Genomic DNA, 112,255 nt, shown 5'->3' on the forward strand with positions numbered 1-112,255 from the left:
CCCACCGATGCGGACATGGTCTATGTCGCGACCAAGACGTTCTGGGAGGAGATCGACAGCATTCGCGGCGCCCACAAGATCCTCGAGGCGAGCCTCACCCGCGATTATTTCCTCCAGAAGGAGTTCGACATTCCCTATCACGAGGGTGCGGTGCGCTTCTTCAAGGAGATCGGCGTCTGGACCGACGATATGGAAGCGCGCCAGGCCGAACTGCTCAAGATCAACGGGTAGCAGAATGCGGGAGGCGGCAGCCGGAGTGACATGGCTGCCGTCTTCGATCCGAAAGACCTATCAACCGAAGAAGTCACAACGCCGGGCAAATCGGATTCATGGCCATAGAACATATCGAAACGATCGTCCTCGAAGTGCCGGTGGACGCCAGCCGGCTTCGCCACAGTGTTCTGACGTCGAAGGGTGGTGAACGCGGGCCGACGCGCGATGCTGTGCTCGTCAGGCTGGCGGCGGACGGCGTGCGCGGCGAAGCCTATTTCACGCAGCTCGGTTTTCCCGCTGCCGACGTGGCGCGCGCCATCGACCGGACGCTCGTCCCGTTACTGCTATCGCAGCCGGTGGAAGACATGGATGCGCTCTGGGCGAAGATGTTCGCGGTGACGCGTCCGGCCTACTGGAGCAGACCTATCCTGACGCGCGCTATCTCCGTCATCGACGCCGCGCTCTGGGACATCGCCGGCAAGAAGGCCGGAAAGGCGCTTGCCGATTGCTGGGGCCGCAGGCGCGACACACTCGAGATCATCACCATGGCCAGTCCCTGGCCGGAAGACTGGGAGGAAGCGGATTGCGTCCGCGGAGCCGAGGAGGTCGCCGCGGAGGGATTTGCGGGGATCAAGCTCAAGGTCGGGATGTTCAGCCCGTTCGATCCGGCCGGCGATGCGCGCAGGATACGGGCGATCCGGAACGCGATGGGACCGCATTTCGCCATCATCGCCGACGCCAATCAGGGGTGGAGCCACGAGGAGGCTCTGGCATTCGCGCGATTGACCGAGGATCTGGACCTCGCCTGGATGGAAGAGCCCTGCTTCTGGGAGGACGACGTGGCCGAACTGGCCCGGTTGCGCAAACGCGTCAACACGCCCCTGGCCGCGGGACAGATGGAGATCACGCCGATGGCCTGCGAGACGATGATCGCGGCGGGCTCGGTCGACATATGCAATTTCGATGCGTCGATCGGGGGCGGCCCCACCGCCTGGCGGCGGGTCGCCGCTTTCGCCGAAACGCATGGCGTCGCCATGGCGCAGCACATGGAGCCGCAGGTGGCGCTGCATCTCATGGCGTCGGCCGGCGAGGCGACGCACGTGGAAACCTATTCGCGCGCCGCCGATCCGTTTTATCGGGGGCTGGTCGCAAACCACGAAACGCCGAAAGACGGGTTCATCGGCGTCCCGGACGGCCCGGGTTGGGGCATGGTCTTTGACGAGGATTTTATTCGCCGTTACCGCAGCAGTTGAAATTACGCACTATTTTTTAAGGCTGTAATTTCGTATATTCTCATCGGTGTCATGGATAACAGGCGCATAGATCTTAATCTGCTGATCGTGTTCGACGCAGTGTTCCGGGAGCGGAACGTCGGTCGGGCCGCGGATGCGCTGCATTTGTCGCAGCCGGCTGTCAGCGGTGCGTTGGCGCGTCTTCGTGATGCGCTACAGGATCCGTTGTTCATCCGCACCCGGCACGGAATGGTCCCAACACGCCGGGCTGTCGACCTCGCTCCAGTCGTCTCAAATGCGCTTTCGTCTCTTCGCGAGGCCGTGAATGCGGATGCCGAGTTCGACCCGGCCACGGAGGAACGCACATTCACGGTGCTCATGTCGGAGATCGGGCAGATCCTTTTCCTGCCAAGGGTTTCGGAGCATATCCGCAATGTGGCTCCGAACATCCGCCTCGTGGTCACGCAGACGCATCCGACCAGTCATCTGGATTCCATGGAAAACGGCGAAATCGATCTCGCCGTCGGCGTCTGGCCGCATTTGAGGCAGGGTGTCGAGCAGCAATCGTTATTCCGGGACGGGTGGATGTGTGTCGCGCGCGCAGACCACCCTAAGATCGGCAGGAAGCTCTCGTTGGAAGACTATTTGTCCCTCGAACATGTTACCGTCGCATCGGCGAGCGGCGGGGACGGGATCATCGCGAAACTGCTGTTGCAACAGGGCAAGCGCTCGCGTCGCATTGCGCTTCAGGTCACGGACTTCCTGGCTCCGCCCCTCATCGTCGCCAAGACAGATCTGATCGCCACCGCGCCTACGACATTGGCGCGATTTTATTCGGAAGCAGCCAACCTGAAAATGGTCGAAGTCCCCCTGGAGTTGCCGACGATCGACCTGAGGGTTTACTGGCACAAGCGATCCGAGAGCGATCTCGGCAGTGTCTGGTTGCGGGACTTTGTTGTCAATTTGCTCAGTGACTACAAACTTACACTCACAGAACTCGTTAACTTGGCCTGACAACGCCGAAGGTCATGTTTAGGTTGTTCCGCAGTCTCCGCTGAAATGCCTCCCGGAGTCTGTCGACCGGGAGGTCTGAAAGTCCCAGGAGGACGTCGCCCTGTTCATGAACAAGCTGGCTGAGGCGGGCGGGGATTGCCGTGCGAAATTTGCAGCGGTCAGGAAGATCATCGGCCGCTGAGGCTCTAGACTGAATCACGGTCGGATGGAAAATCGAAAAGGGGTTTCTGTATCGAGAATCTGGTCCGGATCCTGTTCATGAGATCCGTTTGCGCTCGAGTAAATTTGGCTTCCTGGGGGTGAATCATGAAAAGCGGCATCGCGATCTTCATCTGAGGCGTTCGCACGCGCCTGAGCCCGTTTGCTTCCAAGTGTGACGGCAAAGCACTTTGAAAGATGAAACCCGCGCCCTGATCCGCGCGGACCGCGCGTAGTATCGGCTCCGGATGGCCAAACTCAAGAACGCTTCGCGTCCGGACAACACCGAGGGTGCGTAAGGCTTCATCGATCAATTCCCGGACGATTTGACCTTTTACGGGCGTGATATACGGCAGGTTTTCAAGTTCCGTACGCGTCGCGACATCTCCCACCAAGGTGCTGTTGCTGGCTACCAGTAGATGAAGCGGTTCTTGCCAGAGAAGTTCGATTTCCAGCTTCGATGTATTCTGGTTCGGGTCGAGGATCGTCACGCCGAAATCGCATTCTCCCGACAGCACTGCTTGGGTCGCCAGCATTGGCGAAAGGATCGACGTGCTCACGATGACGTCGGGAAAATCCCGGTGAAAGTCAATGACGATATCGGGAAGCGCGTAGCTGCCTGCGACCATCGAGGCCGCCAGTTTCGTGTGGCCGATAACGCCCCGCCGGATATCGGCAAGGTCGTGCAGCATCTCCGAGCTTCGGGTCATGAGCTCGGATGCCCAAAAATATACGCGCTCGCCCGCAGGGGTGAGCGCGATGTTCCGACCGACCTTCTTGACGAGCTGGACGCCGAGGCTTTGCTCCAGCCCGCGCAGATGAGCGGTCACCGCGGGCTGGGCGATATTCAGATTTTCGGCCGCACGTGTGACACTGGAATATCGTGCAACCGCACAAAAGATGTCGAGCTTGTGCAGCGTCAGATTTCTCGAGTGGACCTGTCCCCTGGGCGTCCCGCTCGACGAGATCTGCGCCTCGGAGTTGTCTTTTTTATTTATGATTTCCGCTCCTTTGCGCGAGCATGCCGACTATTGAACCTGCCGTGAGGCAGGCCGGCAGCAGCCAGTATAACCCCAGAAATGCCCCGTTAAAACCCGGGAAACATGAGGAGTGTGCCGCGTATCGATGTCGGCGCGGCAGTGGCCGTTCGCCCATTCCATAAGGGGAAGGTTATGTTTTTGTCGTTTCTTAATATTGGACAAAGATCGGCCGCTTGGCCAGCGTGAGGCTGGCTGAAGGGCGCTGAGCGCGCTTCGAGGCTTCAGACCTGTGTCAGATACCCTCGGCGATGCCGAGTACCAGGCTTGGGCGTGCGAGGGAGGAGAATACGTTGAAGTTCAGCCGGGATGCCGTACTGTCCCTGAACCAAGAGCAGATGGTCATGGCCATCTCGGCAGTGCTCTTCGTGCTGTTCTCGATTTTTCTCGACGGGTTTTTCCACCTGTCCAACCTGCTTTCTCTTTTGCAGAGCGTCTCGATACTTGGGATCCTCGCGATCGGAATGGCGGTCGTCGTGATCGGCCGTGGCATCGACCTGACGATGGTCGCGGTGATGGTATTCTCGACAGGCTGGAGCTTTACGCTTTTTGCCGGAGGAATGCAGGTCGAAACGGCTCTGTTTCTGGGGTTGCTGCTGGCATTGGTCCTTGGCGCGATTAACGGGTTCCTGATCGCCTATGTCGAGATCCCGGCGATCTTCGCCACCCTGGCGATGGCGACTGTGATTTCCGGGCTTGGGCGATATGCCCTCGTCTCCAGTGAGAACATTTTCATTGGCGGCGACGCGGGCTGGTTCGCTTTATTGGGAACCGGCACCCTCGCTGCGATACCAATGCCGGTCCTGCTGTTCCTCATTATTTCCTGCATCGCATTCGTGGCGTTGCGGCTGACGCGCTACGGCGCCTTCGTTTATGCGATCGGGGACAACCCGCTGGCTTCGCGCAACAGCGGAATGCCTATTCGTCCGATGCTGGTTCTGATGTACGCGGCCTCGGCAGGCATCGCCTTCTGCGCCGGCCTGATCACGGCGATGACGGTCTCGTCCGTGAACACCAAGCTGGCCAGTTCGACGATGGTCTACGACATCATCCTGGTCGTGGTGATCGGAGGGATCGGCCTTGCCGGCGGCAAGGGCAGTATCCGGAACGTCATTTCCGGAACGGTCCTCATCGGATTGCTGCTGAACGGCCTGACGATCATGAACGTGGACTATTCGGTCCAGAACATCGTCAAGAGCCTGATCCTGCTGCTGGCCATCATCGTGGACTCGCTGCTCAACCCGCGCGACGAACAGACCTCGCAGCAAGGCGACATCTAGAATTCTGGGCGGTCCAGAAGAGACAGAAACACATCTCTAGGGAGGAGAAACATGAAACTTTCCATGCTCAAGAAGACAGCCGGCGTCGCAGCCGTGATGCTGGGGATCGCGGGTCACGTCGTGCCGGCTTCCGCGGAACGCCCCGATGACGGGATGATCCTGAAGTACCAGAAGGCGTTCGAGGGCAAGACAGTCGCCTTCGTTCCGGTCACGATGGGATGGGATCTCACGCAGGGCTGGATGGCGGCCGTGGAACGGGACGCCGAAAGGTTGGGCTACACGCTGACGATCCGCGACTCCAACTACAGCGTCGATGCCGGCGCGCAGGCGATCTCGCAGCTCATCAACGAGAAGCCGGACATTCTCATCGTTCAGAACGCCGACATGCAGGCCTATGTGAAGCTGATCCAGCGCGCGATGGATGCCGGGATCAACGTCATACAGATGAACATGAAGACGCCGGTCAACTCGGACGCTTTCGTCGGCGGCGACTGGTATGGCGTCGGCGTCGAAACCGCGAAGGAAGCGGCGCGTCTTTGCGGCGCCGGGACCTCCGGGAAGATCGCCGTGATCCAGGGCCCGGTCACGGCACCGCCAAACCAGCTCGGCGTCGCCGGTGTCGAAGATGCCCTAGTCGACTATCCGGACGTGAAACTGGTGGCTACCCAGGCGGCCGACTGGGATGCGTCGAAGGCGCATTCCATCGCCTCGACGATCATCAAGCAGCACGACGATCTGTGCGGCTTCATCGGACTCTGGGACAACATGGACGTCGGCATCGCCGCAGCCATCCGCGAAGCCGGCAAGAAGGACCAGATCAAGCTGATCTCGACGGGCGGCGGAAACAAGGAACTCGGCTGCACGAATGTCGAAAGCGGGGCGTTCTCGTCCTACGTGAAGGTCGACACGCGCGATCAGGCCAAGGTGCTCGCCTCGACGATCCAGGTGCTGCTGCAGACGAAGCCAACCCCCGGCTCGCAGCCTTTCGCCGTCTACACCGAGAACCAGATCCTGACCCCGGATACGGTCGCTCCGACCTCCTGCTGGACCGTCGACCAGATCAAGGCCGGCAACTGATCCAGGCCTGCGGCCGCCGCACGGGCGGTGGCCGTCCTTTGAAACCGGAGAATTACGCATGAGTGCGCGCGAAGCCTATTTGCGCTGGCGGTACCGCTTGTTCCCTGACCACGTCGTGGGCGAGATTCTGTCGAAGAACTGGATCGACAACGCGATCCCGTTCATGTTCCTCGCCATCGCCGTCGTCGTCTTCTCCCTTATCATTCCGAACTTCCTGACGATCGGAAGCCTTGGCACGATGGGCGAGCTGCTGGCGGAGTACCTGTTCGTCGCCATCGGCATGACGCTGGTCCTGAAGGCGGGCGGCATCGACCTGAGCGTCGGCTCTGTCTTCGCGCTCTGCAATTTCTGCGCGCTCTACCTGGTCAATGCCGCCGGCATGCCGCTGATCGTCGTGATACCGACTGTTCTGGCGCTCGGCGGTCTCGTCGGCGCCGTCAACGGTTTCCTCGTCGGCTTCCTCAGGTTGCGCGCGTTTCTGACCACCCTGGTCACGCTGATCCTAGTGCGCGCCATCGTGGAGCTCTTGTCGCTGAATTTCGGCGTCAGCGCCTCCTATTCCGAAACGCCGGTGCCGCAGTGGGATTACCTGAGCGAGGCCCACATTCTGGGAATGCCGCTCTCGCTGTTCGTCGCGGCCATCGTCGCCATCCTGACCCATATCCTGATGACCCGCATGCGGTTCGGCTGGCATCTGAGCGCCGTTGGCGGGTCGCGCCGCTCGGCCTACAATATCGGCCTTCCGGTCAAGTGGATCGTCGCCCAGACCTATGTCATGTCGGGTGTCTTCACGGCGGCGGGCGCCCTGTTCTACGCCTCGCGTCTCGGCAGCATCGGCGGTTCCGTCGGCGTCGGACTCGAGATCGTCATCCTCACGGCGGCGGTTCTCGGCGGCAACAGCCTGGGCGGTGGGCGCGGCTCGGTCGCCAAGGCGATCATTGGTACCGTCATCGTGGTCATGGTGACCAATGCCTTGGTGCGGATGGGTCTGCGCACCGGCGCAAGCGATCTCGTGTTGGGCCTCATCCTGCTGACCGCCGTGGCGATCGACGTTAAATGGATGAAGAACAGGCTCAAGATCCTGAACCGGGCCTATGTCTCGCCGACCTATTTCGCCCTGCCGGCATCTCCGCCCACCGCCGAAGGTTCCGGCTCGCCCTACGAGGTCAACGACAAGCTCGCCTCGGCCGAGCCGATCGGCAAGGGGGAGCTCGACGGGCCGGAAGACATCATTCTCGACGAGGACGACAATCTCTATTGCGGCAGCCGGCACGGCGACATCATCCGGTTCTTCGCGCCCGACTACACGCGGCACGAGGTCTACGTGCATATTGGCGGCCATCCGCTGGGCATGGCGTTCAACCGCGAGCGCGAGCTTGTCGTCTGCGTTGGCGGCATGGGGCTTTACAAGGTCACGAAGGACCGCAAGCCCGTGAAGCTCTCCGACGAGACGAACCGGTCCCTGTTCTCGATCATCGACGACTCGCGCATGCGACTCGCCGACGACCTCGACATCGCGCCGGACGGGCGGATCTTCTTCTCTGAAGCCACCATCCGCTACGAGATCCACGACTGGGTGCTCGACGCGCTCGAATCGCGGGGCAACGGCCGCATCATCTGCTACGACCCGCGCGACGGATCATCGCGGACCATCCTGCCCAGGCTCCAGTTCCCGAACGGGATCACCATGGCCGGCGACGGCGAATCCTTCCTCTTCGCGGAGACGTGGGGCTGCCGGATCAGCCGGTACTGGTTCGACGGCCCGCGCAAGGGGCAGACCGAAGTCGTGATCCCGAATCTGCCGGGCTATCCCGACAATATCAACAAGGCCTCCGACGGCAATTTCTGGTGCGCGATCCTCGGCATGAGATCGCCGACCTTCGACCTCGCGCAGCGGATGCCGCAGTTCCGTCGCCGGATGGTCTACCGCGTCGCAAGCGACGAGTGGATGTATCCGAACATGAACTCCGGCTGCGTCTTCAAGTTCGATCTGGACGGCCGGATCCTCGACGTTCTCTGGGACCGCGCCGGCATCAGGCATCCCTCGATCACCTCGATCAGGGAACACAAGGGACGGCTCTTCCTCGGCGGGCTCTTCAATGACCGGATCGGCGTCTACGACATACCCGGCGCGGACAAGGACTGGACGGGCATCAGGCACTACTGGGGAGATACGGCCGGTGAGTAATCCCTTTACCCGCTTGTTCGACCGCTTCCGCGGCAGCGGAAGCGCGGCGATCACCTTGCCGCCGATGGACGGCGCGCTGCGTCCCAACACCCGCATCGACGAGGCCGAGGCGATGGCGGCGGTCGCCGCTCCGGATAACATCGTCGAGACCGCCAGCGGCATCCTGCTGTCGTCCGGCCCCCGGCTGTTGAGCCTCGGCCCGTCGAAGGAGACGGAGATCGTCTGGACGGCGTCGAGCGCCATCACCTGCCTGGCAGCCCACCCCTCGGGCGCGCTGGCGGCGGGGCTCGAAGAAGGCCGCCTGGTCATCCGGGGCGGAGCGCATGACGGACGGAAATTCACGACACTGGGCGATATACCGGTCGTGTCTGCCTCGGCGGCTGCCTTCGCCGGCGAGGATACGCTGTTTGTCTGCCTGGCCAGCCAGGCTCACCGGATGACAGGCTGGAAGGCCGATCTGATGACCCACGGCGCCAGCGGCTCGGTCTGGAAAATCGATCTTGCCGGCGGCGCCGCGACCTGCATGGCGCGGAAGCTGGCGTTTCCCTACGGCGTCGCCGTGGACGAAGGCGGCGATATCATCGTCTCGGAAAGCTGGCGTCATCGCCTGCTGCGGATCTCGCCGGACGGGCGGACCGAGGTCGTCATCGACGATCTGCCGGGCTACCCGGCGCGGCTGGCGCGCGACAGCAAGAGCGAGGATCTCTGGCTCTCCATCTTCGCGCCGCGCACCCAGCTCGTCGAATTCGTCCTGCGCGAGGACGAGTACCGCCGCCGCATGGTGGAGACCATCGATCCCGAATACTGGATCGCTCCGTCGCTGCATCATCCGCATTCCTACCTCGAACCCATGCAGGGCGGCAGCCTCAAGCAGCTCGGCGAACTGAAGCCCTGGGCGCCTTCGCGGTCGATGGGGATCATGATGCGCCTGGACGGCCACGGCCATCCCGTCGAGAGCCTGCATTCCCGCGCGAACGGGATACGTCACGGCGTTACCAGCTGCCTGCCCGTCGGCGACGGCCTGCTGATGACCTGCAAGGGCGGCGATATCGTGGTGCGGGCGAAGATCTAGGAAATGGCCATGGCAGAGACATCCAAGCTCATCGAAATGCGGTCCGCGACCAAGGAGTATCGCGGAATCGCCGCGATCCGGAACGTCGATTTCACGCTCATGGCCGGAGAGGTCCACGCGCTTCTCGGCGAGAACGGTGCCGGCAAGTCCACCCTGACGAAGATCATGGCGGGGGTCACCCAATTGACCGAGGGGGAAATGCTGTTCGACGGCAAGCCGGTCACCTTCGTGACGCCCGGCGAAGCCTTGTCGCACGGCGTGGCCATGGTGTTTCAGGAAACCAGCCTCGTTCCCAGCATGTCGGTCGCCCAGAATCTGTTCCTGGGCGAGGAGAAGCTCTTCAACCGGCTTCGCGGCATTTACATCAGCGCCCAGCAGTTCATGCAGTCGCTGAACTTCCAGGTGAATCCGTGGGCCGACGTCGCAACGCTCGGCGCGGCGCAGAAGCAGATGGTCGAAATCGCGAGGGCCGTGCGGCAGAAGGCGCGGGTCATCATTTTCGACGAACCCACCGCCACGCTGACGCCCGAGGAAAAGCGGCATTTTTTCGCGCTGGTCAACGATCTCAGGCAGCGCGGCGTTTCGGTGATCTTCATCAGCCACGCGCTCGAGGAGGCCCTGAACATCGCCGACAGGATCACCATCTTGCGGGACGGCGAACTGGTGATGAGCGACGTTGTCGACCATTTCGACCGGGAAACGATAGTTCGGGCAATGGTAGGCCGCACCTTCTCCGACTATCTTTATCACAGGCACGGGGAAGACACGGTTCGACGGCAGGGTCGGAAAATCCTGTCGGTGCAGAACCTCTCGATGTCGCGGGTCGTCAAGAACACCTCGTTTTCGGTCTATAGCGGCCAAGTCACCGGAATATTCGGCCTGATCGGCTCCGGGCGAACAGAAGCCGCCAAAGTGATCTCGGGCATCTATAAGCGCGACTTCTTTCACGGTGGCGAAGTCAAGCTTGAGAACAAGCCCGTTCGCTATCGGACCCCGCGACCAGCCGTGCGGGACGGAGTCGTCTACGTGACCGAGGACCGCAAGGTCGAGGGGTTTTACGAAAGCATGTCGATTGCCGATAACATCCATCGTGCCGCCCAGGCCGCCCATGTCAGTTCAAGCGTTTTCGTGAGCTATTCCGAGATCAGGGAGATGGCGGAGGAGTGGACGAAGAAGCTCAACATCAAGGCTATCAATTCCAATGCTCGCGTCATCGAGCTGTCCGGGGGCAATCAGCAGAAAGTCGTGATTGCCCGGTCACTGGTCCAGAAGCCGAAGGTGATCTTCTTCGATGAGCCGACCCGCGGCGTTGACGTAGGGGCGATTTCGGAAATTCATCATCTGATCAATACACTCGCAGAAGAAGGCATCGCCGTTGTGGTAATCTCGTCTTACCTTCCCGAAATCATGAACATATCCGACCGCATCCTGGTGTGCCGGGCAGGGCGCATCGTTGAGGAATTTACCCCCGAGGACGCAACCGAGGAGCGCATCATGTATGCGGCGGTGCACTGATGGCCGGCGGGTTCGGTTCACCCCCGCCGGGCGGGCGCATCTGCGTCGTCGGAGCGGGCTTCATGGGCTGCGTGATCGCGACGCTTTACGCGCGGCACGGTTATAAGGTCGTGATCTGCGACACCCAGTTCGCGATGCTGGACAGCTATGCCGAGCGCGCACGGCCGATCGCCGCGAGCTTCAGTGACGACGGCGCCGAGGTCGAGGTCATGCTAAGCCGCGTTTCCACGGAGCCGTCGCTTGCGAATGCGGTCGCCGGCGCCTTCATGGTGCACGAAGCCGTTCAAGAGGTGCTGGAGACAAAGCAGGCCGTCTTCGAGGAACTGGACCGGCTATGTCCGCCGGACGTCGTCCTCGCCACCAACACCTCATCGTTCCTGATTTCCCGGATCGCCGAACGCGTCTCCGCTCGCGAGCGGGTTGTGGGGATCCACTACATCACGCCGGGGCACATCATCCCGGTGATCGAAATCATCCATGGCAATTTCACGCCACCCGACCTCATCGAGTGGGTGCGCGCGTTCATCCGTTCCATCGATCACGTGGGCGTGGCCTGTCCCGAACGCCCCGGCTTTCTGATCAACAAGATCCAGTTCGCGATGCTGACCGAGATCTACCGGCTGATCGATGAAGGACTGGCGTCGCGCGATGATATCGACGCAGCGGTACGCCTGAGCCTCGGACCCCGGCTCGCGCTTTGGGGGCCGTTGCTGACGGAGGATCTGATCGTCTCCAAGAAGACCGCCTTGGCGGTGACGGATTCCCTTTACGAGCAGACGGGCGACGAAAACTACAGGGGGCGCAAAGCGCTTCGCGACCTGGTGGAGCAAGGCAACCTTGGCGTCATGACCGGGCAGGGCTGGTATAAGTTCGAGGGAGACCAGAACCAGACCATCCGGGAGCGCGATCGGCAGCTCACGGCGCTGCTCGAATGGCTGAGTGCGGCCGATGCCGCCGGCCGTCTCAACGTCAGGTAGGAAACGAACGCAGACACCTTTGCCGGCCTGGAGCAAATTTTCGGGCCGGTGGAACAATCGCATTAAAGGAGATTGCCATGAAGGTCCTGAAACCGTCCGACTCCGGTCCGTGGGAGCCGACGCTTCCGTCCAACCGAGGGATCTATTACGGAGGGTCCTGGCATGAGCCGGTATCCGGCAGCTATGCTCCCACATTCGAACCCGGACGGGGAAGAACGCTCTGCGACGTCGCCGAGAGTTCCGCCGAAGACGTGAACCGCGCCGTCGTGGCGGCGCGCGCCGGGTTCCCTGTTTGGCGCGATACGCAGCCCCTGGAGCGCGCGCGCATACTGAAGGAAATCGCCCGTATCCTTCGCGACAACGCCAGGGAACTGGCGACCATCGACGCGGCCAATTGCGGCAATCCCGTCGCCGAGATGATGGGCGACGCCAATATCGCCGCGGCGCAAACCGAGTTCTTCGCCGGATTGGTGACCGAGATGAAGGGCGCTACCATTCCGATGGGACCGAACGCCCTCAACTACTCGATCCGCCAGCCGCTCGGCGTGGTGGCGCGGATCATAGCTTTCAATCATCCCTTCATGTTCTGCGCCGGCAAGATGGCGGCTCCGCTTGCCGCCGGCAACGCGGTCATCATGAAGCCGCCTGCACAGGCACCGCTTTCCTCGCTGCGGCTCGCCGAACTGGTCGGTCACCTGCTTCCGCCGGGCGTGCTGAACATCCTCCCGGGCGGCGCTGAACCTGGCGCCGCGCTGGCCAACAACCCCGGGGTGGACAAGGTGACGCTTATCGGGAGCATCAACGCCGGCCGCGCCGTGATGCGCTCCGCAAGCGACACCGTCAAACCGGTGCTTCTCGAACTCGGCGGCAAGAACGCGCTGATCGCCTTCCCGGATTCGGATCCCGACACTGTCGCCAGGGCCGTCGTCGGAGGCATGAACTTTACCTGGTGCGGGCAATCCTGCGGATCGACCAGCAGGGCGTTTCTGCATGCCGACATTCACGACGCCGTTGTCGAACGTGTCCGCGACGCCGCGTCCCGGTTCAAGCCGGGCATTCCGACGGACCCGCAGACGACCATGGGTGCGATCGTCAACAAGGCGCAGCACGATCGCGTTCTGTCATACATCAGGTCGGCGAACGAAGAAGGCGCCAAGCTGGTTTATGGCGGCAAAGTTCCGGACGATCCGGCGCTCGAGGGGGGCTTTTACGTGGAGCCGACCATTTTTGCCGACGTCACGCCGACTATGAAAATTGCGAGCGAGGAAATCTTCGGGCCCGTTCTTTCGGTGCTCAAATGGAGCGACGAAAGCGCGATGATCGAGGACGTCAATCGTCTCGAGTACGGTCTTACCTGCTCCATCTGGACGCGTGATCTGGAAAAAGCGCACCGGACCGTCCAGGCAGTTGAGGCGGGCTTCGTTTGGGTCAACGAAGTCTCCAAGCATTTCATTGGCGCGCCCTTCGGGGGCGTGAAGCAGTCGGGCATCGGTCGCGAGGAATCCGTCGAGGAGCTTTTCAGCTTCACGCATGAAAAGAACGTTCACGTGAACCTGGCGGGCCAGCCGCGTGCAGTCTGAGCGGGATCGATTGGTCGGGCCTCTGCGGAGTGCCCGACCCTCCTGCAGATCCCGGCTCTTCGCGCGCTGTTCTGCCGCCCGCGGAGATTATGCGCGCGTCAGCCACGGGCCCAGACGCCGGGTCAGAAACGGTGAAATGAACGCCGTCGTCAAGCCCGTCAGTATTGTGCCCACGACGAGTAGACCAAGTACTTCGGGCAATGGCGCGGTGACGGGTTTGAGAAGAGGCACGAGGATGATCAGCGGCGGATAGACCGCTATCATGCTGGTAATCCATCGCTTCCATAACAAGGGCGGTTTGGGCGGACTCGGCAACGATACGATCGGTTCGAACCAGATGTTCGCGCCGGCCACGTACTGACGCGAGACGTCGATGATCGCCATCTCCTCTATCTCCGCCAGAACGCTCATCCGTTCGGGAGAACCGCGCCACTTTTCCAGGGTCCAGATACTGTCGAAGCGGGCGATCACGAAGAAATCCGTTCCCAGCCCGCCGTCCCTGCGGATCACGTCCAGGCTGATGAAGCCCTCGGTCTGGGCCATCCGGCGGTTCATCAGCATCAGCTTCTGCGCGCATTTTTCAGCGTCTGCCTGGCGTACTCGCAGCGCGACCAGGAGACGGCCCGGATTGCCTTCGAGAATCTCTGCTTTCACTATGGTCCCATCCTGTTTTTTCTCACGGCTACATAGGATGAGGAGCGTCTGCGGCACGAATTCCAACCGACGAAAAAAAGGCGCGATAAAACAATCGTCCGCTGACAGGATACTTTCCACGGGCATTCGCTTTGGATCGATAACGCCTGCGCGCTCATCAAGTGAAGACGCTTCGGTTCATCCCTTCTCAGGAAATATCCATGTCCAAACCGATATCGAAGGACGGTGCGCCCATCGTGATCTTCGAGGTTGAAATGAAGTCCACTCCCGTCTCCGCGATCGACCGGACAGTATCTATGTCGACGCCGCCTGAGGCTTCGAGTTTGATGCGCCCGTTATTGTGGCGCCTGTTTATTTCGACGGCCTTGGCAAGCATCTCAGCCGTCATATTGTCCAGAAGGATCGAGTCCGGATTACCCGCTAGCGCCTTTTCCAGCTGGTCAAGCGTGTCGACTTCGATTTCCACTTTAACCAGGGGGCCAACATACGCGCGAGCCGCTTCGATAGCCTCCGAAATGCCGCCGCTCACTGCGATATGATTGTCCTTGATTAGTATCGCGTCATCGAGACCGAAGCGGTGGTTCGTTCCGCCCCCGCAGCGAACCGCATATTTCGCAACCACCCGGTCACCGGGTACGGTCTTGCGCGTACAACAGATTCTCGCGTGTGTATGGCTGACTTCCGACACGAAGACCGCGGTGAAGGTGGCGATACCCGACAAGTGCATCAGGTAATTGAGCGCCACACGTTCAGCAGACAGGACAGCACGCGCGGTACCTTGGATCGTGGCAATCACGTCGCCTTTTTGGACCTCTGCGCCGTCCTGAAGGGCAGCCTGGAAATGAAGTGTCGAATCCATTTGCAGGAACGCGGTTTCGGCGAGTTGGAGACCGCAAACGACACCCGCTTCGCGTGAGACGAGATTCCCCTTCGCCACGGCTTGGGGCGGAACCGTGGAATCGGTCGTGATGTCTCCCGCGCGACCGAGATCTTCGCGCAGGGCCGCACGAACGGCGTCGTCCACGATCAATTGGGGCAGGGCGAATGGAGCGCTTAGCAGGGTCATTCTGCGATACCTTTCATTCGTAACAGGGCTAGAGGGAATACCCGCTGTTGCAAAAGAAACCACCCTAATGGCGATCCATCAGGGTGGCTACGACACAGGAGGTGCGCGATGGAACAGTTTCTCTCTTTACTGATGAGATGAGGGCTATTCGGCCGCCATGATCCCGCCATTTCCACTGATCGTCCGCCAGTCGACGGTTTTCGGGAACACGCCTTCGCGCGAGTTAATGCTGGACTGGCGCACCCGCGGCTCCTGGGTGCCGATCGCCTTGCCGCCTTCTGCGACCTTGCGCGCCGCGTCGACCATCAGCCGGCGGAATTCCACGATCGCCAGATCGGATGCGCCAAGCGTATCGATGGAACGGTCGGCGATCGGCCCCTGGGTGACCCACATGGCGATATCCTGGTTCGGGATGCCCTGGATACCGGTGAAATTCCCCAGTTTCATCGCTTTCCGGTCTTGCTGGAAGCGGTTCTCCCAGGTGCGAACGGGCTCCCACCGCTCGGTTACGTCGATACCCTTCTGGGCGTGCGCGAACTTCCGCCATTCCTCGGTCGAGGGGACGTCCGTACCGCGCGGCCCCCACGCGATGAAGTGGAAGGCGGTAGTCACGTCGTCGATCGGAACGATGACACTGGCCACATTGTACATGTTGTTCGGCGGGATCAGCGAATAATAGGGCGCCACATATTCGGTAATGCGCAGATAGTTGTGCGTGCCCGCGTTCTTGATCGGACGCCGGATCGCCGCGTAATGAAAACCGTAACTGGTTGTCTGCGTTTGCATGCGCGGCGACTTGTCCGTCGACGGCCTGTACCACGATTTGTCGTCGGCCGCGGCGCCCTCAACGCGGGCCGGCACCATGTCGGATGAGTGCAGGCTCGAAGAGTGGGCGCTGTCGATCTGGCCTTCATGAATCTGGGCCCAGTTGCAGGGAATTCGGATTTTCAGGATCGAGACCTGTGTGTCCTCCTCCGGAGCGAAAGCCGGCGGATCGAATTCCGGAACCTCGTTCTTCTCACCAAACCAGGCCCAGACAAAACCGCCCCATTCCTTCACGGGATAGGAACGGTGTTTTACCTTGTCCATGAGAGGGCTGCCTTCCGGCTCCGAGGACATGGCGACGATATTGCCGTCCACGTCTATCTTCCAGCCATGATAAAGGCAGCGCAGGCCGCATTCCTCGTTACGCCCAAGCACAAGCGATGCGCGGCGGTGGGGACAAAGCTCATCGAGAAGCCCCAGCTTGCCGTCGGAATCGCGGAACGCGACATAGCGCTCACCGAGCACCTCGACCAGCAGCGGATCGCCGTCCGGTTCCGCGACTTCCTCCATCAGGCAGATCGGAGTCCAGTGCTGCCGCATCAGCTGGCCCATCGGTTTGTCCGGGCCGACCTGTGTCAGAATGTCGTTCTCTTCGGGCGTGAGCATGTTTCCTCTCCATGGAATTCTATTAGCTTTCTAAGCAAATTACATCAGGGGATGCACCTCGTCCAGCCATTGACACGAAATAATTAGGTTTCTAAGTACATGGCCAACAGGTTGAGAGGCGACAGGCGAAATGAGCGACAACAGCGGAGCAATCAGAATGACGGTGGCGCGCCGGCGCTCGCTGACGCCGTCTATCGCCGAATTCACACTCGTCCCGGCAGACGGTATGACATTGCCCGAATACGGCCCCGGCGCCCATGTGACGGTCAAGACGCCGTCCGGCGCGATGCGGCGATACTCGCTCGTCGGGCCGGGCGCGCATCCGGAAAACTTTGTCATCGCCGTCAAGAAAGAGCCCGACTCACGCGGCGGCTCACAATCGATGCATGACGAGGCGGTCGAGGGGACGGAGCTTCTCGTCGAGCCGCCCGAAAACGAATTCCCGCTGAAAGACGCACCGAAATACCTGCTGATCGCCGGCGGGATTGGCGTAACGCCCATCGTTGCGATGGCCCGCTACGTGGCCGAGAAGGGCAAGCCGCTCAAGATCATCTATTGCACGCGCAGCGCCGAGGAGGCTGCCTATCTCGACGAGTTGAAAGAAGCCTACGGCAGCGCGGTCATCGTCCATCACGACGGCGGCGATCCGTCCAAGGTCTACGACTTCTGGGACCATTTCGCCGAACCGCGGAACATCCATGTCTATTGCTGCGGCCCCAAGCCGCTGATGGAGGAGATCAAGTCGATCTCAGGCCACTGGCCGGAAGGCCGTGTGAATTTCGAGGACTTCAAACCGGTCGAGATCATCCGCCCCGACGATATCGAGTTCGACGTCGAACTTGCGAAATCCGGCAAGACTGTCACCGTTCCTTCCGACCGTTCGATCCTGGAGGCCGTGCGCGACAGCGGTATCCCGACCGTCAGCTCGTGTGAAAGCGGCACTTGCGGCACATGCAAGACACGGCTGATCTCGGGCGATGTCGACCATCGCGACATGGTGCTTATGGACGACGAGAAGGACGATCACATCATGATCTGCATCTCGCGGGCGCGCTCGGGGAACCTCGTCATTGACCTCTAATGCCTCTCCCGTGGGCATCGGAGTCATCGGACTCGGCCGCGGTTTCGTCCTGATGCTGCCCGCCTTTCGGGCGGACCGGCGCGTTCGCCTCGTTGCGGCATGTGCGCCGCGCGAGGAATCGCGTGCGGCCTTCCGCGCCGAATTCGGCGGCAACGCCTATCCGGATGTCGAAAGCCTCTGCGCCGATCCGGAGGTCGAGATCATCTATGTCGCCACGCCGCACGAATTGCATTGCGAGCATGTGATCGCGGCCGCAACAGCCGGCAAGCACATCTTCGTCGACAAGCCGATCGCGATCATCCTCGAGGACGCGACGCGCATGGTCGAGGCATGCCGCGAGGCCGGCGTGCAGCTGATCGTCGGTCCGAGCCACAGTTTCGATGCGCCGGTCGCTCTCGCGCGGCGTCTGATCGATAGCGGTGACTATGGACGCGTGCGCATGATCAATGCGTTCAACTACACGGATTTTCTCTACCGGCCGCGACGCCCGGAGGAGCTGAATACAGACATGGGCGGCGGCGTGCTGTTCTCGCAGGGCGTCCACCAGATCGACATCGTGCGGCTGCTGGCCGGCGGCATGGCGGAGAAGGTGTTCGCCATGACCGGGAAATGGGATGCCGCCCGGCCGACCGAAGGCGCCTACTCCGCCCTTGTCTCCTTTGCTGGCGGGGTCTTCGCCTCACTGACCTATTCCGGTTACGCGCATTTCGACAGCGATGAATGGATGGGGTGGACGGGCGAACTCGGCAACGAGAAGGATCCGAAAGCCTATGGCGATGCCCGCCGGAAACTGAAATCGGTTTCCTCTCCCGAAGAGGAGATCAAACTGAAGTCGGCGCGCACCTACGGGTCCGACGACATGCCGAAACCGGCAAGCCGGTACGAGCATTTCGGGCCGATTATCGTTTCCTGCGACGGAGCCGACCTGCGCCTCACGCCCGAAGGCGTGCATGTGTATGGCGACACCGAACGGGAATTCAAAGCCGCGCCGGACCTTCTCTACCCCCGCAAGGAGGTCATCGATGCGGTGGTCGCCACCGTGCGCGACGGAGAGCCGCCGGCCCAGACCGGCGCCTGGGGACTGGCCAGCCTGGAAATCTGCCGGGCGATCCTTTCGGCGGCAGAAAGCGGGATGCCGGTGACGCTGGAACATCAAACGGGATTGGAGACCAAGACATCATGAGCGATCTGAAGCTGTCCATCGCAATGGGCGATTACGACCGGACACGTGCCATCTACGACGGCCGGGTGAAGATCGATGGCGTCGATCCGACCTGCATGCTTCTTTCGCCGGAGGAGATGTTCTTCCGGGCGTTTCGCCACAGTGCTTTCGATATCAGCGAGCTCTCGGTCTCGTCCTACTCGATCTCCGTCGCGCGCGGCGATCCGCATTACATCGCGATCCCGGTTTTTTTATCGCGCGCGTTCCGGCATACCTCGATCTATGTGCGCAATGACCGCGGCATCGATAGCCCAGCGGATCTGCGGGGACGGCGTATCGGCATCGCCGAATACCAGCTTTCCGCCAATGTCTGGTTCAGGGGGATTCTCGAAGAGGAATATGGCGTCAAACCCTCCGAAATCGAATGGGTGCGCGGAGGAATGGATACGCCAGGACGACCGGAAAAGATCAAGGTCGATCTGCCGGACGATATTCGGATGACGAACGCGCCGGAGGGCGCGACCTTGAACCAGATGCTCATCGACGGCGAAATCGACGGCTTCGTCGGCCCGAGGTCGCCACGGTGTTTCGACGAACGCCACCCGCTTGTCGGCCGCCTTTTCGCCGATACGATCACGGAAGCCGAGGATTATTATCGCAAGACCGGGATTTTCCCGATCATGCATGTGCTCGGCGTGCGACGGTCCCTCGCGGATTCCCATCCATGGTTGCCGGGCGCGTTGCTCAAGGCGTTCACACAGGCCAAGCAAGCCGCCGAAAAAGCGCTATCCGACACGTCGGCGACAAAGGTCACCATGCCTTTCGTGGAAGACAATCTCGCCCGCGCGCATTCGCTGATGGGCGCCGATATCTGGCCCTATGGCCTCGACGCCAACCGCAAGACGCTGGAGAAGTTTCTGACCTATCACAACGCCCAGGGCCTCTCGCCGAGAAAGGTCGAGGTCGAGGAACTTTTCCATCCCGCGACGGTCGAGGCGTATAGCCTTTGAACGAGCGGGTGAAGGAAAGGAGCTGATCATGAAACTCAATCCCGGCGATATCGTCGAGATCGAAACCGAGGGTGGAAACGCCTATGTCCAGGTCACCCACAATCACGCCACCTATCCCGAGGTGGTGCGGGTGCTGCCGGGACGGCATGCGAGCCGTCCCGACGATTTCGGACTCCTCGCGCGCTCGAAAAGCGATTTTGTCGCGATGCTGCCGCTGGGCGGCGCCATCGAGAACAAGCGGATGAAAGCCTCTAAGGTCGGGACGGCGGCGATTCCGGCGGAACTCAAGGATTTTCCCACCTTCCGAATGCCGATTCGCGACAAGCAGGGCGGTATCGCCTATTGGTGGCTGTGGGACGGCGAAGGTCTCAACTATGTTACCGAACTCGACGCGAACTCTGCCGATCTTCCGATGCGCGAGGTCATGTCAGTGGATACATTCCTGAAGAAGCTTGCCTGACCGGACGGCCCCTCTCCACGATTTCCCGGCGCTATTTCGGCGCCGCCATGTCCGCTTCCATACGATCCGATACATTGTCCTGGACCGCCTTGAGATAACCCAGAAGCGTCTGTTTTTCCTGCTCGGAGAAATCGGCGACCGCGTTGCCAACCACCTCCTTTGCCAAGGGCATGAGTTCGGCCCGCAATGCCTGCCCGCGCCTGGTCAGGAAGATGTTGATTTTCCGCCGGTCTTCCGCGTTCTTGATACGCCGCACAAGTCCGTTGCGCTCCATCGCCTTGATGGCAGTCAGCGTGGTGGGCTCCATCGTTCCGACAACGATCGAAAGTTCGCGCTGGGTCAACCCGTCCTGATCCCAGAGCGCCCGAAGGAAATACCACATTCCCGGCGTTACCCCGTAAGGTTCGATCTTGCGCTGGAGATAGCGTTGAAGGAGGCGATGGGTCTGTCGGACCTGATAGCCGACGCTTTCTTCGAAAGGCAGCGCCGCATTGTCCGCGGCGGCCGTTTGCTTGTTGGCGTCGTTGTCATCCATCGTTGCGATCCCTTCGTCTATGCCCTTTATTGCGCATGGAGGGATACCGCAATCCCGATCGGCTATTCGCCGGCTCGCGTTTCGGTTGTGATGCTCTCTTCCTTGCCCGTCAATTTTGCGATCACAACGCCTGCGGCCAATGCCGCGACCGCGATCGCGGCTGTCGTGTAACCTGCGGCAAGGAACAGGAGCCCGGAAGCCAGGAACGCAATGCGCGAAAGAGCGGGAAGATGCCGGTTCCAATATCCTTCGACCGCTATCGCGATCATGACCAGTCCGCTTGCCGCGCACACGGTCGTGAACACGATTTCCACGACGCTGCCCTGAAGCAGTAGCGCCGGGTTGAAGACGAAACAGAACGGGATCAGGAACGCGCCGATGGCGATCTTCACCGATTGTGCGGCGATCTTCAGCGGGTTCTCGTCGGCAATCGCGCTCGCCGCATAGGCCGCCACCGCCACGGGCGGGGTCAGTGCGGACATGACGGCGAAATAAAGCAGGAAAAGATGGCCGGGCAGGTCTTCGATGCCGAGAGACCGCATCACAGGCGAAATCAGCACCGCCGCAAGGATATAGGCGCTGGGGGTCGGCATGCCCATGCCGAGCAACGTGGTCAGCAAGGCGGCAATCGTCAGCGAGGAAAACAGGTCCGAGCCGGACAGCAGAAACACCAACGCGCTGAATTTCGACGCCAGCCCGGTCATGGTGATTCCGCCGATCACCAGTCCCGCCGCGGCGCATGCGCCTGCCACGGGCACGGTGCGCAGGCTGGTTTCCGCCAGGATGTCGTAGATCTTTCCGGGAGAAAGCCGTGTGTTGCTGCGGACCATCGAGACGACGAGAACCGCCGCGACGCCGTAAACCGCCGCATAGGTCGGCGTGTAACCCTCGACGAGCGCCCAGGTGATCGCGATCAGCGGGATGATGAACAGCCCGCCGTCGCGCATCGTCACCTTCAGCGACGGAATCTCCGACCGGTCGACGCCGGCGAGATTGTTTCGCTTGGCGCGCAGATGCACCTGAAGATAGATCGGGATGTAATAGAGAAGCGCCGGGATCAGGGCTGCGAAGGCGATGTCGACATAGTCGATGCCGGTATATTCCGACATGATGAAGGCCGCGGCGCCCATCACAGGCGGCAACAGGCTGCCCCCCGTGGACGCCGCCACCTCTACCGCGCCGGCAAAGGTCGCGCGATAGCCCATCTTCTTCATCATCGGAATGGTGATGGCGCCGGTCGTCACGACATCGGATGTCGGACTGCCCGAGATCGTTCCGTAAAGTCCGGACGAAATGACCGCGATCTTGGCCGGACCGCCCGGCGAGCGGCCGGTCAGATAGGCGGCGATATTGAAGAAGAACACCGATCCGCCGGCATAGGACAGCGTCGTTCCGAACAGCACGAACAGGAAAGCGTAGGTCGCGGCGACGCGAAGCGGTACCCCGAACAGACCGTCCGTCGTGAAAATGGTGATGTCGAGAAAATGCTCGTAGGTGATGAGGCCATGACCGAGCACGCCGCCAAGCCGGTCGCCGAAGAGATTGTACACCAGGAATATGAGGACGATGAGCGTCAGCCCGACCCCCACCGTGCGCCGCATGGCCTCGATCGTCAGGGCCAGGATCAGCGACGCGAACAGGACGTCATAGGTGGACAAGGGATCGAGTAACGTGATGCGTTGCGCGATGATGTCGGCCTGCGACACGAAATAAACCCCGGTCGCAGCCGCAAGAAGGGCCAGCCCCCAGTCGAAGAACGGGATCCGCTCGCGGTCGGAGTGCGCCGTCGGACCGATCAGCACAAATGTCAGGACCAGCATCAGCGACAGGAACGTCATGATGAGCGTGAGGGCGTCGGCGCGCGAAAACGCCGCCGCATAGACGGTCCACACGGCCGTCGCGGCCGCGAATGCCTTTACGGCATGGCCCGTCAGGCCACCCGGAGATCGGCGTGTCCCGGTGTCGAAGAAAATGCTGAGCATTGGCTTGGTGCCATTTTTTGATTGGTGGGCGTCACTGCGCCGGGGCGTGAAAACGCCCCGGCGCAAACTTCAGCGGATCAGTAACCCGCTTCCTCGAAGACCTTCTTCGCGGCAGGGTGATAGGGCACCGTCCGGGCGCCGGCCATCAGTTCGACGTCAAGCGGCGCCATCGCCTTGTGAACGCCATTCAGCTGGTCGACATTGTCCACCAGCGCCTTGGAGATGTTGTGGACCATTTGCTCGTCGGCGTCGGCCCGCACGAACAGCTGTGCCGATACCGTCACGGTGAGTTTATCGGAGTTCGTCCAGTCATAGGAGTCATTCTTGATCGTGAACGGCTTGATGTCCCACTCGTCGACGACCTTCTGGGCCGTTTCCTCGGTGATCGGCAACAGATCGACATCGATGGAGGACGCGAGCTCGCGGATCGAGCTGTGATTCACGAACAGCGAATTGAGGATCATGTCGACACGGCGGTCGCGCATCAGGTCGCCCTGTTCGCCGGACGCAGCAAATTGCACGTCGCCGCCCCAGGATTTGATCTCGTCGATGTTCGCGCCAATGGCATTCAGCATGGATTCACCGACCGAACTGACGATGTTGCCGCGCTTGTTGAGGGCGATGCGGATCGGCAGTTTCTGCTCAGCGATGTCTTCCAGTTTCGCGAGGTTGTGCTCCTTGGCGAAGTCGGCGCTCACGATCGCCTGCATCGGCGCCCAGGTGTAGAGCTGCGCGACGGTCGCCATGCTCTCGATGGGAGCCTTGAACGGCTCCTTGCCGCTCAAGGCCAGCTTCGCCTCGGCGTCGTGGATGATCGCCACATCGCAGGTTCCCTGATCGAGCAAGGCCACATTGGCGAGCCCGCCGCCGGATGTCTGATACGTTACCGTGGATCCCGGAAAGGACTTCTTGACGGCCGCATCGATGCCGGCACCGAGAAGGCTCCACAAACCGCCGGGGCTCGCTCCGCACAGGGTCAGATTATAGGTTTGCGCCTGCGCGCCGGTGGATGCGACGAGCAACAGCGCTGCTGCGCCGGTTACGGCGCTCGCAAACAGTCTTTTCATGGTTTCCTCCCAAATCGGCAATCATTAGATTGCTAACTTATAAAGCTTATGGCGCGGAAATCCGGCTTGTCAAGCGAGCATATGGGCTTCCCGCACAACTCGACACATTCTCTGAAACGCGATATACGAATTTAATTAGCTCTCTAAGTGATATGGTCGCAAGGTCGCCGGGTAACCGTTCCAGACGATGCGAACAACAATCGTGACGACGAAACATTGACCGGCGAATTCCTTGCCCTCGGGGCCGCATTTGCGAATGCGATGTCAAGCGTAGCCATCGCGAAGGGCGCCAGCTCCAGCAGCGGCGAAAGCGGAGTTTTGCTTTCCGCCATTGTCACGGGGCTGTTGTCAAGCCTCGCGTGGATGCTGTTCGGCGGGAGCGCGGTGGCCGCAAGCGAAACACCATCGGGCTCGGGCGCCATCTGGACTGCCACCGGCTGGTTCGTCGCTTCCGGACTGCTGGCAACAGTCGGCGGCAGAATCACGATGTTCAAATCGATCGAGTTCGCCGGTGTCATCCGCGCCTCGACGACGCGCCGCCTGATGCCTTTCATATCGCTGCTATTGTCCGCGGTGGTCATCGGAGAGACGATTTCGCCCCTGGCCGGCGGCGGCATGGTGCTGATCGCGGTCAGTTTCCTGCTGCTTTACTGGGACAATCGCGCAAGCGTCCGTATTTCGACGGACGATCCGGAGCGGTGGGCCGTTATCTCTCGCGGATTGGCGTTCGGGGTCGGGTCCGCAACACTCTACGCATGCAGTTTTGTTGCGCGTAAATTCGGTCTCGTGGAGATCCCGAATGCTTTCTTCGGCGCGCTGATCGGCGCCATGACGGCGCTCTGTTTCTACGCGGGCATGTCGATGGTCAGCCCCCGATATCGCTCAATCGTCGCCAGTGCTTTGAAGAGGCCGAACCCGTGGCAGCTCTTTGCGGCATTTCTGATGTCTGCGGGACAAATCATGCAGTTCGGGGCGCTGGCGCTCACGAGTGTCGGTCGCGTCGCCTTCATCAATTCGATCGAGGTCTTTATCGCGGCGCTGCTTGCGGTCGCCATATTCCGGACCGAACGCATGCCGAGCAAGACCGTCATTGTCGCCACGATCATCGCGACCGCCGGCGTCCTGCTGATGGCGGTCAAGCCATGACCCCGAAGTTTTTCAGAAGAGGAGGACACAATGAGTGAGGCCCAACTGCGCGACAATGCGATCCGGGATCTTGTCATCGCCAACCGGATACTCGCGCGTGAGAATGTCATTGACGGGTTCGGCCATGTGAGCGTCCGTCATCCGACGAATCCCGACCGTTTTCTGCTTTCCAGATCGCGCAGCCCGGAAGTCGTCTCGCGCGGCGATATAATGGAGTTCGAGCTTGACGGCACACTCGTGTCCAACGATCCGCGCCGCCCTTATGCGGAACGATATATCCATGGCGCGATCTATATGGCGCGACCCGAGATCAACTCGGTATCGCATCATCACGCCCACTCGGTGATCCCGTTCTCTCTGGCCGATATCCCGCTGAAGCCCGCCTTCCACATGGGTGCTGTCGCCGGGGCCGAAACGCCGGTATGGGACAGCAAGCCAGATTTCGGCGACACCAACATGCTCGTAGATACGCTGGAGATGGGACACTCCCTAGCCCGCGCGCTCGGCGGAAACGCCACGGCGCTTTTGCGCGGGCACGGCGCAGTGTGCGCTGCCCCGAATCTGGCGGCGATCTGCATGATCTCGATCTATATGCGAGACAATGCGGAACTGATCCTGAACACGCTTCCGCTTGGACAGCCGAAATATCTATCGCCAGGAGAAATCGAGAAGACCGCTGCAATGCTGTTGAGTGACATGCCCCTCGCCCGTGCTTGGGACTACTGGACGGCGAGGGCCGGGTTCCAGGGATTGTGAGCCAAGTGTGATCCGATGCTGATAATGTGGGGGGCGAGATCCATCCAACGACCGACCAGGCGCCCGTGTCGCGATGTCGTCCGAGAAGAATATCTGCTGTCCTTTTTGGGCATCGATTAATCCGGAGCGGATCTTTCATGTTTTTCCGCGTCAAGCTCCGGAGACGACTGTCGATCTGCGATTTGAAGTATAAGTACGCGGAAAGCGACCAATTATCATGGGCAGACGACTCGCGGCTTCGTAGATGGCGCCCGCGGCCGCAAAATGCGTCATCCGACGCTCCTGAAAGAACACGAGCTGCTGTCTGCGGCGAAGCCGATGGTGCACGACAATCTGCCGTTATCCTCGACCCCATGGAGCTGGAGGATGTTCTTTGCGAGCTCGATATCGACTGTGGCATATTCGGGGATGGTCGGCCCCATTGAACGGGTTAATGACTTCGCGCCATGATGCAAAGCGACGTAGTGAGCAGAATCTATCAAATTAATCTTTTGTATAATTAAGGGTGTTGCATGATTTCGAGCAGGTGGGTGATGAAGGCAGTCGGATACAACAATAGCTGGAAACGCTGATGGCTACCACAGATAGGCCCCGGGCGAAGCGCAAGCCCGGTCGACCCAAGGGCTATGAAAAACTCCGATCAACGATCCTCAATGAAGCTGAACTTGCTTTTGCCGAGCATGGATTTGCGGGCGCGCGAGTGCGTGATATCGCGGCGGCCGCGGATGTTAATCCCGCGCTTATCCGGTACTATTTCGGTTCGAAACAAGAGCTTTTCGACGAGGTATTCCGTCGACGCGGAGGTGAAATCTCCGGGGCGCGTCATGTGCTTCTAGACCGTCTTCTGGATGGTAATGTAAAGCCGAGCGTCGAGGACATTATCCGTGCGTATCTGCAGCCGCAATGGGATATCAAGCAAAGCGGATCAGGGGGCGCGGCATTTGTGCGCCTCCAAGCGCGCCTCCACGCGGAACCTGAAGAGCATGCTCTGCGGCTTCGTAGCGAAGTCTACGATGCTTCAGTCAAACGTTATATCCAGGCCTTATCTGAAGAATTGCCCGATATCCCCAAGAACATACTCAGTATCCGGATGGCGTTTCTTGTGGGGACTTATTTATTCATGCTCAACGATCTGGGCCGTTTGAATGATCTGACCGACGGCCAAATCGGCACGCTTCAAGACCATGACATGCTTGATCAACTCGTCCGGTTCCTAGCGGCTGGCATCACTGCACCTGCCTAAGCATTAGCCCAGCCTAGCAGGAGAAGGCGTGCGGATCTGCTTCGTCACGTTCCCGGCGTAACCGGATTGCGACGCTATGCACGCTGACGTCCGGCCATCGCCTAGTCCCCCTTCTCATTGGTTGGTCTGCCAGTCTGTTTTTCGCTTGTAATTATACAAAAAGATAATTTATGATGAAGCCGCTTTGAGAAGAGGTTCCAGGACATGAAGCAGTTTCGCATCGGGCAGATCGTGCCTTCCTCCAACGTCACAATGGAAACGGAGATTCCCGCGCTCCTGCGGGCGCGAGAAACGATCGGGGAAGAGCGCTTCACTTTTCACTCTTCGCGCATGCGCATGAAGCATGTGACCAAGGAGGAACTGGCGGCGATGGATGCAGATAGCGATCGCTGCGCGCTGGAGCTCTCAGACGCCAAGGTCGATGTCATGGGTTATGCCTGCCTCGTCGCGATCATGTCGATGGGGTACGGTTATCACTGCGTTTCCGGACCCCGCCTCCAGAAGGTGGCGGAGGAAAACGGCGCGCCGGCACCGGTCGTAACGTCGGCAGGCGCGCTGATCGACGCATTGCACGCAATCGGCGCAAAAAAGGTTGCGGTGGTCGCGCCTTACATGAAGCCGCTGACAGAGATGGTTGTCGATTACATACGCAACGAAGGGATCGAGGTCGCGGACTATCGTGCGCTGGAGATTCAGGACAACTTAGCGGTCGCGGCGCATGACCCGATGAATCTGCCTGCCATTGTGGCGGAAATGAAAACCGATGACGTCGATGCAGTGGTCTTGTCGGCTTGCGTGCAAATGCCTTCGCTCCCGGCGGTACCGATGGTCGAGGCGCAGACCGGAAAACCCGTCGTAACGGCAGCGATCGCCACCACTTGGCAGATGCTCAGGGCGCTAGACATCGGTACGCGGGTTTCCGGGGGTGGCGCTTTGCTCTCCGGCGCTTATTGAGGAGTCCCTCGTGACGCAAGGATACAACATTTCCGCCAACGGCATTCGCCAGCACCTGATCCGGCATCCGGGCCCGGGCCCGCAGATGCTGCTGGTTCCGGGCATCACTTCGCCTGCCATAACCTGGTCTTTCGTCGCCGAGCGTTTGGCCGAGCGATTCGACGTGCATGTGCTCGACGTGCGGGGCAGGGGGCTCAGCCAGTCTGGTGACTTGGACTATTCGCTCAACGCGATGGCCGCTGACGTGCTGGGCGTGATTGCGGAAACGGGAATGCGAAAGCCTGTGATTTTGGGCCATTCGATGGGCGCCCGCGTCGCCATTCGTGCCGCGCGGATCGATCCGCAAATTGTCGGGCAACTGGTTCTGGTCGACCCGCCGGTCTCTGGTCCGGGGCGGCGGGCGTATCCGTCGCCGTGGCCCTGGTACGAGGATTCCATACTGATGGCGTTGAAGGGCTGCTCCGGCGAGGACATGCGCAGTTTCTGCCCGACCTGGACCGACGAGCAGAACGCACTTCGCGCGGAATGGTTGCACACCTGTCAGCTCGACGCGATCCGTACGGCCTATGACGGATTCCACACCGACGACATCCACGCCGATCTGGCCGAAATCGGGCTGCCCCTGCGCCTTGTTGTCGCCGGCGGCGCGTCGGTGATCGAGGACGGCGATGTCGCCGAAATCCGCGAGCTGGCGCCGCAGACCGAGGTCCGTACCGTCGAGGGTGCAGGTCACATGATCCCGTGGGACGACCTGGAAGGGTTCCTCGCCGCGGTGATGGATTTGTAGACGAACTGAAACAACAATAGGAAACGATGCGATGGATCACGCTAGTTTTACAGAAATCTGCCTGCATCAGCTCAAGATGTCGGGTGTCCACGAGGGCGAGAAACTGGTTGTGCTGACACAAGGCAATGACCGACTGGATTATGCGGATGCCTTCTTGGCGGCAGGTCAGAGGCTCGGAGCGAAAATGTACCACATGCGGTTGCCCGCGCCGCTTCCGACCGGGGGTTGGAATGTCGGCGTAACCGGCCTAGCGGCCATGCCGGATGCGGTTGAGGCGCTGAAAAGCTGCGACATGCTGGTCGATTGCATCTTCCTACTGTTTTCGCCCGAGCAGATGGCGATTCAGGCCGCCGGCACCCGCATCCTGACTGCGGTCGAGCCGCCAGAACTGCTGGCGCGGATGCTCCCGACGAAGGAATTGCGGGAGAAAGTCGAGATCGCCGGCGAGATACTCGCGAAGGCCAAGGTGATGCGGATTACTTCGCCGCACGGTACCGACGTGACCTACAAGCTGAACACCTATCCCACGCTGATGGAATATGCCTGCACCGATGAGCCTGGGCGCTGGGATCACTGGCCATCGGGTTTCGTATTCACGGGTGGCGATGATGATGGTGTCGATGGCCAGATCGTCGTGGCGCCGGGCGATGTTCTGTTACCTCAGAACATCTATGTGCGCGAACCGATCACCTATACGATCGAGAAGGGATGGATCACCGACATGCGAGGTAGCCTCGATGCGGAATTGCTGAAATCCTACATGGATAGCTTCGATGATAAACGCGGTTTGGGCATGAGCCATGTTGGTTGGGGGATGAATCCGAACGCGAAGTGGCACCGCATGGTTCCCGGTGAGTTCCCGGGCGGCATGGGCATGGAGCCGCGCAGCTTTTATGGCAATGTCATGTTCTCCACCGGCCCGAACAATGAATTGGGCGGTCCGAACGACACTGCCTGCCATGTCGATATCCCAATGCGCGGCTGCTCGCTGTTCCTCGATGACGAACCGATTGTCATCGACGGTGACATTGTCGTGAAAGATATCCAGATGGCTCGCGCTTAACCGCGGTCCGATTTCCTCCCGAGCGGATCCCGCGGCGACCGGATATTATTTCGGAACGACGGCGGGATCCTGCCTATTCGAGAACTACGATGTCTCAGGAACAGACTTACAAGAATGCGGGCTTTGGCGCTTCCGTCCCACGCGGTACCCGCCCGGCGATCGTCGTGGTGGATTTCACCTACGGCTTTACCGATGTCCGGTATCCAACCGCAGCAGACATGAGTGCACAGATCGCGGCAACGAGGCGACTAACTGATCTCGCTCGGGCAAAGGGATTTCCTGTTATTTTTACAACCATTGCCTATCATCCCGGGGAAGTGGGCAGATTACCTTGGCTCAGAAAAGCGACCGGCATGGCGGCGCTACTCGAAGGTTCGCGTTTGGTCGAAATTGACGAAGCCACTGGTATACAGCCGGGAGATCCCGTCATCGTCAAAAAAGGAGCTTCCGGATTCTTCGGATCACCGCTGTCGGCGTTGCTGACAGGTGCGAAAGTTGACACGGTGATCGTAACCGGAGCGACGACCTCCGGCTGTGTAAGAGCAACGGTAGTCGATGCTGTCCAATCTGGCTTTAACGTCCTTGTGCCCCGTGACTGTTGCGGTGACCGGGCTAGTGCGCCGCATGAAGCCAGCCTCTACGATATGCATCAGAAGTATGCCGACGTAACGGATGCGGCTGACATCCTTAAATGGTTGTCCAGTATCATAGAAAAATAGAAATGAGCAAATAATACTGCGTTTAGTATATTAATCATTATTAAAAATATGAGGCTTCTTCAAGCATTTATTTCAAGTAAATTTTAGAGGATTTATACACTTGAAGCAAGTGTGACTTGGAGTGCCGTTGGAGCTCTCTCGGTTTGATGAACACTTTTTCGATTGTGAAGTAGAGTGTTGTTCATGCCGCAAACCAGGAACCCGTACCCTACGTAATTCAGGGATCAAATCATTGCATTTGGCACGAGCCGGGGCAGTGTTGAAAGCCTTGCACGTGAGTTCGAGCCATGCGTCGCCACGATCCATGGCTGGGTCAAACAGGCGGAGATCAACGGCGGAATATGCGACGAGGCCATGAATGGCGCCGAGAGGGAAGAGCTCCGGCGGCTGCGCAAGGAGAATCGTCAGCTTCGAACGGAGCGCGACATCCTCTCAAAGGGCGCGACCTGGTTTGCAGCGAACGACATGACTGGTCATGCGCAAACAATCAAACTGAACCACTCAGGTGGGGCTGATCACCACACAATAGCCGTGCCGATCAAGTATCCATGGCTGCTGCGGGTTTTACCAGGCCACGCTTAAGGCGATCCAAGTCGACGATGGCACGGGTATGGCGGCCCTGCATCAGCACGATATCCCCGTGGAGCGCGGACACTTCAAAGGTAATTTGGTTCTTTGCGACCTCCGTTATGCAAGCGGATACGGTTACGCTGAGGCCGATCACGGCCCCCCTGACATGGGTGCAATCGACGTGAACGCCAACGCTCGCCTCGCCCGGTTCAAGAACCTGCAGGATAAGGCGGTGGCAGGCGAGTTCGATCATCCCGATCAGCGCCGGTGTTGCGATGACATCTACGCCTTCGTTTCCGTAACGGACGGCGGAGTGGCTCTTGTCGGTTTCAAATTTCCATTGTCCGCTGTGTCCGGTTTCCGGTATTTTCATATTGCAGCTACCACCATGCGATTTTCAGAAGCGGGAAGGGGATACGCGCAAACGCCAAGTCAAGAGCGCCCAAGTCGCGGTTCCCGAAAACAGTGACGGATTAATCGACATGAGAGAGGCGGCTATAAAAGTTGTCATACTGATCAATCAATAACAGTATTATCCAGGCGTGCGTTTAACATAGACGATCTATTCAACGGAAAGCTGTCGCCGGCTTCGATCTCCCGTTACTTCCGTTTGGCCAAGGTTGGCGGCCGTACGAAGCACGGTCGCGAATCTGCTGATGGAGTACCGTCTTCCAACGGCATAGCCAGAAATAATTTCCTTTGAAGGAGGCGGGCGCTTTTCGCGAATTACGATCACGCGGGCCCAATCATCCGCTTCCAGCGCCTCGAACGCTGGACGTAACTGATCGCGCTGGGTCATCGAAATTGCGTTCATCGGTGGACGGGCGAGAACAATGTCTTATCGTTCATACCTGGGATCTACTTGGATGTGAAAACCGTCATGCTCGGCAAGAGACAGGCGTCGGCGAATTCATCCTGCATTGGTCTATCCTCATTTTGGCTTTTTAATCTGACAGATCATTCAATCGTGCGGAAACGTACCGTCATGGATCATTCGGCGCAAAAGCTTGCCGACTGGGAATTTCGGGAGTTCGGAGACGCGCACGTATTTGCGAGGACGCTTGAAGTTCGCGGGGCCGGAGTTGTGGCGATGCGCGCATCAAGCTTTTGTTCGCTGGCTTCCTCTCGCGAATTTATATGAGCGGCGCTTATTTTGCCCCTGCGTTCGTCAGGCAGGCCAAACATCGCCGCTAGCTCCACACCGGGATGGAGCGAAAGGCGGCTTTCCACTTCCACAGGCAAGAGGTTCTCGTCGCCCGCAATGAACATGTTGTCGACGCGTTCGATGACGAACAGGTCGTCTTTGTCGAGCCGGCCCGTCTCCGCGGTGAAATATCAATCCTCGACCAGTGCCTTCTCGTCGGAATCCGATCGCTCCCAGTAATCTTGAAAGGCTTCGGCGCCTGCTCGCAAAGCAATGATCTCACCGTCTTCGACGTTGCGGGACCATCAATAAATTCGTCGCGCCCCGCCAGCAGAGTGGCTTCTTCTATCCGGTGTCTCCCTTGCGGACCGGATATTTTACGCTCTAGATGCACTTATCGGTTCCTCCGCGCACACCGATAGCCGGGCAAAAAAAGGTGATCATCGTTAAATTGAACGAGACCGCGATAAGCTTTGCATTCTGGGAGTTTTCCATTCAGCGCTACAGCCGCGTGGGAGTGGCACCGATTTGTCTTACGCTGCAGGACGAGGTTGGACTCGACGTGAATATCGTGCTGTTTCTTCTGTGGGTCGGCCACCAAGGCCGGAAGATTAGCGGTGACACCGCCATTGAGAAAATCCATTCTGCAGTCGGTCGATGGCATCGGGAGCATGTCGTGCCGTTGCGAACCGTCCGGCATGCAATGAAGGGGTGTTCCCACCCGGATCCGCAGCAGGTTGAAGCCGTGCGACAAAAGCTGAAATCCGTGGAAATCGAAGTAGAGAGACTGGAGCAGGCGATACTGTCCAATCTTTTTTCTTGCGGGTTTGAAAAATTCTTGCTGCCCGAAGCCTTTGACGCCCGAAGCGCGATGACGCACAATGTGTCGATATATCTTGGCGCGACTGAGGAACAGCGGCGCGCAGAAATCGAAAAACTGGTCGATCTTTGTCACTGAGCGGTTTCCTTCCAGCGCGACACCGTACCCGCATCGATGTCAAAAAGATCTAGGGCCCGGCCGATCGTGTGATCGATCATTTCCTCTATCGTTGTCGGATTTGCATAAAACGCCGGGACCGGCGGGGCGATTACCGCGCCCATTTCCGCCACGGCGGTCATTGTCCGTAAATGTCCCAAATGCAGGGGCGTCTCGCGAACCATTAACACGAGCCGGCGCCGCTCCTTGAGCGTGACGTCGGCCGCGCGCGCCAACAAACCCGACGTAAGGCTGGTGGCGATTTCCGACATGGATTTGATCGAGCAAGGTGCGACAATCATGCCGATCGTGCGGTAGGACCCGCTGGAAATAGGCGCGGCGATGTCCTCCGCCTTGTACCACACATCCGCTAAAGAGCGGATCGCATCGATCTTCATGCGCGTTTCGTGCGCGGCCGTAATTTCAGCCGAACGCGTCAGCACCAGATGCGTTTCGATCGGTGTGTCGCGCAGAATTTCCAGAAGCCGGATACCGTAACGGACGCCGGACGCACCAGAGATTCCGACTATCAGACGAGTGGGCGGCAGACTATCGGTATTGACCACTTACTGGTCCTCCCTCTTGGGTAGAGGGAATCACAATGGGACGTAGCAAACAATTAATTTGATACCATCGCCACGATAATGAAACGTTATATCTTTGCAGGGCCTATCAGTTGAAGTTTTTCAAGGATTTCCGAGGTCGTCTGCTGCAGCATTTTGATAAACAGGCGAGCGGGCGTGTTTATGGGGCGCGAATGGCTCGTCGCCGCAACAATGCGTCGCGCTATGTGCGGTTTGATGTCGATACATACCAGGGAACCGTTGAGGAGCCCCTTGTTGACGGCGGTTGGGGGCAATATCGTGGTGTATTCCGAACGCGAGATAACGTCTTCGATTACACTCAATTCATCGATCTCGATACGCGATCGTAATTCAACGCCGTGCGCCGAAAATAGAGATTCCATCACTCCTCGCAATCCGTGACGAATCGAAGGGAGCACCAGCGGTTCGATCGGCGCTTTAACAAGATTGACCGGACCGTCGAATTTCCTTGCCTGATCTGCGGCGCAGATCAGGGCAAAATCCTCTTCTAGGATGGTTTGCTGGTCAAACGGACCACCTTTGGGTGGCGAATTGACGATCGCAATATCAAGTTGCGCGCTTTTCAAAAGGTCGAGGAGGTCCGAAGTGTACCCGCCGGTCGCGCGTATGGTTACCTCTGGGTGTGCGGCGTTGAAACGCAGCAGGGTCTCAGAAAGGGTATTGTTTGTGATGGAGGAAACGACTCCGATGGAAAGATGTCCCTTGACCGCGCCTTTCGGTGCGCTCAGCTCCTGACGGGCATTTTCAAGCCCCTGCAGGACGGGACGTAGCATGCGGTAGGCATCGCATCCGGCTTGGGTTGGCACCATGCCTTTCGGCGTACGATGAAACAGCGCTTGGCCAAGTTCATCCTCGAGTTTTGACAACTGCTGACTGATTGCCGGTTGTACAATATTCAACCTGCGGGCAGCCCGGGTGACCGAGCCTTCCTCGAAGAGCGCGATTAAATATTGTATTTGGCGCAATTCCATTTTCTATCGCGCTTTGTGATGGCATAGATAGTTAGTTATTATTTGATGCTATTTAGGCAGATGGCTATCGTCAATCCCGAATGCGGTGAGGGAGGTTTTTTGACAATGGCGCAGAGTTCTGACCGGGCGTCTTCTGTGTTACCGGCGCCGAGCTCCGGTTTCGAGTTACGCGACTGGCTTATCAATCTCGAGCATTCCGGTCGTCTCGCGGTAGCCCGCGACAATCTCGATCTAAACTTTGAGGTGGCGGGCATCGCCAATAGGCTGGACGGAAAACGTGCTTCGATCTTTCCGCATCCGTCTGGGCATCGCGGAACAGTTATTTCGGGGCTGTTGTCCAATCGTGCCTGGATGGCCGAGGCGTTGGGTACAACTCAGGACAAACTGATCAAGACATTTCAAAACTCCGTGCGAGAGCCGATCGCCCCAGTCGTTGTTTCCGAGGCGCCTTGTCGGGAAATCGTTCATGAGGGCAATTTCGATCTGCGCGATATCCTCCCCATACCGACCCATAACGAACATGACAGCGGCGCTTATATCACGGCTGGAATAACGATCTGCCGCAATCCCGAGACCGGTATCCAGAACATGGCCATCCACCGGCTGCAGATATCCGGACCACGTTTGCTGGGTGCACTTTTGCTGCCGCGTGACACCCTGTCTTATTTCAAGCGCGCCGAAGCGGTGGGTAATGATCTGGACGTCGCGATCGTGATTGGGGTGAGTCCGGCCTGCCTACTGGCCTCCCAGGCGATCGTGCCAGAAAACTTCGACGAAATGGGTGTCGCGGGCGCCTTGATGGGCGCACCGCTTCCAGTTATCCGCTGCATCGGCAGCGAACTCCTCGTCCCCGCATTTGCGGAAATCGTTATCGAAGGGCGTCTGCTATCCCAAGCACGGGCGCCGGAGGGGCCTTTCGGCGAGTTCCCGCAATATTACGGCGAACGTGCGGATCGTCACGTAATCGAGATCGACCGCGTGACACATCGCGAAAATCCTTTGTTTCATACCATCGTCGGCGGTGGACTCGAACATCTGCTGCTCGGCGGTATACCGCGCGAAGCAACGCTTCTTTCCGTATTGCAGCGGTCGTTTTCCAACGTCACAGACGTGCATTTGTCGAAAGGGGGCGTGTGCCGTTACCATCTCTACATCCAAATCGACAAACCTGCCCCGGGCCAGGTCAAGAACGTCATTCTCGGCGCGCTGGCGGCGCACTATGACGTCAAGCACGTAACCGTGGTCGATCGGGACGTCGATGTTCATGATCCGCAAATGGTCGAGTGGGCTTTTGCCACGCGGTTTCAGGCGGACCGGGATCTTGTGATCGTTACCGACGCACAGGGATCAAAGCTCGATCCCTCCACCGAAAAAGGTGTCGGAGCCAAAATGGGATTCGATGCGACGGTACCCCCAAATTCTGATCCGTTTCGGTTCAAGCGCATTCGCGTGCCCGGCGAGCTTGAAATCGACCTTGCTTCCGTAATCGAAGAGGGGCGCGCTGCAGCAGATCTACTGGGCGCATGATCCGCAAGTTAGGGAGATCGACCGTGACCGCAGATACTTTGGCCGGTTCCACCTTGGAGACTCGTTTGTTTATTGGCGGTCAATGGGCCGAGGGCGGGCAAGGCGAGCAGGCCTCTTCGATAAATCCAGCTTCCGGCGAACAATTGGGCGGTTTTTCGCTTGCGCGGCGATCGGAAGCGGAAGCGGCAGTCTCCGCGGCGCGCATGGCTTTCGACAGAACGCTCTGGCCGCGTCAGCCGAGACTTCGCCAAATGGTGCTTCTGCGGTGGGCGGATGCCTTGGAGTCGAAGGCTGAACGCCTCGCCCAATTGCTGACCGTGACCAATGGCAAACCTCTGGCGCAGTCGCGCGGCGAGATTGCGGGCTCGGTCTCCGAGATCCGGTATTATGCCGGTTTGACTCGCCACAATCCGGGGCACGCGATGGAAGTAGCACCGGGCGAGTATTCCATCATGATGCGGGAACCTGCAGGTGTGGCAGGGCTGATCATTCCGTGGAATGCCCCGGCGGTGCTGTTAGTTCGTTCTCTTGCGCCGGCGCTGGCGGTGGGCTGCACCGTCGTCATCAAGCCGGCGCCGCAGACGGCGTTGTTTTCGTTGGCCTGCCTGGCCTTGCTCGTGGCTGACACCGACTTGCCGGATGGTGCCGTCAACATCCTTCCCGAAATCGGCAATGAGGTGTCGGAGTTCCTTGTCAGGTCATCGGATGTTGATGTCATCAGCTTCACCGGCTCGAATGCGGTCGGGTCGAGGATCATGGCGGATGCGGCGCCCACAATGAAGAAATTGTCGCTCGAACTGGGCGGTAAGTCGTGCTGCCTTGTGATGGATGATGCCGGCATCGCGTCCGTTGCTCCGAAGATCGCGGCGGCCGCGACGATCATCTCGGGTCAACAATGCACCGCTGCGCGCCGCGTTTTGGTTCATGCTTCACGTCTGGCGGAAATGCGCGATTCTTTGCGGGATGCCCTGCAAAACATCGTGATCGGGGACGGATTGTCCGAAGGGGTGATGATGGGGCCTCTGATCGACCGGACTGCGCGGGATCGTGTTGCGGCACGCATTGCCGCGGCCGAAGCAGCGGCCGATGAAGTTGCGCTGAGCGCGGAAGTCCCAGCCGGGACAAATTCGCAAAGCGCGTTCCTGTCTCCGTCCCTGGTCGTCCACGCTGACGACAACGCTTTTTTTTGCCAGGAAGAGATATTCGGTCCGCTGATTGTCCTGGAGCCGTTCTCGGACGAAGCGGAGGCGATTGCCAAGGCGAACAATACCGAGTACGGCCTTTCGGCGTCGGTCTGGACCACTCGCAACGATACCGCGTGGCGGGTTGCGCGCGAACTCCGCAACGGAACAGTCTGGATCAACGACCACAACAAGCTGTTCGCCGAGGCGGAAACCGGCGGCTATCGCAGAAGCGGTATCGGGCGGTTGCACGGATATGATGCGTTGCTCGATTTCTGCGAGCTAAAGCACGTCTATCAGAATGTTGGCGTTGCCCGGTAAAGGCTGACGTCGGCATGCGCATTCGCTACGCAGGTGTTCAGCTTGCTGGTTTCTGAAGAGATTTGCGGAACATCGCCGGTGGAACTCCCGTGTGAAACTGAAAGAACCGATTGAAATTCGCGGGCGAACTGAACCCCAAGTCTGTCGCCACGTCCTGGGCTCGCGATCGCGACGCCAATGCCGAAACGGCAGCCTCCAGCCTGATCGCGTTTCCGTAGATTGCGGGCCCAACGCCCACAATCTCCTTGAACAGGACATTGAAACGTGACCGCGAAAGGCCGGAGTAGCGCGCAAGCGCGTTGAAGTCGTACGGCGCTTCATAGGACTCATGCATCCGGTCAAGAGCACGCCGGATGCGATAGTCGGAAACGGGCAGGGCGCCGGGGTTCGCGCGACGTTCGGTGCATGCGAATTTCTTCATGATATCCACGATCAAATCCGAGGCGGTCTCGGACTGAGGCATGGAATCGTTCAAAACGTGCCGCAATTCATTGGCGACACGACGAATTGACGGCGAGACCGGCGCCGAGGAATTCGTGAAATAGCCTGGCTGGTTGCACCCCTCGAAAATCTCGTCGCGTTGCCGGAGCCAGTTCGGATTTAGATAGAGGGCGAGATAGGTGCTCGGTGCATCTGTATTGATCGGCGTGTAGTGGTGTTCCTGCCACATATTCACGAGCACGGCCCGGTTGTTGGAAAGCGGTAATGTACGACCGTCCACCACGAATTCCTGATCGGGTCCGCTCAATTTCATAATGAGGTGGCAATGTGCATGCGCATGCGCTGTCAATCGCGCCTTGAGCGAGAGGAGCGCGGCGCGTCCAAACGGACCGGCGAGGATTTTCGAACCACTTTTTTCCACAGTCGGAATATAGTCCAAGGATTTAGCAATAGCCAGTTGGGCGGGGTTCCCGACCGGAAACGCCGTCTCGAAGGCGTAAAAATAAGTTCCAAATGAGAATTTTCGACTTGTCGTGAGAACGACCTCTCGGCCCGCAGGATGTCAGAGTTCCTCCTCAATCGTATTTCTATGGCGGAGGAGTCTTATGCCACAATTCAAACAGCCACCGGAACGCGATGCGCGCGAACAAGAGCGCCAGAAAAAATTTCGTAAGCAATTCGTTGCTGATACGCCGGCTTGGTACCACGGCATGTACCATCTCGGATTTACGCTGACATTAACCGTCGGCACTCTCATCTACTGCATCGGCCGGCTCGACCAGCCGAGTTTGTGGGAGTGGGCTCTCGTTCCCGTGTTCGCATTGGTCGGAAATCTTGCGGAGTATTCGGCTCACCGCTGGGTTATGCATCGACCTGTGCCGGGGCTAAAGATGGTCTACAAGCGGCATTGTACGAGCCACCATCAGTTCTTCACGCATCATGATCTTGCATACAAGGGCCATAAAGAGTGGCGGGCCCTGCTGTTTCCGCCGTTTGCGCCGATTGCGTTTGTCCTGCTCGCCATTCCTCCGGCGCTGGTTGCGAACTGGCTCGTATCGTCCAATGCGGCCTACCTGATCGTCATTTCGATGACCGGCTACTATCTGTTCTATGAGTTCGTGCACACGCTCTCTCATCTCGACGACGAAAAGCACCCCTATTTGAAGCTGATTCCGCTGATCAACACAGTCAGGCGCATGCATTATATCCATCATGTTTTGGGTTTGATGCAGACCAAGAATTTCAACCTGACCTTTCCGATAGGAGACTGGTTGTTTGGCACGACTGACTTGGATCGCGGCTTCTGGGGGACCATGTTCAACGGGGATGACGACACCTACCAGCAAAAGGGCCTGCAGTTCGAGGATCTTGAAGTGCTGTTGCCCGGGGTGGATATCCCCGGCACGAACCGGTTGCCGGACGAACCGCTTACTCATGCCAAGGCTCATGTGACGACACCCGCCGAGTAATGGCAGTTCCGGTCTTGCGATGCCTGACGTCCTTGGGTCTCAGGCATCGTAATTCATGATGTTAGATATAAGCCATTATTAATTTATGTGAACGGAAGCTGGGTATAGCCTGCTGCGTAACAGGCTTCGTGGGAGTTTCGGAAGCACTATGAAAAGACTTGAAGGAAAAGTCGCCATCGTGACCGGGGGCGCGCAAGGCATTGGTGCGGCGTATGCTGGCGCAATGGCCGAGGAAGGGTGCAAGGTTGTCATCGCCGATGTACTGGATGGAACGGCGACGGCGAACAGGCTCTGTGAGAAAGGTCATCAGGTGCGGTTCGAGAGGGCCGATGTGACCGATTTTGAGAGTATATCGGCCGCGGTCGAAGCGGCGGTTTCGGAGTGGGGGCGGCTGGACATTCTGGTCAACAATGCCGCGATTTGGGCGTCGCTGCGCAGCAAACCGTTTTCCGAGATCGATCCGGATGAATGGGACCGGGTGTTGGCGGTCAATGTCAAAGGACCGTTCCTTTGTGCACGGGCGGTCGTTCCGGTCATGAAGCGCCAAGGATATGGCCGTATCGTAAATATCGCGTCCGGTACCGCGTTCAAGGGAACTCCTGGCTTTCTTCACTATGTGACGTCTAAGGGCGCAGTCTTGTCTTTTACGCGGTCTCTGGCGCGCGAAGTCGCCGCGGACGGAATTACGGTCAACACGCTTGCCCCCGGGCTCGTTCTGTCGGACCAGGTCGTGGCGAGTCCGGACCTTATCGAGAGCCTCAATAAGCCAGTGATGGCAAGCCGTGCCATCAAGCGCGATCAGCTGCCGGAAGACTTGATCGGTCCGCTCTTGTTCCTGGTGTCGGACGACAGTGCGTTCATGACAGGGGAGGTTACGGTCGTCGACGGTGGTTCGGTCATGCACTGAATACAATGAGCTTCATGCCAACTCGATTTATTTAGGAGGAGAAAAGCGAATGGCATCCATTTCAAGAATCGTGGCAGCGGCGGCCGCTGCCGCCCTCGCGGCGACATTTGTATTTAACACCGCAATGGCCAAGGACTACAGGCTTGGTACGATCGTGCCGCCGAGCCATCAATGGTCGAAAGCCGCTGAAGCGATGGGCAAGATGCTTAGCGAGGCGTCAGGCGGCGCTGATACGGTGACGGTGTTTCCGGCTGGGCAGCTCGGCAATGAGAGCCAGATGGTCCAACAGCTTCAGACGGGTGCGCTGGACATGGCGTTTCTCACTATCGCCGATGTTTCGAACCGGATCCCGGAATTCGGCGCATTGTATGCGCCGTTCCTCGTAACCAACTCCGAAGATGCGGCTACCCTGTTACGCGGACCGACCGCCCAAGAAATGCTGACGAAGCTGCCCGGGGAGATGGGTGTCGTCGGTGTCGGCTACGGCCTCGCCTCGATGCGGCAGATGATGTCCACGAAACCGGTTGAGAAGTGGAGTGACCTTCAAGGCGCAAAGATGCGTATCACGCCCTTCAAGCCGTTCAAGGACTTCTACTCAATTCTCGGTGTTGCACCTACGCCAATGCCGCTGCCTGACGTATATGACGCGCTTGCCAACGGTCAAGTCGACGCAATCGACATCGACGTCGAACTCATCACCAATTTCAAGTTCTACGATCGTGCCGACCATCTTTTGCTGACCAATCATTCGATGTTCCCGATGGTGGGACTCGTCTCGGGTAAGGTTTGGGCAGGGCTTTCGGACGACGAAAAGGCGATTGTCTCGGAGTCGATGAAAAAAGCGCTCGATCAGACAATGAAATTCTACGCCGAAGCGGAGCCTCAAATGATCAAAAAGATCGAAGCGACAGGGATTGAGGTCAAGCAGGTCGATCGGACATTCTTCCCGAGCGTGGTGGAAAAGTGGGAAGATATGTGGAGCGATCAGAAGTCCTCGATCGATGCGCTTCGTAGCGAAGCGGCGGCGCTTTAGATTAAATAGACCAGTTGACCGGGGCCTTTAGCCCCGGTCGGTTATCGGGATGGATAGGACATAATGAGACTATTGCGCGGTCTTAGTATCGGGCTCGCTCGATTTGAGATGGTAGTCGGTGCGATTCTCGCCGGGTCGATCACGGTCCTGATACTGCTGAATGTCGTTACCCGAAGCATGGGGCATGCGCTTTATTGGGTCGATGAGGCGGCGATTTCCGCGATGGTGTGGATGGGATTTCTCGGAGCCTCGGTCACATTACACTACCGGCAATCGGTCTCCGTGACACTGATCCCCGATGCGCTAACCCCGAAATTTGCCAGGCCCTTGGGGGTATTCGTTGATGTTTGCGTTCTCGCTTTTGCACTGGTTCTTCTGGTGTTGACTTGGTTTTGGTTTGACCCTTTGACGCTTGCTGAAACCGGCTTTGATACGAAGAAATTCTCCGGTCAGACCTTCAACTTCATCTACTCCGAAGTCACGACCACGCTTGGAATTCCCAAATTCTGGCTTTGGCTCATTATTCCCTATTTCAGCTTTTCGATCACCGTTCATGCGCTGCGTAATCTCTTAGGTGGCGCTCAAAGCGCCGGAGGAAGCGGAATCCAACTAGATCTGCCCGAATTGGGAGAGGTTTCCTGACGATGGTCGCCGTCGCATTCTCAGTCTTTCTTTTTGCAGGTGTCCCGATCGCACTTGTCTTGGCGATGTCGGCGCTCGTTTACATCTGGCTAAGCGGGAATGACGTCCTTTTCCTGTCATATCCCCAGCAACTATATGGCGGGCTGGAGCAATACGGTCTGCTCGCGATTCCGCTCTTCATGCTTGTGGGCGAACTGATGAACGAAGGCGGCATTACGCGCCGTCTGGTGAACTTCGCCTCGGTCTTCGTGGGCTCTCTTAGAGGTGGCTTGGCTTACATCAATTTGATCGCCAACATGTTCATGGCCGCGATCATCGGCTCAGCAAACGCTCAGATCGCCGTAATGGGGCACGTCATGGTGCCGGAGATGAGCAAGCGCGGCTACGACCGAAATGTGGCTACGGCCATCACGGCTGCTGGCGGATTGATGTCGCCCATTATTCCGCCCTCCATGTTGTTCGTGATCTTCGGCGTTCTCGCCCAGATCAGCATCGGCGACATGTTCATTTCCGGCATAATTCCCGGTCTGTTGATGGGAGCCGCCTTTCTAATCGTCGTGGCGATCATGGGCTACTTCTACGAGTTTCCCCGCGAGCGTCGTCAAAATCTGCGCGAGGCGCTCAGAAACATCATTGCCGCGCTGCCGTCATTTTCCATCCCGGTTGTCATCATCGGCGGAATTGCGGGTGGAGTGGCAACGCCCACTGAATCTGCAGCGCTGGCCGCGGTCGCGGCAATCATTGTCGGCAGTGTTTTCCATCGGGAGTTTGATCCAAAACATGTCCCGGACATGCTGGTTAGACTGCTGATGAACAGTTCGATGGTGCTGTTCCTCGTCGCCGCTGCGAATGTGTTCGGCTGGATTATTATTTACGAAAAAATTCCGCAGAATCTCGCGGTTTTCATACAGTCTCTGACGCAAGATCCATTTGTTTTCATGCTCTTGCTGAATGTGCTTTTGCTAGGAGTGGGCATGCTCATCGACGCGATTGCAGCGTTGATCCTAATTGTGCCTATACTGTTGCCCATTGCGGTTTCAAACTACGGTATTGACCCGTTCCATTTTGGAGTCGTCGTGTGCTTGAACCTTGTCATCGGTCTGCTAACGCCACCAGTCGGAACCGCGCTTTACGTTGCATCCAAAGTCTCTGGATGTACTCCCGGCGGCATATTAAAACCGTTGTCTCCGTTTATCGTCGCTGCGATCGGCATCCTGGTGCTCTTATCCTGGAAGCCTGAACTGGTCACGGTGCTGTTGGCGAGATGATACTGATCCTCCCCCAATGCCTGTCGCGACAAGGGGACCAACGCCCGGAATGGTCGTCAGGAGACGGCAGCCGGCGAATTGCTTGGCGAAGTCAAAGGGCAGGGGAGGGTTGCGGAAGATCGTCGCGGGGCAGTTCCCACGGAGAGCAGTAGGGAGGCCGCAAAAAGCCGGATAGTTCAACACGGTTCTGACGATTTCAGCAATCATCCGGTTGGCCAGGCTCCGCGTGGCGAGCGACTGCGGGCCGGCATTCATCATGATCATTGGAAAACCACGACTTTCGTGAGCACACTGACGCTGCGAGGCGTGATCTCGTCCCTCGTGCTGAACGGGCCGATCAACCGAATCGCATTCGAGGCTTATGTCGAACAGGTGCTAATACCGGAACTACGGCCGGGCGACATCGTGATCATGACAACCTCTCCAGTCACAAGGGACCGCAGACCCTTCAGATGATCGAAACAGCTGGAGCCTCGCTGCTTTTCCCTCCGCCCCACAGCCCGGACTTCAACCCGATAGAGTATGCCTTCTCCAAGCTGAAGGCCATGCTCACAAAGGCTGCCGAGCGCACTATCGACGGCCTGTGGGACAGAATCGGAAGCCTCATCCCGACCTTCACGACGCAGGAATGCGCCGATTACTTCGCCGCTGCCTGATACGATGCTCCATGAATGGATACGGGTCCAGAATGCAAGCGATAATATATATAGCGAAAAATAAATAATTTAGATCCCGTAAATCGTGAAATACACGCTTGTTTTGATAATGAAACAAGATAACGTATTGTATGAGCTGATCGTGCGCTTGCTCGCTTAAATAAGAATAATATTTAATCACCAATCTTCGTGATATACTTATTTCAGGTCGTGATCGACGACCGATTTCCTAGAATCTAATTTGAGAGGTGAGCCATGCCGTTCATCGACTTCGCCATTCTGAAACAGCGCGTGGCGATAGAATCCATGCTGCCCGCACTTCAGCTGGAGATGCGGGAAGCTCATGGTCAGTACCGCGGGCCGTGTCCGGCCTGCCAGTCCGGCGGCAAGCGCACGCTTGTCGTCACGCCGGCCAAGGCGGCCTTCTACTGCTTCGCCGGCCATACCGGCGGCGACGTCATCGCGCTCGTCGCGCATGTGCGCGATTGCTCGATGAAGGAGGCCGCTAAATTCCTTGCCGAAGAGACAGGGCAGGGGAGGGAGGCGGATGATCGTCGCAGAACAGTTCCCGAGGAGAGGAGCAAGGAGGTTGCAAGAAGCCTCCAGCCTCTCGCCTACCTGCAGGCGGACCATGATTCCGTCGCAGGCCTGGGGCTGGCGCCGGAGACCTGTCAGGCCTTCGGCGCCGGCTATGCCCCGAAGGGGATCATGCGCGGGCGGCTGGCCATTCCCATCCGCGATGGGCAGGGAAAACTGGTCGCCTATTGCGGCCAGGCGGTCAACGGCGACAGCCCGGAGCTGATCTTTCCGAACGGCTTCGATCCGCGCGAACATCTCTTCCATACCGAGGATATCGGGGAAGGGGAGGTGGTGCTGATGCACGATCCGCTCGAGGTCATGCTGGCCTGGCAGAATGGCATCGCCAATGGCGTGTCGTTCCTGACCGAAACTGTTCTTCCGCACCAGCTCGAGATCCTTGCAGCCTTCATGGACAAGGCACGATGCGAACAGCTCGAACTGGCGTAAACGAATACCCCTTCGCAATTAAGCGAAGGGGCTTTCTTGTTCCCTCAATCCTGCGGGTTCCAGATGATGGCGAAGTCGCCGTCGTCATCCGATCCAGCGGCGCGACCGAGATTGGCATAGAGCGTCTTGTTACCGAACTCAGGCGCGGCGAGGCTGATCGAGACATATTCATTGCCGCTGGAAATCGCGTTGCGGATCCAGGCGGCGCCGATCTCGATATCGTTGGCCATGACAAGAAAGTCGGGCTGGTTGTCCGCGGTCTTGCGATTGCGCATGAAGTGGATCGCCTGCTGCATCGACAGGGTCTTCAGCTGACCACGATAGCTGCCGTCCGGTTGCAGGCGCACGCGTCCGATGGTGGGCATGATGATGCTCCTTTCAGGTTCGTGATGTGGGGAAGTCGGATGTTCAATCCGCATCCAGTCTAGCATGGAGAAGGCCCGCATCTGCGCTGCGCAACGGATCGGAGATCGTGTCAAGGCGATGTGGCGTTGACGCTGTCTGATCGACTTCACCGTGTTAACCCAGTGCCTTTGACAAGAAATATTCCCAGAATACTGAATTCCGATAGTCGCGTCGTTATATTATTGCGGCGTAATGATTGCATCATATATTTAATAATAAACGAAAAAAAATAAATATTGAATATCGAAAGTAAATATATCTGATTTATATGCTATAATCTATATGTAAAAGTTCCTTACAACAGGAGGCAGCTATGACGCTGATGCTTCACGCAGGCGCTGAGCCTTGCGACTATGATGCTTTGCGGGCACTGGTGACGCCGGAGGCAACCGATACCCATGTTCCCATTCCGCATCATCGCGTGGTGGACCTGGTCAAATACTCGCTCGGCTATTTCGGCCACGAGGTCACCGAGGAGAACTATGGTGTGACCGAGGACGGTGCCCGCTTCTTCGGCCTCCTCTCCCTGCGCAGTCTTGACGGTGCCTACGAGGACACGGTCGGCTTGCGCAACAGCCACGACAAGAAATTCCCGATCGGGATTTCCTTTGGCTCGCGTGTCTTCGTTTGCGACAATCTGGCGTTCATTGCCGAACATGTCATCAAGCGCAAGCACACGGCAAACGCCAAACGCGATCTGCCCGGCCTGGTTGGCGAGCTGGTCGAACCGCTTGGTGACCAGAGGGAAGCCCAGCACCGCACCATCGAGCGCTACCGCGCAACCGAGCTGACACCGCCCCTGGCCGACCATGCCATCATGGAAATGTATCGCCAGGGCATCATCAATGTCACTCGGATTGCCGAAGTGCAGAAGGAGTGGGAAGAGCCTTCATTCGAAGCGTTTCAGGCCGACCATTCTGCCTGGCGTCTCTTCAATGCCGTGACCTACGCCTTGACCGGCAGGGTCACCGAAAACGCGCAAGCTACGCCGCGACTGCACAAGGTCATCGATGCCGTCTGCGAGCGCGTCCACTAGCGCCTACAAGAACCCGTTCCGGCGGGTTCTTTTCTTTTCCAGCTGCCCATCGCAGGTGGCGGATCGGTCAATCCGGCTTCAATTCGGAACGGATATGACGGGTTTTGGCGCTGCGCAACGGATTGCGGGTCTTGTCAAATCGTTAAAGCGATTGTGCGGAGCGACGGGACTGAATGCAGTTTCCGTCTTCGGTGACCAGAAGACATTCGAGCGAAGAGATCGCAGCGTGCGGTCGAAGGGCAATGCGCAGAATATGGCTGTGTTGAGCCGTATCTTCCGGGTCGCACAATATCTGTTTCGCGACGCATCGGCGGGATTCCGCTGCCATGCTAGACTGATCCCAGACCAGATCCTTCACGTCGAAACCGCTCTTCCTTCCAGGCATGCGCCCGGGATTGTCCCGGGCCCATGCCAAAGGAGGAAGAGCAACATGAGTGACGACAACCGGAATGGAAGCATTTCCGTCATCGCCGGCGGCAAGGATATCCCGAAACCGGCCAATGACCAATCGATGCCGACCTGTAGCACCTGTGGATCGCCGAATGTCCTGCGCGACGCCTGGGCAGTCTGGGATACATCGCGCGGTCGATGGGCCTTGGGCGAAGTCTTCGACCATGCCCATTGTGCCGATTGCGAGGGTGACACCCACATCGAGTGGCGGTCTGAATTGCCGGATCGCGCGACTCGCATCCGCATGCTGAATGATCGATTCCGGCGCAGCGGCGTCGGCAACGGCCGAGTCATGATCACCGCCGGCGTTGTCGGCGAGGGTAACGATTTCGTCACGTTGGCCCGCAAGTCCGTCGCCGAGTTTGATGACTTCAGCGCGGACAACGATCCGCATGGCGAGCATGACTTCGGTACCTTCGAACTCGATGGCCAGAAGCTGTTCTGGAAGATCGACTATTTTGCGCCGGACCTGTTGCACGGCTCAGAGAATCCGGCAATCGGCGCGAAGACCGTCCGGGTTCTGACCATCATGCTGGCGTCGGACTATTGACTGACGCGGAACCCGTCCTGACCGAACAGGACCGGATTGCAATCTTCAGACAGGCGACGCGCGGATTTGCCGATCGCCATGAGAACGAGATTGCCGCAGGTATGACGGATGCCGATCTTGCCTCGGCACTGGAAGATTGCCTTGGCATCTTCGGTGGAAGCGGTGGCCCGGACAGCTATTCGGTCAGCTTTACTGGATCGGGTTTGCGCATCTGGGGTGGATGGTCGCCGGTCAACCACGTCATCGCGAAGCCGCTCTTTGCCGGCAAGTCGACGATCGCCATGGCACGCGAGGTCTATGGCATCGACGATCCGACCCGCGAACAGCTGGATCTGTTCTGATCCCTTCCCTGCCCCTTCGGGTGGGGATTTTTTAATATGCTCCGATCACGCATGACGATAACACCAGATGACATTTGCGATGGAGCCACCATTCCTGGATCGCGAAGAAAAGCGTCAGTCTCGCTCACTGCTATTTCTTCTTCTTTCTAGCTTTCTGCGCGGGCTTGCGGCCGAGCCCCATCGATAGTGCAAGCTTGGATCTCTGTTCCGCATAGTCCGGTGCAACCATCGGATAATCGGCAGCAAGATTCCATCTCGCGCGGTAGTCCTCAGGCGTCAAATCGTGCACAGAACCAATGTGGCGCTTCAGCGACTTGAACTTCTTTCCGCACTCCAGGCAAACGATGTGGTCCGGCTTCACCGAGCGTTTCGGATTGACTGCCGGTTCGAGTGACGGCTCTTCCTGCTGAACGCCGCCCAGGCCGTGCAGAGACATGTAAACGCTTTCGATAAGTCCCGGCAGATCAGTTGCCGGAACAGCATTGTTGCTGACATAGGCGGACACGACTTGGGCCGTGCGCTCGGCTGTCGTGTTGTTTTCTTCAACTGTCGGGTCTTCGGCCAATTCAATCTCCTGAATGTCTGTCGTCGCGACGTCACACATGCATCGCGCTCGACTGCTTTCAAGCGAATTAATGAACACGCAGCATTCGCACACAGATTGAAGCGCTGTTAGCTTGGTCGGAAGGTCGATTACGCTGATGTCATTATTCGGATACGGTTTGGCGCTGCCGAACTTGGTTCCTGGACCGCTTCTCCATCATTACCCGATCTTTCTAGATGAGTTGTTGTAGCGTCACGATAACGGCGGCCTGTCCCACCAACATTGTCGCGACCCATTGCAGCGTGGACGCGCGGCTCTCCTTGATCTCGGCGATGATCGCCTGGCGGACGGCATCAAGCTTGTCACGACTGACAAGGTCCTCTGCTTCGCTTCTCGTGATGACGGCATGGGCTGCCGCCTTTGCCTTGTCCTTGTCGACGCCGGCATGGACAAGCGCTTCGTATAATTCCATCGATGTTGTAGTCATATATGTTTGGATTAGTGTCTCAATCCTAGCACAATCCGACCGATCGCGCATCTCGGAGCCTGGTTCGGCCGCTTGCGGAGAGTTCTTTTCCAGCCGGCTTATGCAGATCAAACAACCACTGAATGTGCCAGATCGTCTGACACGTTAACCGCTTCTTTTCTTCCATTTGAGACGGTCAGCGAGCCGCGGTTTTGTCCCGCGTCCGCGGCCCTTCCCTATTCTTGTCGCAGCTATTCTCCCCATAGAAGCCATTGGCTGTCCCCTACCCATGTGTGGAGCGCGGCGCGCACAAATCTACTGAATGCGCTATACTGATCGCATATGAATGAGATGCGATCAGGCCCGCCTTCTTATGGGGAGGATCCAGGGCCGGACAGGCCCGGACCAGGCTGGAAGGCACCGGGCGGAGACGCGTACGACCGCGGCAATGACGGGCGAACAGGCCAACGCGATGAACCGGTGCTGGCGGAGTCGATACGGCGCTTCAGCGAGGGTGACTGGTTGAGTGTCACCGAGGCCGTCGCCTATTGCGCGTCAAAAGGGCTCATCCGCAACATCAAAACCGTGCGTCGTTGGGCACATCGCTCATTCGCCCATCCGGAGAGTGCCGAGGTGCTTGTTCGCAAGCAGGATACAGAAACAGACTTTCGCTACGTGATCGAGCGATCGTCTCTCGATGTAAAGATTACCCAGGAGCTGGCTTTCGAGGCGCAGAAGAAACCGGCGGACATAGCCGCGCCAGAGCACCCCGGCCCGGACAAGGCCGGGGAGGCCGTCACCCGAGAAAGCGGCGAATTGCCTGAGCACGCGGAGCCGGACATGTCCGGCCAGGACCGGTCCGAGGCGGAGCGGGCCGGCGATGGGCGTGCGGAGGAGAAGACCAGTCGATCGTCATCGACCTCGCGGCAATCGAACGATGAAACATCCGATGCGTTCCTGCGCCAGCAGATCGAGGAGAAGGATCGCCAAATCGGCAGGCTTCACACGCAGCTTGAGCGCCGCGACGAGCAGATCATGTCGATGCTGGAACGCGACCGAGAGACCAACATCCTGATCAAGGGATTGCAGGAAGCTTTATTGCCGGCATCGCGGAAAGATGAAGAGGAGCCACGATCCCGACGGCTCTCCGTCCGCTCCTTCGACCATGGGGATAGTGAAGACGAGCGCGATCATGGCGAAGGTGTATAATGGACGCATATGAGCGAAGGAGGGTTTGACCGCATCGGCTCCGTCTTCGAAGGTGCTGGTGTCAAATACAAGAAGCGGCCGCGTTACACGGTCGTGCTGCACGATGTGCGCGAGCGCATGGACATCTCGTTGAACACCTATGTAATCATCGATTCCATTCACAAGCTGTCTACCAGCGATCCGAAGTTCCCCTATTGCATCATGTCCAAACGGGACTTGGCCGAGTTCCTTTGCCTAAGCGAAAGCACAGTCTACCGTTCTCTCAACGAGGCGCAGGAAGCCGAACTGATCGAGCGTTCCGACTACGGGCTGCGCGCCACGGAAAAGTGGATCAAGGCCGTCGAGATCTACTCGATCAACAAGCACTGACCGCGCGACTGTCAAAATGACAGTCACACTGTCACGGGGCTGGCGCCTGGGGATAACGGCGATATTGCAGGGGATGCGCGGCTGTCAGTTTGACAGAAATCCGCTGTCAGAATGACAGGGCCGGTCTGTCAAATTGAAAGCCGCCGACTGTCAAACTGACAGTTCTCTATATTAGTATGATAACTATATGAAATTATTAGATATTAGAAAAAGCCAAAAAGGAAAAACCTCAAACGGCGCTCTCCGCAGTTCGAGCCTTCGCCACAATGCCCTCGATGTGGTCTGCCCATTTGCACAGCGCTTCGCGCTTCTCCGGCAAATAGGAATGGCGGTTATAAATCCGCGCAACCTGGCTCAGCGTTCCCGTCTGGTGGTTGAGGATGTGTTCGACGACATGCGGATCAGTACCGAGCCGGGCGAGCCCGGTCGCAAGCGTGCGGCGCAGATCATGAAGTCGCCAGTCGGTCACGCCAGACGCGGCATCAAGCGCCTTCTTCGACTTCGAGAACCCGGAAAAGCTGCGCTCCGGGCGGCCGCGGGCAGGAAAGACAAACTCCGACACCCATTCAGGGGCATCGCGCAGCAATTGCACAGCCTGCGGTGACAGCGGCACCTCGTTTGGCTTGCCGTTTTTGGTTCGCTCGGCAGCAATCGTCCAGTGGGCGTTGTCGAGATCCAGTTCGTCGCGCCGCATGCTGACCACTTCGTCGCGCCTTTGTCCGGTTAGAAGCAGCAGCTTGACGATTGTGCCATAGGGGTAGGGGACTTGATCGCTGGCGATCCAGATCCGCGCGACCTCATTATCGCTCAGGACGCGGTCGCGATCGACTGATTTGGCCGGAGGCTTAAGGCCCATCACCGGCGAGACATCGACCAAGCCCTGCTCAACGCACCAGTTGAAGAACTTGCGGATTATCCGGAAGGCGTGGTTGGCCGCCGACGGCGATCCGCGATCAACGATACCATCGAGGATGCGGGCGACATCGCGCTTCTCGATCTCTTCGATCGATTGCTTCCCCAGAACGGAGACGAACTCGCGATGGAGGATCTGCTCGGTTTGCTGCCAGCTTCTCGTCTTGCGCTTGGCATGCCGCTCGATGAAGTCACCGACAACCGAAACGAAACTGTGATCGCGGCTCTCCTCCACCGGCTTGGCTGGCTTCGGATCAATCCCGGACGCAATCATGCCCTTTGCTTCAAAGGCTCTCGAACGCGCTTCCGCCAGTGACAGATCCGGATAGCGCCCCAGCGTCATCCGCTTTGGCCGCCCGGCATGTCGATAGACCAGGACAAACGCCTTGGTACCCGAAGGCGATACCCGCAAGCCGAAGCCCGAGACGCGCCCGTCCCAGATCTCGAACTGGCGGTCGACCTCAGGCTTTGCATTGCGTACGAGCGCATCTGTCAGAGCAGCAGATTTTTGCATAGGTAGCACATAGGTAGCATAATGTGGCGTGATAGGGTGTAGTACTATGTTCAGTTACTCTCACGAAATACGTTTAATATCAATATATTATGGAGGAAAAAAGCGAACCTATGATTCGCTATAAAGGGTAAAAAACGATAATTCCTAATCTGAGGGTCACAGGTTCGAATCCTGTCGGGATCACCAATTGCCTCAATGTGAAATCCCGTCGTCGCTGGACTGTTGCGTCGTCTTGCAAGACGGTTCCCCTTGAATTCCAAGAGGTTCCTGCGACACGCGGCGGTGCCATGCGACATATAACCGACATCATCGCTCCCACAGCCTGCTTACTTAACCCAGAACCCGAAAAAAGTGCCGGCCGCTCCTGCGACCGGCACCGAATTCTGCCTTCAGATTACATCTGCGGCATGATCACCTTGTCGATGACGTGAATCACGCCATTGTCGGCCGCAATGTCGGCCGTGACGACCGAAGCGTCATTGACCATGACGCCATTGTCGAGATCGATCTTGATCTCGCCACCCTGCACGGTCGCGGCCATCATGTCGTCGGACAGGTCGGAAGACATCACCTTGCCGGGGACCACATGATAGGTGAGGATCGACGTCAGCTGGTCCTTGTTCTCGGGCTTGAGCAGATCCTCGACCGTGCCCTCGGGAAGTGCGGCGAATGCTTCATCGGTCGGTGCAAAGACCGTGAACGGGCCTTCGCCTTTCAGCGTATCGACAAGGCCGGCCGCCTGGACTGCGGCGACGAGCGTCGTGAACGATCCGGCTTCGATCGCCGTGTCGACAATATCGGCTGCTTTCACCTGCGCGGTCAGCGCGACAGACATGGCGGCGGCGAGTGCAATCTTGGAAATCTTCATAGAACTCTCCTGATGTTGCTACTGTCTCGTTTGTGAGACTGGTGCGGTTACGGAGAGAACGGCGCGGAGGATCATCGAAAAGCGATCCGATCCGGTCACGTTAATTTCAGCGAGATTTTATCGAGTCCGAGTGGAAATCGGAGGGTTGTGCGCTAACGGCCGGTCTGCGTTTCCGGCTTCTCCTTGCACGATCCGGTCCATCGCCAGCTCGTTCTCGCACATTCCGTTCGACGCCGGGGCGTCCGCCCGCTGGCGTCGGAGCGATCAGGAGTGATCGAAGGTGGTGCCGGTGAAGGCGTCGGCGGTGAAATTCGCGCCGGCCTGGCCGGACTTGATCGCCAAGCCGAGACCGAGAACCGAGCAGAGCATTGCCGCGAGCATCAGGCGGGGAAGATGTATCGTCATTGAGCCTCTCCTGCATTCGACGTCTTTGCGCCGTTGGGGCCATGCTCGGAGATTAGTCCTTCGAAATGGTTGCCGGCGTGCGTTTCATCACATGGCAAAACCGTGGCGTGGCTAATTTTGGCTTAACCCGGCCAACAGGTTTCGGACCGGCAACAGACGCTCGAAATCCTCCATGACGCGCGCCATGATGTCCGGGCGGGTCACTGCCGCGGGGCCTTCGAGATCGTGCCAGACGGCCAGCCCCTTGTGGCGCGCGAGATCGGCCTGCGGGGCGTCCGGCGTAACGCCGGCGGGCACGCGTTTCAAGGCCGGTTCCGACAGCCGGAAGCCGCTTTCCACGAGCCCGTCGAGCAAGGCGCCGATAGTCTCGCCCTGCGGTCCGGAGACGGTCTTGCGCCATTTGTCCAGCGCCGGTCCGGGAAACTCGAATGCGCCGCAGCCGATGGTGCAGTACTCCGTCGAGACGCCGAACATGAAGGCCGGAATTTCGCCGGGCGTGGCCCACGAAAGGTGGATATGCGTGTTGTAGGGCGTCTTGTCCTTGGAGAAGCGGATATCGCGATTGATGCGGAATATCTTCGGTTTGTGCGGCTTGCCCGTCAGTTGCTCCAGTTCGGCCGCCACCAGGTCCGAAAAGGCCTTCGTCGGCTTCTTGACCGCGGCCTCGTAGCTCTTCTTGTGATCCGTGAACCATTCACGGTTGTTGTTCGCCTTCAGGCCCGACAGGAAGTCGAGCGTCGCGTCTGTGAAGCCGGTAAATTCCTGTGTGGACATGGGCGGACCTATTTCGGCGGAAGGGTCGTCACGAAGGAAAGCGACAGCGAGGTCAGCGCGCGCATGGCGTCGTCGCTCGCGGCGTCTTCGTCGAGCCAGATGAAGCCGCCCATCTTGCGTCCGCCATGGATCATCGGCCGGGTGCCGGGCGTGGCAAGCGCCTTTTCCTCGTTGTCCTTGCCGACGCGGTACATGAAATGCGCGTCGCCTGATTTCTCGCGGCGCGCGCCGCCGACCATGTTGCCGTCGATGAGGAAACAGATCCCGCCCATCATCTTCCGTTCGGAGAGACCGGGCAGACCTTCGAGCATGTCGCGCATGCGCGCGGCGAGGGCTTCATCGTGGGCCATGACGGCATGCTAGCGCAATTCGCGGCCCGGAAAAGCGGATTTGCGTGCGTGGAGACGGTCTCCTGACAATTCCTGGCGTGACAGGAGGGCCGTCGCGCTGCAAAAAGGCGCAAGGAAACAAGCATGCGAAAAGGCACCATGGCGGACACTGACGAACTGAAGGCGGATGCGCGCGCGATTTTCATGGCCGGCGTGGCGGCGGCGGATCCGCATGACGCCGTGGTCAACGCTCTCGAGATCCACAATGGCGAATGGTCGGAAGCCGGCAAGGTGCATGTGATCGCCGCCGGCAAGGGTGCCGTGCCGATGATGCGCGCCGCGCTGGAGACGCTGCCGGCCGGAAAGATCGGCGCGACGCTGGTCGTCACCAATTACGAGAATGTCACCGATATCGAGGGCGTGACGGTCATGGGCGCGTCTCACCCGCTGCCCGACCGGAATGGCGCCGAAGCCGCGGCAGCGGTTGAAAGGATCGCCAGCGAAGCCGCGACGAGCGATCTCGTGCTGTGCCTGATTTCAGGTGGCGCATCGGCGCTTCTTCCCGCGCCGGTCGAGGGTGTGACGCTCGATGAAAAGATCGCCACCAGCGATTTGCTGCTGAAATCCGGCGCGGACATCGTCGCCATGAACACGGTGCGCAAGGCGCTGTCGCGGCTGAAAGGCGGCGGGCTGGCGCGCGCCATTTCACCGGCGCAGGGGCTGGCCCTGATCCTCTCCGACGTGCCGGGCGACGATCTCGCCATCATCGCCTCCGGCCCGACCGTCGCCGATCCCGCGCCGCCGCAAAAGGCGCTGGAAATCGTGCGCGACCTCGGCATCGCGGACCGCCTGCCGGAGAGCGTTCTGGCGCATCTGGAAAAGCGCGCGGCCGAGCCCGCCGCCGATTTCGTCCACACGACGGAGAACATCCTGATCGGCTCCAACCGGATCAGCCTTTCGGCGACCGAGAACGCGGCGCATCATCGCGGCTATAAGCCGATCGTGCTTTCGGAGTGGCTCGAAGGCGACGTGCAGGCCGCGGCCGAGAGCTTCCATGCGGCGGCGTTCCGGGCCTCCTCCAAGGGGCGGGTCGCGATTCTTGCCGGCGGTGAAACCAGCGTCCATGTGACGGGTTCGGGCAAGGGCGGCCGCAATCAGGAGATGGCGTTGCGCTTCGCCGTATTGTGCGAGGCGAGCCCGCTGCCGCGCGGCTGGGCCTTCCTGTCCGGTGGCACGGATGGCCGTGACGGACCGACCGACGCGGCCGGCGGTCTCGTCACGCCGAAGACCATCGCCGCGCTCGACGCAAAAGATCTGTCAGTGGATGCTTACCTTTCCGACAACGACGCCTATCACGCGCTCAAGGAAGCCGACGCGCTTCTGATGACCGGCGCGACCGGCACCAATGTCGCGGATCTGCAGGTGCTTTTGCTGGGGTGAGGAGCGGTCAGCAGAGCTGACCGATCGACAATGATTTGTCGATTGGAGCGACGAACGCGCGGAGCCATGGCGAAGCGCCGGCGATCCCGAGCGTCGACTTTTTATTCGGTCTGCAGAATGCTAGGAACGCCGTGCCTATCCATGTGCGGCTAGGGTTCCGTTGCTTCGCGCAAGCTGGTCCGAGCGCCGTCATGAGCCGTGTACGGCAGACACCCGAGGACGAAACGACCAGAGGGAGTGGAAAGGGCGTGATGAAACACGTCTTTACCAACCTCAGAGGTCTTCATGACATCCCTCGGACTATTCCTCGTTCTCGCCGCCGCCGTCTGCCACGCGACCTGGAACTATTTCGTCAAGCGCATCAATGGCGGCCCGGAACTGATCTGGCTGTTTTCGGTTCTGTCGATCATCATCCTTTTTCCCGTCGCCATCGGAATCGTCATTGTCGAAAAGCCGGCGTTCGGCATCGCGCAACTCGCGTTCATTGCCGGAAGCGCCATGCTGCATCTCGGCTATTTTCTCCTGTTGCAGACGGGTTACTGCAAAGGCGATCTTTCGCTTGTCTACCCAACGGCACGCGCGACGGGGCCAGTGCTGTCGACTTCATTCGCAATCCTGTTCCTCGGCGAGACGGTCACTCCCCTCATGGCGGCCGGCGCGGCGATCGTCATTTTCGGAGTGTTGATGCTGACAGGCGGCATCAGGCGTCGGGCGGACAACCTTTCCGCCTCCCTTCTGTTCGGCCTTGGCGCGGGCTTCCTGATCGGCAGTTACACTGCCTGGGATGCCTATGCGGTGTCCGCCTTGCTGGTTCCGCCTTTGCTGCTGGATTACGTCTCCAGCGTCGGGCGCGCGGTTTTGCTCGCTCCGGTCGCCACCGCAATCGCGCGCTTGTCCGCCGGCATTGGCGCGAACATCGAAGCGGCGTTGTCGTGATCGCGATCTTCAACCCGCTGGCCTATATCCTGGTGCTCTATGCGCTGACTTTCACGCCGGTCGCCTATGTGGCGCCCATGCGCGAGGTGAGCGTGTTGCTGACTGTACTCGCGGGCAGCCTGTTGCTCGGCGAAGGACGGTTGCGCCCCCGGCTTTTCTGGGCAGCCGTGATCCTGTCGGGCATGACGCTTCTGGTGACCGCGTGAGGGGGTGCCTCAGCGCGACAATTCCCGCGTCGCCTCGTCCAGGCCCTTCAGCGTCAGCGGATACATGCGGCCGCCCATGATCTCGTTGAGCATCTGCGTCGACTGGGTGTAGCGCCAGCGGTCTTCGCGCTCGGGGTTGAGCCAGATCGTCCTGGGGAATTTGTCCAGCACGCGCTGCATCCACACCGCGCCGGCCTCGTCGTTCCAGTGCTCCACCGAGCCGCCGGCCATGGCGATCTCGTAGGGGCTCATCGCGGCGTCGCCGACGAAGACAACGCGGTAATCGGAGCCGTAGGTGTGCAGCACGTCGAAGGTCGGAATGCGCTCGGCGTGGCGGCGGCGATTGTCCTTCCACACGCTCTCATAGAGGCAGTTGTGGAAGTAGTAGTATTCCATGTGCTTGAACTCGGCGCGCGCCGCCGAGAACAGTTCCTCGACGACGCGGATATGGTCGTCCATCGAGCCGCCGACATCGAAGAACATCACCAGCTTCACCGCGTTGCGCCGCTCGGGCCGCATCTTCACGTCGAGATAGCCGTGCTCCGCGGTGGACTGTATGGTGCCGTCGAGGTCGAACTCGTCATGCGCGCCCTGCCGCGCCCAGCGGCGCAGTCGTTTCAGCGCCACCTTGATGTTGCGCGTGCCGATCTCGACGCCATCGTCGAAATTCCGGAATTCGCGCTTGTCCCAGACCTTCACGGCGCGGCGATGCCGGCTTTCATTCTGGCCGATACGCACGCCCTCGGGGTTGTAGCCATAGGCGCCGAAGGGTGATGTGCCGGCCGTGCCGATCCATTTCGATCCACCCTGGTGGCGGCCCTCCTGTTCCTTGAGGCGCTCCTTCAGCGTCTCCATCAGCTTGTCGAAACCGCCGAGCGACTCGACCAGCTTCTTTTCCTCTTCCGACAGGTGTTTTTCGGCCAGCCGGCGCAGCCATTCCTCCGGCAGGTTGGCGACATCCACGCCGGTTTCGCCGGAGACCGCCTCCAGCCCCTTGAACACATGGGCGAAGACTTGATCGAAGCGATCGATATGGCGCTCGTCCTTCACCAGCGCCGCGCGCGCGAGGAAATAGAACCCCTCGACATCCCAGGTCACGAGCCCGGCCTGCATCCCTTCCAGCAGCGAAAGATATTCGCGCAGCGACACCGGCACCTTGGCGGCTTTCAGTTCGAGGAAGAAGGGAATGAACATGCCGCTTTCTAGCGCCGATGGGATGTGCTGTCATCACGTCCCGTACCCGCCCGTGACAGGATTGCGGTAACCAGCCAGGGGAGGCCGCATGACCGATTACAAACCGCAGGGCTACACCAGCCTGTCGCCCTATCTGATCGTTCCCGATGCGCAGAAGACGCTCGATTTCGTCAAGGCCGTGTTCGGCGCCGAACCGTTGCGCCTGCATCGCCGCGACGACGGCTCGATCATGCATGCGGAGGCGCGCATCGACGATACGGTGGTGATGATGGGCGAGATGCCGGAGGGGCCGCAGGCCAGCATTCATGTCTATTGCGCCGATGTGGAGGAAGCCTTCCAACGCGCGCTGGACGCAGGCGGCACGATCGTCCAGCTGCTTGAACTCAAGCCCGACGGAGACCGGCGCGGGGGCATCGACGACGGCAACAACACCACGTGGTGGCTGGCGCGTCAGGAGGGCTGAAGGCGCCCTAGGCGAAGTAATTGCCCCAGACGATGAAGCCGACGATCGCCAGAACCAGCGCGAGGGCCGCTGCGGCGGGTAGGCGGCTTGCCCATCGCAAGCCGGAGCCCCGCGGATGGCCGCGACCGAGGAAGAAGACGGGAACGGCGACGAGCCCCGCCGCCAGTTGCCAGCCGAGGAACCCTGTCACGCGGTTCAGGCCGCGTGTAAAGCTGTCGCCCGTCGGTTCGGTGATCGAGAACTGGATGAAGGACCAGATGAACAGTCCTGCCCAGACGGCGAGCAGGACGATGGTGGTCGAATTCTTGCGTTGATCCGGCATCGCCTGTCCCTCCCCGAAGCCGGGGAGAGTGTCGGCGAAAGACGCAAGAAGATCAATCGGGCGTCAGCGCGCGTATTTGATGAAGGGCGTGAGCTTGCCGATCCGGTCGTAGAGCCTGCGGGCCGTCTCGTTGAAATGCTGCGTGTTCCAGTAGACGGCCGGACAGCCCTCTTCATCGGCGGCCGCGTAGACCGCCTCGATCAGCGCCCGGCCGATTCCCTTGCCGCGCACCTCCGGGTCGGCATAGAGATCCTGCAGATAGCAGACATTCTCTATCTTCCATCCGTGGCGGTGGAACAGGTAATGGACGAGCCCGACCGGCTTGCCGCCGACCAGCGCGATCAGGCCGCGAAACTCGTTCGGCGCGCCGCCATTGCCGGCCAGCATGCGCTCGAAGGACGACGCGTAGACCTCTTCGGGCACCGAGGATTCGTAGAACTCCAGATAGGCGGTCCACAGGCGGCGCCATTCGGCCTCGTCGCCGCGTTCGAGCGGGCGGATTTCAAGCGTGTCAGGCATCGCGGTGCTTCCCGATTTCGGAAAGGTCGTATTCCGTCGTCTGGTAGACTTGGTTGATCCAGTTGCCGAACAAAAGGAAGGCGTGGCTGCGCCAGCGGTTGAGCGGCTTGTTGTCGGGGTTGTCTTCCGGGAAATAGTTCACCGGCACGCCGATCGGCGTGCCGTTTTCAACGTCGCGGAAATACTCCTCGGCCAGCGTCGTGGAATCATATTCGACATGGTTGAAGATGTAGAGCCGGTTGCACTTCTTTTCCGAGATCAGGCAGAGGCCGGTATCCGGCGATTCCATCAGCACCTCCAGCCCCATGTCGGGCCTGATGTCGTCCTTGCGCACCTCGGTCCAGCGCGAGACGGAAATCTGGAAGTCGTCGGAAAAGCCCGCGAGATAGGGCGAGGCCGGCTTCAGGTTGCGGTGGCGGTAGACGCCGAAGGCCTTCTTCGGAAGCGTGTATTTCGGCACGCCGTGGAAATGCCAGATCGCCGCCATCGCGCCCCAGCAGATGTTGAAGGTCGAATGCACGTTGGTCTCGGTCCAGTCGAGGATCCGCTGCAATTCGTCCCAGTAGGTCACGTCCTCGAAGGGCAGCGTCTCGATCGGCGCGCCCGTGATGATGAAGCCGTCGAACTTGCGGTGCTTCACCTCGTCCCAGGTGTGGTAGAAGGAGATCAGGTGTTCGGCCGAGGTGTTCTTGGGCTGATGGCCGCCGACGCGCACCAGCGTCAGTTCCACCTGCAGCGGCGTCGAGCCGATCAGCCGGGCGATCTGGGTCTCGGTCTTGATCTTGTTCGGCATCAGGTTGAGCAGGCCGATCTGCAGCGGCCTTATGTCCTGGCGCAGCGCGGTCGTGTCGTCCATGACCATCACGCCCTCGCGCACGAGAATATCGCGGGCGGGAAGCTGGTCTGGAATACGGATCGGCATGGCCTTGCTCTTTCACTCAAACAAAAAAACCGGCCGCGAAACAACGCTACCGGTCGGGACGTCCTCTGACTGTCGTCTCGGCCCTTTAGCGAGTTTTTTTACGTGGCTGCAAGCCGGCCGGCCAAATCACCACGCCGCGGAATGTAGTGCCGGCGGCGACGGGCGTCAATCTGTCGGTGCGACGGGTGCCGGAGTAAAGGATTTCGCCCTTTACGTAGCGTTATGGAATTTTTTCCTTTTGGTGGCTATCGTGGGCCGGAAACGTACTGAATATGGACCAATGATATGATCCATGGCCTGATTGCCAATCTGGCGGTTGTCGGACTTTTTGTGTCGGTTTGGCTTTTCGCCAAAGAGGCCCTTGTGCGGCACACTCACGGCAAAAGGGTGGTCGTCCTGGGCATTCTGGTCGGGTTGGGCTCGATTGCGACGATGGCGATGGCGGTCCGGACGCAGGATGGCCTTCTCTTCGATCTTCGGTTCGCCTTGCTCGCGACGGGAGCTTTTCTCGAGGGGCCGATTGTCGGCGTCATCGCCGCGCTGGCCGCGATCTCCTTCCGAATCATCGAAGGCGGCGCGGGCTGGTTTGCCGGAACCGTCGGCATCCTGCTCTCGGCCCTGATCGGCATCGCCGCCTACCGGTGGCTGCCGTTCCGCTGGACCTTGCGCCAGTTCGCGCCGCGCGCCCTGCTGGTAGCCTTCGGCGCAACGACCTTGCCGAATATCGCTGTTTTCATGCTCCCAGCGGATCTTCTCGACGCATCGATGGGCCGGACGGTGTTGCTGACGATGGGCCTGAATTTCGTGGGCATGCTGTTTGTCGTTTTTACCGTCTGGCATGGCAAACTTCGCCTGAGGGAGCGCGCGCTCCTGCTGGCGGCGATCAGGCAGGCGCCGGATTATTTCTACGTCAAGGATCGCCAGAGCCGGTTTGTCGCGGTCAACAAGGCCGTCGCCGCGCATCATGATTCGGAGCTGAAGTCTACTCTGGCCGGCAAGTCGGATTTCGATCTCGAACCTGAACGGGCACGGCAATTATTCGCGGCCGAGCAGGATCTGATGACCAGTCCCGACAACAGGATCGATACGCGCGAGACCGTCGACCTGCCCTCCGGCGACACGCGCGTCTTCGAAACGACGAAGGTTCCGGTGAGCGATGTCGATGGACAGGTCATCGGGCTCGTCGGGATTACGCGGGACGTGACGGAAGCCGTCGAAGCGGAACTTCGGCTGCACGAAGACCGGCGCCTGCTGGTTTCGATCCTGTCGAAAATGACGGACGGCGTGGCGCTCTTCGACCGGGAAAGCCGCCTCGTCTACTGCAACGATCAGTATCACGCATTCTTCTCACGGACGCGGGACGTTCGCGTTCCGGGCGCCGAACTGACGGCCATTCTGCGCGCCGCGGCGGAGCGTCGCGAGCAGATCGACATTCCGCAGGAGGACGTCGAGGACTGGATACGGGACGTCGTGCAAGGCATGAAGCGGGGCGGTTCGGAGGAAATCCGTCTGTTCGATGGCCGCACGGTTTTGGCCCGGACGCGGGTGGTCCACAATCTGGGCGCGCTGTCCGTCGTGTCCGACATTACCGACATGCGGTTGACCGAGCAGAAGCTCTCCGGCCTTGTCAGCGAGATGGAAACGCTCGCAAGGACCGATGCGCTGACCGGCATCGTGAACAGGCGGGCGTTCGACGAGTATCTCGAGCGCGAGGTTTCGCGCGGCAAACGCGGCGGGAGCCCGGTCAGCCTGATCATACTCGACGTCGATCACTTCAAGGCCTTCAACGACTTTCACGGTCATCCGGAAGGCGACATCTGCCTCAAGCGCGTGGCGAATGTTCTGAGATCGCAGATCAGGCGCGGTTCGGACTTGCTGGCGCGCTATGGGGGAGAGGAGTTCTGCGTCATCCTTCCCGACACCGATGAAGACGGCGCCATCGTTTTCGCCGAAGGCCTGCGCGCGGCAGTCGAAGCGGCAAGGATCGAGCATGGCGCTTGCGATGCGGGAATCGTGATGGCGAGCCTGGGTGTCGCGACGATTCCGGCGGGGGTCGACGATCTGTCGGCGTCGGACCTCCTGAAAATGGCGGACATCGCCCTCTACGGCGCCAAGAAAAGCGGCCGAAACCGCGTCATGCAGCATTCGCGGGTGTTTCAGACCATGACTGCGAAAACCTTACTGCCTCAGGCGCAACCCGCCAAAACGAAACAGGCCGGTTAAGCGCCGCAATTCGCCTCGAAGGCTTTCCGCCGACGGTGCTCGAAGAGCGACTGGCCGGCCAAATCACAACGGACAGCTGGATATGCCCGAAACGGGATGAGGTCAGTGTTTTGGGGGGAGGGGCAGCCGCGTCTAGAATGGGGCCGGGAGGGGAATGGCGGGCCGTCTACGGCAAACTGAGCAAATCCGGCCTGACAAGTAGTTTACTCGAACGCCACGAGTTCACGGTCCTGTCTCGGCGATCGCCCGAATTTTCGGGAGTACTCCCTCGAAAATTGCGCCGAGCTTTCGTATCCCACACCGAATGCGATCTCCGATACTTTTGCGCTGGAAGTCTGAAGCGCATCACGCGCCCGGAGCAGGCGCAGGTCCTTTTGATATTGCAGTGGAGACGTTCCGGTCACGGCCTTGAACTGCTCGAAAAAGGCCGAGCTGCTCATGCCGACATCCCTGGCCAGTTCCTTGACGACTATGGTCCTGGCGAGATGGGTTTGTATGTTCCTCGTCGCCTCAAAAATGCGACTGGCCGCGCTCTCATGCCAAAGCAGTTTGTGAAGCGTCTCGCCGTGCTGTCCCATCAGCAGGCGCGCGTGGATTTCTCGGGCTGTGATCGGGGCCAACAGACGTCTCGCCGCCACCGTTTCGCATTGCTTGAAATAGCGCCGCAATGCATCGTCTATCTCTTCATCCGTGTCGCACAGGTGAATTGAAAACGGTTCCGAAGGCCGGGTGTTTGCCGAAGGCGATACAGCCGGCGCCAACGACCGCAGCAGGTCGAGATCAAGCGGGAACACAAGCGCGACATAAGGTAAATCCGGCGCTGCTTCGGTAATGCGTGAGAGAACCGGCAAGGCGTGGCTGACGATCAGCGACTGGCCCGCGCGCACGGTTATTGTCTTTGTATTGGTTCCAACCTCTTTCGCGCCTTGCAGGACAAGGCAGAGCAATGGCCGGTAGACGGTTGCGTTTTGCCCCGAGGGAGCCTCGTGGCGCAGCAGATGTGTTCCGCTGGCCTCATGGAACAGCGCCCCCTGACGCAACCCCGATTGATCCAGCAGCGACAAAGTGCGGTCCAGCAGTGCCTCGTGTGTCATGGCGGTCTCCGTTGCGCTGGCGCAAGCCATAGCATGGCAAGGTAAACGGATTTATAGAAAAACAGCAAGAGTGGAGGATCGTGCAAGAAAACAGGACAAACCATAAAGATTGCCACGGCAACCTTGAATATCGTGCGATCACCAACACGAAGGGATCGCAGAGATGAAAAACATCTTCATAACCGGTATCGCAGGTGGCTTCGGCAAACCCACGGCGCTGGCTCTTCTGGAACGGGGCTACGCCGTTGCCGGAAGTATCCGCAGCCGCGGTGGGAAGAAGGCCGCGACTGTCGCCGAACTCGAAGCGGCCGGCGCAAGAATTGTCGAGATGGACGTGACCGACACGGCCAGCACCGAGCGCGGTGTCTCTGATGCCATCTCGCAACTCGGCGGGCTCGATATCCTGTTCAACAACGCGGGCATTGGCTCCTATGGAATCCAGGAGCTGATGTCTCCAGAGGACATGACACGCGTTTTTGACGTGAACGTCATGGGCGTTCAACGAGTCATGCGGGCAGCGTTGCCGCATCTGCGGGCGAAACGGCGCGGGACTGTAATCTATACGTCCAGCCTGATCGGGCGGATTGCGACCCCGTTTTATGGCACCTATTCGGCATCGAAATGGGCGCTGGAAGCTGTGGTCGAATGCTACAGAACGGAGCTTTCAGGGTTCGGGATCGAATCCTGCCTCATCGAACCCGGGGCAATGCCAACAGCATTCTTTGATGGCATGGTGACACCGAACGATCCTGCACGCGAGGCCGAATACGGCGAGTTCGCCGCCGTGCCCGCGATGTCAAGCAACGGACTGGCCCAGATGCTCGACGCGACGCCCGATCAGCGGCCTGAGCGCATTGCGGAGGCGGTCGTCGCTCTTCTGGACAGGCCATTTGGGGAAAAGCCCTTCCGCACGGTGGTCGATTTTGTCGGCGTCGGCCCCGAGATCGAGCGCTACAACGATGTGCTCCACGACGTCACCCGCAAAGTCCTGACCAATTTCGGCATCGAACAGATGCTCGATCTGAACGCTTGAGGAGGTTTCGATGAAAACCATACTGATCACAGGAGCATCTTCGGGCATCGGCGAAGCAACGGCGCGGCACTTTCAGGCAAACGGTTGGAACGTCATTGCCACGATGCGTGCTCCGACAGAAGACAGCCCGCTTGCCGATCTGGACAATGTGCTGCTGACGCGGCTGGATGTGACGGATGCCGCCTCGATCCTGGCGGCAGTGGCAGCTGGTATCGAAAAATCCGGCAGGATCGACGTGTTGCTCAACAATGCGGGCTACGGAGCATACGGCGCGCTCGAGGCATTCACGATGGAGCGCATTCGGCGACAGTTCGACACCAATGTGATCGGGCTGCTGGAGGTGACCAAGGCTGTTCTGCCCCATATGCGGCAGAACCGTTCGGGCACGATCATCAATATCTCTTCCATCGGCGGTCAGATCACCTTTCCCCTGGGGACTTTGTACCACGGCACCAAGTTCGCGGTCGAAGGCCTGTCAGAAGCTCTGCACTACGAGCTTGAACCGCTTGGCATTCGGGTGCGCATTGTCGAACCCGGCATGATCAAGACGAATTTCGGCGGCAGGTCTTTCGATTTCGCGATGGATGAAAGCCTTTCGGACTATGCGCCGACCGCCGAAGCGATGGGCCGCCTGTTCGGCAAGCTGGCGTCAAATCCCTCCACACCTGAAATGGTGGCCGAGGTCATTTGGAACGCTGCGCATGAGGACGGAGACCGCTTGCGTTTCCGCGCCGGAGAGGATGCCATAAGGCTGCTGGACGAGCGGAAGAGCGAGGATGATGGGACCTTCATCGGCCGCATCAAGGCGTTGATGAGCGGCTGAATCAATTTCGGCCGCGTCCGCAATTGCCCCCATGGGTGTGCGGTGCGGGTAAAGCTGGCTTTCCTGAAATGGCGTCCCGGCGACGGTGCTCGAAGAGCGACTGGCCGGCCAAATCACAACGGACAGCTGGTTATGCCCGAAAGGGGATGATGTCAGTGTTTTGGGAGGAGGGGCGGCCGCGTCTCGAATGGGGCCGCACAAAATCTCGTACGGCCCCGTTTGCCAGGTGCGGACAGAATTCAGGCGGCGGCGTCCTTGTTGACTCCGCCCTTCACGGCGATCGCTGTCATGCGGCGATCGCCGTCATAGGTCTGATCGAGGCACTTCTTCAAAACCGCCGCGTCACCGTCCAGGCCGAGGCGGTTGGCGAAGGCGGCCAGTGTGCCGTAGCCAGCAAGCGCATAATGGACCATGCGCTGATATTGCGGGATGATGGCGGCGTCGCGCACGTCGGCGTCCGTGATCTCGTCGGACAAGCCATGCTTGCGCGCTTCTTTCACGAGGCCTTCCATACCCTTGCAGTGCTCCGCATTCGGCTTGATGCCGTGGTCGTTGCACAGCTTTTCGATTTCGGCGATGCCATCGGCAATACCGTTGCCGCCATCGATCAGCGCCTCGGACAATTCCTCGTCCTGGGCGGCGCGGCCCAGTTCGGTCACGACGGGCAGGGACTGGGTGTTGGCGCTCCAGATGTCCTGAAGCTGGTCGAGGTAAATGTCCTTGAGCGAATTCATTGTCATGTCGGACTCCTTTGGTCTGGTCAGTCCCCCAACGACCAGCGCTACGGAAAGTTCCTCTCGTCGATCTGGCTTGCCTGTATCCTGTTGCCCGCCCGAGGCGTCGCACTGACCGTCAGATTACTGCGCCTGGCTGCGTTCGCAGTCCTTGCGCATACAGCCAACAGCACCGCCGAGTCCCCCTCCTGCCTTCGCGGGTTTTTGTCCGCCGCACCGGACACCCCGCCACAATAGCCCGAACCCTTGGCGGAGACACATGGCATGGCTTTCAACCGGGCGCTTCTGCACCCTTCGGCGAAGACACTCGACGCCGGGCTATCTGAGCTCCATCGAGTTCGAGGATAAAATCATGCTGGCCTACACTCGTGTCAGAAAAGCCGGCAGCGGGCCATTCCGGCGACGGTGCTCGAAGAGCGACTGGCCGGCCGGCCAAATCTCTACGGACAGCTGGCTATGCCCGAAAGCGGATGAGGTCAGTGATTTGGGAGGAGGGCTAGTCGCGTCTCGAATGGGGGCGGGAGGCGACGGGAGGGTTTCGTACACCGAATGAGGTAAGCTGACACTCGCCTATAGCTCAAGCTTTGACGCTTTCGGCCTATTACGAAGATTCGGCTTCTGGCGACAAAAGTTGCGGGCGAAGCATGTTGTTCTAACCTCAAAAGAACAAGTGTGATGTTACTCAAGTGACGTTGCGCGGCGCTAAACTCATGTTTATCAGTGAAATAAGAAGTAAATATTCTAAGAGATTACGCGCAAATTAATGCCTCTTGGCTCGCGAGGAATATGAGCGATGGATGACGCTCCAATCCCCATTTCGACTCTCGACAATCCGACCAAGTGGCCATTGGCGAATGCTAGATTATTGGGCCTGGGTGCAGGCCTTCCGGTTAATCCGCTAGACCGCCTGGCAAACTTCAGTGCCGACGAGTTTGAGCGGTTTACACTCGAATGGGCCGATGGCTTCCTGCGCCAGAAGCTCTCCGGTGTGACCGACATTCAGCAACGCGGCGGCGCCGGCGATAAGGGACGCGATATCGTTGTCTGGTTCGGTGCACCGGGGTCACCTGAGCGCCATTGGCACCTGTATCAGTGCAAGCGATATGGCACGGCGCTCGGCGTCAATAAAGGCATTGGGGAGATCGCAAAGGTTCTTTTCTATGCGTTCCGGGGTGACTACACGCTGCCGTCCGAATACTGGTTTGTTACCCGGAAAGGCGTCACAGGCGAATTTCAAGACCTGATCGACGAACCGACAAAACTGCAAGGCTACTTGATTGCCAACTGGGACGCGCATTGCGCATCTGCGATCACTTCAAAGAAAGCCGTAAAGCTAGAAGGTGAGTTTGCTGACCACGTCGCCAAAGTGGACTTCAGCTTCATCCGTGTTAAACAACCACTCGATATCATCAACGAACACGGCCAAACGCCCTACCACCGTGTAGTTTTTGGCGCTCCTTTGATCGACCGGCCGCCGCCGCCCACGCCGCCATCGGAGGTGGATGAAGCCGAACAAGGCTATGTTGGTGAGCTCTTCAAAGTGATCGGTGAGATGACCGGTTCGGACGTTTCTTGTGAGGGTGATTTCGCAACATATGCGCAAGCGAGAGGCCTTTTTGAGCGCTCTCGGATGACGTTCTACAGCGCGGAAGGCTTGAAGGAACTGGCTCGCGACGGAATGGCCGACGCCTCCTTCTTTGATCAACTACTTGGTGAATTTCGCCATGGTCTCTACTACACCTACAGCGCACCCGCAGCTTCTGGATATATTCGCCTAAGCGAAACCGTCAAAGCCGCGCAGACTCAGCAGGTATCGAGTTCAGCCCTCAAAGACCACATAAATTCGCCTGATCGGGAAGGCCTGTGCCATCACCTGGCGAACAACGGTGATGTGAAATGGTGCGATGATGTCTGATCGTGCAGTCGCTACCCCAGCATCACTTGATGGCCATCGACTGTCCGGGTTCAGCACCAATGAGACAATTTCGGCTTAACGGATAGAGGAGGATTTCTGGCTCATCGTAGCCCTTCAAGGAGCGAAGATGAGACGGAAATCCGGGACACAGAAGGAGCCGGCGGAAAAGGTCATCAAGGACATCCGCCGTGCAACCCGCAAACATTATTCGGCGGAAGAGAAGATCCGCATCGTGCTGGAAGGCTTGCGCGGTGAGGAGTCGATTGCCGCGCTGTGCCGGCGTGAAGGCATTGCCGAGAGCCTCTATTACAATTGGTCGAAAGAGTTCCTCGAAGCCGGCAAGAAGCGGTTGGCCGGCGACACCGCGCGGGCAGCCACCAGTGACGAGGTCAAGCATCTGCGTCGCGAGGCCCATGATCTGAAAGAGGTCGTCGCCGAGCAGGCGCTGGAACTGCGGCTGCTTAAAAAAAGCATGATCGCGGATGGGGGCGACGACGAATGAGATATCCCGCCTCCGAGAAGCTGGAGATCATCCGGCTCGTCGAGCAGTCGCATCTGCCGACCAAGCGCACGCTGGACAAGCTCGGCATTCCCCGCTCGACCTTCAATCGCTGGTATGACCGCTTTCTCACCGGCGGCGTCGATGCGCTGGAAGATCGCAAGCCTCAGCCCGGGCGGGTCTGGAACCGCATTCCCGACGACATCCGAGAAAATATCATCGACCTTGCGCTTGATGAGCCGGAGCTGTCACCGCGCGAACTGGCGGTGACGTTCACCGACACGCGAGGCTACTTCGTCTCGGAATCCTCGGTCTACCGCCTGCTCAAGGCGCAGGATCTGATCACCAGTCCAGCCTTCATCGTCATCAAGGCTGCCGATGAGTTCCATGACAAGACGACCGCGCCGAACCAGCTGTGGCAGACCGACTTCACCTATCTGAAGGTCATCGGCTGGGGCTGGTTCTATCTGTCGACCATCCTCGACGATTACTCGCGCTACATCATCGCCTGGAAGCTATGCACCACGATGAAGGCCGGGGATGTCACCGACACGCTGGAACTCGCCCTGCAGGCATCGGGTTGCGACAACGCCAAGGTGATGCAACGTCCACGGCTCTTGTCAGACAATGGTCCATGTTACGTCGCCGGCGAACTGGCCGATTGGCTCTCCGGCATTGGGATGGAGCACACCCGCGGTTCGCCTTGCCATCCCCAGACCCAGGGCAAGATCGAGCGATGGCACCAGACGTTGAAAAACCGCATCCTGCTCGAAAACCACTTCCTGCCGGGTGCTCTCGAAACGCAGATCGACGCCTTTGTCGATCATTACAATAACCGGCGCTACCACGAGAGCCTCGGCAATCTCACACCGGCCGACGTCTACTTCGGACGCAGCCAGACCATCCTGCAGACAAGAGAAAGGATCAAACGCGAAACTATCAATCAACGGCGCTTGCTGCATCGCAAGGCCGCCGCTTAGAATGAAATCCTGATGGGCCAGAGCCTCCACTAGATCAGGCCGCCGAACTGCTCAAAACCTCTGACGACGGACAGCAAGTCTGGGCACCAATCGATTCGGCGTCAGTTCTCAAGCTATGCCGAACGATAGAGCAGGTCTTGCAGGAATGGTCATGGCCTAAGGATGTGAGGGTCGAATTCGACGAAAAAGCCTACGATCTCAAGGTCAACGGCAAAGCCAGAAAGTCCCATGGTAAGGGGTTTCGCGCGGTTCTCAACTCCGCACTTGCGATTGGAGTACTGAGGTATTGCCATGAGCATCAGAAGCCGCACCCCCAGTTTGTTGTGCTCGACTCCCCCCTAACGACTGTTAAGCAGCGCGACGTTGAGGCACCATCGGAGGGCGACAAAGCAGATGCACAGAGCATCAATCAAACCATCGAGCCTTTGTTCTGGGACAGCATATCAAAGACAGCACATGATATTCAGGTTATTATCCTCGATAACAAGGAGCCGAGTTCTGAATTGGCTGACGAGCTTAATCTCCAGCTTTTTGCTGGACCCACGGCTGGGCCAGAAGAGCGTGCCGGGTTTATTCCTGAAGGGGACGCTTTGGCTTCCGATTAAGGCTGCGCTTATAGGTCAGCTTTCCGCCCGTTATAGCCTTCAATAAGGTATTGAATGGCTGCTTTCGGGAGGCTCACATTTGAACTTGAATGGCGGGAATGTGGGCGCAATTCTGCCGATGGCACGGTCGCGTCCCGCGCCCTTCCGCTCCACCCTCACAGGCGACAACCCGTACCCCGGTGGAAGCGCTTCCTTGCCCACCCCACCAAAACCCCTTTTGCCACCCCCATTCCCCCCTCCGGCCTTCGTGTTTTTTATCCACCGCCCCGGACACCCCGCCACAATAGCCCGAACCTTTGGCGGAGACACATGGCATGGCGTTCGACTGGGCGCGCGCGATCGAGAAGAACCGTGACGATCTGATCAGTGTCGTCACGACGCTCTTCGTCATGGCGGGAATCCGCACGGGGAAAACGGTCACCGTGTTGCCGCGGTTCATGCATCGGCGCATCCTCGGCCTGTTGCGCCCGGCGGAATATGCCGCGCGGCGGCTGATCCTCATGGCGGCCTGCAAACTGGTGGTGACTGCCGCTCCACTCGCCACTGCGTCGCGGGGAAGCCGGCAAGCGGGCAGCGTCGCCGGAGGGAGCGGGACGGGAGGCGAGCCTGCCGATCCCGCGCAAGACGATGCCATTCCGGCCTTTTCGCTGTTCGACCCGTTCAAGCGTCCCGCCTATCCGTGGATCGAGCCCGGGGATCTCGTCACCACCGCCGTCGATGATGCCGGGGACTGGCCGCCGCCCGGCGAGCCGGTTGGCGCGGGCTGCCTCTGCCGCCGGATCAGGGCGCTGGAAGGGGCGTTGCAGGACCTGGAGGGCGCGGCGCTGCGGCTTGCCCGCTGGCGCGCGCGGCGATACCGCAATCCCGCATCGTCCGCGACGATGAGCCGGGCTCGCCCCCGACGCTGGAGCGTCCTGCGGCCGGGCCGTCCGCCGGGCTGGAAGCGCAGGCCGAAGACACAAGTCGAGGCGGTGCTGCACGAGTGTCATTCCCTCGCGCGCGAGGCGTGGAACACGTCATGATATCGCGCGCATGGTTTTCGGTTTGCCCGAACGCCCGCCCGGGAACGGTGCGCGGCGACGGCGGCGCTTGCCGGAGATCCGCGACCGGCTTTGCGTTACCCGCCGCGCTGCCGTGCCAGAAACGCCAGCCGCTCGAAGAGATGCACGTCCTGCTCGTTCTTTAAAAGCGCGCCATGCAGCTTGGGCAGCGCGTTTTTCGCGTTGCCGCGCAGGGTTTCCGGCTCGACATCGTCGGCGACGAGCAGGCGGATCCAGTCGAGCACTTCCGAGGTCGACGGCTTCTTCTTCAGCCCGGCGACCTCCCGGATTTCGTAGAACTGTGTCAGCGCGGCATTGACGAGGGTCTGCTTGATGCCCGGATAATGCACGTCGACGATCGCCTGCAGCGTCTGCATGTCCGGAAACTTGATGTAGTGGAAGAAACAGCGGCGCAGGAAGGCGTCGGGCAGTTCCTTCTCGTTGTTGGAGGTGATGATGACGATCGGGCGGTGCTCGGCGCGGATCGTCTCGCCGGTCTCGTAGACGAAGAACTCCATGCGGTCGAGTTCCTGCAGGAGATCGTTCGGGAACTCGATATCCGCCTTGTCGATCTCGTCGATCAGCAGCACGGTCTTTCGGTCGGCGGTGAATGACTCCCAGAGCTTGCCGCGCTTGATGTAGTTGGAGATGTCCTCGAAACGCGGATCGCCGAGCTGCGAATCGCGCAGGCGCGACACGGCGTCATATTCGTAAAGGCCCTGCTGGGCTTTCGTCGTCGACTTGACGTGCCATTCGATCAGGTCGAGGCCGAGCGCGGAAGCGACCTGCCTGGCGAGTTCGGTCTTGCCGGTGCCGGGTTCGCCCTTCACGAGCAACGGCCTTTCGAGCCGGATCGCGGCGTTGACGGCGACCGTCAGGTCTTTTTCGGCGACATAGGCTTCGGTGCCTTCGAACAGCATGCGGATATCCTCTGTTGTCACCGACCGTCATATGCATCGTGGCGTCGGCGGGCAAGCGCTGCGCCGGAGACCGGTCTGTGCAAAATCGCACAGTCTGGATCGGGCCGCTTTGCTAGACCGGGCTTGCCGGGGGCGGGGGCGCACCCACCTTCGGTGGCGGGAGGTCTCGCGGCCGTTCTTGTTGCCCCACGAACCAAGCGGGGCCTCCCATTAGATCCTGGAAAATCAGCGCGTCGGAACCGGCGTTTCGCCCCGGTAATCGTAGAAGCCGCGCCCGGTCTTGCGGCCGAGCCAGCCGGCTTCGACATATTTCACCAGAAGCGGACAAGGCCGGTATTTGGAATCCGACAGCCCGTCATGCAGCACCTGCATGATGGACAGGCAGGTGTCGAGGCCGATGAAATCGGCAAGCTCCAACGGGCCCATCGGGTGGTTGGCGCCGAGCTTCATCGCCGTGTCGATCGCTTCCACCGAGCCGACACCCTCGTAAAGCGTGTAGATCGCCTCGTTGATCATCGGCAGAAGAATGCGGTTGACGATGAAGGCCGGGAAATCCTCCGAAACGGTCGTCGTCTTGCCGAGCGTCGCCACATAGGCTTTCGAAGCCTCGTAGGTCACGTCTTCGGTGGCGATGCCGCGCACCAGTTCGACCAGCTTCATGCGCGGGACCGGGTTCATGAAATGGATGCCCATGAACCGTTCCGGCCGGTCGGTGGAGGCCGCGAGCCGGGTGATCGAGATCGAGGAGGTGTTGGAAGCCAGCATGGCCTCGGGCTTGAGCACCGGGCACAGCTTCGAGAAAATCTCGCGCTTGACCGCCTCCTTCTCGCTCGCCGCCTCGATGACGAGGTCGCAATCGGCGAGGTCTTCGAGTTTCCCGACGGGCACGATCCGCGCGGCAGCGGCTTCCGCGTCGGCCTTGTCCAGCTTGCCGGTATCGACCATCCGGTCCATCGCCTCGACGATCTTCGCCTTGCCGGCTTCGGCGTTTTCGAGCGAGATGTCGTTGAGTTTCACATCATAGCCGGCCGTCGCGCTGACCTGCGCGATGCCGCAGCCCATCTGGCCGGCGCCGATGACGCCTATCATCTTGATATTTCCCGTCATTTTCTTGTCTCGCAGAGTTGTCGCCGCTGTTTTTCCTTATTCTGCGATTGCTGCGCTGCAATGTAAACAAGGAATGTTGCGGTGCGATACCTACCGAGACTGGTCGAACCCGAGTTGCCGACGCAGCTTGCGGGTGAGCTTTTCGGCGACGATGCGATGGCTTTCGCGCAGGTAATCCTTCAGCGCATCGTCATCCATCGAGTCGCCGGACACGCGCTGGATCCAGGTCATCCCGCGCGACGCCAGATAGGGTGCCGGCCGTAGCCCCGGCTGTTCGCGGAGGATGTCGAAGGCGAGCTCGCTCACCTTGAAGGTGATCGCCAAATCTTCGCCCGCGCTCCAGCCGGCGATGGCGAAGACCTTGCCGCCCACCTTCCAGACATGCGCGTCGCCCCACTGCACGACATGGGTCGTGGCCGGAAGGCCGGCGCAGAATGTGTTGTAGGCGTCGAGGTCCATCCCGGGAACGCTAGACGATGGCGGCAGGCAAGCCTAGTCGATGAATTCGACGGTGACGCCCTTGGTGACAAGCCTTGCCAGTTCTGCCGCGTCCCAGTTGGTCAGGCGCACGCAGCCATGCGAGTTCGTCTTGCCGATACGGTCGGGTTCCGGCGTGCCGTGGATCCCGTAAGTCGGCTTCGACAGGGCGATCCAGATCGAACCGACCGGGCCGTTGGGGCCGGGCGGGATCGTCAGCACCATGGTGTTCGTACCCTGAACGAAGTTCACCTTCGGATTGTAGGTGTAGTTGGGATCTATGGCGACGCGATCGACTTGCACCAGGCCGGACGGCGAGGGGGTGTCGGACGAGCCGATGGTGGCTGGATAGGCAGCGATCAGACGCCCCGCCTCGTCATAGGCACGCACCTGTTCGTTCGCCTTGTCCGCCTCGATATGGGCGACGGAACGCTCGACGTTCTGGCCGACCGCGACGACGCGGATGGTCGTCCCGGCGCGGTAGAAATTCACATCGGGATTGAGCTGTTCCAGATAGTTCTGTGCCATGTGGAAGCGTTCCGCCAGCATTTCCGCCGGCGAGGTGAAGGACATGGCGGGCATCTTCGCCTTTTCGGCGTAGTCGGTCGGGATGGACTCGGCGAACGGGCCGGCGACGTCCTCGGGCGTGATGACATATTGCGCGAAGGCCGGGCCGCCGGTGCGGTCGAGTTCCGCATCCAGCGTCGCTTCGTCCGTCACCGTATAGGCCACGCCGGTCACCTGGCTGGCAGCCGCGACGGCTTTCCTGACATTGCTGCCCATCTGGCCGTCGATCACGCCGGGCGAATAGCCGAGACGGTCGAGCAGGACCTGGAGCTTGACGACGACCGGTCCTTTCGAAGGGATGTTCGGTTCCGGGCGAGGCATGGCGGCGGTTTTGGTATTTGCCGCCGGCGTTTCTCCGGCATCGGGGGCCGGGACCACCCGGGGCTGCGGCACCTGCGCATCCGGCGGAGTTATCCGTGCGGGTGCATCCGGGTTCTGCTCCGCCAGCAATTCATCGAGGCTACGGATACGCGAATTTCCGTCGCCGGGCGATCTTTCGTCGAGTGGCGCGCGCTCCACCGTTTCGGGGGCCGGGATCGGGTCCGCGGTTCCCGGGAAGTTCCGGGGCTGCGGCGGCGTCTGCGGTGCGGGCGGGAAATCGTTGCTGTCGTCGCGCGGGGTCGCGGCAAGCGGCGGGAGGACGCGCTCCAGCAGTCCCTTCAAGGGCTGCGGCTCTTCCACGGCAATGATGCGATTGGTCTGCCGGTCGAAGTAGACGCGACGGCCATGGCTGTCGACGAAGAAACCGACATCCGATTGCGCGACCTGGTATCGGGCGGCTTCCGGCGGCGCGCCTGCGGTTTCGGCATGGACGGACATGGTGGCTGCCGCTGCCGTGATCGAGAGCAAGCCGAGGAGGACGAGGCGTTTCATTGGGGGATTCCCGGGACCATGAAAAAACGGTTCACGCGACATGAATGTCCCGCAAGCGAATCTGTCCCTTCATTACCCAGAATTTTATACAATGTGGGCATGAAAATGGCCGACCCGGCCGATTTTGGCCGGGTCGGGATGGTGATCGCAGCCTTACGCGGCCTGATCCTGCTGGACGGCGGCGGGCCGGAAATTCAGCCGGTCCGAGCCTTCCAGAACATTGACGGTCGAGCCGTCCAGGATTTCGCCGGACAGGATCATCTCGGCGAGCGGGTCCTGCACCTCCTTCTGGATCACACGCTTGAGCGGGCGTGCGCCATAGGCGGGGTCGTAGCCCTTTTCGGCGAGCCACTGCATGGCGGCGTCGTCCATCTTGAGCGTGATCTTGCGATCGGCCAGAAGATCCTCCAGCCGGCGCAGCTGGATCTTGACGATCCGGCCCATCTCCGCCCGCTTCAGCCGGTGGAACAGGATGACCTCGTCCACGCGGTTGAGGAACTCCGGTCGGAAGGACGCACGGACAACGCCCATCACCTCGTCGCGAACGCTGTCGGTGTCCTGATTCTCGCCGAGATTGACGAGATATTCCGCGCCGAGATTCGACGTCATGACGATCAGCGTGTTCTTGAAGTCCACCGTGCGGCCCTGGCCGTCAGTCAGGCGGCCGTCATCGAGCACCTGCAACAGCACGTTGAAGACGTCCGGATGAGCCTTCTCGATCTCGTCGAACAGGATCACCTGGTAGGGCCGTCGCCGGACCGCCTCGGTCAGGACGCCGCCTTCCTCGTAGCCGACATAGCCGGGAGGTGCGCCGATCAGGCGCGAGACGGAGTGCTTCTCCATGAACTCGCTCATGTCGATGCGCACCATGGCGTTCTCGTCGTCGAACAGGAAGTCCGCGAGCGCCTTGGTCAGTTCCGTCTTGCCGACGCCGGTGGGGCCGAGGAAGATGAACGAGCCGATCGGCCGGTTGGGATCCTGCAGGCCGGCGCGGGCACGGCGGACCGCCTTGGAGACGGCCTGAACGGCCTCGCCTTGGCCGACGACACGCTCGGCCAGCTCGTCTTCCATCCGCAACAGCTTGTCGCGTTCGCCCTCGAGCATCTTGTCGACGGGCACGCCCGTCCAGCGCGAGACGATGTGGGCGACGTGATCCGGCGTGACGGTCTCCTCGACCATCGAGCCCGCATCGCCTTCGCCGCGCTGTTCGGCTTCGGTGAGCTTTCTTTCCAGATCGGGGATCAGGCCATAGGCCAGTTCGCCGGCTTTCTGGAACTCGCCCTTGCGCTGGGCCGTGGCAAGCTCGTTGCGCGCCTCGTCAAGCTGACGCTTGAGGTCGGCGGCGGTGCCGAGCTTTTCCTTCTCGGCCTGCCATGTCGCCGTCAGGCTGTCGGATTCCTCTTCGAGCCCTGACAGTTCCTTTTCGAGTTTCGAGAGGCGATCCTTCGAGGCATCGTCCTTTTCGCGCTTCAGCGCCTCACGCTCGATCTTGAGCTGCATGATGCGCCGGTCGACCTCGTCGAGCGCCTCGGGCTTGGAGTCGACCTGCATGCGCAGGCGCGACGCGGCCTCGTCGACAAGGTCGATCGCCTTGTCGGGCAGGAAGCGGTCGGTGATGTAGCGGTTCGACAGGGTCGCTGCCGAAACCAGAGCGGAGTCGGAGACGCGCACCTTGTGGTGCTGTTCGTATTTCTCCTTGAGGCCGCGCAGGATCGAAATCGTGTCCTCGACCGTCGGTTCCTCGACGAAGACAGGCTGGAACCGGCGGGCGAGCGCGGCGTCCTTTTCCACATGCTTGCGGTACTCGTCGAGCGTGGTCGCGCCGACGCAGTGCAATTCGCCGCGCGCAAGAGCCGGCTTCAGCAGGTTGGACGCGTCCATCGCGCCGTCGGCCTTGCCGGCGCCGACAAGCGTGTGCATCTCGTCGATGAACAGGATGATCGAACCGGCTGCCGACTGCACTTCGTTGAGAACGGCTTTCAGGCGTTCCTCGAACTCGCCGCGATATTTGGCGCCTGCAATCAGCGCGCCCATGTCGAGCGCCATCAGCTGCTTGTCCTTCAGGCTCTCCGGCACATCGCCATTAACGATACGCAGCGCCAGGCCCTCGGCGATGGCAGTCTTGCCGACGCCGGGCTCGCCGATCAGAACAGGGTTGTTCTTGGTGCGGCGCGACAGGACCTGGATCGTCCTGCGGATCTCGTCGTCGCGACCGATCACAGGGTCGAGCTTGCCGTCGCGGGCATCGGCCGTCAGGTCGCGCGCATATTTCTTCAGCGCGTCATAGGACTCTTCGGCAGACGCGCTGTCGGCGGTGCGGCCCTTGCGGATGTCGTTGATTGCCTGATTGAGCCCGGTCGGCGTGACGCCGGCCTTGGAGAGGATTTCGGCGGTCTTCGCCGATTTCTCCATCGCCATGGCAAGCAGGAGCCGCTCGACCGTGACATAGCTGTCGCCGGCCTTCTTGGCGATTTCCTCGGCGGTGTTGAGCACCTTGGCGAGCGGCTGGGCCATGTAGAGCTGGCCGTTGCCGCCCTGCACCTTCGGCTGGGCGTTGAGCGCCGCCTCGATAGCGAGACGGACATCCTTCGCCTTGCCGCCGGCGCGTTCGATCAGCGACGCGGCCAAGCCCTCGGAATCGTCGACGAGCACTTTCAGAAGGTGCTCTGGCGTGAATTGCTGGTGGTCCTGCCCAAGCGCAAAAGTCTGGGCGGACTGGATGAAACCGCGAACGCGGTCGGAATACTTCTCTAAGTTCATTTTGGTCTCCAATCGTCCGGGCAGCCTCTCCTGAGCACTGGCCGGTTCATCTTTGACGGGTTCCCGCAAGCGGCAAACCACTGGTCCAGACGGATATGGTGACTGACGACCTCGAAAAAAAGGGGAACCGGGGGACAAAGAAAAACCCGCCTCGCGCGAACGAAGCGGGTTCTTGAAATTTACGTATTCCCGGTGCGGGATCAGGCCTCGGCGGCTACCGATTCACCGTTTCCGGCGGCTTTTTCCTCGGCTGGCTTGTCACCGGCGCTTTCGCCATCGGAAGACGTTTCTTCCTTCGTGCGGCGCGGTTTGCGCGGTCGGCGCGGCGCGCTGCGGCGCGCCTGGCCCGATGCGGCCTGTTCCTGTTCCTCAAGGGTAACTTCGACCGGCGTTTCGCCGATTACCGGCTGCGGCGCCTCGGAAGCATCCTGCCCGTTTTCACGGGCATCGCCGTTCGGCTTGGAGTCGGCTGACTGTTTTTCGCGGCCGCGGCGCTTTTCCTGCTTCTCGCGGTTATCGTCGTCATCCGATCCGTTGTCGGCGTTGTTGTCGCCACTGTTGTCGCCGTCCTGATCGTCGGACTGGCCGCGTTCCTCACGTTGCGCCTGCATCTGGGCCTGCGCCGCCATGATGATGCGGTTGTAGTGTTCGGCGTGTTGCAGATAGTTCTCCGCCATCACGTTGTCGCCGGACGAAAGCGCGTCTCGGGCGAGCGTGGCGTATTTGTCGGCGATTACCTGCGCGTTGCCGCGGATCTTAACGTCCGGGCCGTTGCTCTCGTAATTGCGGGAAAGCGGATTTTGGTTACGCCGATTGCCCCCGCCACTGTTGCGATTGCGCTGGCGGCGACCTTGCTGTTGTGGTCTCATCAGACTCTCATGTTGTCATTACAGTGCTTACAGATTGCGCGTTGCGCCGGATCGGTCCGGGCCAAAGCTTCCCCCTACTTTGCCCGGGCATACAAATTGTGTGTGTGCGTGCCTGTAGCCGATCTCGCACAATAGTCGGCGGTAGGCGGGTGTCCGCACGGTAACGTCAGTTTTTCCGTAGGGTGTCGGACTGGTGGCTTGGTTGAAACATGCCACTGTCTTTAGGTAGCGTTCCATTGCTGCATTGCCAAGTGATTTTTTCACTACAGCCAGCAAGTTTTTGTCATTTCACAAAAAAAAGTGTCCGATCATGGCCCGAATAGTCCTTTCGTTCGCCTGTCTGGCGAAATCCCGAGGACCGAAAGAGATTCGTTACCGGTAATTTCTGGTCATGGCCGATTTCGACGCCGAGCGCACCGTTTTCGGTCAGAAACGATCCGGCTTGACTGGCCAGCAACCTGTAGGCGGACAAGCCGTCATGTCCGCCATCGAGGGCCGGCAACGGATCGTGATCGCGCACATCCGTGTCGAGTTCGGCGATATCGGCGCTCGGGATATAGGGCGGATTGGACACGATCAGGTCGAAGGAGCCGGTAATCGCCTCGAACCAGTCGGACCAGACGGTTTCGAAGCGGTCGGCAAGGCCGCATGCTGCCGCATTGGCGTCCGCCGCTTCCAGCGCTTCGCGCGAGACGTCGGCCCCGACCGCCACGGCCTGCGGCACACAGGACAGGAGCGCCAGCGCTATCGCCCCGGTACCGGTACCGAGGTCGAGGATCCGGCAGGTGCCGTTGCGCGCGGCGGTATCGGTGACGAAAGGCAAGACCAGGTCGACAAGGGTCTCGGTATCCGGGCGTGGCACCAGCGTCGACGGATTGAGCTTCATCGGCAGGCCGTAGAATTCCCTTTCCCCGATGATTCGGTGGACGGGCTCGCGGCGCAGCCGGCGCTCGACAGAGGTCTCGAACCGTTCAATGGCGTCGGGCAGGACGATCCGGTTCGCATCCGTGATCCGGTCGAGCACGGTGAGCCCGGTCGCATGTTCGAGCAGAAGGCTCGTGTCGAGATCGGCGGTCTCGATGCCGATATCGGCAAGCCGGCGCCTTGCGTCGCGAAACAGGCTTTCGACGGAGCGCGGCGCGACGGATGCGTTCACGCGAGTTCCTCGGTCAAGAGCTTCGCCTGATGGTCGGCGATCAGCGGGTCGATGACATCGTCCAGTTCGCCCTCCATCACGCGGTCGAGCTTGTAGAGGGTCAGGTTGATGCGATGGTCGGTCAGGCGGCCCTGCGGGAAATTGTAGGTCCGGATGCGTTCCGACCGGTCGCCGGAGCCGACCTGCAGCCGGCGCGATTCGGCGCGCTCGTCCGCGGCCTTCTGGCGCTCCGCGTCATAGAGGCGCGCGCGCAGGATTTCCATGGCGCGGGCCCGGTTCTGGTGCTGCGATTTCTCGGACTGCAAAACGACGATACCGCTCGGAATATGCGTGATGCGCACTGCGGAATCGGTCGTGTTGACGTGCTGGCCGCCTGCGCCCGAGGCTCGCATCGTGTCGATGCGGATATCCTGGTCGCGGATTTCGACATCGACGTCCTCGGCCTGGGGCAGAACCGCGACCGTGGCGGCGGAGGTGTGGATGCGTCCGCCCGCCTCGGTTTCGGGCACGCGCTGGACCCGGTGGACGCCCGATTCGAATTTCAGGCGCGAAAAGACGCCGCGTCCCGAAACCATGGCGATGATTTCCTTGTAGCCGCCGGCGTCGCCCTCGGAAGCCGAGATGACCTCGACCTTCCAGCCGCGGCCGGACGCATAGCGCTCATACATGCGAAACAGGTCGCCGGCGAACAATGCCGCTTCCAGCCCGCCGGTACCGGCGCGGATTTCCAGGATGGCGTTCTTGGTGTCGGCCTCGTCCTTGGGCAGGAGCAGGATCTGGATTTCCTTTTCCAGACCCTCGATCTTCTCCTCGACCTCGGGCAATTCCGTTTCGGCCAGCATCCGCATCTCGCCATCCGTCTCCTTGTCGGCAAGGAGCGTGTTCAGGTCGTCGCGTTCCGACGTCGCTGCGGTGTAGGCGCGGATCTTGCCGACGATTTCCTCGAGTTCGGAATATTCGGAGGCGAGCTTCACATAAGTGTCGCTGTCAGGGCCGCTCGCCATCTGGCTTTCCAGCATGGCGAAACGCTTGACCATCTGGTCCATCTTGTCGGCGGGAAGTTCAATCATGGCGCGGTGCGCTGGTCATGCTCTCAGCTGTAGGGGATGGCGTTGGTGTCCGCAAAATCGCGGATCATCGGAAGCATATCGGACGGACCGCGATCATTTTCAATCGCCGCGTCGAGCGTGGCGGTCAGCGCGGCGAGGTCCGTGGCGAGCAGGGCGGCCTTGACCGGTCCGATCGCTGCGGCTGACATGGACAGGTCGCGGATGCCGATGGCGGCCAGCGCCAGGGCGCTGAGCGGACGGCCCGCAAGCTCGCCGCACAGCGTCAGGGACGTGCCATGCGCCTCCGCGGTCCGGGCAACCGTGCGCAGGGCGCGCAGGAACGGTCTCGACAGCGGTTCGAACCGAGCGGCGATCTGCGGATTGCCCCGGTCGCTGGCGGTCAGGAACTGGAACAGGTCGTTGGAGCCGATCGAGACGAAGTCGACCGAGCGCATCAGCGCGTCGAGATCGAACAGAAGCGACGGAACCTCCAGCATCGCGCCGAGCCTAAGCCGCGTCGGCAGGCCATGGCCGAAGCGCGACAGGTGCTGGACCTCGCGATTGACGATGGCGCGGGCCTGCTCGATTTCGCCGACTTCGGTGATCATCGGCAGCATGAGCCGCAATTCGCGCCCCGCCGACGCCTTCAGGAGCGCGCGCAATTGCGTGCGGAAAATGCCGGGCCGGTCGAGCGAAAGGCGGATGGCCCGCCAGCCCAGCGCCGGATTTTCCTCCTGCGGGCCACTTCGGAAATAGGGAAGGATCTTGTCGCCGCCGATATCGAGCGACCGGAACGTCACCGGCTTCTTGCCGGCGGCCTCGATGACGCTTCTGTAGAGCGTTTCCTGCGCCTCGGCGCGCGGGAAGGCCTCGGCGATCATGAACTGCAGCTCGGTGCGGAACAGGCCGATGCCCTCGGCGCCGGATTCGTCGAGCTGCGGCAGGTCGACGAGCAGTCCGGCGTTCATGTGCAGATGGAAGTCGAGGCCGTCCTTGGTGACGGACGGCTTGTCGCGCAGATCGCGATATTCCTGCTGGCGGCGGGCGCGAAAGCGTACTTTCTCGGCGTAGGCCAGTTCGACGTCGCTTTGGGGACGCAGGTGGACATCGCCCGACAGGCCATCGACGATGATCGCGTCGGCGTTTTCGGACAGGGCGACGATGCCCTTGGCCTGGCCGACCACCGGTATGCTCATGGCGCGCGCGACGATGACCACATGGCTTGTGGCGGCGCCGTCCTCGAGCACGATGCCGCGCAGGTTCTTGCGCGGATAATCGAGCAACTCGGCGGCGCCCATGGTGCGCGCGACCAGGATCGTGTCGGGCGGCAGCTTCTCCTCGCGGCTGGCTGTGTCCTCGCCAAGCAATTCGCGCAGCAGGCGATTGGCGAGGTCGTCGAAATCGTTCATGCGCTCGCGCAGATAGGGATCACTGACGGCGGTCAGCCGCGCGCGCATGTCGCTCTGCACCTTCTCGACGCTGGCTTCGGCCGTCAAGCCGTTGCGGATCGCTTCCTCGAGGCGGCGCACCCAGCCCTTGTCGTGGGCGAACATGCGATAGCTTTCCAGCACGTCGCGATGCTCGCCCTCGAAGGCGATCTCGCGGCGCGACAGCATGTCGTCGATGGTCAGCCGCAGGGAACTGAGCGCCGAGGCCAGCCGCTCGATCTCGGTGTCGCTGTCCTCGTTGAACAGGTTGGTGACGACGATGCGGGGTTCGTGCAGCACGACATGGCCGAGGCCGATGCCTTCGGCCAGTGCGCGGCCGTTCGAGGTCACTGAGCGTGTCAGGTCGAGTTCGATGCCGGCGGTCGAGAGACGCTTCAGGTCTCCGGCGGCGATCAGTTCGCCGAGCACCATGGCGGTCGTTTCGAGGGCTTCCACCTCGTCGTCGCCATAGGCGCGATGCGCCTCGTTCTGGACGACGAGAACGCCGAGCGTCCGGCCGGCGCGCAGGATCGGCACGCCGAGGAACGAGTTGTAGACCTCCTCGCCGGTCTCCGGGAGATATTCGAAGGCGGGGTGCTTCTGGGCCTCGGCCAGGTTGAGGGGGCGCGCCGCCGAGGCGATCGTGCCGACAAGGCCCTGGCCGAGGCGCAGGGCGGAGTTGTGGACCGCGGTCGGGTTTAGGCCGATCGTCGCGTAGAGTTCGAGAACGCCGTCGGCGCGCAGCACATAGGCGGAGCACACTTCGGCGACCATGTTCTGGGCGATCTGGCGCACGATCCGGTCGAGCCGCTCCTGCGGCTCCATCGGCTCCGCCATGATCTCGCGGAGCCGCTTCAGGAGGACACGTGGTCCGGCATCCGCCTCACGTAACAAGCACTTCTCCCTGCAAAATGTTGCCGCGCCGGGCAATTGCCCGCGCATCCTCCCATGGCATAGCCGTGCCGACTAGACCTTGTCGAGACCGTAGACGTTGTGAAGCGTGCGCACGGCAAGTTCGCACCAGTCGCCGTCGATCAGGATCGAGATCTTGATCTCCGACGTCGTGATGGCGCGAATGTTGACGCTCTTGTCGGCCAGCGCCTTGAACGCGCTGGCGGCGACGCCGGCGTGACTGCGCATGCCGATGCCGATCACCGAGACCTTGGCAAGGCCCGTCTCCGACTGCACGGCCTCGTATCCGACCTCGTCCTTGACGCTTTCGAGCGCGTGCAGGGCCTTGTCGACATCCGTGCTCGGGACCGTGAAGGTCATGTCGGTGAATTTGCCGTCACCCGACACGTTCTGGACGATCATGTCGACATTGATGCCGGCCTCGGCAAGCGGGCCGAAGATCGCCGCGGAAACGCCGGGACGGTCCTGGACGCGGCGCAGGGAAATCTGCGCCTCGTCGCGCGTATAGGCGATGCCGGTCACATTTTGTTTTTCCACGATTTCATCCTCATCACAGATCAACGTGCCCGGCGGATTGTCGAAATCATCCATGCCGGGGGCGTCGGGCGCCTCGAAACTGGAGCGCACGAACGTGCGCACATTATGCACCATGGCGAGTTCGACCGAGCGAACCTGCAGAACCTTGGCCCCGAGCGACGCCATTTCGAGCATTTCCTCGAAGGAGACTTTCGCCAGCCGGCGCGCCTTGGGCTCGATGCGCGGGTCGGTCGTGTAGACGCCGTCGACATCGGTGTAGATGTCGCAACGGTCCGCATTGACGGCGGCGGCGATCGCCACGGCGCTTGTGTCGGAGCCGCCACGGCCGAGCGTCGAGACCCGGTTGTCGGGCGCGACGCCCTGGAAGCCCGCGATCACGGCGACCTGCCCGATGCCGAATCGTTCGATCAGGAGCGATCCGTTGATCTCGGCGATACGGGCGGCGCCATGGGCGTTGTCGGTGACGATCGGGATCTGCCAGCCCTGCCAGGACCGGGCGTCGACGCCCATCGATTGCAGGACGATCGCCAGCAGTCCGGCCGAGACCAGTTCGCCGCTGGCGACGATCGCGTCATATTCGCGGGCGTCGTGCATCGGCGAGGCGGCGCGGGTCAGGTCGACCAGTTCGTTCGTCCGGCCAGCCATGGCGGAAACGACGACGGCGACTTCGTGGCCGCAATCGACCTCCCGTTTCACATGCCGCGCGACATTGCGGATGCGATCGATATCGGCGACGGAAGTGCCGCCAAATTTCATGACGATACGGGCCATGGCAGGTGGGGTGCTCGATGGTTGGCTTCGTTATACGGGCGGGCATTGCCCGGCAGGTCGGAGCGCTCCATATCGAATTGCGGGAAATGCTGCAAGTTCGCCATTGATTTGCCTGCGGCGGTGCGGCCCCTTGACTTGGGCTGTGCGACGCCCGAGTTGATGGCGAAGACCCGTACAGGACGAACCGACATGAATACCGGCGCAACGACGATCGACGAATCCGAAGTGGACCGCTTTTCGCGGATGGCCGCGGACTGGTGGAACCCGACGGGCAAGTTCAAGCCTTTGCACAAGTTCAATCCTGTGCGCCTGAGCTATATCCGCCAGACGGTGATCGAGCATTTCGGCCTGGACGCTGGCACTGCACGACCGTTCGACGGCCTGCGCCTGCTCGATATCGGGTGCGGCGGCGGATTGCTGTCCGAACCGATGGCGCGGCTCGGCGCCGAGGTGGCCGGGGCGGATGCCTCGGAAACCAATATCGAAATCGCGCGTCTCCATGCGGGCCAGTCCGGGCTCGATATCGATTATCGCGCGACCACGTCGGAAGCGCTCGAAGCGGCCGGCGAAAGCTTCGATGTCGTTTTGAACATGGAAGTCGTCGAGCATGTCTCCGACGTCGATCTCTATATGAAATCATGCGCGGCGATGGTTCGCCCCGGCGGGTTGATGGTCGTGGCGACGATCAACCGGACCATGAAAGCTTACGGTCTCGCGATCATCGGCGCGGAGCACATTCTGCGCTGGCTGCCGAAGGGTACGCATCAATACGAGAAACTTGTGACGCCGCAGGAACTGGAAGACGCGCTTGCCGGGACGGGCGTCGATATCGTGCGGCGAACGGGCGTCAGCTTCAATCCGCTGGCCGACGAGTGGCGGCTGTCGCGCGACATGGACGTCAACTACATGGTGGTCGCCGAACGGCCGCGCTGAAGCCGCGTCAGTTCAGGTCCTCGGGCAGGTCGGGAAGCGGCAGGATCTCGACGCCCTCGTCGAGCAGGCTGGAAACCTCGTCGGGCGTCGCCTTGCCGTAAATTCCGCGCGGATCGGATTCGCCATAGTGGATTTTTCGGGCTTCCTCGGGAAACCGCGTTCCGACATCCTCGCCGCTCTTTCGAACCTCGCGCGCCATTGCGCGCATTTTCTCCACCACCTCGCGCTGCATCGCGTGGCCGATGGCCACAGCGACTTCCTCGCGTTTGGCGGCGGTCGTGACATTCGGCGCCATCAGCCCCTTGGAGACATGGCTCGAACCGCAGGTCGGGCATTCCAGCAGGCCGCGTTTTCTCTGCGTTTCGTAGTCGCCGCTGTCGCGGAACCACGCCTCGAAGTCGTGGCCGTTGTCACAATTGAGCGAAAACTTGATCAAAAGCGTGCTCCGGTCGGTCCAACTATTGTGCATCCACCAGATTAAACGGGCGTATATTCTTAAGGTTCGGAATCTTGCCGCGCGCCTCGGCCACCTGGTCGAGATCGATCTCGGCGACGATCACGCCGGGCTCGTCATCGTCCTTCTCGGCCAGGATGCGACCCCAGGGATCGATGATCATCGAATGTCCGTAGGTTTCGCGTCCGTCCTCATGCGTCCCGCCCTGAGCCGCGGATACGACAAAGGCGCCATTCTCGATCGCGCGGGCGCGCAGCAACACGTGCCAGTGCGCCTCGCCCGTCTGGCGGGTAAAGGCGGCCGGGGTTGTCAGTATCTCGGCGCCCGCGAGCGTCTGGCGGCGGAAAATGTCCGGGAAACGCACATCGTAGCAGATCGCAAGACCAAGACAGGCCTTCCCGATATCGGCGGTCACCGCGCGGTCACCGGGCTCGTAAATCGCGGATTCGCGCCAGCTTTCGCCATTGTCGAGATCAACATCGAACATGTGGATCTTGTCGTAGGAGACCCGCAAGATTCCGTCGGGTGCGAACAGGAGTGCACGGTTCGCGACCTTGCCGTCGCCGCGGTCGATCGGCGTCGAGCCGACATGCAGCCAGACGGAAAGCTCTTTCGACAGTTTGCCCGCGGAAGACACGATCGGATCGTCATCCTGACCGAAGATCGACTCCATCAGCGCGGCCCGGTTTTTCTGGATCAGCCCGGTCATTTCCGGTGTCTGGACATACCCGGCGCCCTTCGACGCCGCCTCGCGAACCAGCATCTCGAATGCGTCGCGGTTGGTCGCGACGTCGGTGGTCGAACGCATCTGGACCGCGGCGCAGGTCAGGGTGCGTGTCATGGTCAGCTGGCCAGAAGGGCGTCGAGCTTGCCGGCGCGATCGAGCGCGTGAAGCTCGTCGCATCCGCCGACATGAACGTCGCCGATGAAGATTTGCGGGAAGGTGGTGCCGCCATGCGAGCGCTGGATCATTTCGCGCTTGAGGTCCGGCTTGAAGGTTGCGTCATGCTCGACATAGGACGCGCCCTTCTTCTCGAGCAGGCGCTTCGCCGCCGAACAGAAGCCGCAGAACTGGCGTGTGTATATGGTCACGGGGGCCATCAATTTTTCCTTTCAGATGCCGCTATATATGATCGCTGTCGCATCCTGAAAAGATAGGCTCGCCATATGGCCCTTTCGTTCGGTCAGTCGCTGAAATGCGGAACGACGCGCGAAAAGCACAACACATCGACGTTGTCGGCACCCGCGCGCAGCAGGGCCTTGGTCGCCGCGGAAATCGTCGCGCCGGTCGTGTAGACGTCGTCGACGAGAAGGACGCTGCGGCCGGCCAGCGCGATCTCGCGGCCGGTCGGGACGCGGAAAGCGCCACGGACGTTGTCGCGGCGCTGGGTCGCGGTCAGGCCAACCTGCTGGCGGGTCGGCTTCACCCGCGCCAAGGCACCCGGCTCGAAGGCGCGGCCGGTTTCGGCGGCAATCGCGCGGGCGAGTTCGGCGGACTGGTTGTAGCGGCGGGCGAGGAACCTGCGTGAATGGAGCGGAACGGGCACGATCACGTCGCATTCTTCGATCAGCGCGCTTCCGGCGCGGATCATCCAGCGCGCCATCCATGGCGCCAGCTCGGTGCGGTCGCCATATTTGAGGCGCTGCACGAGTTGGCGGGCGATGCCGGTGTGGAGCACGGCGGCGCGGGCACGTCGGTAGTCCGGCGGATCGGCCAGGGCTTCGGCGCTGACCATCCTGTCGCCGAATTCATGCTGGAAGGGCACGCCGGTGACATCGCATAATGGTTCGGCGATAAAATGCAGCCTGTTCCAGCACTCCGGGCACAGCGTGCCGCGATCGGCGACATGCGTGCGGCATGCGAGGCAGGTGTCGGGAAACAGCACCGATGCCGCGGCGCGGCTTGCCTTTTGCGCCAGGTTTTGCATGTGAGGGACCGGATAGCTGGCTGCGGATGCGAGCACTGTTACAGAAGAGACCATGGCCGTCAAAACCATCATCGATCTCGGGCAGGCGCGGGCCAATCGGCGTCGCGCCGAAAGGCTGGGCGTCAGCGGCGCGGATTTCCTGTACCGGTCGGTCGCCGAGGATCTGGATCTGAGGCTGTCGGCGGTGACGCGCAAGTTCGAACGGGGGATCCTGTTCGTTCCCGACGGCGCGCCGCAACTGCAGCTCGAACGTGACGGCGTCCTCGAACGGCATGCCGCCCATGCGGACGACACCGAGGCGCTGGACCTGCCCGAGGGGGCCTACGACCTCGCGGTCAGTCTTCTCACATTGCACGAGAGCAACGACACGCCGGGTCTGCTTGCGCAGATCCGCCGCGCCCTGAAACCGGACGGGCTGTTTCTCGCCTGCGTGCCTTCGGGCGGAACGCTCGGTGAATTGCGCGACAGCCTCCTGGCGGCCGAATCCGAGCTGACCGGCGCGGCGAACGCCCGGGTGCTGCCGTTCATGGATGTCCGCGACGCCGGTGGCCTGTTGCAGCGGGCGGGTTTTGCCCTGCCGGTCGCCGACACGGAGACGCTGACGGTCCGCTACGACACGATGTTCAACCTGATGCTCGATCTGCGCGCCATGGGGGCGACGAACACGCTCGCCTCGCGCAGCCGGGCCATGGCGACCCGAGGATTGTTCCAAACGGCCGCCGAGCACTATGCCCAAAATCATGCCGATGCGGACGGACGCATTCGCGCGAGCTTCAATTTTGTCTGGATGTCCGGCTGGGTGCCGCATGAGTCGCAGCAAAAGCCGTTGAAACCGGGAAGCGCGACGAATCGCCTTTCGGATTTTCTCGGCGACCGGTCAGGCGGAACGGAAGGGCAGGGCTGAGGATCGATGCACGCGAACCGCGCGGCCGATCAGCAATCTCCGGTGCGCACACCGTTCGAGTGAATGATGCACATGGAGCCGGGCGAGGTCTGAAGGACGCTGCGGCGGACCGTGTATTGCTGCGAGCCGCTTGCGCGGACCGTGCCGGTGGTGGTGCGGTCGAGCGCGCCATAGGAGGCCGACGCGGACAGTGTCGAGCCGTTGGAGCGGTCGAGAATCGGCGTCAGGAACAGGGCGATCGCGATCGCGAAGGAGCCGAAGAGCAGGGTGATTCGAAGCATGCCTTGACCCGCTTCGGATATAGCGGATGCGTTTTGGGGCCGGATTTCGGCCCAATCACGGTCTTCTTGCATGTTTTCGTACCCCTCTTACAGACGAGACAAACCCAGGCGCCGGATCAAGTAAACACCGGTGCGTTCAACACAAATCGCACACTGTAATAAACGTTTGATTAACAACGTTTGTTAGCGATTGAAAGGGGGCTCTACAAGAGGTCCTGGAGGATGGGGACAAGCGGCAGATCCGCCGGCGGCATCGGGTAGTCGCGCAGTGCCGACGCCCGCACCCATTTCAGTTGCTGGCCTTCCCGCGGCATCGGAATGCCCTGGTATTTTCGGCAGACATAGAGCGGCATCAGCAGGTGGAAATCCGGATAGGCGTGGCTGGCGAATGTCAGCGGCGCGAGGCAGGGCGGCTCGGTTTCGATGCCGAGTTCCTCGTGCAACTCGCGAACGAGGGTCTGTTCGGGCGTCTCTCCGGCCTCGACCTTTCCGCCGGGAAACTCCCAGAGGCCGGCCATGGACTTGCCCTCGGGCCGTTGCGAGAGCAGCACCCGATTGTCGGTATCGAGAAGCGCGCAGGCGGCGACGAGGAGGATGGAACTGGGCGCGGGTTGCGTCACGGGTTCAGTCGCCTTTCTGGCGATAGCTGTAGGTGTAGACCTTCTCGAAGCCGAGGCGCGAATAGAGGCTGACCGCCGATTTGTTGGCGGTCATCACCTGCAGCCAGGCGCGTTGCGCGCCCTGTGCGCTCGCCCAGCGTAACGCGGCGCGCACGATGGAGCGGGCATAGCCCTTGCCCTGCTGATCCGGGCGGACGGCGACGTCGAACAGGCCGGCGAGATCGTTGTCATGGACGCAAAGCGCCGATGCGACCGGCCCGGTCTGGTCCTCGAGCACGAACATGCCGTTGGGCGGGCGGATCGATTCCACGACCTCGGTCAGACCGGCCTTGCGCTCGGGATTCTCGTCGCGGATGCTGATGGAGGCATCGACATAACGTCCGACATCCTGAAGCGGGATCTGGTCGAAGCCGCTGTCGAGGTCGATGTCCTTCAGGCGCGCGATCATCACCGAGGTTTCGTCGAACCGTCGCCAGCCGTCGGCGTCGAAATGGGCGTTGAGCTGGAGCGGGGCCAGCGGCGACAGGCGGAAGACCAGCGGACGGCCATAGGCCGCGAAACGCCGCGCGGACCGCGCGATTCGCTGGTCGATGTCGCGATAGTCGGACGGGTCGAGCGGATTGACCGAGTTCAGCCGCTTGGAGGGATGGCCGGCGGTCAGCCGCACCGCCCAGCTTCCGTCGTAATGAACGGACGCGGCCGGCCACGCACGGAAACCTACAGCCTCGAGGCGGCGAACGAGTGCGAGACCCGACACCGCGTCAGCTCCTGTAGTCGCCGTTGATGGCGACATATTCCTTGGTGAGATTGCAGGTCCAGGCCGTGAAGCGGCCTTCGCCGAGACCGATATCGGCGCGAATGACGATCTCGTCGTTCTTCATGTAGGCGCTCGTCTGGTCCTCGGAGTAGGATTCCGACCGTTCGCCCTCACTGGCGACCAGAATGTCGCCGAACCAGATGGCGAGACGGTCGCGGTCCGCCGGTTCGCCTGCCTTGCCGACGGCCATGACGACACGCCCCCAGTTGGCGTCCTCGCCGGTCACCGCCGTCTTCACCAGCGGGGAGTTCGCGATCGACATGGCGATGCGCTTTGCGGATGTGTCGGAGGTGGCGCCGGTCACCTCGACGCGAATCAGCTTGGTTGCGCCTTCGCCGTCCTTGGCGATCATCAGCGCGAGTTCATGCAGGCATTCGCCGAACGCTTCGCCGAAGGCCGCGAGGCGCGGGTCGGCGGCATCATCGATGGCCGGCGCGCCACGCCCGGCGGCTGCGCCTGTCGCAAAGGCGAGCAGCGTGTCGGATGTCGAGGTGTCGCTGTCGACCGTGACGGCGTTGAAGGTGAGCGCGGTGTGGCGCGCGAGAAGCGCCTGCAGGACGGGCGCCGAAATCGGCGCGTCGGTCGCGACATAGGAGAGCATGGTTGCCATGTCGGGCGCGATCATTCCGGCGCCCTTGGCGATGCCGTTGATCGTCACATCGGCGCCGTCGAGCGAAACGGTGCGCGTCACCATTTTCGGGAATGTGTCGGTCGTCATGATCGCGTGGGCCGCGTCGGACCAGCGGTCGCCCGCCGCCTCGGCGACCATGCCGTCGAGATGGCGCTCGAAATGGGAGGGGTCGAGCGGTTCGCCGATCACGCCCGTGGACGAAAGGAAGACCGCGGTCTCGTCGCAGCGCGCGGCATGTGCGGCGGCGCGCGCGGCGACGGCTGTGGTGTGGCGTCCCTTCTTTCCCGTGAAGGCGTTGGCGTTGCCCGCATTGACGACCAGAACGCTCGCCTTGCCGCCGGGAAGGTGCTCGCGGCACAGTTCCACCGGCGCGGACGGGCATTTCGAGGTCGTGAACACCCCGGCGACGGCGGTGTTCTCGTCGAACACCATCGCCATCAGGTCGACGCGGTCGCGATATTTGATGCCCGCTTTCGCGGTCGCGATGCGCACGCCGTCGATCGCCGGCATTTCGGGTTGGTTTTTCGGGGCGAGCGGCGAAATGCTGACGCTGTGCATGTCTGTGCCTGGAGTGGGTTCTACTGCGCCGACGTGGCCTGGTCGTAGGCCGCCTTGAGCGCCGGATCGGTGATCTCGACATCGGCCTGACCGCGCAATTCGGTCAAGAGTTCGAAATAGCGTTCGCGCACCAGCACCGAGCGGATCTGGCCTTCAACCTGCGCGAAGGCCGGGGGCTGTGCGGCGCGCTTGTCCTCGACCTTGATGACATGCCATCCGAACTGGGTCTGAACCGGCTCTTCCGTGTATTTGCCGACTTCGAGGGCGAATGCCGCCTCCTCGAATTCGGGAACCATGGAACCGCGTGCGAAATAGCCGAGATCGCCGCCATTGGGGCCGGACGGTCCGGTGGATTTTTCCTTGGCGAGGGTGTCGAAATCGGCGCCGTTGTCGAGTTCGGCGATGACGGCTTTCGCTTCCTCTTCGCTCGCCAGCAGGATGTGTCGGGCCCGCACTTCGTTTTCCGGCGAGGTGGCGGCGATCTCCTTGTCGTAGCGCGCGCGCACGTCCTCGTCGGTGATCTTGTCCAGGACCTCGGTGCGGAAATAGGCGTTATGAAGGGCGCGCTGGCGCATGAATTCCAGGCGGCTGCGGAAATCCTCTGTCTCGTCGAGGCCGGCTTCCTCGGCCTTTTCCGCCAGAGCGCGGATGTCGATCAGCGCCGTGAGAGCGGCTGCGTCGCGGCCCTCGGGCGGCACCTGTCCGAGCTGGTCCTGCAGGTCCGTCAGGGTCAGGTCGAGATCCTGCCGCGTGATCGGTTTGCCGTCCATGGTCCCGACGACTTCGCTTGTTTCCTGAGCGCAAACGAAGCCAGTAGCGCCGGCGGAAACGGACAATGCCAACACGAGACTGGCAAGTGTGCGGCCGATGCGCGAAGGCAGGACATGGCTGGTCGAACGGGAAAAGGGCATTGATTACTCGCTTCGTTGCGGAAAACTGTTTCACATCGATGTGACCGGAACGCGCTGCAAATCGCCGGCTTTCGCGGTCCGCCGCAGCGTTGACATCACTATTGGCCCCTCTTATCTGTCCTTGGCTATCGCGTCCACTCCGAATAGCCGGGTCTCCGGGCAAAACCGCTCCGGAAGAAGGACGCAAACACACAGATTTCCGGCCGCCATCCTGTGCGGTCAATCCATGGGAAAGGACCATTTACATGGTCAATTTCGGCGGTTTCGCCCGCAAGATTTTCGGTTCCGTCAACGATCGTCGCATCAAGTCGCTGCAGCCTCGGGTTGCAGCCATCAACGCCCTCGAGGACGAGATGGCAGCGCTGAGCGACGATCAGCTTCGCGCCAAGACGGATGAATTCAGGGCTCTCCTGAAAGACGGCAAGTCGGTCAACGACATTCTGGTTCCCGCCTTCGCGGTTGCCAGGGAAGGCGCGAAACGCGCCCTCGGGATGCGACCCTTCGACGTGCAGCTGATCGGCGGCATGGTGCTGAACGAGGGCGGGATCGCCGAGATGAAGACGGGCGAGGGCAAGACCCTCGTCGCCACGCTTCCGGTCTATCTCAACGCCTTGACCGGCCGGGGCGTTCACGTGGTCACGGTGAACGACTATCTGGCCAGCCGCGACGCCGAATGGATGGGAAAGCTCTACAATTTCCTCGGACTGAGCGTCGGAGTGATCGTCCACGGGATGGACGACGAGCAGCGCAAGGCCGCTTACGACAGCGACGTCACCTACGGCACGAACAACGAGCTGGGCTTCGACTATCTTCGCGACAACATGAAGTATGAGCGCGCCCAGATGGTGCAGCGCGACCATGCCTATGCGATCGTCGACGAGGTGGACTCCATCCTGATCGACGAGGCGCGAACGCCGCTGATCATCTCCGGTCCGCTGGACGACAAGTCGGAACTCTACATCACGATCGACAAGTTCATTCCCGGTCTCGCGCCGGAAGATTACGAGATCGACGAGAAGCAGCGTTCGGCGACCTTCACCGAGGAAGGCACCGAGAAAATGGAGCAGATCCTCGCGCAAGCCGATCTGCTCAAGGGCGCGGGCCTCTACGATATCGAGAACGTGTCGATCGTCCACCACGTCAACAATGCGCTCAAGGCGCATACGCTGTTCCAGCGCGACAAGGACTATATCGTCAAGGATGGCGAGATCGTCATCATCGACGAGTTTACCGGCCGCCAGATGCCGGGACGACGCTATTCGGAAGGGCTGCACCAGGCGCTGGAAGCCAAGGAAGGCGTTTCGATCCAGCCGGAAAACCAGACGCTCGCTTCGGTGACGTTCCAGAACTATTTCCGCATGTATGACAAGCTTGCCGGCATGACCGGTACGGCATCGACGGAAGCCGAGGAATTCGGAAACATCTACGGCCTCGACGTTGCGGAAATCCCCACCAACCTGCCGATCCAGCGTCTCGACGAGGACGATGAAGTCTATCGCACCGTCGAGGAGAAGTATGTCGCGGTGGTGATGGATATCGTCGCCAGCCAGCGCAAGGGGCAGCCGGTTCTCGTCGGTACGACCTCGATCGAGAAGTCCGAATTGCTATCGTCCTTTCTCGGCGACACCAAGCGGCTGAAGCAGATTCGGGATTCGATCAAGCAACGGATCGAAGGGATCAAGGAAGGCAAGGAACAGGAATTCCGCGACTACCTCGAACAGTCGCTGAAAAACCTCGACGAGGCGATCGCCGCCGGCGGCGTGCCGCACGAGGTGCTGAATGCGCGCCAGCATGAGCGCGAGGCGCATATCGTGGCGCAGGCGGGCGTGCCGGGCGCTGTGACCATCGCGACCAACATGGCCGGCCGCGGTACCGACATCCAGCTCGGCGGCAATGCCGACATGCGCATCGAGCAGGAACTGGCCGACATGCCGGCAGGCGAGGAGCGCGACAAGCGCGAAGCCGAGATCCGGGCCGACATCCAGAGGCTCAAGCAGCAGGCGCTGGAAGCCGGCGGCCTCTACGTGCTCGCGACCGAACGGCACGAGAGCCGACGCATCGACAACCAGCTTCGCGGCCGTTCCGGTCGTCAGGGCGATCCGGGCCGGTCGAAATTCTTCCTGTCGCTGCAGGACGACCTGATGCGGATCTTCGGGTCCGACCGCATGGACGGCATGCTGCAGAAACTGGGCCTGCGCGAAGGCGAGGCGATCATCCACCCCTGGATCAACAAGGCGCTCGAAAAGGCGCAGAAGAAGGTCGAGGCGCGGAACTTCGATATCCGCAAGAACCTGCTGAAATTCGACGACGTCATGAACGACCAGCGCAAGGTCGTCTTCGAGCAGCGCAAGGATCTGATGGATGGCAACGACCTTTCCGATACCGTGGCGGAGATGCGCCACGAAGTCGTCGAAAGCATCGTCGCCAAGCATATTCCCGAGAAAGCCTATGCGGAACAGTGGGATGTCGCCGGGCTGAAGGAGTCTGTGGTTTCCCTTCTCAATGTCGATGCGCCCGTGGACGAGTGGGCCGCCGAGGAAGGCATCGCCGAAGACGATATCCTGGAGCGTCTGCGCGACGCGGTCGACAAGGCAGCGGCCGAGAGGGCGGAGCGCTTCGGCCCGGAAATCACCCAGTATGTCGAGAAATCGATCCTGCTGCAGACGCTCGACACGCTGTGGCGAGAGCATCTGGTCAATCTCGATCACCTGCGTTCGGTCATCGGGTTCCGCGGCTATGCGCAGCGCGACCCGCTGCAGGAATACAAGCAGGAAAGCTTCGAACTGTTCCAGGCGATGCTCGGAAACCTCCGCCAGGCGGTGACGGCGCAACTGATGCGTGTCGAAATCGTGCGCGAACAGGCCGAGGCGCCGCCGCCGGACCTTCCCGAAATGGAAGCGGAGCATGTCGATGCGTCCACCGGCGAACCGGATTTCGAGGAAAGGTCTTCGGACAGTTACGGAACCGCGATCGCGACCGGACAGGTCGCCGTCGAGGACCGCGATCCGAACGATCCCTCGACCTGGGGCAAGGTCGGGCGCAACGAAGCCTGCCCGTGCGGTTCCGGCAAGAAATACAAGCACTGCCACGGAGCTTTCGCGACCACGGCATAGGAGGGTCCCGATTTTTTCGTTACGAGAACAGGCGAACGCTTTCTTAAGCGGATTGGTCTAATTCGGGCGCAAGATTTCGCAGCAAACGGAATGCGTGATTTTGCGGTTTTCGGCAGTAGAGACAAGCGAGCAATTTCTGTCGGCCCCGTTGTTCCAACGGGTGGCGCCGTTTGCGCGCCAGCTCGACCGGATCCGGAGCGGTTCTGACGAAACCGCGATCGCGCAGCGCATGTCGCTGATCGCATTCGCGATCCGCATCGCGAGCGCCGGTATTGCCTTCCTGTCCCAAGTCGTGCTCGCACGCTGGACCGGCACTTTCGAGTACGGCATCTATGTCTTCGTCTGGACGGCGATCATCATCCTCGGCAACCTCTCATGCTTCGGCTTCCAGACGGCGGTGATCCGTTTCCTGCCGCAATATCGCCGAGAGGGCGATCTCGAACGGTTGCGCGGCATTCTCCTCACCAGCCGGATCTTCGTTCTCCTGTCCGCTTCGATTATCGCCGCCGCCGGCATCGCGATCGTCTGGATGCTGTCGGGCACAATCGAATCCTATTATGTCCTGCCGTTCGTGCTCGCTTTCACCTGCCTGCCGATGATCGCTCTCGGGGACGTTCTCGACGGGACGGCGCGCGCCAATTCATGGCCGGTTCGCGCGCTGACGCCGACCTATATACTGCGGCCTTTCCTCGTCCTCGCCTATATGGCGATCGCGCATGGGTTCGGCTTTACCGCGACGGCGGTAACCGCGGTCATCGCCGCCGTTCTCGCGACCTACACGACGACGCTCCTGCAATTCTTCGTCATCACGCGCAATCTCGACGCCGCCTATCCGTCGGGCGACCGGACGGTGGAATTCGGATTGTGGATGACGGTCGCCTTTCCGATCTTCCTCGTCGAGGGTTTCTTCTTCCTTCTGACCAATGCGGACGTGCTGATGGTCGGCATGCTGATGCCGCCTGAGGATGTCGCGGTCTATTTCGCGACCGTGAAGACGCTCGCGCTGGTGCATTTCGTGTTTTTTGCGGTGAAGGCCGGTGTCGCGCAGCAATTCGCGGCGCGCACGCCGGTGGAGGACCGTCAGTCGCTGCGCAGCTTCGCCCGCCGGACTGTCGGCTGGACATTCTGGCCGTCGCTGCTGATGGGACTGGTCGTTCTGCTTCTCGGCCGGTTCCTGCTTTCGCTGTTCGGCGCGGAGTTCACGCAGGGCTATACGCTGCTCTTTGTACTGGTCGCGGGCGTGGTCCTGCGGGCGAGCATCGGCCCGGCGGAGAGCCTGCTCAACATGACCGGAAACCAGAATATCTGCGCGGCCATCTTCGCGGCGGTACTGGTGATCAATATCACGGCGAACCTGATCCTCATCCCGGTGTACGGCCTGATGGGCGCGGCGATGGGCGCCGCCGGTGCTACGGCCGTCGAGGTCCTGCTGCTTTTGACCATGACCTATCGGCGTATCGGGGTCGTCATGTTCGTTCTGGCGCCGAAAGTCGCGGAGCCCGCCACATGACGCAACCGCAGCCCCTGATCGACAAGAATGTCCCGCTCGCCGGGTCTTTCATGCTCTCCGGCATCGTCGGCGACCTGCCGCGCGAAATTCGCCCGGAAGTGAGCAGACTGACCAATGGCGACCGGCGTTTCGTGGTCTACCCGGCCGATAGCGGGTTCGAAATCCTCGACGACATCGACCGCGTGACCGACTACGCGCTCGAACCCAACATCTTCTTCACGCCGCGTTTCCTCGTTCCGGCCATGCCCCGCCTCGACGACCGGCAGGTCCGGCTGATGATGCTGCAGGACGGACCGCCGGACGCGGCCGAGACCCGGTTCCTGATGCCGTTCTCGGTGGAAAAATCCGGTTTCGCGGTCGGGCCCGATGTCATACGGGCTTGGTCGAACCCCTATGGACCCTACGGCATCCCGATCGTCGAACGGCGCGAGGCATCGCGTATCTTCGACGACCTGCTTTCCATGCTCGGCGATCAGAATATGGGCTTGCCGAAAATCCTCGTGCTTCCCGACATCATGATGGACAGCGTATCGATCATGACGCTACGCGGTGTCGCGATCGGGCGCGGTTTGCCGGTGATGACCACGAGTTCGGTTCAGCGGCCTTTTCTGAAAAGCGAAAAGGACAGCGTCGACTACATCACCGACAACATCCGCTCGCACAGCCGCCGAAACTTCGGCCGACTCCGCCGGCAACTGGAGGCGATGGGCGACTTCAGCTACGAGGTGGCGCGCAGTCCCTCGGAGGTTCGCTTCGCCATGGAGGAGTTCCTCCTGCTGGAAAACGCGGGCTGGAAGGGACGGCAGAGGACATCGCTTGCCGCGGATCGCTATCGGGCGGCGTTTGCCCGCGAGGCGATCAACAATCTCGCCGAGCGCGACCTGTGCCGTATCCATTCCTTCAAGCTGGACGGACAGGTGATCGCGTCGCTGATCGTGTTCGTCCAGTCGGGCCATGCCTGGACGTGGAAAACGACCTATGACGAAACCTATTCGTCCTATTCGCCCGGCGCGCTGCTGATCCTGCAGGTCACGGAATCGCATCTCGACGATCCGAACATCCAGCTCACCGACAGTTGCGCCGTCGAGGATCATCCGGTGATGGCGCGGCTGTGGTCCGAGCGGCGCGAATTCGCCACGATGGTGATCGGCCTTCGGCCCAATCTGGATCGGGAAACGCGGCAGGTGACGTCGCAGATCGAGCTCTACCGCAACACGCGCAACGCCGCCAAGACGATGCGCGACCGGCTGCGGCACATTGTGCGCAGCCCCCAGCGCTGACGGCTACCCTTCGCTTTCCGCCTCGAATTCCGCCTGCGCCCTGTCGCGGAAAATCCGCCGTATGACCTTGCCGGTCGTGGTCAGGGGCATTTCATCGACGAAGTCGATCTCGCGCGGGTATTCATGCGCGGAGAGACGCTGTTTCACGTATGAGCGGATCTCGGATTTCAGGTCCGGCGACGGCGCGACGCCCGGGCGCAGAACCACATAGGCCTTGACCAGCTGGCCGCGAATGGCGTGCGGTTTGCCGATGACGGCCGCGAGCGCGATGCTCGGATGGCCCACCAGACAATCCTCGATCTCGCCGGGTCCGATCCGGTATCCGGCCGACGTGATGACGTCGTCGTCGCGGCCCACGAAAAAGAAGTAACCGTCCTCGTCGCGGAAACCCTGGTCGCCGGTCAGCATCCAGTCGCCGATGAATTTCGCTTCCGTGGCTTCGGGATTGTTCCAGTATTCGAGGAACATCACGGGATCGGGCCGGCTGACGGCGACCTGGCCCTGCTCTCCGGGCGGCAGTTCCCGGCCGGTCTCGTCGATGATCGCCACGCGGTGCCCGGCGACGGGCTTGCCCATCGAGCCCGGGCGCAACACGCTGAGCGCGTTGCAGGCCGACAGGACGAGATTGCACTCGGTCTGGCCGTAGAACTCGTTGACGGCCAAGCCGAGATTGTCGGCGCACCATTGCAACGTTTCGCGGCCCAGCGCCTCGCCGCCGGAGCCGATGGTGCGCAGGTCGAGGTTGTATTGGCGGGCTTCGTTGCCGAGCGTCGCCATCATGCGCAGCGCGGTGGGCGGCAGGAAGGTGTTGCGAATTCGCGCCTTTTCCATGAGGGCCAAGGCCCACTCCGCCTCGAATCGCGGTGCGCGTGCGGCCACGACGGGAACGCCGAAGTAAAGGCCGGGCAGCAGGACGTTGAGCAATCCGCCGGCCCAGGCCCAGTCGGCGGGTGTCCAGAGCAGGTCGCCTTCGCGCGGCAGGAATTCATGATGGGTCTGGACGCCGGGCAGATGACCGAGCAGGACGCGGTGCGCATGCAGCGCGCCCTTGGGCTGACCGGTCGTGCCGGAGGTGAAGATCATCAGCGCGGGATCGTCCGGCGACGTATCGGCGGGTTCGAAATCCGGCGAAGCGGCGGCGAGCATTTCGCCGAAATGATGTGCGCCTTCCGCACCACCGACGCAGATGAGGGATTTCAGATCGGGAAAATCATCGCCGGCTTCGGCCAGCTTGGCCATCCCTTCGGGATCGAGCACGAGCGCCCGCGCGCCCGACAGGCCGAGCCTGTAGCGGATCGCGTCCGGTCCGAACTGCATCGCCATCGGCACGGCAATGGCGCCGAGCTTGTAGGTGCCGAGATGGGCGATGACGGTCTCGAAGCACTGGGGAAGCAGGATCGCGACACGGTCGCCACGCGCGACGCCCAAGCCCGCAAGCGCGGCAGCGAAACGGTTCGATTTCTGCGACAGTTCGCCGAATGTCAGCGTCAGGGGACTTTCGCCGGACCAGTCGATGATCGCCGGCTTTTCCGGGTCCTGCCGGTCGGAACAGGCGACGCCGATATTGAAGCGGCTCGGGATGTCCCAGCGGAAGCGGGAAACGAGGTCGTCATGGGAAGCGGGATCTGCCGGCAACATGGGCAAGGTGATGCACTGTTGTCCGGCACAGTCAAGAAGATTGCGCATCATCCGGCGCGGCCGACCCGGCGTCGGTCCCGCCGGTTATTCATCGACGACCGAATTGAAACCCTCGAATTGCGGATGACCAGCATACATTCCCTTGTTGGACCCGGCATTGCGGTGGGCGTTGCGGAAATTCTCCGATCGCGTCCAGTCGACGAAATGCTGTTCGCTTTCCCAGATCGTGTGCGAGGCATAGAGCGTGGTCTTTGCTTCCTCGTCATACGGGCCTTTCAAAAGGTGAAAGGACTGGAAGCCCGGCGTATCCGCGAGGCTGGAATTGCGGTTTCGCCACACATTCTCGAAGGCCTCCTCGTGCCCCTCATTGATGCGGAAGCGGTTCATGGCGACATACATATGCAATTCCCTTTCGTGATCTGACTTGTCTTACATAATTGCTGCCGGCCGGTCATCGGCGGACTTCGACGGGGATGACGAACTGACGTTGCGCACCCGAAGGCGGCGGCGGAAACGGCGCGGCGCGGCGGATGTGGTCCAGTGCGACCTGATCGACCGAGCCCGAACCGGAACTGGCCGCGACGCGAATGCTGGCGAGCCCGCCACCGGACGAGATCGAAAAGCGTATTTTCGCCACGCCTCTGCCGCCGGCCCGTTTCTGACGGGTGCGCCGGATCTTCGCATAGACCTTGCCGGGATAGTTCGATGCCCGGGAGTTGCCGGACTTCTTCGCCTTGCCGCCGGGCTTTGTGCCGCCTGACTTGACCTTGGAACTCGCCTTGCCAGATGTGTTCCCGGCGCGCGCATTGCGGTCAGCATTGCCGCGCGGGACACTGGCGACCTGTTTTTTCGGCGCGGGGTTCGGCTTTTTGGCGATTTTCTTTGTTTGCGTCTCCCGCGCTTTGGCAAGGTTGCGCGCGTCCTGCGGTTGCGGCGGGCGGGCCATCGGGACCGGAACGGGGCGCTCTTCGGGCTCCGCCTCGATCGTCTCGGTCGCGTGCGACGGCGCGAGCGCCGGTCGGGATGCGGCCGGCGCTTCAGCGGGAACGGTTCGGGAAGGGGCGACCGCTGCCGCCACCGGGCTTTGGGTCGCGGAAAGGGTCGGAGCGTTGTCGGCCCGTGCCGGCGGTGGTGTCGGCTGTGTCGTTTCGGCCGGTTCACTTTTTCTGGTAACGGGGGCTTCGACCGGTTTCGACGCCCGCGGCGCGGGCGCGGAATGGCTGTCGGGTTCGGCCGGCCGGGCCGGATTGGCACCGGCCACCAATTCTTCGAAGGACGCGCCCAAGGCCGCGATTTCGGCTGTCGCCCCGCCTTCCTGGCGGACGTCCGGAGCCGGGGACGTCGTCACCATCGCCGCCGCGAAGTGTACGCCAAGGGAGGCGGCGAGCGCGAGGGGGATGCGGAGCGTGCGAAGCGGGATCGTCATTCCAGTCCCCTTTCGGTCACGACAAAGATCCGGGCCGCGCCGCCGCGGCGCAGTTCCTCGGCGATCTCGATCAGCCGGATTGCGGGAAGGTCACGGTCCGGCACGATTCGCATGACATTGCCGCCGTCCTCCGACCCGGTCTTCGCGTGTCTTGCGGCGTCGGCGATATCGATCTCCTGTCCGCGCCATATCACCGTTCCATCCGAACGGATCATCAGCGCATCGGGCGGTTCGCGTCCTTCCAGTCCCTCCGTCCGCACGAGCGTCAGGTCCTTGTCGAGCGGCGGCGCCAGTGTGCCGGCGATCAGGAAGAAGATCAGCATCAGGAAGACGATGTTGATCAGGGCGATCGTCGGTTCGGGCTTCCTTGCGGGGGGCGATGCGGCGGCAAGGCGCATGGCGGGCTCCCTTCAGCGCAGCACGGTGACCGCGAAGCCCGGCATGGCGCGCAACGCGGCATAGACATCGACGAATCGCTGCGAGACGGTTCTGTCGTCGAGCGACAGCAGAATGGTGTCGGCACCGGCCTCGGCCTGGCCGGCAAGCGCTTCAGGCAGCGTCTCCAGCGTGAGTTCCCGGCCATTGAGGACGATCCGGTCGCCCTGCAGGCGCAGATAAACCGGGGTGACGGGGTTTCCCGACGCGCCGCTGCCGGCTTTCAGTTCGATTTCGCCGAAACGGGTGAAGGTCGATGAGAGCATGAAGAAGAGCAGCAGCAGGAAGATGACATCGATCAACGATGTCATCGACAACACGCCACGCCGTCTCTGTGCCGCCTCAAGCCGCATGGGCCTGCATGCTCCTCTGGCCTGTCCGATTGGCGTCCTGCTGCGTTTCGCCCGGCTGGACGATCGGCGCGGGATTGAGCACTACGGTCATGGCGCGTTCCAGCAACTCGCTCTCGCGCGCGACCCGGCTTTCGAACCAGGTGAGAAGAAGCGATGTCGGCATCGCGACGGCCAGACCCACCGCAGTGGTCAGGAGTGCGACCCAAATGCCGCCGGCCAGAACCGACGGATCGACGCTGTTGCCGGCTTCCTGCAGCTTCCGGAAGGCCTGGATCATGCCGAGCACGGTACCGAACAGGCCGATGAGCGGAGAAATCTGGGCGATCGCGTCCAGCGCGCGGAAGCCCGATCTTAGCCGTGTGAGATAGGCCGCGGCATCGACGCGCAATCGCTCCGAAATGGCTTCGAAATCGTGTGGCGAGGCATTCATGACAGTCGCCATGGTCTGCCAGACGAGGCGCGCCGCGCCGTTGCGGCGCGACGAGAGGTCATTGAGCGCGATGCGATGGCCGCCGGCCGTCCAGTGCGCGAGCGCCTTCTCGATCGTCCGGTGACGGCCGACGCGCGCGATCAGGAACTGCCAGACCTTCATGATGATGAGCGTCAGCGAAACCACGGACACTGCCAGCAGGATGGTGACGACCGGCCCGCCCAGCGACAGGAATTCGAGCGTGCGCGCGATCGTTTCCTCGATCAGGGCGCTCATCCGGCGATCTCCGCATCGGTTTTCGAAGACAGTGCGAGGCGGTCGATACATTCGGTGCCGGCGAGGCCTTCGCCTTCGCAGGCAGCCGCGCCGTTGATCAGGATGCGGCCAATGGCACTACATGGCGTGTCTTCCAGATCGAACTGGCGGACACGCGTGCGATTTGCCGGCATCGCCTGAAAATCAAACAGTGTCAGACGGTCGACGACGCCGTTGGCGTCGATCAGGACGGTCTCGAAGGACAGTGCCGACAGGTCCGCGCCGAGGCGGTTTTCCGCCAGAAAGACGATGCGGCATGCATCGTCATGCTGCTGCAGGGCGTTGAGTTCGAGAGAGAGCGACGGGGCCAGCGCGTTGTCCTGCGAGAAGGCCGGCCCCGTCGACAGGGCAAGAACGCACGACAGGCTCATCGCGGCCCTGATCAGCCGGTCGTGGGAGTGTCGTCTTGCCTGTTCCATGGTGTTTCCTCAGAGATCGAGTGGTTTCTGCGCCGAACTGCGAAGCGCGATTGGTCCGGGTTGGCGGGAAGGCCCCGCGCATCCGAATAATCCCGCTGCGGCGAACGGATCTGGTCCGGGTCGCCGTGGCGTGGAGGCGTTTTGGATATTGCGTGATTTCGGAGCGTTGGTCCGATCAGCAAGCGCAGGGAAAGTCAGGTCTACCGGCCTCATCATCTTCTCCGTCGAGAGGAAACATGGCTGGCTGGCGGCTGCTTGCTGGCCCGAGCGAGTGCGAAAGTCAGAATAACTTGACACAATCACTCATGTATTGCATTCGATAGAAAACCTGATAATCGAAGTCAAGTTTGAATTTGCTTTTCGAACGTGCCGAGCCAGCGGTCAGCCAGCCAGGCCTCTCAAATCGACAGACCGATGCACATGACAAAGCAGGACGGCGGCGCGCCGCGCACGGACACCATGAAACCGGAAGAAAAGACCTTGAGCGGCGGCAAGCCGGTCTATGACAGCGGGCAATTGTTCCGGGGCACCACCGAAATCGCCATCCATCACGACGGCGCCTTCTACAGGTTGAAGATCACGCGCCAGGGCAAACTGATCCTCAACAAGTGAGTGCGGCGGCTTACGCCTCTGTTTCGCATCGCCGGCGGACATCCATCACCACGATCAGCAACTATCGGGCCAGGAACGGCAACCAATGAACGTATCCATGCAGAAATTTTTATGTCGCGAACGGGCAAGCGGCAGGCTCATGACGGCGGCCTGTTTCGCCGGGATCGCTGCCCTTCTCATGCTCCGAGGAACGGCGTTCGCCGCCGGAGAGCAACAGCGCGTTTTGTCCATCGGCGGAGCGGTGACCGAAATCGTCTTCGCCCTGGGCGAAGAAGACAGGCTCGTCGGCCGTGACACGACCAGTTCCTATCCGCCTGAAGCCGAAGACCTGCCGGATGTCGGCTACATGCGCGCGCTCGCGCCGGAAGGCGTTTTGTCGATCAGGCCCGACCTGATCCTTGCGCGGGAGGGAAGCGGGCCGCCGGAGGCCATCGAGGTTCTCAAAGCGGCGAGCGTCGAGTTCGTCGAGGTGCCAGACAGCTTCTCCGCCGAGGGGATAGGCGAGGCGATCCGCGTGGTTGCCGAAACCCTGGACGCAACCGAAAAGGGCGACGCCCTGCGCGCGGCCATCGCTTCGGATTTCGAGCGTCTGGCTACCATGACAAGCAGCATCGACAGGCGCAAGCGCGTGCTCTTCATCCTGTCGACGCAGGGTGGCCGGATCCTCGCTTCCGGCACCGGAACAGCCGCAGACGGGATCCTCAAGCTCGCGGGAGCGGACAACGCCATTACCCAATTCGAGGGTTACAAGCAGCTGACCGACGAAGCGATCATTTCCGCCAATCCCGACGTCATCCTGATGATGGATCGCGGCGGCAACCATGGCGGCGACGATGACGCCGTGTTTTCACAGCCGGGCCTGAAGCCGACCGAGGCGGCGAAAAATCGCGCGATCATTCGCATGGACGGTCTCTATCTTCTGGGCTTCGGACCTCGGACCGCGAATGCCGCGCTTGACCTTGCAGAGGCACTCTATGGCGATGAGCTTCACTGAGGCGCCGGCCGCGGCGCCGAAATACCACCGGCACGACGGAGACCGCTCCGCGCTGGCGCGCGGGGTGCTCGCCGCCCTCGTCGCGGTCCTCGTCATGACCTTCTTCTTCAGCCTCGCATCCGGCGCATCCGATACGTCCGCCTGGCAGGTGTTTCGCGAGACGATCGGCCTTGGCGGGCGCGCGCTCGACATGACCGATCGTGTGATCGTTTTCGAGATCCGCCTGCCGCGCGCGGTGCTCGGCGTCCTGATCGGCGCGGCGCTCGCCGTTTCGGGTGCGACCATGCAGGGCGTGTTCCGCAATCCGCTCGCCGATCCCGGTCTCGTCGGCGTATCCGCGGGCGCTGGCCTGGGCGCGGTGAGTTTCATCGTGCTTCAGGCCGGTGTTCTGGCACCTATCGCATCGCTGTTCGGAATCTACGGCATCCCGTTCGCGGCGTTTTTGGGCGGTCTCGTCTCCACGCTGATGCTCTATCGCATTTCGACCCGCCACGGGCGCACCTCGGTCGCCACGATGCTTCTGGCCGGTATCGCGCTTGGCGCGCTCGCGGGGGCTTTCACTGGCGTGCTGGTCTTCTGGGCCGACGACACACAATTGCGCGACCTGACCTTCTGGGGCCTCGGGTCGCTCGCCGGCGCGACATGGACCAAGAGCCTGATGGCCGCGCCTTTGATCCTGCCGGTCCTCATCGCCATGCCGTTCATGGCGCGCAGCCTCAATGCGCTCGCGCTCGGCGAGGCCTCGGCGCGGCATCTCGGCATCGACGTGCAGCGCTTCAAGAATCTCGCGGTCGTCTCGGTGGCCGCGGCCACGGGGGCGTCGGTGGCGGTCTCTGGCGGGATCGGTTTCGTCGGGATCGTCGTGCCGCATCTGCTGCGTCTCGCCATCGGTCCCGATCACCGGTTCCTGCTGCCGGCCTCGGCCTTGCTCGGGGCGGTGCTGCTGCTGTTCGCCGACGCGATCGCGCGCCAGATCGTGGCGCCGGCCGAATTGCCCATCGGCATCGTCACCGCCGCGGCCGGCGCGCCCTTCTTCCTCTGGATCCTGCTGCGCAAGCGCGGCCTCCTCGACCTCTAGGCCGACCATGCTCAACGCTCAGAATATCGAGGTTTCGCTCGGAAAGACCCGGATCTTGCGCGGCATCGACCTAGCCGCGCCGCCCGGAAAACTGGTGACCGTGATCGGGCCGAACGGATCGGGCAAGACGACGCTGATGCGCGCCTTGTCCGGCGATGTTGCCTATTCGGGCCGGGCGGAATTGAACGGCATCGATATCGCGCGGACCCGGCCATGGGAACTTGCCGCGATGCGCGGCGTGCTGCCGCAATCGTCCAGCCTGTCGTTTCCGTTCACCGTGCGCGAGATTGTGCAACTCGGCACGCGCGAAGGCGTCGCCGATACCGGGCGAGCGAATGTCATGGAGGCCCTCGAAAGGGTCGATCTTTCCGGCTTCGAAGGGCGGATGTACCAGGAACTCTCCGGCGGCGAGCAACAGCGGGTGCAGCTTGCGCGCGTGCTCTGCCAGGTGTGGGAGCCGGTCCTGGACGGCAAGGCGCGCTACCTCTTTCTCGATGAGCCGGTTTCTAGCCTCGATATCCGCCACCAGTTGCAGATCATGAACGTGGCGCGCGATTTCGCGCTGCGGGGCGGCGGGGTGCTGGCGATCCTGCACGATCTCAACCTGACCGCCATGTATGCCGACCGCGTGGTCCTTCTGAAGGACGGGCGGGTGCATGCCGAAGGGGCTCCCGGAGCGGTTCTCACCGACGACAATCTGCGCGCGGTCTATGAATGCGACCTGTCGGTCAGCCGCGTGCCGGCGGATGGCTCAGTCTTCGTTCTTCCGCACGGTGCCGCGGTCTGACCGGCTTGACTGCGATCGGCGCAGCGGGCTTTCTCGCGGGTGATTGAATCGACGCCGTGTCAAAGCCCGTTCCGGGCGCCGCCCTGTCAGGACAAGGACCAATACGATGCCTCTCGCCGATCACGGCCGCTACCCGTTCTCGCCGATCACGGCGCGTCCGGATTTCTCCTGGCCGGAGGGGAAAAGGCTCGCGGTCTATGTCGGGATGAACCTGGAATGTTTCGCCTTTGGCGAAGGGTTGGGCGCGATGCTGAGCGATGGCGGGCCGCAGCCGGATGTTCTCAACTTTGCCTGGCGCGACTACGGCAATCGCGTCGGCGTCTGGCGGATGATCGAGCTGTTCGACCGGCTGGACATCCCCGTTACGGCGCTGGTGAATTCGCAGATGTACGAGATGGCGCCCGAGGTGGTTGCCGCTTTCCGGGAACGTGGCGACGAAATCGCGGGGCACGGGCGCAGCAATGCGGAGATGCAGGGTGTGTTGGCCGAACAGGACGAGGCGGGCCTGATCGCGGAGGCGACCGAGGCGCTGACGCGGCATGAGGGGCGGCAGCCGAAGGGGTGGCTCGGCCCCTGGATTTCGCAAAGCCGCACGACGCCCGACCTGCTGCAGGAAGCGGGATATGACTATCTTCTCGACTGGTGCCACGACGACCAGCCGGTCTGGATGACGACGCGCAAGGGCCGCATCCTGTCGGTTCCCTACCCGCAGGAACTGAACGATATCCCGCAGATCGTCGGCCGCAAGCACGAGGGCGCGGAATTCGCGGACATGATCATCGATGCGTTCGAGGTCATGCTGGCGGAAAGCGAACGTCGGCCGCTGGTCATGGGTGTCGCGCTACATGCCTATCTGATGGGCCAGCCGCACCGGTTCCGGCATCTGGAGCGGGCGCTCGCGTATCTGCGCGACAAGTCCGACAGCCGCGTCTGGTGGACAACGGCCGGCGCGATCAACGATCATTACCGCGCGCTCGGACTCTAACCTTCGGGATGGAAGCTGTTGTAGCGGTACGGCGTGTGTTCCGACACGACGCCGGTTGTGCGGATGATGGCTTCGAGATGCGGGACGAGTGCGTTGACCATGTCCCAGTCGCGCGCTTCCGCGGGTGTTTCGGGCGCCGCCAGTCTCTCCGATATCTCGCGCAGGACCGCGTCGCGGTCGATGCCTGTCACGCGGCCGTTCTCAACGGCCTTGCGGCCGGCCACGAAGACCTGGTCCACCGCCGATTTGGTCACGCGGTGCAGGATCGTCTCGGCGAGTGGTGTGCGTGGCGAGACATAGGGCCTTTCGATTTCGGAACGGCGCAGCAAAACGATATCCGCCGCCATGCCGGGCTCCAGCCGTCCGGCGACCTTGCCGTAGCCGCATGAGCGCGCGCCGGTCTCGGTCGCCATTTGCAGCACGGCGGCAGCGTCCGGCCGGTCGTTGAAGAGACCGGTCTCGCGATGCAACGCCCAGACCAGCTTCATTTCCACTGTCATGTCGCGGTCGTCGGCGATGTTCGACTGGTCGATGCCGAGCGCAACCGGGATGCCGCGCTCCCGCATCCGGTTGACGGGCGCGATGCCACTTCCGAGCCGCAGTCCCGAACTCGCATTGTGGCAGATCATGCAGCCGCATGTTCCCAGCAGGTCGATATCCGCCTCGGTCGCCCAATTGCCGTGACCGAGCGTGAGTTCGGGGCCAAGGCAGCCAAGCGCTGCGAGATGTTCGATGGCAGTGTGGCCGTAGCGCGTTTCGGCGAAACGCGCCTGCCGCTCGGTTTCGAGGAGATGCATATGGACGCTCGCGCCATGCTGCCTGGCGGTTTCGAAGATGGTCTGCAGGCTGTCGTCGCTGCACCAGTGCAGATTGGCGGGGGCGAGGCTCATACGCACGGTGGAGCGTCCGGAATAACGGGTCTTCGCCGATGTGAAGAAATCCATGTAGTCGCGCGTCGGCGTGGCGGCGGATGAAAGTTGCGGGGCGATCCAGTCTCGGAGATCGTCCGGCAATGAGGCCAGAACCTGCGCGTCATCCTCGTAGGACAGGATGTTCCGGTCGCGCATCATGAAGGAGTAGGAGACGCGCATGCCGATTTCGTCATAGGCGGACAGGATGGCATCGGTCGTCGTTTCCCAGTTGTCCGGGGTCCCGACGAGGCCGCTGTTTATGTGGTGGACCGCGGTCGTGCCGCTTTCGAGCATCTCGATGGCCGAATAGAGCGTGTCGAGACGAGGCCCGACGCCGCGCATCGCCCGGAACCGCGGCAGCCAGAATTCCAGCGGCGCGAAGGGCACGCCGGCCATCAGCGGGGTGATGCCGAAATGATGGTGGCCGTTGACGAAGCCGGGAAGGGCGATGAACTCCGGCCCGCCATGGCGTGGCAGGTCCGGATGGCGGCGGGTCAGTTGATCGGTTGGTCCGATCTCGACGATGATCCCGTCACGCACCAGGATGGCGGCATCGGACAGACCTTCCGGCGCATCCGCCGGTGCGAAGCCGGTCAGGACGGTTCCGGCCGCAATGAGCGCATTCTGATCGTTGTTCATGCAGGTCCCCGTTTGCGTGTCGGCAAGAACCGGTCTGGTATTTCGCCGATACGCCCCATACTGCGCGTATCGCGAATGCGCGCAACGCAAATTGCCGAGATGGCGAGCGTGAAAGAGGGGGTGTCGGAGATTTCAGGTGGTCGTCGCGGATGGCGCAAACAGCCAATAGAATGGCTTTGGTGCCCCCCGCCGGAACCAAACAAGCCTAAGAATGGCCATAAAAACCTTGACTTCTGGGATTTTTGACTCCTAAGTGGTACGCAAATCAGTACACAATAGGCGAATTCGATGTCCAAACGAGCACCCAAACCGAAAGGGCTTCCGGCTCATGTCAGCGTGTCAAAGACCGGCGTGTATCGGTATCGGAGGCGCGTCCCCGGAAATCTAGTGGAGACCATCGGGAAACGGGAGGTAAAGGAAAGCCTAGGCAAGGACTACGGGGCAGCCCTTAGGAGACATGCCGTCATTCAGGCTGGCGTTGAAAAGCTTTTTGCGCAGAAACCCCGGAAGAACTCAAACGCCGAGATCAAGGTGCTATCCAAGTTGCGGGAGTACAGCCTTGACCTACAAGCGGTCGCCGCAGCGGCACGGGAGGGCGTTGACCCTGACCAGCCTGATGACCTGACATACGCTATCGACGCCGCCATTGAAGAGCTTGAGCGGGACCCGGAGATACCACCAGAATTCCTCAGGAACGCCGCTAAGGGCATCCTCACGGTTACTCTGGCCGGTGCGCTGGACGATTATTGTGAATACAGGAAAACCGGACAGCCGATCAGTGACCGCGTAATTGAGCGCCGCACCGAGCGACACAAGGAACGGCTCGCTAGGTATCTTGGCAGGGATGCGGTCAACAGAAGGCCGCTGAGCAATCTCAGGCGCACAGATGCACGCCGGGTTGTGGAAGCGCTGATAAACGAGACGAGCCCCGCAACCGCGCGGCGATACCTCAACGACATCAACGCGGCGGTGAACCGCGCAATATTGGAGTACGACCTAGATTGCGCAAATCCATTCATGCGGCTGGACACCAAGGGCGGCAAGCACACGAGAGATAATCGCCTTCCCCTTGATGACGACGACATGAAAGCCCTCGCGCCGATCATGGAAACCGACGACGACCTAGGGACCATCTGGATTACTTTGAGGGACACCGGGGCGCGGCTTAATGAGATCGTCGGCTTGCGCGGCTGTGACGTGGACGAGAGACGAAAGACCGTTTGGATACGCCCCCATGAGGCGCGACCGATCAAGACCGACAACAGCAACCGAGAGATACCTATACCGGATGCCGTGCTGGAAAGGCTGATGGCACACAAGGGAAAGACATCCGAGGCCCCGCTGTTTCCCCGGTACGTCCGGGAACGCGGTAATGACGCCTGTTCACAGACCTTGATGAAGCGGCTACGCAAAGCGGTGAAGGAACCGCGCAAAACGGCCTACAGCCTACGGCACCGCATGAAGGACATGCTAAGAGACGCGGATTGTCCCGAGGACCTTGCGAGGGAAATCATGGGGCACAGCGACCAGTCGAGCGCCGCGAACTACGGGCGCGGGTCATCACTGGAGCGGAAGCGGGCGGCGCTGGAGAAGGTGTGGGATAATTAAACCAACGCGCTCAGTCTGATTTCAGGCGGGCCGCCTTACGTCGCTCAAGCCACCAATACGCACCTAAGGCGGGGGATAGAAGTAAGATTTCAGCTATGTAGTTGATGATATTAAAGGGGCTGAAAATTTCTCGCATTTGCGCCAAGCCGCCCCAGAAGCCGTTCGCCATGAACATACCGGCTATGGCGATAGCGTTTATACCAAGCGCAAGCGCCACCCAAAGGCGAATGAACCATGTAAGAACCTTATCCATGTTTGGATGTATGGCATTCGGCGTTTCCGATTACTAGCTAACCACGCCCAGATTGTGTCTCTCGCGGCATGATCTCTGCGCTATCGCAGTCAAACTGATGCATATAGCACATCAAACGCTCACCAAGGATGATGGATGATTGCGGTTGCGCCGCCCCGGAGAGACGCCCCGAGACGGCGCGGTGATCGCGGCGGGCCGTTAAACAGGCCCCCGTATAGAACAGCAGACCGACGCGCCCGGAGGTTACCCCGGAGATTACACAGGCATTTCCGACACCTCGAACTCTGGCGCTTGCGGGTTGATCCGATGCGCGATGGCGCAAGCCTCTAGGTAGTCGCCAGCGGTGACCCGGCAGGACGCCACGGGCCGGTCGGCGGTGTCGAGATAGACCACCTTGAATTCGGCTTGATCGGCGGCGGTGGACGGCTGTTGTGCTTGCATGTGCGGTTTCTCCTCTTGGTTACACGCGGGGGCAGCGTAGACGCGAGCGACGGAGAAGAAAAATGTTATTTTTCAGATAGTTACTGCGCTTTTGGAGTATCTGCGGCAGCGCAGGATTTTAAACCCGCTTCATATAGAACATATCACAAGCACCCGACCGGCCGGTGGAGGCTGTAAAAAGGTGTCATCCTGAAAGACGCCGACCGCCCC

Annotated in this window: 112 protein-coding genes, 1 pseudogene and 1 riboswitch (1 of these 114 only partly in view); of the genes and pseudogenes, 58 read left to right on the forward strand and 55 right to left on the reverse strand. The window is 60.8% G+C overall.

Annotation, left to right across the window (positions count from 1 at the left end):
- The 3 genes from ACQK2M_RS05170 to ACQK2M_RS05180 form a co-directional block, all read left to right on the forward strand.
- Positions 1–231, forward strand: the end of a protein-coding gene (locus tag ACQK2M_RS05170; protein WP_425416920.1) for a TAXI family TRAP transporter solute-binding subunit. It extends 795 nt beyond the left edge of the window; 231 of the gene's 1,026 nt are visible here — the last part of the coding sequence; the start codon falls outside the window, past its left edge; the stop codon is at positions 229–231.
- A 98-nt stretch (positions 232–329) separates the two neighbouring features.
- Positions 330–1,466 carry a mandelate racemase/muconate lactonizing enzyme family protein gene (locus tag ACQK2M_RS05175; protein ID WP_425416921.1) on the forward strand — a complete coding sequence of 379 codons (1,137 nt, stop codon included), beginning with the start codon at positions 330–332 and terminating at the stop codon, positions 1,464–1,466.
- Positions 1,467–1,517: 51 nt separating this feature from the next.
- Complete coding sequence (locus ACQK2M_RS05180) at positions 1,518–2,459, forward strand: LysR family transcriptional regulator (protein WP_425416922.1); 942 nt, start codon at positions 1,518–1,520, stop codon at positions 2,457–2,459.
- Positions 2,460–2,644: 185 nt separating this feature from the next.
- Here ACQK2M_RS05180 and ACQK2M_RS05185 read toward each other — a convergent pair whose 3' ends face one another.
- Positions 2,645–3,658 carry a LysR family transcriptional regulator gene (locus ACQK2M_RS05185; protein WP_425419983.1) on the reverse strand — a complete coding sequence of 338 codons (1,014 nt, stop codon included), beginning with the start codon at positions 3,656–3,658 and terminating at the stop codon, positions 2,645–2,647.
- 329 nt (positions 3,659–3,987) lie between these two features.
- Here ACQK2M_RS05185 and ACQK2M_RS05190 point away from each other — a divergent pair, with 329 nt between their 5' ends.
- The 7 genes from ACQK2M_RS05190 to ACQK2M_RS05220 all read left to right on the forward strand — a co-directional run bounded on the left by ACQK2M_RS05190 (position 3,988) and on the right by ACQK2M_RS05220 (position 13,383).
- A complete protein-coding gene (locus ACQK2M_RS05190) occupies positions 3,988–4,974 on the forward strand; it encodes an ABC transporter permease (protein WP_425416924.1) in 987 nt (328 codons plus the stop codon).
- Between the two features lie 51 nt (positions 4,975–5,025).
- Positions 5,026–6,051, forward strand: coding sequence for a sugar ABC transporter substrate-binding protein (locus ACQK2M_RS05195; protein ID WP_425416925.1), 1,026 nt, complete (start codon positions 5,026–5,028; stop codon positions 6,049–6,051).
- A 58-nt stretch (positions 6,052–6,109) separates the two neighbouring features.
- A complete protein-coding gene (locus ACQK2M_RS05200) occupies positions 6,110–8,239 on the forward strand; it encodes an ABC transporter permease (RefSeq protein ID WP_425416926.1) in 2,130 nt (709 codons plus the stop codon).
- Entirely contained in the window at positions 8,232–9,311 is a 1,080-nt protein-coding gene (locus tag ACQK2M_RS05205) for a hypothetical protein (protein WP_425416927.1), read from the forward strand. The genes ACQK2M_RS05200 and ACQK2M_RS05205 overlap by 8 nt, the downstream gene beginning before the upstream one ends.
- Before the next feature lie 3 nt (positions 9,312–9,314).
- A complete protein-coding gene (locus tag ACQK2M_RS05210) occupies positions 9,315–10,826 on the forward strand; it encodes a sugar ABC transporter ATP-binding protein (protein WP_425416928.1) in 1,512 nt (503 codons plus the stop codon).
- On the forward strand, positions 10,826–11,803 hold the full coding sequence (locus tag ACQK2M_RS05215) for a 3-hydroxyacyl-CoA dehydrogenase family protein (protein ID WP_425416929.1): 978 nt from the start codon (positions 10,826–10,828) through the stop codon (positions 11,801–11,803). Before ACQK2M_RS05210 ends, ACQK2M_RS05215 begins: the two co-directional genes overlap by 1 nt.
- A 77-nt stretch (positions 11,804–11,880) precedes the next feature.
- Complete coding sequence (locus tag ACQK2M_RS05220) at positions 11,881–13,383, forward strand: aldehyde dehydrogenase family protein (protein WP_425416930.1); 1,503 nt, start codon at positions 11,881–11,883, stop codon at positions 13,381–13,383.
- An 87-nt stretch (positions 13,384–13,470) separates the two neighbouring features.
- On the opposite strand, the gene ACQK2M_RS05225 is transcribed toward ACQK2M_RS05220, so the two are convergent.
- The 3 genes from ACQK2M_RS05225 to ACQK2M_RS05235 all read right to left on the reverse strand — a co-directional run bounded on the left by ACQK2M_RS05225 (position 13,471) and on the right by ACQK2M_RS05235 (position 16,534).
- Entirely contained in the window at positions 13,471–14,157 is a 687-nt protein-coding gene (locus ACQK2M_RS05225) for a hypothetical protein (RefSeq protein ID WP_425416931.1), read from the reverse strand.
- A gap of 67 nt (positions 14,158–14,224) precedes the next feature.
- Entirely contained in the window at positions 14,225–15,103 is an 879-nt protein-coding gene (gene nadC / locus ACQK2M_RS05230) for a carboxylating nicotinate-nucleotide diphosphorylase (protein ID WP_425416932.1), read from the reverse strand.
- A gap of 144 nt (positions 15,104–15,247) precedes the next feature.
- Complete coding sequence (locus tag ACQK2M_RS05235; RefSeq protein WP_370320276.1) at positions 15,248–16,534, reverse strand: Rieske 2Fe-2S domain-containing protein; 1,287 nt, start codon at positions 16,532–16,534, stop codon at positions 15,248–15,250.
- Between the two features lie 130 nt (positions 16,535–16,664).
- On the opposite strand from ACQK2M_RS05235, the gene ACQK2M_RS05240 reads away from it, so the two are divergent.
- From ACQK2M_RS05240 to ACQK2M_RS05255, 4 genes are read left to right on the forward strand one after another with little or no spacing between them, the layout of a single operon-like run.
- A complete protein-coding gene (locus tag ACQK2M_RS05240; RefSeq protein ID WP_425416933.1) occupies positions 16,665–17,615 on the forward strand; it encodes a PDR/VanB family oxidoreductase in 951 nt (316 codons plus the stop codon).
- Positions 17,605–18,798: a Gfo/Idh/MocA family oxidoreductase gene (locus ACQK2M_RS05245; protein ID WP_425416934.1), complete on the forward strand. Its 1,194-nt coding sequence runs from the start codon at positions 17,605–17,607 to the stop codon at positions 18,796–18,798. Before ACQK2M_RS05240 ends, ACQK2M_RS05245 begins: the two co-directional genes overlap by 11 nt.
- Positions 18,795–19,787 (forward strand): ABC transporter substrate-binding protein, encoded by a 993-nt coding sequence (locus ACQK2M_RS05250; RefSeq protein ID WP_425416935.1) that lies wholly within the window; start codon positions 18,795–18,797, stop codon positions 19,785–19,787. The genes ACQK2M_RS05245 and ACQK2M_RS05250 overlap by 4 nt, the downstream gene beginning before the upstream one ends.
- 28 nt (positions 19,788–19,815) lie before the next feature.
- Complete coding sequence (locus tag ACQK2M_RS05255; RefSeq protein WP_425416936.1) at positions 19,816–20,247, forward strand: hypothetical protein; 432 nt, start codon at positions 19,816–19,818, stop codon at positions 20,245–20,247.
- Between the two features lie 31 nt (positions 20,248–20,278).
- On the opposite strand, the gene ACQK2M_RS05260 is transcribed toward ACQK2M_RS05255, so the two are convergent.
- The 3 genes from ACQK2M_RS05260 to ACQK2M_RS05270 all read right to left on the reverse strand — a co-directional run bounded on the left by ACQK2M_RS05260 (position 20,279) and on the right by ACQK2M_RS05270 (position 23,831).
- Positions 20,279–20,782: a MarR family winged helix-turn-helix transcriptional regulator gene (locus ACQK2M_RS05260; protein WP_425416937.1), complete on the reverse strand. Its 504-nt coding sequence runs from the start codon at positions 20,780–20,782 to the stop codon at positions 20,279–20,281.
- 62 nt (positions 20,783–20,844) lie between these two features.
- Positions 20,845–22,764 carry a TRAP transporter permease gene (locus ACQK2M_RS05265; protein WP_425416938.1) on the reverse strand — a complete coding sequence of 640 codons (1,920 nt, stop codon included), beginning with the start codon at positions 22,762–22,764 and terminating at the stop codon, positions 20,845–20,847.
- 77 nt (positions 22,765–22,841) lie between these two features.
- The gene (locus ACQK2M_RS05270; protein ID WP_425416939.1) at positions 22,842–23,831 is read right to left on the reverse strand and encodes a TAXI family TRAP transporter solute-binding subunit; all 990 of its coding nucleotides are present in this window, start codon (positions 23,829–23,831) and stop codon (positions 22,842–22,844) included.
- A 147-nt stretch (positions 23,832–23,978) separates the two neighbouring features.
- Here ACQK2M_RS05270 and ACQK2M_RS05275 point away from each other — a divergent pair, with 147 nt between their 5' ends.
- The 7 genes from ACQK2M_RS05275 to ACQK2M_RS05305 all read left to right on the forward strand — a co-directional run bounded on the left by ACQK2M_RS05275 (position 23,979) and on the right by ACQK2M_RS05305 (position 30,499).
- Positions 23,979–24,977, forward strand: coding sequence for an EamA family transporter (locus tag ACQK2M_RS05275; protein ID WP_425416940.1), 999 nt, complete (start codon positions 23,979–23,981; stop codon positions 24,975–24,977).
- Between the two features lie 30 nt (positions 24,978–25,007).
- Positions 25,008–25,733 carry a class II aldolase/adducin family protein gene (locus tag ACQK2M_RS05280; protein ID WP_425416941.1) on the forward strand — a complete coding sequence of 242 codons (726 nt, stop codon included), beginning with the start codon at positions 25,008–25,010 and terminating at the stop codon, positions 25,731–25,733.
- A gap of 571 nt (positions 25,734–26,304) precedes the next feature.
- Positions 26,305–26,976, forward strand: coding sequence for a TetR/AcrR family transcriptional regulator (locus ACQK2M_RS05285; RefSeq protein ID WP_425416942.1), 672 nt, complete (start codon positions 26,305–26,307; stop codon positions 26,974–26,976).
- 252 nt (positions 26,977–27,228) lie between these two features.
- The gene (locus ACQK2M_RS05290; protein WP_425419984.1) at positions 27,229–27,930 is read left to right on the forward strand and encodes a maleate cis-trans isomerase family protein; all 702 of its coding nucleotides are present in this window, start codon (positions 27,229–27,231) and stop codon (positions 27,928–27,930) included.
- A 10-nt stretch (positions 27,931–27,940) separates the two neighbouring features.
- A complete protein-coding gene (locus ACQK2M_RS05295; RefSeq protein WP_425416943.1) occupies positions 27,941–28,717 on the forward strand; it encodes an alpha/beta fold hydrolase in 777 nt (258 codons plus the stop codon).
- A 31-nt stretch (positions 28,718–28,748) separates the two neighbouring features.
- Positions 28,749–29,780 carry a leucyl aminopeptidase gene (locus tag ACQK2M_RS05300; RefSeq protein ID WP_425416944.1) on the forward strand — a complete coding sequence of 344 codons (1,032 nt, stop codon included), beginning with the start codon at positions 28,749–28,751 and terminating at the stop codon, positions 29,778–29,780.
- Positions 29,781–29,869: 89 nt separating this feature from the next.
- Entirely contained in the window at positions 29,870–30,499 is a 630-nt protein-coding gene (locus tag ACQK2M_RS05305) for an isochorismatase family protein (protein ID WP_425416945.1), read from the forward strand.
- A gap of 538 nt (positions 30,500–31,037) precedes the next feature.
- On the opposite strand, the gene ACQK2M_RS05310 is transcribed toward ACQK2M_RS05305, so the two are convergent.
- Positions 31,038–31,442, reverse strand: a complete 405-nt coding sequence (locus ACQK2M_RS05310) for a thioesterase family protein (RefSeq protein ID WP_425416946.1) — start codon at positions 31,440–31,442, stop codon at positions 31,038–31,040.
- Between the two features lie 617 nt (positions 31,443–32,059).
- Positions 32,060–32,338 carry an AMP-binding enzyme gene (locus ACQK2M_RS05315; RefSeq protein WP_425416947.1) on the reverse strand — a complete coding sequence of 93 codons (279 nt, stop codon included), beginning with the start codon at positions 32,336–32,338 and terminating at the stop codon, positions 32,060–32,062.
- 311 nt (positions 32,339–32,649) lie between these two features.
- Here ACQK2M_RS05315 and ACQK2M_RS05320 point away from each other — a divergent pair, with 311 nt between their 5' ends.
- The gene (locus ACQK2M_RS05320; RefSeq protein WP_425416948.1) at positions 32,650–33,171 is read left to right on the forward strand and encodes a TIGR02444 family protein; all 522 of its coding nucleotides are present in this window, start codon (positions 32,650–32,652) and stop codon (positions 33,169–33,171) included.
- Here the strand turns inward: ACQK2M_RS05320 and ACQK2M_RS05325 are convergent.
- Both ACQK2M_RS05325 and ACQK2M_RS05330 read right to left on the reverse strand, forming a co-directional pair.
- Complete coding sequence (locus tag ACQK2M_RS05325) at positions 33,165–33,755, reverse strand: UbiX family flavin prenyltransferase (protein ID WP_425416949.1); 591 nt, start codon at positions 33,753–33,755, stop codon at positions 33,165–33,167. The two genes, ACQK2M_RS05320 and ACQK2M_RS05325, sit on opposite strands and share 7 nt — an antisense overlap.
- 86 nt (positions 33,756–33,841) lie before the next feature.
- Positions 33,842–34,765, reverse strand: a complete 924-nt coding sequence (locus tag ACQK2M_RS05330; protein ID WP_425416950.1) for a LysR family transcriptional regulator — start codon at positions 34,763–34,765, stop codon at positions 33,842–33,844.
- A 105-nt stretch (positions 34,766–34,870) separates the two neighbouring features.
- Here ACQK2M_RS05330 and ACQK2M_RS05335 point away from each other — a divergent pair, with 105 nt between their 5' ends.
- Positions 34,871–36,292, forward strand: a complete 1,422-nt coding sequence (locus tag ACQK2M_RS05335) for a UbiD family decarboxylase (protein WP_425416951.1) — start codon at positions 34,871–34,873, stop codon at positions 36,290–36,292.
- 23 nt (positions 36,293–36,315) lie between these two features.
- Positions 36,316–37,794: an aldehyde dehydrogenase family protein gene (locus tag ACQK2M_RS05340; RefSeq protein ID WP_425416952.1), complete on the forward strand. Its 1,479-nt coding sequence runs from the start codon at positions 36,316–36,318 to the stop codon at positions 37,792–37,794.
- 37 nt (positions 37,795–37,831) lie between these two features.
- Here the strand turns inward: ACQK2M_RS05340 and ACQK2M_RS05345 are convergent, their stop codons facing one another.
- Entirely contained in the window at positions 37,832–38,674 is an 843-nt protein-coding gene (locus ACQK2M_RS05345) for a helix-turn-helix domain-containing protein (protein WP_425416953.1), read from the reverse strand.
- A gap of 166 nt (positions 38,675–38,840) precedes the next feature.
- Between ACQK2M_RS05345 and ACQK2M_RS05350 the strand changes: the two genes are divergently transcribed.
- The 7 genes and pseudogenes from ACQK2M_RS05350 (at position 38,841) to ACQK2M_RS05380 (ending at position 45,236) form a co-directional block, all read left to right on the forward strand.
- The gene (locus tag ACQK2M_RS05350) at positions 38,841–39,704 is read left to right on the forward strand and encodes a sterol desaturase family protein (RefSeq protein ID WP_425416954.1); all 864 of its coding nucleotides are present in this window, start codon (positions 38,841–38,843) and stop codon (positions 39,702–39,704) included.
- 148 nt (positions 39,705–39,852) lie between these two features.
- A complete protein-coding gene (locus tag ACQK2M_RS05355) occupies positions 39,853–40,611 on the forward strand; it encodes an SDR family NAD(P)-dependent oxidoreductase (protein ID WP_425416955.1) in 759 nt (252 codons plus the stop codon).
- 49 nt (positions 40,612–40,660) lie between these two features.
- Positions 40,661–41,644 (forward strand): TRAP transporter substrate-binding protein, encoded by a 984-nt coding sequence (locus ACQK2M_RS05360; protein WP_425416956.1) that lies wholly within the window; start codon positions 40,661–40,663, stop codon positions 41,642–41,644.
- Between the two features lie 63 nt (positions 41,645–41,707).
- Positions 41,708–42,286: a TRAP transporter small permease gene (locus ACQK2M_RS05365; protein ID WP_425416957.1), complete on the forward strand. Its 579-nt coding sequence runs from the start codon at positions 41,708–41,710 to the stop codon at positions 42,284–42,286.
- 2 nt (positions 42,287–42,288) lie between these two features.
- Positions 42,289–43,554 (forward strand): TRAP transporter large permease, encoded by a 1,266-nt coding sequence (locus ACQK2M_RS05370; RefSeq protein WP_425416958.1) that lies wholly within the window; start codon positions 42,289–42,291, stop codon positions 43,552–43,554.
- A gap of 213 nt (positions 43,555–43,767) precedes the next feature.
- Positions 43,768–44,210 (forward strand): annotated as a pseudogene (locus tag ACQK2M_RS05375) (transposase); the annotation flags it as partial.
- A 255-nt stretch (positions 44,211–44,465) separates the two neighbouring features.
- Complete coding sequence (locus ACQK2M_RS05380; protein WP_425416959.1) at positions 44,466–45,236, forward strand: CHC2 zinc finger domain-containing protein; 771 nt, start codon at positions 44,466–44,468, stop codon at positions 45,234–45,236.
- A 44-nt stretch (positions 45,237–45,280) separates the two neighbouring features.
- Here ACQK2M_RS05380 and ACQK2M_RS05385 read toward each other — a convergent pair whose 3' ends face one another.
- Positions 45,281–45,601 carry a DUF736 domain-containing protein gene (locus ACQK2M_RS05385; RefSeq protein WP_425416960.1) on the reverse strand — a complete coding sequence of 107 codons (321 nt, stop codon included), beginning with the start codon at positions 45,599–45,601 and terminating at the stop codon, positions 45,281–45,283.
- 353 nt (positions 45,602–45,954) lie between these two features.
- On the opposite strand from ACQK2M_RS05385, the gene ACQK2M_RS05390 reads away from it, so the two are divergent.
- From ACQK2M_RS05390 to ACQK2M_RS05400, 3 genes are all read left to right on the forward strand, one after another.
- The gene (locus ACQK2M_RS05390) at positions 45,955–46,677 is read left to right on the forward strand and encodes a DUF932 domain-containing protein (protein ID WP_425416961.1); all 723 of its coding nucleotides are present in this window, start codon (positions 45,955–45,957) and stop codon (positions 46,675–46,677) included.
- Between the two features lie 430 nt (positions 46,678–47,107).
- Positions 47,108–47,677: a DUF3768 domain-containing protein gene (locus ACQK2M_RS05395; RefSeq protein ID WP_425416962.1), complete on the forward strand. Its 570-nt coding sequence runs from the start codon at positions 47,108–47,110 to the stop codon at positions 47,675–47,677.
- Complete coding sequence (locus tag ACQK2M_RS05400) at positions 47,674–48,018, forward strand: hypothetical protein (protein ID WP_425416964.1); 345 nt, start codon at positions 47,674–47,676, stop codon at positions 48,016–48,018. Before ACQK2M_RS05395 ends, ACQK2M_RS05400 begins: the two co-directional genes overlap by 4 nt.
- A gap of 130 nt (positions 48,019–48,148) precedes the next feature.
- Here the strand turns inward: ACQK2M_RS05400 and ACQK2M_RS05405 are convergent, their stop codons facing one another.
- Both ACQK2M_RS05405 and ACQK2M_RS05410 read right to left on the reverse strand, forming a co-directional pair.
- Positions 48,149–48,622, reverse strand: coding sequence for a MucR family transcriptional regulator (locus ACQK2M_RS05405; RefSeq protein ID WP_425416965.1), 474 nt, complete (start codon positions 48,620–48,622; stop codon positions 48,149–48,151).
- A gap of 172 nt (positions 48,623–48,794) precedes the next feature.
- A complete protein-coding gene (locus tag ACQK2M_RS05410; RefSeq protein WP_425416966.1) occupies positions 48,795–49,049 on the reverse strand; it encodes a hypothetical protein in 255 nt (84 codons plus the stop codon).
- Between the two features lie 321 nt (positions 49,050–49,370).
- Here ACQK2M_RS05410 and ACQK2M_RS05415 point away from each other — a divergent pair, with 321 nt between their 5' ends.
- The gene (locus ACQK2M_RS05415; RefSeq protein ID WP_425416967.1) at positions 49,371–50,237 is read left to right on the forward strand and encodes a hypothetical protein; all 867 of its coding nucleotides are present in this window, start codon (positions 49,371–49,373) and stop codon (positions 50,235–50,237) included.
- 9 nt (positions 50,238–50,246) lie between these two features.
- Positions 50,247–50,606 carry a hypothetical protein gene (locus ACQK2M_RS05420; RefSeq protein WP_425416968.1) on the forward strand — a complete coding sequence of 120 codons (360 nt, stop codon included), beginning with the start codon at positions 50,247–50,249 and terminating at the stop codon, positions 50,604–50,606.
- Between the two features lie 229 nt (positions 50,607–50,835).
- Here ACQK2M_RS05420 and ACQK2M_RS05425 read toward each other — a convergent pair whose 3' ends face one another.
- The 5 genes from ACQK2M_RS05425 to ACQK2M_RS05445 all read right to left on the reverse strand — a co-directional run bounded on the left by ACQK2M_RS05425 (position 50,836) and on the right by ACQK2M_RS05445 (position 54,429).
- Positions 50,836–52,032, reverse strand: coding sequence for a tyrosine-type recombinase/integrase (locus ACQK2M_RS05425; RefSeq protein WP_425416969.1), 1,197 nt, complete (start codon positions 52,030–52,032; stop codon positions 50,836–50,838).
- A gap of 394 nt (positions 52,033–52,426) precedes the next feature.
- Positions 52,427–52,867 carry a fasciclin domain-containing protein gene (locus ACQK2M_RS05430; RefSeq protein ID WP_425419985.1) on the reverse strand — a complete coding sequence of 147 codons (441 nt, stop codon included), beginning with the start codon at positions 52,865–52,867 and terminating at the stop codon, positions 52,427–52,429.
- Between the two features lie 297 nt (positions 52,868–53,164).
- Positions 53,165–53,305, reverse strand: a complete 141-nt coding sequence (locus ACQK2M_RS05435) for a hypothetical protein (protein ID WP_223479757.1) — start codon at positions 53,303–53,305, stop codon at positions 53,165–53,167.
- 111 nt (positions 53,306–53,416) lie between these two features.
- Positions 53,417–54,079 (reverse strand): DUF2461 domain-containing protein, encoded by a 663-nt coding sequence (locus ACQK2M_RS05440; protein ID WP_425416970.1) that lies wholly within the window; start codon positions 54,077–54,079, stop codon positions 53,417–53,419.
- A gap of 8 nt (positions 54,080–54,087) precedes the next feature.
- Positions 54,088–54,429, reverse strand: a complete 342-nt coding sequence (locus tag ACQK2M_RS05445; RefSeq protein WP_223479755.1) for a TfoX/Sxy family protein — start codon at positions 54,427–54,429, stop codon at positions 54,088–54,090.
- A gap of 123 nt (positions 54,430–54,552) precedes the next feature.
- Here ACQK2M_RS05445 and ACQK2M_RS05450 point away from each other — a divergent pair, with 123 nt between their 5' ends.
- The 3 genes from ACQK2M_RS05450 (at position 54,553) to ACQK2M_RS05460 (ending at position 56,990) form a co-directional block, all read left to right on the forward strand.
- Positions 54,553–55,848, forward strand: coding sequence for a glycerate kinase type-2 family protein (locus ACQK2M_RS05450; RefSeq protein ID WP_425416971.1), 1,296 nt, complete (start codon positions 54,553–54,555; stop codon positions 55,846–55,848).
- Positions 55,849–56,133: 285 nt separating this feature from the next.
- Positions 56,134–56,784, forward strand: coding sequence for a hypothetical protein (locus ACQK2M_RS05455; protein WP_425416972.1), 651 nt, complete (start codon positions 56,134–56,136; stop codon positions 56,782–56,784).
- Entirely contained in the window at positions 56,781–56,990 is a 210-nt protein-coding gene (locus tag ACQK2M_RS05460) for a hypothetical protein (RefSeq protein WP_425416973.1), read from the forward strand. Before ACQK2M_RS05455 ends, ACQK2M_RS05460 begins: the two co-directional genes overlap by 4 nt.
- Before the next feature lie 9 nt (positions 56,991–56,999).
- Here the strand turns inward: ACQK2M_RS05460 and ACQK2M_RS05465 are convergent, their stop codons facing one another.
- A complete protein-coding gene (locus ACQK2M_RS05465) occupies positions 57,000–58,184 on the reverse strand; it encodes a vWA domain-containing protein (RefSeq protein WP_425416974.1) in 1,185 nt (394 codons plus the stop codon).
- Between the two features lie 88 nt (positions 58,185–58,272).
- Here ACQK2M_RS05465 and ACQK2M_RS05470 point away from each other — a divergent pair, with 88 nt between their 5' ends.
- Entirely contained in the window at positions 58,273–58,647 is a 375-nt protein-coding gene (locus ACQK2M_RS05470; protein WP_425416975.1) for a VOC family protein, read from the forward strand.
- Between the two features lie 7 nt (positions 58,648–58,654).
- On the opposite strand, the gene ACQK2M_RS05475 is transcribed toward ACQK2M_RS05470, so the two are convergent.
- The 3 genes from ACQK2M_RS05475 to metA all read right to left on the reverse strand — a co-directional run bounded on the left by ACQK2M_RS05475 (position 58,655) and on the right by metA (position 60,410).
- Positions 58,655–58,969 carry a hypothetical protein gene (locus ACQK2M_RS05475; protein ID WP_425416976.1) on the reverse strand — a complete coding sequence of 105 codons (315 nt, stop codon included), beginning with the start codon at positions 58,967–58,969 and terminating at the stop codon, positions 58,655–58,657.
- Positions 58,970–59,032: 63 nt separating this feature from the next.
- Complete coding sequence (locus tag ACQK2M_RS05480) at positions 59,033–59,488, reverse strand: N-acetyltransferase family protein (RefSeq protein ID WP_425416977.1); 456 nt, start codon at positions 59,486–59,488, stop codon at positions 59,033–59,035.
- Positions 59,481–60,410 carry a homoserine O-acetyltransferase MetA gene (gene metA / locus ACQK2M_RS05485; protein ID WP_425416978.1) on the reverse strand — a complete coding sequence of 310 codons (930 nt, stop codon included), beginning with the start codon at positions 60,408–60,410 and terminating at the stop codon, positions 59,481–59,483. The genes ACQK2M_RS05480 and metA overlap by 8 nt, the downstream gene beginning before the upstream one ends.
- Positions 60,411–60,475: 65 nt before the next feature.
- Positions 60,476–60,553: riboswitch (SAM riboswitch) on the reverse strand.
- 220 nt (positions 60,554–60,773) lie between these two features.
- Between metA and ACQK2M_RS05490 the strand changes: the two genes are divergently transcribed.
- On the forward strand, positions 60,774–62,633 hold the full coding sequence (locus ACQK2M_RS05490) for a diguanylate cyclase (protein WP_425416979.1): 1,860 nt from the start codon (positions 60,774–60,776) through the stop codon (positions 62,631–62,633).
- A gap of 203 nt (positions 62,634–62,836) precedes the next feature.
- Here ACQK2M_RS05490 and ACQK2M_RS05495 read toward each other — a convergent pair whose 3' ends face one another.
- Entirely contained in the window at positions 62,837–63,727 is an 891-nt protein-coding gene (locus tag ACQK2M_RS05495) for an AraC family transcriptional regulator N-terminal domain-containing protein (RefSeq protein WP_425416980.1), read from the reverse strand.
- A 163-nt stretch (positions 63,728–63,890) separates the two neighbouring features.
- Here ACQK2M_RS05495 and ACQK2M_RS05500 point away from each other — a divergent pair, with 163 nt between their 5' ends.
- Both ACQK2M_RS05500 and ACQK2M_RS05505 read left to right on the forward strand, forming a co-directional pair.
- Entirely contained in the window at positions 63,891–64,760 is an 870-nt protein-coding gene (locus ACQK2M_RS05500; protein WP_425416981.1) for an SDR family NAD(P)-dependent oxidoreductase, read from the forward strand.
- Positions 64,761–64,770: 10 nt separating this feature from the next.
- A complete protein-coding gene (locus tag ACQK2M_RS05505) occupies positions 64,771–65,583 on the forward strand; it encodes an SDR family oxidoreductase (RefSeq protein ID WP_425416982.1) in 813 nt (270 codons plus the stop codon).
- Positions 65,584–65,822: 239 nt separating this feature from the next.
- On the opposite strand, the gene ACQK2M_RS05510 is transcribed toward ACQK2M_RS05505, so the two are convergent.
- A complete protein-coding gene (locus tag ACQK2M_RS05510) occupies positions 65,823–66,323 on the reverse strand; it encodes a ferritin-like domain-containing protein (RefSeq protein WP_223478124.1) in 501 nt (166 codons plus the stop codon).
- Between the two features lie 787 nt (positions 66,324–67,110).
- Between ACQK2M_RS05510 and ACQK2M_RS05515 the strand changes: the two genes are divergently transcribed.
- The 4 genes from ACQK2M_RS05515 to ACQK2M_RS05530 all read left to right on the forward strand — a co-directional run bounded on the left by ACQK2M_RS05515 (position 67,111) and on the right by ACQK2M_RS05530 (position 71,338).
- Complete coding sequence (locus ACQK2M_RS05515; protein WP_425416983.1) at positions 67,111–68,232, forward strand: ABC-three component system protein; 1,122 nt, start codon at positions 67,111–67,113, stop codon at positions 68,230–68,232.
- Between the two features lie 127 nt (positions 68,233–68,359).
- Positions 68,360–69,711 (forward strand): IS3 family transposase gene (locus tag ACQK2M_RS05520; protein ID WP_425416286.1). Its coding sequence is split into 2 segments (ribosomal slippage): positions 68,360–68,696 and positions 68,696–69,711, totalling 1,353 coding nucleotides; the frame shifts between segments, so codons are not numbered across the junction.
- A gap of 137 nt (positions 69,712–69,848) precedes the next feature.
- On the forward strand, positions 69,849–70,316 hold the full coding sequence (locus ACQK2M_RS05525) for a hypothetical protein (RefSeq protein ID WP_425416984.1): 468 nt from the start codon (positions 69,849–69,851) through the stop codon (positions 70,314–70,316).
- Between the two features lie 314 nt (positions 70,317–70,630).
- On the forward strand, positions 70,631–71,338 hold the full coding sequence (locus ACQK2M_RS05530; RefSeq protein WP_425416985.1) for a hypothetical protein: 708 nt from the start codon (positions 70,631–70,633) through the stop codon (positions 71,336–71,338).
- Positions 71,339–71,433: 95 nt separating this feature from the next.
- Here the strand turns inward: ACQK2M_RS05530 and ACQK2M_RS05535 are convergent, their stop codons facing one another.
- The 10 genes from ACQK2M_RS05535 to ACQK2M_RS05580 form a co-directional block, all read right to left on the reverse strand.
- Complete coding sequence (locus ACQK2M_RS05535; RefSeq protein ID WP_425416986.1) at positions 71,434–72,276, reverse strand: AAA family ATPase; 843 nt, start codon at positions 72,274–72,276, stop codon at positions 71,434–71,436.
- A 225-nt stretch (positions 72,277–72,501) separates the two neighbouring features.
- A complete protein-coding gene (locus ACQK2M_RS05540; protein ID WP_425416987.1) occupies positions 72,502–73,383 on the reverse strand; it encodes a 3-hydroxybutyryl-CoA dehydrogenase in 882 nt (293 codons plus the stop codon).
- Positions 73,384–73,473: 90 nt separating this feature from the next.
- Entirely contained in the window at positions 73,474–73,842 is a 369-nt protein-coding gene (locus tag ACQK2M_RS05545; protein WP_425416988.1) for an MmcQ/YjbR family DNA-binding protein, read from the reverse strand.
- 33 nt (positions 73,843–73,875) lie between these two features.
- Complete coding sequence (locus ACQK2M_RS05550; RefSeq protein WP_425416989.1) at positions 73,876–75,300, reverse strand: L,D-transpeptidase family protein; 1,425 nt, start codon at positions 75,298–75,300, stop codon at positions 73,876–73,878.
- 153 nt (positions 75,301–75,453) lie between these two features.
- Positions 75,454–78,060, reverse strand: coding sequence for an ATP-dependent chaperone ClpB (clpB, locus tag ACQK2M_RS05555; RefSeq protein ID WP_425416990.1), 2,607 nt, complete (start codon positions 78,058–78,060; stop codon positions 75,454–75,456).
- A 200-nt stretch (positions 78,061–78,260) separates the two neighbouring features.
- Positions 78,261–78,929: a DUF4167 domain-containing protein gene (locus ACQK2M_RS05560; RefSeq protein ID WP_223478133.1), complete on the reverse strand. Its 669-nt coding sequence runs from the start codon at positions 78,927–78,929 to the stop codon at positions 78,261–78,263.
- A gap of 283 nt (positions 78,930–79,212) precedes the next feature.
- Entirely contained in the window at positions 79,213–80,085 is an 873-nt protein-coding gene (prmC, locus tag ACQK2M_RS05565) for a peptide chain release factor N(5)-glutamine methyltransferase (RefSeq protein ID WP_425416991.1), read from the reverse strand.
- Entirely contained in the window at positions 80,082–81,155 is a 1,074-nt protein-coding gene (gene prfA / locus ACQK2M_RS05570; RefSeq protein WP_425416992.1) for a peptide chain release factor 1, read from the reverse strand. The genes prmC and prfA overlap by 4 nt, the downstream gene beginning before the upstream one ends.
- Positions 81,156–81,178: 23 nt before the next feature.
- A complete protein-coding gene (ptsP, locus tag ACQK2M_RS05575) occupies positions 81,179–83,398 on the reverse strand; it encodes a phosphoenolpyruvate--protein phosphotransferase (RefSeq protein WP_425419986.1) in 2,220 nt (739 codons plus the stop codon).
- Between the two features lie 129 nt (positions 83,399–83,527).
- On the reverse strand, positions 83,528–84,781 hold the full coding sequence (locus ACQK2M_RS05580) for an aspartate kinase (RefSeq protein ID WP_425416993.1): 1,254 nt from the start codon (positions 84,779–84,781) through the stop codon (positions 83,528–83,530).
- Between the two features lie 189 nt (positions 84,782–84,970).
- Between ACQK2M_RS05580 and ubiG the strand changes: the two genes are divergently transcribed.
- Positions 84,971–85,714 (forward strand): bifunctional 2-polyprenyl-6-hydroxyphenol methylase/3-demethylubiquinol 3-O-methyltransferase UbiG, encoded by a 744-nt coding sequence (gene ubiG, locus ACQK2M_RS05585; RefSeq protein ID WP_425416994.1) that lies wholly within the window; start codon positions 84,971–84,973, stop codon positions 85,712–85,714.
- Positions 85,715–85,721: 7 nt separating this feature from the next.
- On the opposite strand, the gene ACQK2M_RS05590 is transcribed toward ubiG, so the two are convergent.
- The 4 genes from ACQK2M_RS05590 to ACQK2M_RS05605 form a co-directional block, all read right to left on the reverse strand.
- Complete coding sequence (locus ACQK2M_RS05590; protein WP_223478138.1) at positions 85,722–86,150, reverse strand: DUF1178 family protein; 429 nt, start codon at positions 86,148–86,150, stop codon at positions 85,722–85,724.
- 22 nt (positions 86,151–86,172) lie between these two features.
- Positions 86,173–87,009 (reverse strand): carbon-nitrogen hydrolase family protein, encoded by an 837-nt coding sequence (locus ACQK2M_RS05595; RefSeq protein ID WP_425416995.1) that lies wholly within the window; start codon positions 87,007–87,009, stop codon positions 86,173–86,175.
- A gap of 2 nt (positions 87,010–87,011) precedes the next feature.
- Positions 87,012–87,269 carry a glutaredoxin 3 gene (gene grxC / locus ACQK2M_RS05600; RefSeq protein ID WP_223478140.1) on the reverse strand — a complete coding sequence of 86 codons (258 nt, stop codon included), beginning with the start codon at positions 87,267–87,269 and terminating at the stop codon, positions 87,012–87,014.
- 83 nt (positions 87,270–87,352) lie between these two features.
- Positions 87,353–88,096 (reverse strand): ComF family protein, encoded by a 744-nt coding sequence (locus tag ACQK2M_RS05605; protein ID WP_425419987.1) that lies wholly within the window; start codon positions 88,094–88,096, stop codon positions 87,353–87,355.
- 52 nt (positions 88,097–88,148) lie between these two features.
- Here ACQK2M_RS05605 and ACQK2M_RS05610 point away from each other — a divergent pair, with 52 nt between their 5' ends.
- Positions 88,149–89,000 carry a methyltransferase domain-containing protein gene (locus ACQK2M_RS05610; RefSeq protein ID WP_425416996.1) on the forward strand — a complete coding sequence of 284 codons (852 nt, stop codon included), beginning with the start codon at positions 88,149–88,151 and terminating at the stop codon, positions 88,998–89,000.
- A gap of 29 nt (positions 89,001–89,029) precedes the next feature.
- On the opposite strand, the gene ACQK2M_RS05615 is transcribed toward ACQK2M_RS05610, so the two are convergent.
- The 5 genes from ACQK2M_RS05615 to ACQK2M_RS05635 all read right to left on the reverse strand — a co-directional run bounded on the left by ACQK2M_RS05615 (position 89,030) and on the right by ACQK2M_RS05635 (position 92,818).
- A complete protein-coding gene (locus ACQK2M_RS05615) occupies positions 89,030–89,281 on the reverse strand; it encodes a hypothetical protein (RefSeq protein WP_425416997.1) in 252 nt (83 codons plus the stop codon).
- Positions 89,282–89,484: 203 nt separating this feature from the next.
- Positions 89,485–89,901, reverse strand: a complete 417-nt coding sequence (mutT, locus tag ACQK2M_RS05620; protein WP_425416998.1) for an 8-oxo-dGTP diphosphatase MutT — start codon at positions 89,899–89,901, stop codon at positions 89,485–89,487.
- A 4-nt stretch (positions 89,902–89,905) separates the two neighbouring features.
- Positions 89,906–90,658: a GNAT family N-acetyltransferase gene (locus tag ACQK2M_RS05625; protein ID WP_425416999.1), complete on the reverse strand. Its 753-nt coding sequence runs from the start codon at positions 90,656–90,658 to the stop codon at positions 89,906–89,908.
- Positions 90,659–90,662: 4 nt separating this feature from the next.
- Positions 90,663–91,907, reverse strand: a complete 1,245-nt coding sequence (gene argJ / locus ACQK2M_RS05630) for a bifunctional glutamate N-acetyltransferase/amino-acid acetyltransferase ArgJ (RefSeq protein ID WP_425417000.1) — start codon at positions 91,905–91,907, stop codon at positions 90,663–90,665.
- A gap of 20 nt (positions 91,908–91,927) precedes the next feature.
- Complete coding sequence (locus ACQK2M_RS05635) at positions 91,928–92,818, reverse strand: peptidylprolyl isomerase (RefSeq protein ID WP_425417001.1); 891 nt, start codon at positions 92,816–92,818, stop codon at positions 91,928–91,930.
- Between the two features lie 245 nt (positions 92,819–93,063).
- Here ACQK2M_RS05635 and secA point away from each other — a divergent pair, with 245 nt between their 5' ends.
- The 3 genes from secA (at position 93,064) to ACQK2M_RS05650 (ending at position 98,721) form a co-directional block, all read left to right on the forward strand.
- Positions 93,064–95,931, forward strand: coding sequence for a preprotein translocase subunit SecA (gene secA, locus ACQK2M_RS05640; RefSeq protein ID WP_425417002.1), 2,868 nt, complete (start codon positions 93,064–93,066; stop codon positions 95,929–95,931).
- Between the two features lie 100 nt (positions 95,932–96,031).
- Positions 96,032–97,441 (forward strand): lipopolysaccharide biosynthesis protein, encoded by a 1,410-nt coding sequence (locus ACQK2M_RS05645; RefSeq protein ID WP_425417003.1) that lies wholly within the window; start codon positions 96,032–96,034, stop codon positions 97,439–97,441.
- Complete coding sequence (locus ACQK2M_RS05650; protein ID WP_425417004.1) at positions 97,438–98,721, forward strand: GNAT family N-acetyltransferase; 1,284 nt, start codon at positions 97,438–97,440, stop codon at positions 98,719–98,721. Before ACQK2M_RS05645 ends, ACQK2M_RS05650 begins: the two co-directional genes overlap by 4 nt.
- Positions 98,722–98,724: 3 nt before the next feature.
- Here ACQK2M_RS05650 and ACQK2M_RS05655 read toward each other — a convergent pair whose 3' ends face one another.
- The 7 genes from ACQK2M_RS05655 to ACQK2M_RS05685 all read right to left on the reverse strand — a co-directional run bounded on the left by ACQK2M_RS05655 (position 98,725) and on the right by ACQK2M_RS05685 (position 103,737).
- On the reverse strand, positions 98,725–100,359 hold the full coding sequence (locus ACQK2M_RS05655; RefSeq protein ID WP_425419988.1) for an AMP-binding protein: 1,635 nt from the start codon (positions 100,357–100,359) through the stop codon (positions 98,725–98,727).
- A gap of 84 nt (positions 100,360–100,443) precedes the next feature.
- Positions 100,444–100,758, reverse strand: a complete 315-nt coding sequence (locus ACQK2M_RS05660; RefSeq protein WP_425417005.1) for an antibiotic biosynthesis monooxygenase family protein — start codon at positions 100,756–100,758, stop codon at positions 100,444–100,446.
- 52 nt (positions 100,759–100,810) lie between these two features.
- A complete protein-coding gene (locus tag ACQK2M_RS05665; RefSeq protein ID WP_425417006.1) occupies positions 100,811–101,785 on the reverse strand; it encodes a TonB family protein in 975 nt (324 codons plus the stop codon).
- Entirely contained in the window at positions 101,782–102,183 is a 402-nt protein-coding gene (locus tag ACQK2M_RS05670) for an ExbD/TolR family protein (protein WP_425417007.1), read from the reverse strand. Before ACQK2M_RS05670 ends, ACQK2M_RS05665 begins: the two co-directional genes overlap by 4 nt.
- Before the next feature lie 12 nt (positions 102,184–102,195).
- Complete coding sequence (locus ACQK2M_RS05675) at positions 102,196–102,531, reverse strand: ExbD/TolR family protein (RefSeq protein ID WP_425417008.1); 336 nt, start codon at positions 102,529–102,531, stop codon at positions 102,196–102,198.
- A 31-nt stretch (positions 102,532–102,562) separates the two neighbouring features.
- Complete coding sequence (locus ACQK2M_RS05680) at positions 102,563–103,279, reverse strand: MotA/TolQ/ExbB proton channel family protein (RefSeq protein WP_425417009.1); 717 nt, start codon at positions 103,277–103,279, stop codon at positions 102,563–102,565.
- The gene (locus ACQK2M_RS05685; protein WP_425417010.1) at positions 103,276–103,737 is read right to left on the reverse strand and encodes a hypothetical protein; all 462 of its coding nucleotides are present in this window, start codon (positions 103,735–103,737) and stop codon (positions 103,276–103,278) included. Before ACQK2M_RS05685 ends, ACQK2M_RS05680 begins: the two co-directional genes overlap by 4 nt.
- 459 nt (positions 103,738–104,196) lie before the next feature.
- Here ACQK2M_RS05685 and hemP point away from each other — a divergent pair, with 459 nt between their 5' ends.
- The 5 genes from hemP to ACQK2M_RS05710 all read left to right on the forward strand — a co-directional run bounded on the left by hemP (position 104,197) and on the right by ACQK2M_RS05710 (position 108,193).
- Positions 104,197–104,349 carry a hemin uptake protein HemP gene (gene hemP / locus ACQK2M_RS05690; RefSeq protein WP_425419989.1) on the forward strand — a complete coding sequence of 51 codons (153 nt, stop codon included), beginning with the start codon at positions 104,197–104,199 and terminating at the stop codon, positions 104,347–104,349.
- An 85-nt stretch (positions 104,350–104,434) separates the two neighbouring features.
- Positions 104,435–105,343, forward strand: a complete 909-nt coding sequence (locus ACQK2M_RS05695) for a heme/hemin ABC transporter substrate-binding protein (protein ID WP_425417011.1) — start codon at positions 104,435–104,437, stop codon at positions 105,341–105,343.
- Entirely contained in the window at positions 105,330–106,421 is a 1,092-nt protein-coding gene (locus tag ACQK2M_RS05700) for a FecCD family ABC transporter permease (RefSeq protein WP_425417012.1), read from the forward strand. Before ACQK2M_RS05695 ends, ACQK2M_RS05700 begins: the two co-directional genes overlap by 14 nt.
- A 7-nt stretch (positions 106,422–106,428) precedes the next feature.
- The gene (locus ACQK2M_RS05705; RefSeq protein ID WP_425417013.1) at positions 106,429–107,208 is read left to right on the forward strand and encodes a heme ABC transporter ATP-binding protein; all 780 of its coding nucleotides are present in this window, start codon (positions 106,429–106,431) and stop codon (positions 107,206–107,208) included.
- 106 nt (positions 107,209–107,314) lie between these two features.
- Positions 107,315–108,193, forward strand: coding sequence for a polysaccharide deacetylase family protein (locus ACQK2M_RS05710; RefSeq protein ID WP_425417014.1), 879 nt, complete (start codon positions 107,315–107,317; stop codon positions 108,191–108,193).
- Here the strand turns inward: ACQK2M_RS05710 and ACQK2M_RS05715 are convergent.
- A complete protein-coding gene (locus tag ACQK2M_RS05715) occupies positions 108,190–109,743 on the reverse strand; it encodes an amidohydrolase family protein (protein ID WP_425417015.1) in 1,554 nt (517 codons plus the stop codon). The genes ACQK2M_RS05710 and ACQK2M_RS05715 overlap by 4 nt on opposite strands.
- A 288-nt stretch (positions 109,744–110,031) precedes the next feature.
- Here ACQK2M_RS05715 and ACQK2M_RS05720 point away from each other — a divergent pair, with 288 nt between their 5' ends.
- On the forward strand, positions 110,032–111,351 hold the full coding sequence (locus ACQK2M_RS05720; RefSeq protein ID WP_425417016.1) for a tyrosine-type recombinase/integrase: 1,320 nt from the start codon (positions 110,032–110,034) through the stop codon (positions 111,349–111,351).
- Positions 111,352–111,361: 10 nt separating this feature from the next.
- Here the strand turns inward: ACQK2M_RS05720 and ACQK2M_RS05725 are convergent, their stop codons facing one another.
- Positions 111,362–111,604: a hypothetical protein gene (locus tag ACQK2M_RS05725; RefSeq protein ID WP_425417017.1), complete on the reverse strand. Its 243-nt coding sequence runs from the start codon at positions 111,602–111,604 to the stop codon at positions 111,362–111,364.
- Between the two features lie 255 nt (positions 111,605–111,859).
- Positions 111,860–112,045 carry a hypothetical protein gene (locus ACQK2M_RS05730; protein WP_425417018.1) on the reverse strand — a complete coding sequence of 62 codons (186 nt, stop codon included), beginning with the start codon at positions 112,043–112,045 and terminating at the stop codon, positions 111,860–111,862.
- Positions 112,046–112,255: the final 210 nt, after the last annotated feature.

The organism is Oricola indica (genome assembly GCF_965227485.1).
GTDB lineage: Bacteria > Pseudomonadota > Alphaproteobacteria > Rhizobiales > Rhizobiaceae > Oricola > Oricola indica.

What these genes read in the sequence shown, in the direction of transcription:
- ACQK2M_RS05475 (WP_425416976.1), bottom strand. Translation starts at nt 58,969, where the DNA reads ATGCCGGATCAACGCAAGAATTCGACCACCATCGTCCTGCTCGCCGTC.
- ACQK2M_RS05700 (WP_425417012.1), top strand. Translation starts at nt 105,330, where the DNA reads ATGAGCTTCACTGAGGCGCCGGCCGCGGCGCCGAAATACCACCGGCAC.
- ACQK2M_RS05330 (WP_425416950.1), bottom strand. Translation starts at nt 34,765, where the DNA reads ATGGAATTGCGCCAAATACAATATTTAATCGCGCTCTTCGAGGAAGGC.
- ACQK2M_RS05425 (WP_425416969.1), bottom strand. Translation starts at nt 52,032, where the DNA reads ATGCAAAAATCTGCTGCTCTGACAGATGCGCTCGTACGCAATGCAAAG.
- ACQK2M_RS05505 (WP_425416982.1), top strand. Translation starts at nt 64,771, where the DNA reads ATGAAAACCATACTGATCACAGGAGCATCTTCGGGCATCGGCGAAGCA.
- ACQK2M_RS05270 (WP_425416939.1), bottom strand. Translation starts at nt 23,831, where the DNA reads ATGAAAAGACTGTTTGCGAGCGCCGTAACCGGCGCAGCAGCGCTGTTG.
- ACQK2M_RS05220 (WP_425416930.1), top strand. Translation starts at nt 11,881, where the DNA reads ATGAAGGTCCTGAAACCGTCCGACTCCGGTCCGTGGGAGCCGACGCTT.
- ACQK2M_RS05360 (WP_425416956.1), top strand. Translation starts at nt 40,661, where the DNA reads ATGGCATCCATTTCAAGAATCGTGGCAGCGGCGGCCGCTGCCGCCCTC.
- ACQK2M_RS05430 (WP_425419985.1), bottom strand. Translation starts at nt 52,867, where the DNA reads ATGTCTGTCGCGCTGACCGCGCAGGTGAAAGCAGCCGATATTGTCGAC.
- ACQK2M_RS05635 (WP_425417001.1), bottom strand. Translation starts at nt 92,818, where the DNA reads ATGCCCTTTTCCCGTTCGACCAGCCATGTCCTGCCTTCGCGCATCGGC.
- grxC (WP_223478140.1), bottom strand. Translation starts at nt 87,269, where the DNA reads ATGGCCCCCGTGACCATATACACACGCCAGTTCTGCGGCTTCTGTTCG.
- ACQK2M_RS05455 (WP_425416972.1), top strand. Translation starts at nt 56,134, where the DNA reads ATGACATCCCTCGGACTATTCCTCGTTCTCGCCGCCGCCGTCTGCCAC.
- nadC (WP_425416932.1), bottom strand. Translation starts at nt 15,103, where the DNA reads ATGACCCTGCTAAGCGCTCCATTCGCCCTGCCCCAATTGATCGTGGAC.
- ACQK2M_RS05200 (WP_425416926.1), top strand. Translation starts at nt 6,110, where the DNA reads ATGAGTGCGCGCGAAGCCTATTTGCGCTGGCGGTACCGCTTGTTCCCT.
- ubiG (WP_425416994.1), top strand. Translation starts at nt 84,971, where the DNA reads ATGAATACCGGCGCAACGACGATCGACGAATCCGAAGTGGACCGCTTT.
- ACQK2M_RS05240 (WP_425416933.1), top strand. Translation starts at nt 16,665, where the DNA reads ATGAGCGACAACAGCGGAGCAATCAGAATGACGGTGGCGCGCCGGCGC.
- ACQK2M_RS05355 (WP_425416955.1), top strand. Translation starts at nt 39,853, where the DNA reads ATGAAAAGACTTGAAGGAAAAGTCGCCATCGTGACCGGGGGCGCGCAA.
- ACQK2M_RS05415 (WP_425416967.1), top strand. Translation starts at nt 49,371, where the DNA reads ATGAATGAGATGCGATCAGGCCCGCCTTCTTATGGGGAGGATCCAGGG.
- ACQK2M_RS05445 (WP_223479755.1), bottom strand. Translation starts at nt 54,429, where the DNA reads ATGGCCCACGATGAAGCCCTCGCCGCGCGCATGCGCGACATGCTCGAA.
- ACQK2M_RS05335 (WP_425416951.1), top strand. Translation starts at nt 34,871, where the DNA reads ATGGCGCAGAGTTCTGACCGGGCGTCTTCTGTGTTACCGGCGCCGAGC.
- hemP (WP_425419989.1), top strand. Translation starts at nt 104,197, where the DNA reads ATGAAACCGGAAGAAAAGACCTTGAGCGGCGGCAAGCCGGTCTATGAC.
- ACQK2M_RS05260 (WP_425416937.1), bottom strand. Translation starts at nt 20,782, where the DNA reads ATGGATGACAACGACGCCAACAAGCAAACGGCCGCCGCGGACAATGCG.
- ACQK2M_RS05440 (WP_425416970.1), bottom strand. Translation starts at nt 54,079, where the DNA reads ATGTCCACACAGGAATTTACCGGCTTCACAGACGCGACGCTCGACTTC.
- ACQK2M_RS05685 (WP_425417010.1), bottom strand. Translation starts at nt 103,737, where the DNA reads ATGGAACAGGCAAGACGACACTCCCACGACCGGCTGATCAGGGCCGCG.
- ACQK2M_RS05560 (WP_223478133.1), bottom strand. Translation starts at nt 78,929, where the DNA reads ATGAGACCACAACAGCAAGGTCGCCGCCAGCGCAATCGCAACAGTGGC.
- ACQK2M_RS05300 (WP_425416944.1), top strand. Translation starts at nt 28,749, where the DNA reads ATGGATCACGCTAGTTTTACAGAAATCTGCCTGCATCAGCTCAAGATG.
- ACQK2M_RS05235 (WP_370320276.1), bottom strand. Translation starts at nt 16,534, where the DNA reads ATGCTCACGCCCGAAGAGAACGACATTCTGACACAGGTCGGCCCGGAC.
- ACQK2M_RS05695 (WP_425417011.1), top strand. Translation starts at nt 104,435, where the DNA reads ATGAACGTATCCATGCAGAAATTTTTATGTCGCGAACGGGCAAGCGGC.
- ACQK2M_RS05515 (WP_425416983.1), top strand. Translation starts at nt 67,111, where the DNA reads ATGGATGACGCTCCAATCCCCATTTCGACTCTCGACAATCCGACCAAG.
- ACQK2M_RS05265 (WP_425416938.1), bottom strand. Translation starts at nt 22,764, where the DNA reads ATGCTCAGCATTTTCTTCGACACCGGGACACGCCGATCTCCGGGTGGC.
- ACQK2M_RS05405 (WP_425416965.1), bottom strand. Translation starts at nt 48,622, where the DNA reads ATGTGTGACGTCGCGACGACAGACATTCAGGAGATTGAATTGGCCGAA.
- ACQK2M_RS05470 (WP_425416975.1), top strand. Translation starts at nt 58,273, where the DNA reads ATGACCGATTACAAACCGCAGGGCTACACCAGCCTGTCGCCCTATCTG.
- ACQK2M_RS05495 (WP_425416980.1), bottom strand. Translation starts at nt 63,727, where the DNA reads ATGACACACGAGGCACTGCTGGACCGCACTTTGTCGCTGCTGGATCAA.
- ACQK2M_RS05420 (WP_425416968.1), top strand. Translation starts at nt 50,247, where the DNA reads ATGAGCGAAGGAGGGTTTGACCGCATCGGCTCCGTCTTCGAAGGTGCT.
- ACQK2M_RS05615 (WP_425416997.1), bottom strand. Translation starts at nt 89,281, where the DNA reads ATGCTTCGAATCACCCTGCTCTTCGGCTCCTTCGCGATCGCGATCGCC.
- ACQK2M_RS05450 (WP_425416971.1), top strand. Translation starts at nt 54,553, where the DNA reads ATGCGAAAAGGCACCATGGCGGACACTGACGAACTGAAGGCGGATGCG.
- ACQK2M_RS05535 (WP_425416986.1), bottom strand. Translation starts at nt 72,276, where the DNA reads ATGCTGTTCGAAGGCACCGAAGCCTATGTCGCCGAAAAAGACCTGACG.
- ACQK2M_RS05725 (WP_425417017.1), bottom strand. Translation starts at nt 111,604, where the DNA reads ATGGATAAGGTTCTTACATGGTTCATTCGCCTTTGGGTGGCGCTTGCG.
- ACQK2M_RS05365 (WP_425416957.1), top strand. Translation starts at nt 41,708, where the DNA reads ATGAGACTATTGCGCGGTCTTAGTATCGGGCTCGCTCGATTTGAGATG.
- ACQK2M_RS05380 (WP_425416959.1), top strand. Translation starts at nt 44,466, where the DNA reads ATGCCGTTCATCGACTTCGCCATTCTGAAACAGCGCGTGGCGATAGAA.
- ACQK2M_RS05480 (WP_425416977.1), bottom strand. Translation starts at nt 59,488, where the DNA reads ATGCCTGACACGCTTGAAATCCGCCCGCTCGAACGCGGCGACGAGGCC.
- ACQK2M_RS05650 (WP_425417004.1), top strand. Translation starts at nt 97,438, where the DNA reads ATGACGCAACCGCAGCCCCTGATCGACAAGAATGTCCCGCTCGCCGGG.
- ACQK2M_RS05290 (WP_425419984.1), top strand. Translation starts at nt 27,229, where the DNA reads ATGGAAACGGAGATTCCCGCGCTCCTGCGGGCGCGAGAAACGATCGGG.
- ptsP (WP_425419986.1), bottom strand. Translation starts at nt 83,398, where the DNA reads ATGGCGGAGCCGATGGAGCCGCAGGAGCGGCTCGACCGGATCGTGCGC.
- ACQK2M_RS05285 (WP_425416942.1), top strand. Translation starts at nt 26,305, where the DNA reads ATGGCTACCACAGATAGGCCCCGGGCGAAGCGCAAGCCCGGTCGACCC.
- ACQK2M_RS05605 (WP_425419987.1), bottom strand. Translation starts at nt 88,096, where the DNA reads ATGCAAAACCTGGCGCAAAAGGCAAGCCGCGCCGCGGCATCGGTGCTG.
- ACQK2M_RS05550 (WP_425416989.1), bottom strand. Translation starts at nt 75,300, where the DNA reads ATGAAACGCCTCGTCCTCCTCGGCTTGCTCTCGATCACGGCAGCGGCA.
- ACQK2M_RS05180 (WP_425416922.1), top strand. Translation starts at nt 1,518, where the DNA reads ATGGATAACAGGCGCATAGATCTTAATCTGCTGATCGTGTTCGACGCA.
- ACQK2M_RS05390 (WP_425416961.1), top strand. Translation starts at nt 45,955, where the DNA reads ATGACGCTGATGCTTCACGCAGGCGCTGAGCCTTGCGACTATGATGCT.
- ACQK2M_RS05705 (WP_425417013.1), top strand. Translation starts at nt 106,429, where the DNA reads ATGCTCAACGCTCAGAATATCGAGGTTTCGCTCGGAAAGACCCGGATC.
- ACQK2M_RS05665 (WP_425417006.1), bottom strand. Translation starts at nt 101,785, where the DNA reads ATGACGATCCCGCTTCGCACGCTCCGCATCCCCCTCGCGCTCGCCGCC.
- ACQK2M_RS05305 (WP_425416945.1), top strand. Translation starts at nt 29,870, where the DNA reads ATGTCTCAGGAACAGACTTACAAGAATGCGGGCTTTGGCGCTTCCGTC.
- ACQK2M_RS05545 (WP_425416988.1), bottom strand. Translation starts at nt 73,842, where the DNA reads ATGGACCTCGACGCCTACAACACATTCTGCGCCGGCCTTCCGGCCACG.
- ACQK2M_RS05580 (WP_425416993.1), bottom strand. Translation starts at nt 84,781, where the DNA reads ATGGCCCGTATCGTCATGAAATTTGGCGGCACTTCCGTCGCCGATATC.
- ACQK2M_RS05655 (WP_425419988.1), bottom strand. Translation starts at nt 100,359, where the DNA reads ATGTTGCCGGCAGATCCCGCTTCCCATGACGACCTCGTTTCCCGCTTC.
- ACQK2M_RS05435 (WP_223479757.1), bottom strand. Translation starts at nt 53,305, where the DNA reads ATGACGATACATCTTCCCCGCCTGATGCTCGCGGCAATGCTCTGCTCG.
- ACQK2M_RS05175 (WP_425416921.1), top strand. Translation starts at nt 330, where the DNA reads ATGGCCATAGAACATATCGAAACGATCGTCCTCGAAGTGCCGGTGGAC.
- ACQK2M_RS05280 (WP_425416941.1), top strand. Translation starts at nt 25,008, where the DNA reads ATGAGTGAGGCCCAACTGCGCGACAATGCGATCCGGGATCTTGTCATC.
- ACQK2M_RS05715 (WP_425417015.1), bottom strand. Translation starts at nt 109,743, where the DNA reads ATGAACAACGATCAGAATGCGCTCATTGCGGCCGGAACCGTCCTGACC.
- metA (WP_425416978.1), bottom strand. Translation starts at nt 60,410, where the DNA reads ATGCCGATCCGTATTCCAGACCAGCTTCCCGCCCGCGATATTCTCGTG.
- ACQK2M_RS05315 (WP_425416947.1), bottom strand. Translation starts at nt 32,338, where the DNA reads ATGTTCATTGCGGGCGACGAGAACCTCTTGCCTGTGGAAGTGGAAAGC.
- ACQK2M_RS05540 (WP_425416987.1), bottom strand. Translation starts at nt 73,383, where the DNA reads ATGACGGGAAATATCAAGATGATAGGCGTCATCGGCGCCGGCCAGATG.
- prfA (WP_425416992.1), bottom strand. Translation starts at nt 81,155, where the DNA reads ATGATTGAACTTCCCGCCGACAAGATGGACCAGATGGTCAAGCGTTTC.
- ACQK2M_RS05680 (WP_425417009.1), bottom strand. Translation starts at nt 103,279, where the DNA reads ATGAGCGCCCTGATCGAGGAAACGATCGCGCGCACGCTCGAATTCCTG.
- ACQK2M_RS05350 (WP_425416954.1), top strand. Translation starts at nt 38,841, where the DNA reads ATGCCACAATTCAAACAGCCACCGGAACGCGATGCGCGCGAACAAGAG.
- ACQK2M_RS05710 (WP_425417014.1), top strand. Translation starts at nt 107,315, where the DNA reads ATGCCTCTCGCCGATCACGGCCGCTACCCGTTCTCGCCGATCACGGCG.
- ACQK2M_RS05610 (WP_425416996.1), top strand. Translation starts at nt 88,149, where the DNA reads ATGGCCGTCAAAACCATCATCGATCTCGGGCAGGCGCGGGCCAATCGG.
- ACQK2M_RS05465 (WP_425416974.1), bottom strand. Translation starts at nt 58,184, where the DNA reads ATGTTCATTCCCTTCTTCCTCGAACTGAAAGCCGCCAAGGTGCCGGTG.
- ACQK2M_RS05675 (WP_425417008.1), bottom strand. Translation starts at nt 102,531, where the DNA reads ATGACATCGTTGATCGATGTCATCTTCCTGCTGCTGCTCTTCTTCATG.
- ACQK2M_RS05730 (WP_425417018.1), bottom strand. Translation starts at nt 112,045, where the DNA reads ATGCAAGCACAACAGCCGTCCACCGCCGCCGATCAAGCCGAATTCAAG.
- ACQK2M_RS05720 (WP_425417016.1), top strand. Translation starts at nt 110,032, where the DNA reads ATGTCCAAACGAGCACCCAAACCGAAAGGGCTTCCGGCTCATGTCAGC.
- secA (WP_425417002.1), top strand. Translation starts at nt 93,064, where the DNA reads ATGGTCAATTTCGGCGGTTTCGCCCGCAAGATTTTCGGTTCCGTCAAC.
- ACQK2M_RS05385 (WP_425416960.1), bottom strand. Translation starts at nt 45,601, where the DNA reads ATGCCCACCATCGGACGCGTGCGCCTGCAACCGGACGGCAGCTATCGT.
- ACQK2M_RS05660 (WP_425417005.1), bottom strand. Translation starts at nt 100,758, where the DNA reads ATGTATGTCGCCATGAACCGCTTCCGCATCAATGAGGGGCACGAGGAG.
- ACQK2M_RS05395 (WP_425416962.1), top strand. Translation starts at nt 47,108, where the DNA reads ATGAGTGACGACAACCGGAATGGAAGCATTTCCGTCATCGCCGGCGGC.
- ACQK2M_RS05210 (WP_425416928.1), top strand. Translation starts at nt 9,315, where the DNA reads ATGGCCATGGCAGAGACATCCAAGCTCATCGAAATGCGGTCCGCGACC.
- ACQK2M_RS05255 (WP_425416936.1), top strand. Translation starts at nt 19,816, where the DNA reads ATGAAACTCAATCCCGGCGATATCGTCGAGATCGAAACCGAGGGTGGA.
- ACQK2M_RS05530 (WP_425416985.1), top strand. Translation starts at nt 70,631, where the DNA reads ATGGCGTTCGACTGGGCGCGCGCGATCGAGAAGAACCGTGACGATCTG.
- ACQK2M_RS05500 (WP_425416981.1), top strand. Translation starts at nt 63,891, where the DNA reads ATGAAAAACATCTTCATAACCGGTATCGCAGGTGGCTTCGGCAAACCC.
- ACQK2M_RS05195 (WP_425416925.1), top strand. Translation starts at nt 5,026, where the DNA reads ATGAAACTTTCCATGCTCAAGAAGACAGCCGGCGTCGCAGCCGTGATG.
- argJ (WP_425417000.1), bottom strand. Translation starts at nt 91,907, where the DNA reads ATGCACAGCGTCAGCATTTCGCCGCTCGCCCCGAAAAACCAACCCGAA.
- clpB (WP_425416990.1), bottom strand. Translation starts at nt 78,060, where the DNA reads ATGAACTTAGAGAAGTATTCCGACCGCGTTCGCGGTTTCATCCAGTCC.
- ACQK2M_RS05410 (WP_425416966.1), bottom strand. Translation starts at nt 49,049, where the DNA reads ATGACTACAACATCGATGGAATTATACGAAGCGCTTGTCCATGCCGGC.
- ACQK2M_RS05510 (WP_223478124.1), bottom strand. Translation starts at nt 66,323, where the DNA reads ATGACAATGAATTCGCTCAAGGACATTTACCTCGACCAGCTTCAGGAC.
- ACQK2M_RS05215 (WP_425416929.1), top strand. Translation starts at nt 10,826, where the DNA reads ATGGCCGGCGGGTTCGGTTCACCCCCGCCGGGCGGGCGCATCTGCGTC.
- ACQK2M_RS05310 (WP_425416946.1), bottom strand. Translation starts at nt 31,442, where the DNA reads ATGAAAATACCGGAAACCGGACACAGCGGACAATGGAAATTTGAAACC.
- ACQK2M_RS05670 (WP_425417007.1), bottom strand. Translation starts at nt 102,183, where the DNA reads ATGCGCCTTGCCGCCGCATCGCCCCCCGCAAGGAAGCCCGAACCGACG.
- ACQK2M_RS05370 (WP_425416958.1), top strand. Translation starts at nt 42,289, where the DNA reads ATGGTCGCCGTCGCATTCTCAGTCTTTCTTTTTGCAGGTGTCCCGATC.
- ACQK2M_RS05595 (WP_425416995.1), bottom strand. Translation starts at nt 87,009, where the DNA reads ATGACACGCACCCTGACCTGCGCCGCGGTCCAGATGCGTTCGACCACC.
- ACQK2M_RS05250 (WP_425416935.1), top strand. Translation starts at nt 18,795, where the DNA reads ATGAGCGATCTGAAGCTGTCCATCGCAATGGGCGATTACGACCGGACA.